This window comes from Alkalibacterium pelagium (assembly GCF_900109325.1).
Taxonomy (GTDB): domain Bacteria; phylum Bacillota; class Bacilli; order Lactobacillales; family Carnobacteriaceae_A; genus Alkalibacterium; species Alkalibacterium pelagium.
In genome coordinates, this window is record NZ_FNZU01000014.1 from 1 (window position 1) to 85728 (window position 85728).

Consider the following 85728-nt stretch of genomic DNA (forward strand, 5'->3'; position numbering starts at 1 on the left):
GGGCCTATAGCTCAGTCCGGTTAGAGCGCACGCCTGATAAGCGTGAGGTCGGTGGTTCGAGTCCACTTAGGCCCATTATAATACTGGCCCCTTGGTCAAGCGGTTAAGACACCGCCCTTTCACGGCGGTAACACGGGTTCGAATCCCGTAGGGGTCATAGTAATTGAATAATATTACTTTAATGGAGGATTACCCAAGTCCGGCTTAAGGGAACGGTCTTGAAAACCGTCAGGCGTGTAAAAGCGCGCGTGGGTTCGAATCCCACATCCTCCTTTACCATGACTGTTGATGCTTCAGTGATTACAGACATGGTACACTTGGACACCAGTCCACAGTGTATCTTATCGAAACATTGTTGCTTCTTGAGAAGTTTACAAGCATAAACTTTTCGAATATTTACAGGTCCCGTAGTGTAGCGGTTATCACGCCTGCCTGTCACGCAGGAGATCGCGGGTTCGATTCCCGTCGGGACCGCTTGTTTTAGGCGCTGTAGCTCAGTTGGTAGAGCAACGGATTGAAGCTCCGTGTGTCGGCAGTTCGACTCTGTCCAGCGCCATATACCTATGATAATGATGCGGGTGTAGTTTAGTGGTAAAACCCCAGCCTTCCAAGCTGATGTCGGGAGTTCGATTCTCCTCACCCGCTTTATATCAAAAACGTAAAAAAAGGAACCTCATCTACTGGGGTTCCTTTTTTTGGCATTCTTAATGTAAATTAATGAAAATAGCACGCATAGGATGATTAGAGATAGAATAAGTCGTGCAGTTATAAAGAGTGTCTGACTATAAAATGCAAAAGCGTTCATAATCACGATCAGTAAAAACAACTTAATTACATTAAACACTGGTATTAAATTATAGGTGTAAAATTGAGGCTTCAACCACACCAGTAAGGCAGTTGAGGATAATAATATAAGTGAGAACAACGAATAAATGTAAGAGAAATAAGATAAGGATACCAACAGCAAGATAAGTGTAACCCATTTAGAGACCCAGGCTGAATGGTTATTCTTTTCTACTCTTTTCAAGCTATATAAATATGTAAGAAGCATTACAAGAGGAAGTAATGTTATCGGTTCATACATTATAGAATAGGATAGGCCAATAACGGGCGTAAGAAGGTAAAGAATAACTTCAATGTTTTTCGTGTTGTTCAAAGTGGACATAGAGTCAACTCCTTTTTTATATTCTTATTAATCATATCATATTCCTCTATATGATGTGGGGTTATATTAATGCATATGCCCAGTCTAAAACTGCAGCGTGTATTTATTTCTGATTTGTGGTAAAATGGTTAAGGTTTACAATGAATTCCCGATAGGACGGCCACAACCGGTCGGAAGCCTTGTAACCGAACAAATTAGGGGGAATATTTAATGGAAAAAAGATTATTTACTTCAGAATCTGTAACGGAAGGACATCCGGATAAGATTGCTGATCAGATCAGTGATGCTATTTTAGATGCAATCCTTTCTAAAGATCCGGAAGCTAGAGTTGCATGTGAGACATTAGTTACGACAGGACTCGTTTTGATAGCAGGAGAAATACGAACAGAAACTTATGTCGATATGCAGAAAATCGCACGAGATACTATTAGAGATATAGGCTATACACGTGCAAAATATGGATTTGACGCAGATACATGTGCAGTAGTCGTGTCGATCGATGATCAGTCACCAGATATTGCAGTAGGTGTAGACGACTCTGTTGAGTACAAGTCTGAAGCTCAGGATGAGCTGGACAAAATCGGTGCAGGTGACCAGGGGCTGATGTTTGGCTATGCAACTAAAGAAACCCCAGAACTTATGCCATTGCCTATCTCGCTTAGTCATAAACTAACGCGCCAGCTTGCTAAAGTCAGGAAGAATAAAAGCTTAGATTATTTAAGACCTGACGGAAAAGCTCAGGTAACCGTAGAGTATGATGAAAATGATAATCCTAGACGAATAGATGCTGTTGTCATCAGTACTCAGCATAGACCGGATATCACAGCAGATCAGTTAGAAAAAGATATTATGGAGAAAGTAATCACTCAGGTCATTCCTTCCAAATGGTTGGATAATGACACGAAATACTATATCAATCCGACAGGGCGCTTCGTAGTGGGTGGACCACAAGGAGATGCCGGGTTAACAGGAAGAAAAATTATAGTGGACACATATGGCGGATATGCTCGTCATGGTGGAGGAGCATTCTCCGGCAAAGATGGAACAAAGGTAGACCGCTCAGCCAGTTATGTAGCCAGATACATTGCTAAAAACATAGTAGCAGCGGATTTGGCAGATAAAGTAGAAGTTCAGCTAGCCTATGCTATTGGTGTTTCACAGCCTGTATCGATTTCTATCGATACGTTTGGAACTGGGAAAATATCAAATGAGCGATTGATCAAAGCTGTAAGAGAACTCTTTGATCTTAGACCAGCTGGAATCATTAAAATGCTGGATCTTAAACGACCTATATTCAAACAGACAGCTGCTTATGGGCACTTCGGTAGAACTGATGTTGATCTCCCATGGGAAAAAACTGATAAAGCTGATGAATTACGTAAATTAATGTAAATAAACAGGCACAAGATCCTTGATACGATTTTGTGCCTGTATTTTTGACTGTATAACATTCTCTATGTTGTATATATATACATTATATCGGCTGACATACACAATAGCTGTAATAAATTCTTAAAAATTGATTTCTTGATTAGAGGGTTTATTCACTATACGAGTATAGTCACTTATGGTATACTTTTAAAGATGGATGGAATATAACACATTCTTTTCCTGCATTATATCATGACAACATTAAATGAAATGACTTTTAAATCGTATAAATAAATGAAATACTCTAGGCAGGTGAAATAGTTTGAACGAAATAGGAGAGAAATTAAAAGAAGCTCGTCAAGCTAAAGGGTACACACTGGATGATCTGCAGCAAATTACGAAGATACAAAAACGCTATCTGATCGCTGTTGAAGAAGGCAACCTTGATGTATTACCAGGCAATTTTTATGCGCGTGCTTTTATTAAACAATACGCAGATTCTGTTGGATTAAATGGAGAAGAACTGATCAATAATCATATGGACAGTCTTCCTCAAGTAAGTGAAACGACCTACTCGAAAAGTGTACAGAATACCCAGACACGTTCTAAAACCAAACGAAGTGGATTTATGGCTACTGTACAGGACAGTCTTCCTACAATACTCATTGTACTGCTTGTGATCGCTATTATCTTTGCAATATATTTAGCTGTAACCAGTGGAACTGGAAATGGCGACAGTGATTCCTTTATACAGGGTGATGAAGGTGCTGGTGTCGTTGAAGTCGATAATAACGACGATGCGGAAGAAGATGCTGAAGAAGATTCAGAAGAAGATACTCAAGACACTGGTGACGATGAGTCAGATGAAGAGGATAATGAAGAGGATACTGAAGAAGACAGTGAAGAGCAGTCCATTGAAGAAATAGATGGAACGGTTTCTACAACAACTTATGAAATCTCAGGAACTCATCCGGATAATCAGACGCTAAGTTTGTCTGCTGATGGAGCAGCCTCATGGGTAAGTATAACTATAGATGGATCTTCAACTGATTCAGGAACCATTCAACCAGGAGAAACACTTGAAGTCTCATTTGATGGAACTGTGTCCGAAGTCTCTATAATTATTGGAAATGCATCTGCAACTTCAATTGAACTGAATGGTGAATCCTTACCTTCTGCCGAAGCAGCAACAGCTGTAAGACAGGAAATGTTCATCACATTTAATTAATCATAGAAAAATAAAAGACCAGTCTTTCGTCAGTCTGGTCTTTTTCATCAGGAGGAAACAATGAATTTACCTAATAAAATCACCTTGTTCAGAATTTTTCTGATTCCCATATTTATCGTACTGGTCCTCGCTCCTCTAAATTTAGGCACGCTGACTGTGTTTGGTTCAGATATCGATATTCAGCTGCTTGTGGCAGCGATTGTGTTTTCAGTTGCGAGTTTTACAGACTGGCTGGACGGTTATCTTGCAAGAAAAATGAACATTGTATCAAACTTCGGTAAATTTGCAGATCCTCTGGCAGACAAGATGCTGGTCATGTCGGCACTTATCCTTCTTGTTGAACTAGGACTGGCCCCTTCATGGGTTGTAGCAGTTATTGTTTCCAGAGAACTGGCAGTAACAGGATTAAGACTGATTCTTGTGGAACAGGGTGGAACAGTCATGGCAGCTGCCTGGCCCGGGAAAATAAAAACGAACACTCAAATGTTCGCAATTATTTTTCTTTTGATCAATGATTTTCCTTTTGGTGGATTGAATGTTTCTGTAGGAACAATCCTGCTCTATGTCTGTCTCTTCTTTACGATATATTCAGGAGTCAATTATTTTTACGAGGCAAGAGACGTGTTCTCAGGTACTTTTTCAAAATAATAATGAATAATGAAAGGCATGCAGGTTTAATCTTGTGTGTCTTTTTAATTCATTTTGAAATGGTTTATTTTTTTCATGTGTTAAAATATTAGTGATAAATAAAATGAAAGGTAAATATTATATATAGGAGGTCTTTATGAAAGCAGAAATTATTTCAATAGGAACGGAACTGCTGCTTGGGCATGTAGTCAATACCAATTCTGCATTCCTGTCAAGAGAACTGGCTGCTTTAGGAGTCGAAGTGTACCATCATGTAACAGTAGGAGATAACCCTGAAAGACTGGTTGATGCAATTAAGCAGGCTGAACAAAGAGTCGATCTGATTGTATTATCTGGTGGTCTGGGACCTACGGAAGATGATATTACGAAAAAAACTCTAGCCAATCATCTGGGTGTCGATCTTATTCTTCACGAAGAGACTGAAAACAAGATCATAACCTATCATAAAAATTCTGATTTTAATATGCCTGAAAACAATCAGCTCCAGGCTCTGATTCTTGCAGATTCGAGACCGCTGACTAATGACACAGGATTGGCAGTAGGCATGATGCTGACCCAGAACAATCGCCATTATGCCCTCCTGCCGGGGCCACCTGACGAACTGGAGCCGATGGTTGAAAATTATCTGAAAGAAGAGATAGTCAAGCACATCCTCGATGAACAGGTGCTCGTTTCCAGAGTGATGCGGTTCTTCGGACTGACAGAAGCACAACTGGCAGAAAAAATTCAGGATATAGTAGTGAACCAGTCCAATCCTACAGTAGCAGTCTATGCGAATGACGGAGAAATAACAGTCAGAATTACAGCAAAAGCTCAGAATGAGGAAGAGGGAAATGAAGCGATAGACGATATAGAGAAAGATATAATGGAGATATTGTCCGATTACTTCTTTGGATATGGTGACAAGCGGCTGGCCGATGTCATAAAAGATATGCTGATCGAGCGAAGCTTGACTATAACAGCAGCAGAAAGTCTGACTGGAGGTGCTTTCCTCAGTGAGCTGACAAGTGATTTGTCTGCTGGTTCTATTCTGGAAGGGGGATTAGTAACTTACAGTGCTGATAAAAAGAATAAAGTTCTTAAAGTCACTAAAGAAACAATCAACAAATTTGGAGTAGTCAGCCCGGAATGTGCGATAGAAATGGCTGAAAAATCCAGAGCTATGTTTGATGCCGATATTGGTGTCGGGCTGACAGGCGTGGCAGGACCGAGTTCGCTTGAAGACCAGATACCAGGCACGGTTTATATAGGAATCGCATATAAAGACAAACAATCATTTTCAAAACACTTTCACTTCGGATATAAGCGGAATAGAAACAGACGGCTGGCTGTGCAAAATGCCTTGGAACTCGTTAGACGAGTCCTGAAAGACATGCCAATAGAGAATACGATTTTTTATGGCGAAGATAAAAAATAAACCGAATGAATGTTCGAAAAAAGCTTGATTTTTTTGATACATCAGTCTAAAATAGACATAGAGATTAGCTAAGTATTCTATATTAAAGAAGACAAGTGAACGTATACAGGAGGAAATTAAATGGCGGATGATCGCGCAAAAGCTTTAGAAACAGCAATGAAAAAAATTGAAAAAAGTTATGGTAAAGGGTCAATCATGAAAATGGGTGAAAAAGTTGACACTCAGGTCAAGACAGTACCGAGTGGCTCACTTTCACTGGATGTTGCACTAGGTATAGGTGGATACCCTAGAGGACGTATCATTGAAGTATACGGTCCTGAAAGTTCCGGTAAAACAACTGTTGCCCTTCATGCGATAGCTTCAGTACAGGCTAACGGCGGGATCGCTGCCTTTATCGATGCGGAGCATGCACTTGATCCTAAGTACGCAAGAGCACTTGGAGTAGACATCGACGAACTGCTTTTATCTCAACCGGACACGGGAGAGCAGGCACTTGAAATTGCTGATGCGTTAGTTTCAAGTGGTGCGGTGGATATGGTCGTTATCGACTCTGTGGCTGCGCTGGTCCCAAGAGCTGAGATTGATGGAGAAATGGGAGACTCGCACATCGGACTGCAAGCGAGACTGATGTCTCAGGCTCTTCGTAAATTATCCGGATCGATCAACAAGACGAAGACGATTGCTCTATTCATCAACCAGATTCGTGAAAAGGTTGGGGTGATGTTCGGTAATCCGGAAACGACACCCGGAGGACGTGCCTTGAAATTCTATTCTTCTGTAAGATTGGAAGTTAGAAGAGGAGAATCAATTAAATCCGGACAGGACATGACGGGTAACCGTACGAAAATCAAAGTTGTCAAAAACAAAGTTGCTCCACCATTCAAAGTGGCTATGGTCGATATCATGTATGGCCAGGGAATCTCACAAGTCGGGGAAATCGTAGACATGGGAGCAGACGCGGATATTATTACTAAAGCAGGCGCATGGTACTCATATGGCGATGAAAGAATCGGTCAAGGGAGAGAGAACGCTAAACAGTATCTGGTCGATCATCCTGAAATGCGTGCAGAACTTGAGAAGAAAGTTCGTACAGCCTATGGCATCGGTGATGAAGAAGACACGGAAATCATCGAAAGTACGGATCCTGAAACACTTGATCTTGATTAATCTGACTCAGCATCCTCTGAATAAGAGGGTGCTGTTTTTTTGTTTTCCTGTCGTCAGCGCCCACAAATCCTAGTTGACAGAAGGTGTAAAGACCTATAAAATTGAACTAGTATGTTTCTAATTTATTTAAATATGAAACAGAACTAATTGTGTACGATAACCTTAACAGGATATTTTAATCGATATCTGATTATTTTATACATGAAAACAAAATATTGATACGGAGGTGATTAGATGGACATACTTTCAACAGCCTTCGCTATCATCGTTGCTTTGATTATTGGTGTAGTTGCAGGATCTTATTTTACAAAACAGAGTTTTGAGAAAAGATTAGCTAATTCTAAACAAACAGCTGAAGACATTGTTGAAGAGGCAAATAAAGAAGCTGAAACTTTGAAAAAAGAAGCGTTGCTGGAGGCAAAGGAAGAAATCCATTCTTATCGAACAGAGGCAGAGTGGGAGCTGAAGGAACGTCGATCTGAAGTATCTCGCCAGGAAAATCGACTAGCTCAAAGAGAAGATAACCTAGGGCGGAAAGAAAGTACTTTGGAAAAAAGGGAAAGTTCACTGCAGAGCAGAGAGGATAAACTTTCTGCACGACAGAAAAAAGTTGAAGAGCTGGAACAGGCAGCTAAAGACCTGCTTGAGGAACAGCAGAACAAGCTTCATACAATTGCAGCTTTGTCAGAAGAGGAAGCCAAATCTATTATACTGAAGCAGACGGAAGACGACTTGTCTCGTGAAATGGCTATCATGGTCAAGCAGTATGAGGATAAAGCTAAAGTGGAAGCAGACAGAAAAGCCAAAGCGTTAGTCACACAAGCTATCCAGCGGTGTGCAGCTGATCGCGTGACAGAATCAACTGTAAGTGTGATCAGTCTGCCAAATGATGACATGAAAGGTCGTATCATCGGCCGCGAGGGACGTAACATCAGAACACTTGAGAGTCTGACAGGAATGGATCTGATTATTGACGATACTCCTGAAGCAGTCGTCTTAAGTGGATATGATCCAATCAGAAGAGAAACTGCCAAAATGGCACTTGAGAAACTCATCTCTGACGGACGTATCCATCCTGGTAGAATTGAAGAAGCTGTGGAGAAATCACGTAAGGAAATGGATGAACGAATCAGAGAAATTGGAGAAGAAGCGATGTTCGATCTGGGCATTCATTCGATCCATCCTGATCTGATGAAAATCGTCGGACGTCTGCATTTTAGAACAAGTTATGGTCAAAACGTGCTGAATCATTCAATTGAAGTTGCAAAACTGGCTGGGGTTATGGCCGCAGAACTAGGTGAAGACATTCAGCTAGCTAAACGTGCCGGGCTTCTCCATGATATTGGTAAAGCACTGGACAGTGAAGTAGAAGGGTCACATGTGGAAATCGGAGCTCAAATCGCTATGAAATATCAGGAAAATGATACGGTCATTAATGCGATCGCTTCCCACCATGGAGATGTCGAAGCTACTTCTGTCATCTCAGTCTTAGTCGAAGCGGCAGATGCTATATCTGCGGCAAGACCTGGAGCAAGAAGTGAGTCACTGGAGCATTATCTGCAGAGACTTGAAAACCTTGAGCGCATTTCCAACAGCCATAAGGGTGTCAAGGAAAGTTTCGCTATTCAGGCTGGACGAGAAGTACGCATTATTGTTAAGCCGGATGAGCTTGATGACAGTATGACGTCTAAACTTGCTAGAGATGTACGTAAGCAAATTGAAGAAGATATGGACTATCCTGGACATATTAAAGTAACGGTTATACGCGAAACAAGAGCAGTAGAATATGCTAAATAACAAACAGGTCAATCATGCAGGCATCTTGTCTGTATGATTGACTTTTTTATATCCAGTATGTATTATGAATGATTTTGATTTTTGGAGTATAAAGCTGTTAAAATAGAGAGAGCGATTAGAAAAGAGGACTGAGTATGAAAGTATTATTCATAGGAGATATTGTAGGGGCACTTGGTGTAGATATGGTCAGAGAGTGGCTTCCTCGGTTAAAAGATAAGTATAAGCCTCAGGCAACGATTGCCAATGGTGAGAATGCAGCTTGGGGACGAGGGATCACTGAAAGAGATTATAAAAAGCTTCTGCAGGCAGGGGTCGATTTGGTCACTATGGGAAACCATACCTGGGATCAGAGAGAAATCTTTGACTTTATTGACAGGGAAAAAAAGCTGATTCGTCCAGCTAATTATCCTGATAATGATGTTACGCCTGGTAAGGGACTGGCCTATATCAAAATCAATCAGCAGACTCTGGCAGTGATCAACCTGCACGGCCGAACGTTCATGGCTGATTTAGAAGATCCATTCCGTATCGGACGGGCTCTTGTTGAAGAAGCAAAAAAAATCACCCCTCACATCCTTATCGATTTCCATGCAGAAGCAACTAGTGAAAAAGAAGCAATGGGCTGGTTCATGGATGGAGAGGTCTCTGCAGTTCTTGGCACACATACGCATGTGCAGACCAATGATACGAGAATTTTATCCCAAGGCACGGCTTATCAGACCGATGTCGGAATGACAGGCTTCTATGATGGTGTCCTGGGGATGAAAAAAGAGTCGATTCTTCAGAAATTTACTACTCAGATGCCTAACCGGTTTGACGTGCCGGAAACGGGTCGGACGCGATTGAATGGCTGTTACCTGGAGATAGACAATACCAGTGGAAAAGCTGTTGATATCAAGCCTATCCGTATTGATGAAGATAATCCGTTCTTCGGTTGACCAATTGAACGATAGAAATTAGAAAGAGTGAGCATGATGCCCCAGAAAACTAAGCATACTCCTATGATGGAGCAGTACTTATCAATAAAAAAACAGTATCCATATGCCTTTCTGTTTTATCGTCTAGGCGATTTCTATGAATTGTTCTTTGATGATGCGGTAAAGGTTGCCCGGCTGCTTGAGCTGACCTTGACAAGTAGAAATAAGAATGCGGAAGAGCAGATCCCCATGTGTGGGGTGCCTCATCACTCTGCCAAGGGATATATTGATACCTTAATAGAAATGGGCTACAAAGTGGCGATATGCGAACAGGTGGAGGACCCGAAACAGGCCAAGGGAATGGTCAAAAGGGAAGTTGTCCAGGTTGTCACACCAGGGACGGTCATGCAGTCCAAGACAGTCGAGGCCAAAGAGAACAACTATATAGCAGCTGTGGCTTCTCTGCACCCCCACATCGGTCTGTCCTACGCTGATCTGACTACTGGTGAAATCAAAGTGACTGAAGTGGAGTCCCTTCAGGAGGCAGTGAATGAACTGGTGTCGATTCAGTGTAAGGAAGTGATCATTGAAGCTGGAGAATTTCTGGACCTGCAGGAAACGCTCGCTCAGCACTACAATATGTCTGTCTCGCATCCTTCTTCAGATGATCATCAGCACCCATTATCCAGTCTGACTGAATCGATTCAGGACCGCTCGCTTATCAGAGTCATTGATCTGCTGTTGGCTTACTTGTCAGAAACACAGATGAGGAGTCTGGACCACCTTCAGGAAGTTCAGTTTTATGAAACAAGAAATTTCCTGTTGTATGGACAGGATGCCAGAAGAAACCTTGAGCTGACTACATCCTTGAGAGACGGATCAAAAAAGGGTACCTTGCTTTGGCTGATGGATGAGACCCAGACAGCTATGGGAGGACGCATGCTGAGATCCTGGCTTGAAAAGCCGCTGATAAGGAAAAAGCAGATCGAGGAGCGGCTGGACAAAGTAGAAGGTCTTCTCAATCACTTTTTTGAGCGGAATGACTTGGTCGAGGTTCTCAAGAACATCTATGATTTAGAGAGATTGGCAGGAAGAGTAGCTTTTGGGACAGTCAATGCCAGAGATCTGATCCAACTCAAGCAGTCTCTTGATCAGATTCCTCATGTAACAGATATCATTGACAGGCTCAATGCAGAAAAGATCTGGGACAGTTATTTAAATCAGCTGGATCCGATCAATGACGTGCGGGATCTGATCGAGCAGGCTATCGATGAAGATCCCCCGATATCAGTTACTGATGGAGAGATAATCAGAAGAGGTTACCACGAACAGCTTGACAAATATAAGGAAGCTATGACTAACGGTAAACGCTGGATGGCAGAACTCGAACAGCAAGAAAGAGAAGCTACTGGCATAAAGAATCTGAAAATAGGCTTCAACAAAGTGTTTGGGTATTATATAGAAGTGTCTAAAGGCAATGTAAGTAAACTGCAAGAAGGACGTTATGAAAGAAAGCAGACCCTGACAAATGCTGAAAGATACAGCACACCAGAACTCAAAGAGAAAGAAGCACTGATCCTTGAAGCAGAGGAAAAGTCAAAAAATCTCGAGTATGACTTGTTTGTCGGTGTCCGTCAGATGGTCAAAGAAGAGATAGACAGGTTGCAGAAGCTGGCTCGTGCTGTTGCAGAAATTGATGTGCTTCAGAGTTTTGCTGCCGTCAGCGAGGAATACAACTATGTAAGACCAAAGTTTTCAGTTGATTCGCAGGATATCCATATTAAAAACGGCAGACACCCTGTAGTGGAAAAAGTCATGGGGGAACAGTCATATGTGCCAAATGATGTAGATCTGACTAAGGAGACATCCGTTCTTCTGATTACTGGACCGAATATGTCAGGTAAAAGCACGTTTATGAGGCAGCTGGCACTCAGTGTCATTATGGCTCAGATGGGCTGCTTTGTACCGGCAGAAAGTGCTTCTCTGCCTGTGTTCGACCGCCTGTTTACTCGTATAGGGGCGATGGATGACCTGATCGGTGGCCAGAGTACCTTCATGGTCGAAATGAACGAAACGAATCAGGCTCTCCAGCACGCTACAGAAAACAGTCTGCTTCTGTTCGACGAGATCGGTCGGGGGACTGCCACCTATGATGGCATGGCACTTGCGGAAGCCATCATTGAATATGTACATGATAAAATCAGAGCGAAAACATTGTTTTCAACCCACTATCATGAGCTGACAGTCCTGGAAGAAAGGCTTCAGGGACTGAAAAATGTACATGTTGGAGCAGTTGAAGAAGAAGGAAACCTTGTCTTTCTTCACAAAATGATGGAAGGCCCGGCGGATAAAAGCTATGGGGTTCAGGTGGCCAGATTAGCCGGCTTACCGGACTCTCTTCTTGACCGGGCTGGACATATTCTGTCTGATCTGGAACAGAAGGAAGACCATCTATTCGAGGATAAAGATGAGCAGTCTGTTTCAGTGAAAGAAATCAGTCAGATGAAGCAGGAGCAGCTGAACCTCTTTGATGATCTGACGACTAACGAAAAAGATGTGATTTCAGCACTGCAGAAAGTGAATGTACTCAATACGACCCCGATTGAAGCATTGCAGCTTTTAAGCCAGCTGCAGGACAAAATTGAAAACAGATGAGTGAAAGGCTGAGTGACCAAATGACTCCAAAAATCCAAATCATGTCGTCCACCCTGGCCAATCAGATAGCAGCGGGGGAAGTGATCGAACGTCCTGCTTCGGTGGTGAAGGAACTGGTGGAAAATGCCATCGATGCAGGCAGTTCGAAGATCGAAGTGTTTGTCGAAGAAGCCGGATTGAACCGAATACAAGTAATCGACAACGGTGAGGGTATCGCTTCTGAAGAAGTGCTTTCTGCATTTGAGCGCCATGCAACGAGTAAGCTGATTTCCAATGACGACTTGTTCCGCATCAGAACACTTGGTTTCAGAGGAGAGGCACTTCCAAGTATCGCCTCTGTATCCAAAGTTACTGTAGAAACAGCACAAAGCAATAAACCCGGCAGACGACTGGTTCTGGAAGGGGGAGAAGTGGTCGAGGATTCTGCAGCTAAGTCAAGGCAGGGGCTGTCAGTAACCGTAGATGAACTGTTTTATAATACACCGGCCCGACTAAAGTATGTAAGGACTTTGAAGACGGAACTGTCACACATCACTGATGCAATCAACCGGTTTGCCCTTGCGCACCCTGAGATAGCTTTCAAGCTCGTATCAGACGGATCTGTCATGATCCGGACTTCCGGAAATAAAGAGCAGATACAGGCAATCGCGGGGGTATATGGAGTCGACACAGCCCGTAAAATGAAGAACATAAGTAAAGAGTCATTTGATTTTAACCTGGACGGGTTCATTTCTCTTCCTGAAGTGACAAGAGCAAGCAACAATTACATCACTTTGATCGTGAATGGGCGAGTGATAAAAAACTATGCCTTGAATAAGGCTATTGTTGAAGGTTACGGATCGACATTGATGGTTGGACGTTACCCTGTTGCGGTAATCAAAATCACAATGGATCCGCTGCTGCTGGATGTAAATGTGCATCCGACTAAACAGCAGGTCCGCATCAGTAACGAACGGGAACTGGGACAGCTGATCTGCCAGACAATTAAGGAGCGGTTAAGTCAGGAAAACCGGATCCCTAATGCGCTGGAAAATGTGTATAAGCCGCAGAGTAGAAAACAGACAGACAAGATGGTCAAGCCCGAACAAACACGCTTTCAGTTCGACCGGAGATCATCTGATACTTTTTCAGATGAATCATCAGAACGACTTCTGGAGGATGACCAGCGTTTTACTATGAGAGAAGACGTTGGACTAAGCAAGGCTGAAAACTGGAATGAAGAAGCAGAAGATTCTAACTTCAAAGAGCACAGACAGCCAAGCGCTACAGCTGGCCTCGAAACGCATGAAGAACCCGTTGTCAGAACGGCTATGAAAATAGATTCTATCAGCCAGACACACTCCCCATTTCCTGAACTTGAGTATATTGGACAGATGCACGGAACTTATTTATTTGCTCAAAATGAAAAAGGGTTGTATATTATAGACCAGCATGCTGCTCAGGAAAGGATCAAGTATGAGTACTATAAGGCGACGATATCCGAACATGGTACGGACTTGCAGGAACTGCTGGTCCCGCTTGTTCTTGAATATCCTGCCGATGAAGCACTCGTAATCAGAGACAATCTGGACAAACTAAAAGAAGCATCCATCAATCTGGAAGATTTTGGTCAGAACAGCTTTGTCATAAGAAACCATCCGAGCTGGATGATTGCCGGACAGGTAGAAGAGACGATCAAGGAAATGATCGACTTTTTCCTAGCACATAAAAGCCTGACTGTTGCCAAGTTCAGGGAAGCGACGGCCATCATGATGAGCTGTAAGCGGTCGATCAAAGCCAATCATTACCTTTCGCCACAAGAAGGGATGCAGCTGCTGGTAGATTTGAAACGCACCCAGAATCCTTACAATTGTCCGCATGGCAGGCCGGTACTGGTCAGCTTTACGACAAATGACATGGAAAAGATGTTCAAACGGATTCAGGACCCTCACTAAGGAAAGGAAGACGTCACATGGATAAAAAAGAACTGAAACAGAAACTCACGCCGATCCAGTATGAAGTTACGCAAAATAATGCAACGGAACGGCCTGGGACTGGAGAATATGACCAGTTTTTCGAAGATGGTATTTTCGTCGATGTAGTCAGTGGTGAACCACTGTTTTCGTCAAATGACAAATATGATGCAGGCTGCGGCTGGCCCTCATTTACTAAGCCGATAAAGAAACGTACAATAAAAGAGAAAAGAGATTCGACTTTCGGTATGGAACGAACAGAAGTCAGAAGCAGTGAAGCTGATTCGCACCTCGGTCATGTCTTTACAGATGGACCACAGGATAAAGGCGGTTTGAGATACTGTATCAATTCGGCTGCCATGCGCTTTGTTCCAGTGGATAAGCTGGAGGAAGAAGGATACGGCGAGTATCTGGCGGAATTCAAATAAACTAAATGATAAACTGAAACACCTGTTCTTAACTTGACTTAATGGACAGGTGTTTTTGTGTTATAATAGTGAAGATTAACTAACGGTAAGTGAGGGTAATGATATGTTTGAATATATAAAAGGGACCGTAGCACATCTCTATCCTGGGTATATTGTGATCGACAATCAGGGAATCGGATATAAAATACTGATGGCGAATCCTTTCAGGTATACGGATCAGATCAGTCAGGAAACGCTGATTTATGTCTATCAGGATGTTAAACAGGACAGTATGCAGCTATTTGGGTTCAAGACGATGCAGGAGAAAAATCTGTTTCTGAAGCTGATCAATGTGTCAGGAATCGGGCCGAAATCCGCTCTGGCCATTTTAGCTAATGATAATCATAAAGGATTCGTTCAGGCAATAGAAGACAACAATGTCACATTTCTGACTAAGTTCCCTGGTGTGGGCAAGAAGACTGCTCAGCAGATCGTTCTCGATTTGAAAGGGAAACTGTCTGAATTTGAAGGAACAGATGTGGAAGGCCTAGAAGGACAACAGGCCTTTGACATGCCTGAAGGATCGAACCAGTCCTTTGAAGAAGCTATCGAGGCGTTATTGGCACTGGGTTACACCAAGAAAGATGTAGCGAGAGTAAGAAAACAGTTTGATGATCGGAAGAAGCTGAGTACGGATGCTTACATACGGGAAGCTCTGTCTTATCTGATGAAAAAATAGGCCAGTGAATAAAGGAGAACGTTATGGAAGACAATCAACATCTGACATCTGAACAGGTAATGGACTCGAAGGAACAGTCTTTGGAGCATACGCTCAGACCACAACGTCTGGCTCATTACCTCGGTCAGGAAAAAATAAAGAAGGAACTGTCGATATACATCGAAGCGGCGAAAAACAGGGAAGAAGCGCTGGATCATGTTCTTCTCTATGGCCCCCCAGGACTCGGAAAGACCACCATGGCCATGGTGATTGCCAATGAAATGGGAGCAGAAATCAGGACAACCAGCGGCCCGGCAATTGAAAAGCCAGGTGATCTGGTGGCCCTGCTGAATGATCTGGAGCCAGGAGGGATCTTATTTATCGATGAGATTCACCGGATGCCGAGGATTGCAGAGGAAATGCTGTATTCCGCAATGGAAGACTTCTACGTGGATATCATTATCGGCCAGGGAGAAACGGCTCATCCCGTCCATTTTCCCCTTCCCCCTTTCACATTGATCGGTGCAACGACTCGGGCCGGATCCCTGTCGGCACCTCTGAGAGACCGGTTCGGTATTCTGGCACATATGGAATACTATACCAAGGAAGAGCTGGAAAAAATTGTGCTTAGATCGGCATCTGTACTGCAGACGGATATCGTGGAAGACGGGGCGCTGGAAATTGCCAGAAGGTCCAGAGGCACGCCCAGAATTGCCAATCGTCTGCTCAAGCGAGTAAGAGATTATGCACAAGTCAGAGGAGAAGGCATCGTCGATAAGGAGAATGCTGCTTCAGCTTTAGATCTGCTGAGTGTAGATCATAAGGGGCTGGACAGCGTCGATCACAAACTGCTCAAGACCATGATCACTCTTTATAACGGCGGACCAGTAGGGCTGAATACTTTATCGGCCAATATCGGAGAAGAAATGATGACGATAGAAGATATGGTCGAACCTTTTCTGCTTAAAGAAGGCTTTATTCAAAGGACGTCTCGTGGAAGAATGGCTACTCAGAAGGCGTACGACCATTTCGACCTGATGCATCTGATGAAGAAGTAAATCACAGAAGGAGAACACGCATGACATTAACTACAAATGATTTTGATTTTGAATTGCCAGAAGAACTCATTGCCCAGACACCATTGAAAAACAGATCTTCCTCTAAAATGATGGTATTGAACAAGGAAACAGAATCTATTGAAGACAGGCAGTTTGAAAGTATTATAGATGAACTGAATCCGGGTGATGCGCTTGTAATGAACAACACACGGGTCCTTCCGGCCAGACTATACGGAGAAAAAGAAGACACAAAGGCTCACATGGAAGTTCTTCTGCTTAAGAACCTCGAGGGAGATAAGTGGGAAACCTTGATGAAGCCGGCTAAAAAAGCTAAGCCGGGAACAGTCATTACGTTCGGGGATGGACGTCTGAAAGCGACCGTTATCGAATCTCTGGAACATGGTGGACGAATCGTAGAATTTTCTTATGATGGAATTTTCCTGGAAACACTGGAGTCACTTGGTGAAATGCCGCTTCCGCCGTATATCAAAGAACGTCTTGATGACAGCGAACGTTATCAGACCGTTTATGCGAAAGAAAATGGATCAGCTGCTGCACCGACAGCCGGTCTGCATTTCACGGAGGATATCCTTGAGAAAATACAGGAAAAAGGAGTCAAGCTCGTTTTCCTGACGCTTCATGTGGGATTAGGCACGTTCCGTCCGGTGAGTGTAGATAATATCGAAGAACATAAGATGCATGAAGAGTTCTATCAGCTGTCAGAAGAATCTGCAGCCACTTTGAACAAGACAAGAGACGAAGGTGGGCGCATCATAGCTATCGGAACCACGTCAATCCGTACACTGGAAACAATCGGTCAGGAATTTGACGGCAGATTCCAAGCAGCCAGTGGATGGACAGATATTTTCATAGCACCTGGCTATCAATTTAAAGCTGTGGACGGATTTTTGACTAACTTCCATTTGCCTAAGTCGACGCTGATCATGCTGGTCAGTGCATTTCTCGGTAGAGATTTCGTATTAGAAGCATATAATCATGCTGTTCAGGAAAGATACCGTTTCTTCAGCTTTGGAGATGCGATGTTTGTAAAAAAGAGATAAAAGAGTAGGAGTAAGTTATGAGTAATCATCCAGTCACATATACATTAGAGAAAAAAGATAAACGCACAGGAGCCCGCCTGGGTAAAATCACGACACCTCACGGAACTTTTGAAACACCGATGTTCATGCCTGTAGGAACCTTGGCAACCGTTAAGACTATTGCTCCTGAAGAACTTGAAGAAATGGGAGCAGGCATCATCTTGAGCAATACGTATCACCTCTGGTTGAGACCAGGAGAAGATCTGATTGCTGAAGCGGGAGGTCTACACGCTTTCATGAACTGGGACAAAGGGATACTGACCGATTCAGGTGGGTTTCAGGTCTTTTCACTTTCAGATATGAGAAGAATCGAAGAAGAAGGGGTCCACTTCAAGAGTCATCTGGACGGATCCAAGCTTTTCCTTTCTCCTGAAAAAGCCATTAATATTCAGAACAAGCTGGGACCGGACATCATGATGTCCTTCGACGAATGCCCCCCATTTGATGAAAGTTATGATTACGTCAAGAAATCGGTTGAACGGACCTCCAGATGGGCAGAAAGAGGACTGGAAGCTCATCAGAACCCTGACAGACAAGGGTTGTTCGGAATTGTTCAGGGAGCTGGATTTGAAGATCTGCGTAAACAGTCTGCTAAAGATCTGACTAGTATGGACTTTGCCGGTTATTCGATCGGTGGACTATCTGTCGGTGAACCGAAAGAAGATATGTATCGGGTGCTCGATTTCACTACACCGCTGCTACCTGAACACAAGCCCCGCTATCTTATGGGGGTGGGGACACCGGATGCGCTGATTGAAGGAGTCATGCGTGGAGTCGACATGTTTGACTGTGTGCTTCCGACCCGTATTGCGCGTAACGGGACGACCATGACCAGCAAGGGACGTGTCGTAATTAAAAATGCCATCTATGCGAGAGATTTCAGACCTCTGGATGAAAAATGTGGATGCTATACGTGCCGGAACTATACTCGAGCATACTTGAGACACCTTCTTAAATCAGACGAAACTTTCGGACTGAGACTGACGAGTTATCACAACCTCTATTTCCTGCTGGATCTGATGAAAAAAGTCAGACAGGCAATCAGGGAAGACAACCTGCTTGAGTTCAAAGAACAGTTTTTCGAGGAGTACGGATACAATAAACCGAATGCTAAAAACTTTTAGAAGTTTTTAATGAGACTAGTAATTTTCTCTGAAATTTGCTAAGGTATGTAATGAAACATTAATATCGTTCTCTTTGAAAACGAGATAATCAAGAATAAAACAGGAAATTAGACGGAGGAATGACTATATGGAATTAATTATTGGAATGCTGCCCTTTTTAGTACTGATGGGTATCATGTACCTGCTGATGATCAGACCACAGCAGAAACGTGCAAAAGAGACTCAAAACATGCTCAGCTCATTAGGAAAAGGCGATTCGATCGTCACGATCGGTGGTCTGCACGGCATTGTAGATGAAGTGAATGAAACAAGCAACACAGTAGTAATCGACTGTGAAGGGATTTATCTGACCTTTGAACGTCGTGCTGTTGCACGAATCGTCACTAAAGCATCTGCATCTGGAACACAGACTGAAGAACTGGGAACAAACACACCCGAAAAAACAGCAGACAGCGAGTAAGGACTGAAGGAGTAGTTATACCCCTTTCGAATGAGTAAAGGAGGTAATCTCTTGCACTTTATAATAGATGATGATGATTTTGAGGTTTGGCTTAAAAGAAAGCTGATTGAATTCCGTCGTAACGGCTATGATGAGATCAGTTTGGAAGACTTGTGGGAGTACTGCACTGCATACAAGTGGAAGCACTACAGACCATCCAGGTATTATCAGAAAGTCGATGATATTCTGACGATCACATTGAATGACTATTTCAATTATGCTTCGCTAAAAGCTCAAGTGTATAATGTCTCTTCTCTGGATGATATGGAGCTTGATGATTTATTAGGATAAATTTGGATAAAACAAGCAGGATGGTCGGTCTCATTCTGCTTGTTTTATTTTTTTACACTGTCGAATGTCATAATAGAGTTGATTTTATAGTCGTTTGGCCATTTTATTTCTAGTATAATAACGTAAAAGACGGAGGAGTTTTGAAGGCGCTATGAGATACGGACTGCTGCTTTTTGACGAACCTAAACGGGATACGTCCAGAAAAATAATTCATATCGATATGGATGCCTTCTATGCTTCAGTAGAGGTTAGAGAAAATCCTTCCTTAGCGGGTAAGCCTGTTATTATTGCCCGCCACCCTAAAGAAACGGGTGGGCGCGGTGTGGTGGCAACAGCAAGTTACGAAGCTCGGACCTACGGGATCCATTCAGCCATGAGTGCTCAGAAGGCTTACGAACTGTGCCCGAACGGTGTGTTCATAAGACCGAATTTTGAGCTTTACCGGGAAACGTCAAAACAAATGCATAACATTTTCAGACGGTATACTGATAAAATTCAGCCACTCTCTCTCGATGAGGCCTACTTAGATGTCAGCACGAATTATATCGAGCAGAAAAGTGCGACCATCATTGCACAAGCCATCAGGCGGGATGTAGAAAAAGAATTGAGACTGACCTGCTCGGCTGGGGTGTCCTATAATAAATTTCTGTCGAAAATCGCTTCTGATTTTGATAAGCCCAACGGCATCACAGTTATTCCACCTGAGAAGTCACATGAATTTTTAATGGCTCTGCCAATTGAAAAGTTTCATGGCGTAGGAGCCAAATCAGTAGAAAAAATGCATAGTCTGAATATTTACACTGGACAGGATTTGTATAAGAAAGATGAGCTGGACTTAGTCAGTCATTTTGGGAAAATGGGTCACTCACTTTATCGCAAGGTGAGAGGGATCGATGACAGTGAAGTGAAAAACGACAGGGAACCTAAGTCGATTGGAAAAGAATCGACGTTCTCTGAAGATCTGAAGACAGAAAATGATGTGATTAAGGCATTGAGAATTCTCTCACAGAAAGTCATGCACAACCTGAAAAGAAAACAGAAACACGGAAAAATCGTTGTGCTTAAAATAAGGTATGAAAATTTTGATACGATAACGCGTCGACGCTCTTTTCCAGATTACATTAAAGGAGAAGAAGAACTTTTTCAGATTGCTTTATCCATCTGGGAAGAGGAAACGTCTGCTTTAGGAGTGAGACTACTAGGAATCACTGTGACCGGACTGGAGTCAGTGATCTTTGAAACGATTCCTCTGCCGTTATGGGAAAAGAAAGCTACCGAAAGGAAACCTGATAGAGATGAAAACCAAACACGAACAGATCATTGATTTTATCGAGTTACTGCCAGTAGGTGAGAAGCTTTCGGTAAGGCTGATCGCCAAGGAACTCCAGGTCAGTGAGGGGACAGCATACAGAGCTATAAAAGAAGCGGAGAACAATGGCCTGGTTTCTACAATAAAGCGAGTAGGCACGATCCGTATCGAACCAAAAAATAGTGAACACATTGAAAACTTGACCTATGATGAAATTGTAAAGGTAATTGATGGAGAGGTTCACGGCGGTGAGAAAGGGCTGAAAAAGACCCTGACAAAGTTTATCATCGGAGCAATGACCGAAGAAGCCATGCTGCGCTATGTCACTGAAGAGTCACTGATGATCATCGGTAACAGAGAAGAAGCCCAGCAGCTTACTTTACAGAACGGTGCAGCTGTACTTATAACAGGGGGATTCAAGCCCAGTCAGACAGTGGTCGATCTGGCCAATCAGAAGGAGTTACCACTGATCAGTACGTCCTACGACACCTTCACAGTGGGCACGATGATCAACCGGGCAATGACCGACCAATTGATAAAAAAAGAAATTCTTCGCGTCCAGAATATCTTTACACCTCTAGAACGGACACAGTTTCTAAATAAAGAAGATACAGTATATACTTACAGAATGCTCAATCAGAAAAGTGGACATTCCAGGTTCCCCGTTGTTCTTTCAGATGGCCGACTGGCGGGAATTGTTACAGCTAAGGACGTGGTTGGGCAGGAAGATACGGCATTGATTGAAAAGGTCATGACTAAAAACCCTGCTTCGGCAAGGAAATACATGAGTGTGGCTTCGATCGCTCATACAATGATATGGGATGGTCTGGAAGTAATGCCTGTGGTCAGCGATGAATTAAAACTTGTCGGCGTCATCTCCCGTCAGGATATCATGAAAGCCATGCAGACTGTACAAAAACAGCCACAGTCGGGGGATACGATCTCTGATCAGATCAATCAGCTTATTACTGAAAAAGATGACAACTTGTTTTCCTTTTCAGTTACTCCGCAGACTACTGACAGCATGGGCACGATCTCATTCGGCGTGCTCAGTGAAGTCGTGACGGAGACAATCTACAATTACCTTTCAAAATACAAGAAAAAGAATCTGGTTGTTGAACAGATGAATCTGCATTACTTCAACATGATTCAGTTAGGCAATGAACTGACGATCAAACCTTCTGTGATCGATGAAAATCGTCGATCAGCTCGACTGGATGTCGAGATTTATTCGGAAAATGCATTAGCCGCAAAAGCGATTGTGGTGTGTCAGCTGATCCAGAAGAGATAATATAAAAGCTACAACTGAAAAGGAGAAATGCATGTGTTACTAGAGACAGTCAATAAAAAGGACAATAAAATCAAGAAAGATCTTTGGGAGTATATCAAACAATGGGATACGATCATCATACACCGTCACGTCAGACCTGATCCGGATGCTATTGGTTCCCAGTGCGGACTGAAAGAACTGATCAGAGCGACCTTTCCTGACAAGGATGTGTATGCGGTCGGTACAACAGTAGATGATCTGGAATATCTGGATCAAATGGATGAAGTGCCGGAAGACATATACGAACAGGCTCTAGTCATTGTTACTGATACAGCCAATATCAAGCGCATAGACGGTGAGCATTATAAAATGGCGAAACAGTGGATCAAAATCGATCACCATCCTCTAGATGATTCTTATGGAGAGATTGAATGGGTCAACACTGACGCGAGCAGCTGCTGTGAAATGATTGCCGATATGTGGCTTAGCTACCCGGATGAGATTAAGATGACTGCTAAAGCAGCCCGTCTTTTGTATGCAGGAATTGTCGGGGATACGAACCGCTTTCTATATGATGCGACATCACCCTTCACCATGCAAATTTCTGCTGAGCTGATGCGTTTTCCGTTTTCACATACAGAAGTGAACGATAAAATGAATGTGATCAAGCCTCAAGCAGGTAAACTAATGGGATATGCCCTCGATCAGTTTACAGTTTCAGAAGAGGGGGTCGGACATATTATTCTTACAAAGACATTATTGAAGTCGCTTGGAATGGATGACAGCGAGACGCATCAAGTGGTTCCTTTGCTTGGAAAAATAGAAGGAGTAAAAGTATGGGCAGTATTTGTCGAACAGTCAGACAGTGAATTTAGATGCAGACTGCGTTCGAAAGGACCTGTGGTAAATGAAATTGCCCAGAAACATGGAGGCGGCGGCCATCCTCTGGCCAGTGGCACGCATGCAAAAGACGAGGAAGAAATTGTACAGATCCTTAAAGAACTGACTGATCAGGCGAAAGCTTATTAATAAAAGTCCGTCTGAGGGCTGATAACCATTTCACACGCACATGTTATAATTAAGTGATGATGTATAACTGTTTAAAGGGATAGAAGTAAGATGAGGGAACAATCATGACTAAAAATCAATTAAAGAAAAAACTGAAAAATATGTTCAGTCAAACCATGCATAAACTGAAACCTGTACTGAAACGGTCCTGGATAGTAGGGAAACGCAAATGGAAAAAGTTCCATATGACTAAACTGCTCATATTGACTGTTCTTTCCATTGCGCTATTATTCAGCGTTTATCTGGCAGTCCTCGCCAGAACAGCTAATGTCAATGCATTGAGAGCGGGGCTGGAACAGTCGACTACTATAATGGATGATCAGGGAGAGGAAGCTGGAACGCTATATGCACATAAAGGGTCATTCGTGGAAATGGACAAGATCTCCCCTCATATTGTTAATGCAGTAATATCGACAGAAGATCAGCGGTTTGAGAAGCATCACGGATTTGATCCGATCGGTCTGGGACGTGCAGCTGTGGGGTATGTTATAAACAGAGGGCAGATAGTCGGTGGTGGGAGTACAATCACCCAGCAATTGGCTAAGAATGCCTATCTCTATGCAGATCAGACCCTGATGAGAAAGCTGAGGGAGCTGTTTCTGGCTATAGAAATAGAGAAGCACTACACTAAAGATCAGATACTGGAAATGTATCTTAATAACGCCTACTTTGGTAATGGGGTATGGGGTGTTGAAGATGCCTCTATGAAATACTTTGGGAAGGGAGCGTCTGATGTGACAGTTCCCGAAGCCGCAGCTATCGCAGCCATGCTTAAGGCGCCTAGTCATTATAACCCAATCGACAATTATGAGCGGTCGATCAGCAGAAGAAACGTCGTGCTGTCATTGATGGAAAATACTGGAACGATCACTGGAGAGGAAAGAGCCAGCTATCAGCAGACTGGACTGACTCTGGTTGACAGATATAACAGCACAGATGGCTACCGCTATCCCTATTATTTTGATGCTGTCATAAACGAAGCAGTTAACAGGTACGGATTTGAAGAAGAAGACCTGATGAACAACGGGTACACGATCTACACTTCCTTGAATCAGACTCATCAGCAGCAGATGGATGCAGTCTATGCCAGCAACAGCAATTTCGAAGTGGCTGCTGACGGAACAGCGGTGCAGAGTGCATCTATCGCACTTAATCCTAAAACTGGCGGAGTGAGCGCAGTCATTGGTGGTCGAGGAGACTACACTTTCCGAGGATTCAATAGAGCAACGCAAATGAGAAGGCAGCCAGGATCAGTAATCAAGCCTCTGGGCGTCTTTACACCAGCACTGGAAGCGGGCTATGCGCCTGATTCATTGCTTAACGATGAGCTGCTCTCTTACGGTGAAACAGATTATACCCCAACGAACTTATCTGGTCATTATAGCGGAGAAGTTCCGATGTATAGAGCTTTAGCAGATAGTCTCAATGCACCGACGGTCTGGCTGCTCAATGAACTCGGGTTGAGAAAAGGGATGAATAAAGTTGAACAGTTCGGTTTAAGAGTAACGGACAAAGACAATCACCTGGGAGCTATCGCATTGGGTGGGATGGACAGAGGTGTTTCTCCTATGGAAATTGCCAGTGCGTACAGTGTTTTTCCAAATGAAGGAATCAGAAAAGATCCGCACTTTATTACACGAATTGTCGATGCCACAGGAGCTGTGGTTGTGGACAATACTTCTCCCAGATCAAAACGTGTGGTATCCGCTAAAGTAGCCGATCAGATGAACAGCATGCTCTTAAGCGTGTTCGATAACGGGACTGGACGAAACATTCAGCCAGCCGGTTTCAAGATAGCGGGTAAAACGGGGACAACACAGACAGAATCAGGTACAGGAGCAACTGACCAGTGGGTGGTTGGCTATACACCTGACCTTGTGATCACAAGCTGGATGGGTTATGATCAGACAACTGACAATCACTATCTCAACTCAGCAACGTCTCAGGGGATCGGACAGGTATTCAAGTCTGAAATGGAGGCCATCCTTCCCCACACGGAGCAGTCTACTTTCCTGGTAGAAGAAGCTGGATCAGAATTTAGAGTTGAAGAGCCTTCATTTATGGATAGAATGACTGAAGGGCTGGACGATGCAAGTGAATTTATCAGAGAGGGCTCCTCTGTGATCCGTGAACGTGCCGGAGAGCTGTTCAGACAGTTCCGCAGTCGACAGTCAGGACAGTAAGTAAATTAAAGCCTTTTAATCTTTTCTGGCAAGACTATTCAATTCGTGATAAACTTGTATAGTAAAGAAAAAGCTCGACATAGAGCGAAAATTGAAGGGATGAGACGATGGCTGTCAACATTTATGACACGGCTAACCAGTTAGAACAGGAATTAAGAAACACTGAAGAATTTACAACATTAGAAACGGCATTCGGTGCTGTTAAAGAAGATGAAGAGGCAAGTCGCGTATTTAACGAATTCCGTCAAGTACAGCAGACGATCCAGCAGAAACAGATGATGGGCCAGGAAATTTCTGAAGAAGAAGCAGCACAGGCTCAGGAAGTTTCAACTAAAATCAGTCAGAATGAAATCATTACTAAACTGCTTGAAGCTGAAAAGCAAGTCGGCCAGATGATCGACGACATCAACCAGGTAGTACTAAAACCTGTTAGAGAATTATATCAATAAAAGATCAGATGAAGAGGGCTTGCTAATATAGTGAGTCCTTTTCACTAACATTACAAAGAACATACGTACCCTATAGAGGGGAGGAGTGTATACCAATGGTCTTATTTATACATGCAGCAGATCTTCACCTGGACAGTCCCTATAAAGGAATCAAAGATTTATCCAGTCGACTAGGAAAAGAAATCAGGGAATCAACGTTTCAGTCATTGACTGCTATTGTCGATCTGGCAGTGAGTCAGCAGGTGGATTTTGTGCTTTTTTCAGGTGATATATATGATCTGGAAGATCGGAGTATTAAAGCTCAGATTGCATTTAAAGAGGAGATGAAGAGACTGGATGACGAGGGAATCCGAGTCTGTCTGATCCACGGGAACCATGATTTTTTGGGAAATGAAGCAGACCACCTTTCCTTGCCGTCAAACGTGACCGTATTTCCCTCTGAAGTAGAGACGATTTACATACAGACAGAAAAAGGGGAGCGTGTTGCGGTCAGCGGGTTCAGTTATAACAGAAAATGGGTCGACAGGCGGATGATTAGCGACTATCCTTCAAGAAAGGAGCAGATCGATTATCATATAGGCCTTCTCCACGGTTTCGAAGAAGGACAGAAATCAGAGCATGGCCGGTACGCGCCTTTTTCTCTGGCTGAACTGGCAGAAAAGAACTATGACTACTGGGCTTTGGGACATATCCATAAGAGGCAGCAGCTCTCAGCTGAACCGCTTGTGTATTACAGCGGGAACACTCAAGGACGTCACAGGAAGGAAACGGGAGACAAAGGGTGTCTGTTAGTCAAGTTGTCCCGCACAGGTCATACTGTTGACTTTAAAGCCACTGCACCGATCGTCTGGAAGGAACTTAAGGTTGATGTCAGTACGCTTGATACACTCAACAGTATTTATGAAAAAATCAAACTGGCAGTGGATGATGCAAGTGATGGTCAGACGCTGCTGTATCTTAAAATTATTGTTTCGTCAAATTTATCAGATAAAATAATGGCTAAATTGAATCAGGACGACTTCATTGAGACGCTGCACCATGATTCTGATAATACTTTCGCTTTCGTAACGGGGCTTAAAATACAAATAAGTAACGTCACAGCAAATCAAGTATCGCTTGAACAGCTGTTTCCAGAGGAGTGGAAGAGATCGGTCGAGTATTATTCAGAAAATGAAGCATTTAACGAAGTGACTAAAGAACTGCTGGATACTCATCCGTTCTCAGTGGAACTGTCTGAGCAGACTGAAGATTACAGACGTGAGATTTTAGAATCAGCACTGACTTTGCTTCAATATGATTTAGGAATGGATGAGGGATAGAGAAATGAGAATAAAAAAGCTCGTTATTTATGGATACGGGAAATGGATCGATGCTGAATTTGATTTGTCCTCTTCGATCCAGGTTATACAGGGGCAGAATGAAGCCGGAAAATCTACGTTGATGTCATTTATTCATAGTATATTGTTTGGTTTCCCGACCAGACATAGTTCTGCACTCAGATATGAACCGAAAGAAAGCAGCCGTTATGGAGGGAAAGTGATTCTTGACGACGACCGTTTCGGTGAAGTGACGATCGAAAGAGTAAATGGAAAAGTCACTGGAGATGTAACGGTTACCCTCGAGGATGGAACAGAAGGAGATGAGAGACTGCTTGATACGATCCTTCATAAAAAAAACAGATCATTTTATGAGCAGATCTATTCATTTGATCTGAAGGGTGTTGAAGAAACAAAAGATATGAACCGGGAGCAGTTCAACCGCTTCTTCTTAAGTGTGGGATCTTTTGGAAATGAGCAGTTCCTTAAACAAGCCGATCAGTATAAACAGAAAGCCTCTCAGCTGTTCAAACCTACCGGACGCAAACCCAAAGTGAACCAGCTGTATCGCTCCCTGAAAAAGCAGAAAGAGCAGTTGAGCAAAGCAAAAGAGAAAAACGAAACATACATTATTCGGGTCAAGGATAAAGAAACGGTCGATGCAGAAATGGATCAGCTGGAAAAAGAATTGAAACAGAAACGAGGAGAGAGTGACCTTCTTAACCATCACCTCAAGCATATTGAAACAATTGAAGAATTGAACCGGCTGAAGAGAGAAATCGATCAGTACCCTGACCGGTCATTACCAGAAGATGGTCTGATTCAGCTCAACCATATCAATAGACAGCTTGAAGAAATGAGAGAACAGACTAAGGCCCTGCATGAGAAGCAGAATGCTCTTCAGGATAAGTATCGGCCTTCAAAAGAACTGCTGGTGTATCAGGAGAACGAAGAGGCAGTGGATCAGCTGACAGGCAAGTGGGATCAGCTTGAGTTGAAAGCTGACTCGATTAGAGAACTGAAGCAGCAGATCACCTTGCTGGAACAGCAGACCTTTGAGTTTAAGTTAAGAGAAGGTCTGTCCCTTCAGGATGACTTACCCGAAGATCTTACTTCAGATAGTAGAGGGCACGTTCAGCTGATCGATCAGTCAATGAATCGTCTGGATCAGGAAGAAAAGGAATCGAACGAAAAGATTGAAAGACTCAAGCTTAAAATCGAATATAACGAAGAACAAATCGATTCGATTGAACAGACGCTATGGCCACTTTCGACATTTAAAGCAGTTGAGGCAGAAGAAAAACAGAAAAGAACGCCCGATACGCCAAAGGTCTCCGAGAGAAAAGCGGTCATCCTTATTACCAGTGCCGCATTGCTGCTTGCTGTCCTGGCTTTAGTACTTCAAAACTGGTTTCCTCTTACAGGTGTTTTCCTGCTTGCTGCAGTGTGGATTATCAGAGCCAGACGAAAAGTAAAAGCCTTAAATCATAGAGAGCCAGAATATGACATAAGTAAATATTATTATCAGAAGAAACTGCGACAGCAGTGGAAAGACACACTTGCATCTACCGATTCACTGCAGCAGCAGATTGGCGAGGAAAAAGATTCTCAGAACAAGATCAGGCAGGAAAAAGAAGAATATGCTGCATCATTTTCTGAATGGAAATCAGTTCATCGTTACCCTGAACACTACTCACTGACTGCTGTGATGTCTTCAATGGAAAAGATGTCAGCAATAAGAAAAGTTGAACGACAGCAGAGAGAACTGTCAGAGAGAGTGTCAGAACAAATAACTGAGCTGGATAAGGAACTGAGACAGAACGCCTTTACTTGTACCATTTACGAAGACGAACAGGATCCGCTGACTGTTTTTTCAGAGGCTAGAAAAAGACTCAGACAGATTGAGCAGGACAAGCGACTGCAGCAGGCCTATATAAAAGAAACTGAGAAAATTCAGAATGCTGTATTATATTTTGTTCAGCAGGAGAAAGAACAGAATAAATTAAAGCATAAGCTTTATGAACAGGCTTCTGTAAAGAATGAAGAAGCCTTTGTACGTGCCTATCACACTCTTGAGGAAAAGGATGAAAAGATCAGACGTTATGAACATTTATCTTCGACAATCGATGTAAGTGAACAGGCTCTGGCCTTGTCAGCCGAAGATGTGAAGAACAAACTGATGGAATTGTCTGAATCAGCAGAGGAGTTAGAAAGTCGCTATAAAGAAAAAGCCCGAAGATCTGTCGAACTTTCTTACGAAATAAAGGAACTGGAAGAAGGTGGAACATACTCGGAGCTGCTTCAAAAGTACGAAAATGAAAAAAGTATATATCAGGATGCAGCTGATCAATGGAGCGCGTACAAAATTGCCTCCTCACTGATCGAACGGACTCTGAATAACGCTAAAGCCAATCAGCTGCCTCAGACCATTGCTCTGGCAGAAAAATATTTTTCTTCACTTACCTCAGGAGACTATCCATCAATCCTTATGGACTACGACGAGTTCTTTGTGATTGACCGCAATGGAAAGAAATGGGCAGCGGAAGAGCTTTCAAGAGGAACTGTCGAGCCGCTTTATGCTGCGATAAGACTGGCTTTTGTAGTCAGCTTTAAAGATACGGTGCGTTTTCCGGTCATTATTGATGACAGTTTTGTCAATGTCGATGAAGCGAGAAAAAATAAACTGTATGATCTGCTGAACGAGATCTGTCAGTCTGTACAAGTCATTTATTTTACCTTTGATTCAACTATTACTGATTATGTTCCTGAGTCTCATGTGTTAAAATTGAACTAAGTAGTGGAACAAACATATTGAAGACAATGAACAGCAGGCAAAGGAGTGGCGACAATGAAAAAGTTATATGACTACCAGAAAGATGAGCAGTTGAACCTCTTCCTTCTGATCAAATCAGCTGAAGAAAAGAAAACACGGAATAACAAACCTTATCTTGCCCTGATTCTACAAGACACCAGTGGAGAAATTTCGGCTAATTACTGGGATGCTTCTCCCAGTGATGTTGAACAGTTCAAGCCGGGCCGAGTTATAAAAGTGGATGGCAGGAGGGAAGAATACAATGGTGCACCTCAACTGCGAATCAAGCAGATGAGGCTTGCTCAAGATGATGAACCGTCTAATCCTGACTTATACATTGAACGGGCACCAGTCAATAAAGACAAGATGATCGAAGCTTTCAACCAGGCTGTCTTTGACATAACTAATGCTCATCTGAACCGTATTGTTCGCTATATAATGAAAAAGTATCAGAGAGAGTTCTTCCAAAGTCCTGCTGCAAAGAAAAATCACCATGCATACCTCGGCGGACTGGCCTTCCACACAATGTCCATGCTCAAAATTGCAAAATCAATAACGGCTAGTTATGATCTGCTGAACCCTTCCCTACTTTATGCTGGAATCATTCTACATGATGTCGGAAAGGTGATAGAACTCAGCGGACCAACAGCCACAGAATATACGCTCGAGGGTAAACTGGTGGGACACATCGTCCTTATCTATGATGAGATTTCAAAAGCATGTGTGGAGCTTAAAATCGACGAAAGTCACGAAGACGTTCTCCTGCTTAAACACCTTGTGCTTGCTCATCATGGAGAGATGGAATATGGGTCTCCAGTGAGACCGCAGATTCCTGAAGCTGAAATCATCCATTATATTGATCAGATCGATGCCAAGATGAACATGATGGAGTCTGCCTTAAGGAAAACAGAAGCAGGAGAATTTTCTGAACGGATCTGGGCAATGGACAACCGGTCGTTTTTTAAAAGCACAGTAAAGAAGGAAAGACCAGCCTCTGAAGAATAATAGGTTTATTTGTGAAGGCTTGATGAAAAATAGTAAAGATTTGCTTTATACGTTTTCATTTTCTCAAGACCTGTGTTATATTAATTGAGGTACGGACATGGCAGATTATCTTAGCCCTGACCGTTCACTAGATTATAAGAATTAGGATGTGTTTTTACGAGTATGAAAAAAATGTTATTTGGCGCAATAGCCTGTTCTGGACTTTTACTGGCAGGATGCGCAAGCAGTCCAGAAGTAGCTTCTACAGAAGCTGGACGAGTTCGTGAAGATGAATTATATGAAAGAATGAAAAATGAAGTCACTCAAAGTGGTATGACTTATGGAGAGCAGATGCTGCAGCAGATCCTGCTTGAAGATATTCTTGATCACGCATATGGTGATGAAGTATCTGATGAAGATGTCGATGCTGAACTCGAAAGAGAAGCTGAACCTTATGGCGGCGTTGAAGAATTCGAAGAAATGATTGCCATGCAGGGCATGTCTCTGGACGATGTGAGAAACAGTGTGCGTACATCACTTCAAGTGAGAGCGGCTATTCAGGATCATGTCGAAATAACAGAGGAAGAAATCGAAGAAGCATACGAGAATTATGCTATCGATTCAACTGTTGCTCATATTCTTGTAGAGGACTTAGGTCTTGCTGAAGAAATCATTGATGAGCTGAATGATGGAGCTGACTTCGGTGAGCTGGTTGCTGAACATACGATGGACACTGGAACAATCGAAAGTGACGGCGAACTTGTGCTTGAACCTGGTCGTTTCGTCCCAGAATTTGAAGAAGCAGCAATGGAACTTGAAGAAGGTGAGTTCACTCAGGAGCCAGTAGAGTCTCAATTCGGCTATCACATCATTAAACTGGTAGAAGAAGGCGAAAAAGGAACACTGGAAGAAGAGCGTGAAACCATTGAAGCGATGATTCTGGACAGCTACATGCAGGACCAGGCAGTGGTTCAGGAAGCTATCGGCGAACTTGTACGTGACGCAAATGTACAGATTTCTGACGAAGACCTGACTGGAGCTATGCAGCAGTTCATGCAGCCAGCTTCCGAACAGCAGGAAATGGATCAGGATATGCTGGACGAACTTCTTGAAGAAGAAGGATTAGAAGAAGACGAAAATGGCGTTGAAGAAGATCCTGAAACTGATGAAGACACAGATACTGATGTTGATGCTGACTCTGATGCAGATGCAGAGGATGCTGAAGAAGCAGAAGAAGACAACGAATAATACAAACACTTCGGCACACGGGCGGATAACAATCTCCCGTGTGCTTTTTTATTGGATATTTGTAAAAAAAAGCAGGTGAATAGACCATATATCGGTATATGGACGGTTTGGCTATGGTTTTTCAAGTTAAATGGCCCATATTCAGCTTTATGGACCATTAGAGCTATTAAACGACATGCGAATGTACCATAAAGTCAGATATGAACCATTCGTCGTAGTAAACACATTAATCTGACTCATAATCGAAAAAAACGTTGCCGACATCAAACCGGCAACGCTTTTTTATTCGGTTGGTGAAGATATAGTTTCTGTTGTTTTTTCGACTTCAGTCTGAATTTTTTCAGCTTTCTCCTGAATGCGTCTCATACGTGGTTCAGCTTCTTTCTGGAACTCGGCTGCTACTGTCTGCATTTCACTCATAAATTCAGTCTGGACAAAATTTACTTCGGAAGTTAATCTTCCTATAGCTGATTTCAGATCGTTGACTTTATCCGTTACATCCTGAACATGGTCGGTTGTATCATCGATATAGTCTTTCAGCATCTCCTGATTCTGCTTTCCTGGTCTGGGTGTTCTGACCAGTCCGTAAATCCCTCCAAGAACGACTCCTGATAGGCTTCCTAGTAGAAAGTGCTTCATAATCTTACCCCTCCTTTGATAATGTGCTGATAATATTATTCTGAACCTCATCCAGCTCGTCATCAGAATAATCATCCGAATGTGTGTCCCATTTCAGTCCAAAGCCATCTTTATCAGAGTTATATCTAGGCAGCAGATGAACATGGCCATGAAAGACGCTTTGAGAGGCGATTTCCTCATTGTTCATCAGAAGATTTAACCCTTCACATTCCGGATCGAATGATCTGACTGCACGCGCTATCTTTGGTATTTTTGTAAAGACGTCTGCAGCCAGTTCGTCTGTATAGTCGAGAATGTTTCTGACATGCTTTTTGGAAATGACTAGAGTATGACCTTTAGTCACTTGAGATACATCCAGAATAGCAATGACTGAATCATCCTCATAGACTTTTCTGGCTGGAATCTCCCCATCAATAATTTTGCAGAATATGCACTCGCTCATGACTTTCCCTCTTTCCGTAATACAGTATAGATACAGTTTATCATATTATGCCGGGAAATAATAAAAAGACACCACAGGAATCTTTAAACCTTCACTTTGTGTGGTAAAATATAAGCACTAGTTTACAGGGAAGGATAGGTTGCATGAGCTTGAAAGTAGAATCCCTGACAGGGGGATACAGTAGAATACCTGTTTTGAAATCCGTATCATTCGACATTGCAGATGGTGAACTGATCGGACTGATCGGATTAAATGGTGCCGGAAAAAGTACGACAATCAAACACATCATCGGGCTGATGAAGGCTTTTGAAGGAACTGTCCAGATAGATGGCCGAACGATCAACGAAGATCCGGAAACGTATCGCAGAAAAATTGGGTTCATCCCTGAATCGCCGCTCCTTTATGACGAACTGACTTTAAAGGAGCACATTGAGATGACGATTATGGCTTATGGACTTGAACGCGATCGGGCGTGGAAGACAGCGAATCATCTGCTTGACCTGTTCAGGCTGACTGAACGGCTTGATTGGTTTCCGAATGATTTCTCAAAAGGCATGAAGCAGAAAGTGATGATTGTCTGTGCTTTTATTATCGAGCCGTCTCTGTTTATTATTGATGAGCCGTTTCTAGGACTTGATCCACTGGCTATCAGAGACCTTGTCCAGCTGATGGAAGAACATAAGCGTAACGGAGCCTCTATACTGATGTCCACCCATGTACTGGCAAACGCTGAAAGAATCTGCGATAAATTTGTTGTTATGCATAATGGTGAAATATATGCGATGGGAACGATTGCCGACTTAAGAAAACACTTCGACATGCCGGAAGCGACTCTTGATGAGATGTATGGACGTCTAGCTGATAGGGAAGGGTTTTAAAATGACGGTCAGAGACATGTTTAAAAAGAGAACGTATGAGTATTACAGACGGATTGGCAAATACCTTAAATATGTGTTCAATGATCACTTTGTCATTGCTTTGATGATCCTGACGGGTGCATTAGGTTTTACTTATTCAGATTACGTCGAGACCGTTGCTCCCTCGGATCTTCTCCCACGTCTTTTGCTTATTGTCATCATATACTTTGTCTTGCCTATAGGTGGAATAAGAACTCTGATCGAACCAGCTGATGGCATATATCTTTTGCCTCTTGAAAAGCAGATGGCACCGATCATGAGGCGGCACTTACTTATCAGCGGTCTGTTTTTAAGTGCGGGGATGGCTGTGATTGCGACACTTACGATGCCTTTAATGGAAGCTTTAAACATATCTGGTCAAGCTTATAGCTTAAGCTGGCTGGCTGTATTAATCTGTCTGAAGCTGATCGATCTGCTGGTCCAGTATCACTCATTTCAGTCAGACAGTTTAACGCTGATACGAACTATCTATACAGGTAGACACATTCTGATACTGGGAACTCTAGGGCTGAGTCTTTTCGTTTCCCTATGGGTTGGTCTATTATTGAGCTTGTCTGGACTGTTTGGGCTGATTTACCTGGTCTTCAGTTATTCACGTGAAAAGCTGTGGAACTGGGACAGAATGATCGACATTGAACAGAAACGAGTCCAAGGCATATACAGGTTGATCAATCTTTTCATTGAAACGCCTTATGGACAAAATAAAGTTAAACGTATGAAAGGATTCGACCCTTTAATTAGTATCATCAGCTCTAAAAAAGATCCGCATATGTATTATATCAGTAGAGTATTTATTAGACAGACAGCTTTCAGCGGGCTGTATGTCAGACTGCTGACCATCGGACTGATTGTCATATACTTCACTCCTGTTTTATGGCTGAGAACGCTTGTGAGTGTTCTGTTTATTTATCTGATCGGGTTCCAGCTTCTCCCTTTAAAACAAGTTCTGGATGAATCTGTTCATTTTAAATTGTATCCTTATACAAATACTGATAAAATAAAAGCCATCCAAAAATTGTTGAATATGGCACTGATCGTAACGAGTATCATTTTTTCTCTGGGAGCCCTCAACGGGGGGTGGGAGACCACAGGGATAGTCTTTTTGATCAGTACAGTGTTCGTTTTTGGCTTCAATTCAGTATATGTGCCTAGAAGGTTGGGCTAGCAGGATAAGGGGAGAAAGACATGAAAGTGATTTGGAATAGTGAGATTGTAGATAGAAGTGAAGTTAGAATCGATCCGGAAGATCGGGGGTATCAGTTCGGAGACGGAATCTATGAAGTAATCAGAGCTTACAATGGCCGCTTTTTCTGCCTGGATGAGCATATTGACAGGTTCTATTCCAGTGCTGGAAAAATTGAAATGGCTGTGCCCTATAGTCGAAACGAGATAAAAGCACTCGTCAACCGGCTGCTTGAAGAAACAAAAATCGATACCGGAAATCTTTACCTGCAGATGACGCGAGGGATTTCTTCACCTAGAAACCACATGTACCCTGATGCAGGGGTCCTTCCAATGCTGACTGGAACGATGACAGCAGGCGAAAGAGATGCTGTCAAGCAGGGGAAAGGGATCGATACGATAGTAACAGAAGATATACGGTGGCTGAAATGTGATATCAAGATGATATCATTACTCGGAAACATCATGGTCAAGCATGAAGCACATAAAAAGAATGCTGAAGAAGCCATTCTTCATCGAGACGGAACAGTTACAGAGTGTTCTGCCTCTAACATAGCAATCGTTAAAAACGGAAAAGTGATGACCCATCCTGATGGAAATCTCATTTTACCCGGAGTGACAAAGCTAGTATGGAAGAAATGTGCGGAAAAACTGAATATTCCAGTAGTCGACAGACCGTTTACGCTTGATGAAATGTACGAAGCAGATGAAGTATTCTGCTCAAGCACGACAATTGAAGTCATGCCGGTCAGACGTATCGATGAACGCATACTATTTACTGATAAACCTGGCGATGTGACAACTGCTCTACAGGCAGAATACCTTAAAGAAATTGAACAGCAATGTGGCGAGATTGTTAGATGAGTCTGAAAGATAAAAAAAGAACATGCATGCGCTTGACGGAACCGATAATTCTTTCTACAATAGAAGATGCGTAAATGTCTTTATTATTGAGTGACATGAGAAGAACATGTAAAGGATTGAATATTATGGAGTTAGAGAGAGAAACGGGGTGGCAGCTGCATCCCATCGGTGGAGAAACAGGTCAAGCTTATATGGGAACGAAAAACGAAGAACGTTTATTTCTCAAGCGGAATTCATCGCCTTTTCTGGCAGCATTGTCCCTCGAAGGGATCTCTCCCAGACTCGTATGGACCAAGCGGATAGGAAACGGGGACGTGCTGACAGCTCAGGAATGGTGCAATGGCCGGACTCTGTTCAAAGAAGAAATGACTTCTTCAAGTGTGATTCAGATGATCAGAAAAGTTCATCAGTCTCAAAGTCTGAAGAGAATGCTGCATCGTCTGGGAGGGAAAGTACTCTCTCCATCTGACTTTTACTACAATGCGGTGTATGGACTGGCGCCCGATCTTATTGCCCATCCATCAATCAGACAGGCTGTATCGTACTTGGAAAAGCATATGCCAGCTGATGATCAGATTGAAAATAAAATGGTCTGCCATGGTGACATCTCGCATAAGAATTTCCTTATGTCTTCTGAAGAAGAACTCTATCTGGTTGACTGGGATTCAGCACTGCTTGCTGATCCTGTAGCCGACTTGAGTCAGCTGCTGGAACGTTATATCGATCACCAGAACTGGGACGAGTGGATTACCGCTATGATTCCGTTTACTCCAGGCGCTACTACTAGTAAATTTTACTGGTACGGCACAGCTAACCTGTTGTTTGACATTAAAGCAAGCCATCAGAAACAAGATTATCTAAGGATGAACCAGTATTTGATCAAATTGAATCAGCTATTATCATAAAATTAATGAATGCAGGGACAGGTTTAACGATCTGCTCCCTTTTTTACTGAACTAACGAGGAGTGTTTAAATGAGATTACGTCACAAACCATACGCCCAGGATAAGCTACTGGAGTATAAGCAATATGTGGTTGAAAAACCGGAAGAATCAAAAGGGAAGTGGACAGAGCGGTTTGGGAAACCTCAGCCTTTGCATATTGAAATCGGATGTGGAAAAGGGCGTTTCATTATTGAAATGGCTAAACGCTATCCAGATATCAACTTTATCGGAATTGAACTGCAGACAAGTGTCATCGTTTCTGCACTGGAAAAACAGATTGATGAACAGCTGCCTAATCTGCAGCTGATGCAAGTAAACGCAAAAGATCTAAGAGACTATTTTGAACCCGGAGAAGTCGACCGCATCTATCTGACATTCTCTGATCCATGGCCAAAAAACAGACACGAGAAGCGCCGACTCACTTATAAGTCATTCCTGTCAGTCTACGAGACAATTCTAAATGATGAAGGAGAACTTCATTTCAAGACGGACAATCAGAAGCTATTCGAATATTCATTGACCAGCTTCTCCAAGTATGATGCGGTGCTGGAAAAAGTGTATCTGGATCTGCACAATAGCGAAGTAGAAGACAACGTAATGACAGAATATGAAGAAAAATTTTCTAAAAAAGGCAACAGAATTTATAAAGCAGTTGTCATGTTCAAATAAAAACAACCTCAGTTACTTGACTCACTAAGCTAAGCAGTGGAGGTTCAAGTGACTGAGGTTATTTATTTGTCTTATATTATGAGTATGAGCAGCAATGGCTGAACCAGACTCATTTTCATTTACACTCTGTATAGGTCGATCAGACTGCCGGTGTAAGCATCAACGATGAATTCGTATTGGACCAGCTTGCTTTCTTCATAGCGTGAGATCCCACCGTAGTAAACATCAGTTTCATAAGCAAATTTTTTCCACGGCACTTTGGATAATTCAATCCATGACCCGTCGATCGGTCCTTCTTTAAGAAATTCTTTTTTTATGGATTTTAAAAGATCGTCAGCCTTTAGTGACTTCTTCTTTTTGAAGAATGCAAAGGTCAGCATGCCCAGAATAAAGGAAACCACAACCGAACCACCCAGGTACATCCAGTCTTCCGTAGAGTATGTCTTTGTTTCTTTCTTTTCTTCCTTTTTCATATACATCAGAACTCCTCCATTTCGAATTAATAACGCTTTCGTCTCTAATTTTAACATACCTTAGATTAATAGTGTAACACAAACAAACTAGGTTTAACTTAAATTTGAACCGGGTTTTGTGTATAATAATGAGAGTACAGCGGGAGATAGTGACCCGAAATCTTATACTGGGGGATAGAGTCAGCCTGACTGACGATTATATATGAATGAAGAAACATTTCAGATGATTAAACGAACAACTGAACTTCAGGGAATCAGCGGATTTGAACACAATGTCCGTGACTTTATGCGAGATGAAATGAACGGACTGGTCGACCGGATAGAAACGGACGGACTGGGTGGACTGTTTGGGGTGAAAGAATCACAGACACCAGATGCACCAAAATTGATGCTGGCTGCACATATGGATGAAGTAGGTTTCATGGTTTCATCCATTACATCAAAAGGACTGATTAAAGTCCTGCCAATCGGTGGATGGAATCCTTATGTGGTCTCATCTCAGCGGTTCACGATTCAGACTAAAAAAGGGGAGTACCCGCTGGTATCGTCTTCGATCCCGCCCCATCTTCTGAAGGACAAGAAGAACACGTCGATTTCCATTGACTCGATTTTGTTTGATGGAGGTTTTGAATCCAAGGAAGAAGCAGAAGAATACGGCGTACGTCCTGGAGACCCTATCGTACCTGTCGTAGAGACTATACAGATGGCAAATAAAAAGACTTTTGCAGGTAAAGCCTGGGATAATCGCTACGGTGTGACACTTGTCCTGGAACTTCTGAAACAATTAAAAGAAGAGCAGTTGCCGAGTACACTGATTGCCGGAGCAAATGTTCAGGAAGAAGTTGGACTAAGAGGAACAAAAGGATCTGTTAGAAAATTCCAGCCGGATGCTTTCCTGGCTGTCGACTGTTCACCTGCAAATGACCTTAACGGAGATAAAGAAGCTTTCGGCCGTCTGGGCGACGGGTTTCTTCTGAGAATTCAGGATCCAGGTATGATTCTTTCCAGAGAAATGAAGGATTATCTCATTGATACAGCAGAGACGAATAAGATTCCTTATCAGTATTTCGTATCCAAAGGAGGGACGGATGCTGTAGCGGCACATACATTGAATGAAGGCATACCAAGCGCTGTGATAGGTGTTCCCGCCCGCTATATCCACACCCATCAATCTCTTTTCCGTATCGATGACTATGAAGCAGCCAGAGAAATGGTCTACCAGATCGTCAAAACATTTGACCGATCAGTACTGGAGACTCTAAAAACATTTTAATCTAAAGAAAACTAAGGAGTTTATACACAATGCAGATAACAACTTATAACAACAATGGACTGAATGATGTCCTGATGATCCAGTTCCAGAAAATGGAAGCAACAGCGCAGGTTCCGGAACGAAATGGAGATATCGTCTTGATCAAGTCAAAAGATGATGGAAAGGTAACAGGTATCAACCTTTTCAAAGCCTCTGACTATTTGCACGGATTGACTGACGGTCCAGTTGAACTTGAGGAAGAAGCGGTGGACAAAGTGAACAGTCTGATTGCAGAGGCTGGATTTTCTATCAAACTCGAGACTGAGACATCGCCGAAATTTGTGGTAGGCTACGTGACATCATGTGAACCTGTAGAAGGCTCTGATCACCTGAACCTGACTCAAACTGAAGTTGACAATGGTGAAATTCTACAGATTGTCTGTGGTGCCGCGAATATTGCTAAAGGACAGAAAGTTGTGGTAGCCCGCACCGGTGCGGTGATGCCTGATGGAATGGTTATCTGGCCTGGTGAACTTAAAGGCATAGAAAGTAACGGCATGATCTGTTCAGCTGGAGAACTAGGACTGCCTCAGGAAGGCAAAGGAATTATGGTCCTTTCAGAAGATGCAGAAGTGGGTACAGCTTTTTCAGCTTAATGATCTGTTATTACTAGAGAAGGAGGAGAAATAGTGTCTTCAAAGTATAGAGAGTTCTTTGAATCATCGAAGAAAAACAGGCCGGAGAGTAAATCTGATGAACAGTCACTTTCTTTTAAAGACACGTACACACTTCCTGGCGAAGTTAAGCGAAAGGAAGAAATCAAGAGAGAGTTCAAAGAGTATCTGGAACATCCTCAGGAATCTTACAACAGAACATACATCGATCCTCCTTTTGAAGCAAGTAAAGTCCCGTCGCCGGTGTACGGTTACAATAAACCGCCCAGGCAGAGAAAAAAGCCGACGATCGATTATGGTGTGCTTAAACAGGAGATGCAGAAAAAACCTGAAGAATTCCTTGTTCTAGAAGAACATGCCACTCAGTCTCTGAAAGAAAAATGGGGCTGGACGAGTGAATCCGAGCCATTTTCAGATCTGCCCGATCAAATGAAAATCCAAAAAGCTAAGTCAGTTGTTCGTGAAAAGACAAAAAAGACATATGGTCTTCACCGGACATTAGCTTCGATCATGGATGATGACAGAAATGACAGCATCAATAGACGAAGTGAGGTCCCTGGACTGTTCGGAAAAGATGACTCCGGAAAAAGATAAATAAATGTACTGGCTTTTTTGATTCATTTCAATTATAGTATATAACGATGTAAATTTTACAGATCTGAATTTAATGGAGGATTTTTAACGAATGAATCAGGAAACAATCTACCACTTTGTGGGAATTAAAGGATCAGGTATGAGTGCGCTGGCTTTGATCCTTCATGATAAAGGATTCAAAGTTCAGGGGTCAGATGTTAAAAAATACTTCTTTACTCAAAAAAATCTAGAAGATAATCATATCCCTATCTATTTATTTGACGAAGCAAATATTAAAGAAGGCATGACTGTCATAGCAGGCAATGCTTTTCCGGATACACATGAAGAGATAAGTAAAGCTCTTGAATTGGGGCTGCCCGTGAAAAGATACCACGACTTTCTTGGGGAGCTGAGCGATCAGTTTACCAGTGTAGCTATAACTGGCTCACATGGGAAGACCAGTACTACCGGCCTTCTTTCTCATGTACTAAGTGGAATCAAGCCGACCAGTTACCTTATTGGAGATGGAACAGGTCGAGGCGAAAAGGATGCTGAGTATTTTATTCTCGAAGCCTGTGAATATAGGCGTCATTTTCTGGCATATAAATCAGACTATGCACTGATCACTAACATTGATTTTGATCATCCGGACTATTATACGAGCATAGAAGATGTGCAGGATGCGTTTCTTTCATTCTCACAGCAGATCAAAAAAGCAATTTTTGCCTGCGGTGATGACGCGAGACTTCAGGAACTGCATGCTTCTGTCCCTATCGTCTATTATGGCTTTGATGAATATAACGATTTTCAGGCCAAGAATCTTGAGCGAACGACTGAAGGGTCTACGTTCGATGTGTTTGTCAGAGGAGATTTCTACGGCAAATTCTTCATTCCATCGTATGGAAAGCATAACATCCAGAATGCGCTGGGAGTTATCGCGTTCTCACATTATGAAGGACTTGATCAGGATAAAGTTCAGGAAAGACTTCAGTCATTTAAAGGTGTAAAAAGACGCTTTACTGAAAAAAATGTAATGGATACAGTCATCATCGATGACTATGCGCATCATCCTGCAGAAATAAGAGCCACTCTTGACGCTGCTCATCAGAAATACCCTGACAGAGAAATTGTGGCTGTCTTTCAGCCGCACACTTTCAGTAGAACCGTTGCGCTTTTAGATGAATTTGGTGAAGCTCTTGATCTGGCTGATGCTGTCTATCTATGCGACATTTTCACGTCTGCAAGAGAACAGGAAGGAACTGTAACGATCAGGGACCTACTGGATAAAACTGAAAAAGGTAAGGACATCATTTCAGAAGAAGATATGTCAGCTCTGTTGAAACATAAGAACCAGGTTGTCGTTTTCATGGGCGCTGGTGATGTTGATAAATTCGAACATGCTTTCGAAGTTATTTTAAGCCAGTCGGAAGCCAAAAATTAATATTAGTCTATAGAGAATGGCCTTCAAGCTCCCTCTGCATACAATAGTGGTATAATACTTATTGTATAGGGAGTTTAAGGACGTTCTCTTTTTCTATTGCACAAATTTTGATACTATAGGTTTAGGATGAATAACTGGGAGTTGAAAAGATTGGCTGATAAAAAGAAATTACTGCTCATAGACGGGCACAGTGTGGCATTCAGAGCTTTTTATGGTCTGCATAGCCAGCTGGAACGAATGAAGAATAGAAACGGACTGCACACCAATGCGCTTTATGGCTTTCATAACATGCTTGAAGTGATTGTGAACAAGGAACAGCCGACACATGCACTCGTGGCTTTTGATGCAGGAAAGACTACATTCAGACACGAGTATTTCGACGACTATAAAGGCGGTCGGTCAAAAATGCCGTCTGAATTTTCTGAACAGATTCCCTTTATGAAAGATCTCCTTAAAGGGTTCGGTCTGCAGAGCTATCAGCTTGAAAACTATGAAGCAGATGACATCATAGGAACGCTGGCTAAAGAGGCTGAAGAAAACGGTTTTGAGGTCGTGATTCTGACCGGAGACAGGGACCTTACTCAGCTTGCTTCGGATGCCATTCGGGTGGATATCACTAAAAAAGGAGTCAGCGACTTAAAAGAACACACCAAACAGTCGATTCAGGAAGAAATGGGAATCGATCCGATTCAGATTATCGACATGAAAGGACTGGCAGGAGATGCCTCAGACAATATTCCAGGAGTGACCAAGATCGGTGATAAAACTGCTCTCAAGTTACTGCACGAATATGGGTCGGTTGAGAACCTTTATGAGAATATCGAAGCGATGAAAAAGTCCAAACGAAAAGAATATCTGATCAATGAGAAGGAAACGGCATTTCTAAGTAAAAAACTGGCAACCATCGATACTAATGCACCAATTGAAGTAAAACTGGACAATCTGACATACAGCGGATTGAGTATGGAGGATCTTATCTCTTTCTATAAAGAAATGGATTTCAATTCTCATTTGCAGAAACTCGATACGTCAGAATATATGGAGCAGCTGGCCGAAGATGCTGTGGAGGTCGAATATACTTTCTTAAATGAACTGTCGTCTTCTCACTTCTCTTCAAATATGGCTATGTATATCGAAATGTTGAATGAGAACTATCATCATGCTGAAATCGTCTCAATTGCCTGGGGAAATGATGAGAGTATTTATGTGACCGATCCTCAGACTGCTTTTGCATCTGATGCTTTCAAGGCGTGGATCGAAGATGAAGACAGCAGTAAAGTGCTGTATGATGCTAAACGCACCTATGTCGCTTTGAATAATAAAGGGATGACCCTTAAAGGCATTACATTCGATATCATGTTAGCGTCCTATTTACTTACAGCTGAAGACAGCAGCAGTGGGGATATCGTTGATGTAGCCAGAAAACATAATTACGACCATATCACGCCTGATGAAGTTGTTTATGGAAAAGGGAAAAAAATAAAAGTGCCTGAAGATAGTGCTCTTATGCATGATCATATGGCGCGTAAGGTTTTAGGCATCTATCATCTGTCAGATTCGATGGACAAACAGCTGAAAGAAAACGAGCAGGAAGATCTGCTTAAAGAAATGGAACTGCCTCTGGCCATAGTGCTTGCTGATATGGAGATACAAGGCATCACTGTCGACGCAGAGCGGCTGGAACGAATGAAAGAAGAATTTGGTACGACGCTTGAATCTATCGAAGAAAGAATTTATGAAGAAGCCGGAGAAACGTTCAATATCAATTCTCCTAAACAGTTGGGTGTGATATTGTTCGAGAAAATGGGTTATCCAGTCATCAAGAAAACTAAGACCGGATATTCTACTGCACAGGATGTACTCGAAAAGCTGAAGGATGAGGCACCAATCGTTGAACATATTCTACAGTATCGTCAGATTGCCAAAATACAGTCCACCTATATTGAGGGGCTGCTGAAAGTTATCGATCCGCAGACGAGCAAGATTCATACACGCTATCTTCAGACCGTTGCACGTACTGGGCGACTGAGCTCTGTGGATCCTAATCTGCAGAATATCCCCGTCCGTCTTGAGGAAGGGCGTAAGATTCGTCAAGCCTTTATTCCTAGAGAAAAAGGCTGGAAAATATTTGCCTCGGATTACTCGCAGATCGAACTTCGTATTCTCGCGCATATTTCAGAAGATGATCATTTGATCAAAGCCTTCCTGGATGACGAAGATATCCATACAACGACGGCTATGCGTGTTTTCGATATCGATACTCCCGAAAAAGTTACATCTGATATGAGGCGTGAAGCCAAGGCTGTCAATTTCGGAATAGTATACGGTATCAGCGACTACGGTCTTTCACAGAACCTGAATATTACACGTAAGGAAGCAAAAGACTATATCGATACGTACTTTGACCGTTTCCCGGGTGTGAAGGAATTTATTGACACTGTAATCAGAGAGGCCAAAGAAAACGGCTTTGTCGAAACATTGTTCCACCGTCGCAGGTATCTGCCGGACATCAATTCACGCAATTTCAATTTAAGATCTTTTGCGGAGCGTACGGCTATGAATACACCGATTCAGGGAAGTGCGGCAGACATCCTTAAAATGGCTATGATAGAAATGGCTAAACGGATGAAAGAAGAAAATCTGGAAGCTACCATGCTTCTTCAGGTTCACGATGAACTGATATTCGAAGTACCTGAACATGAGATGGACAAGCTGGAATCTCTTGTAAAAGAAGTGATGGAAAAAACAGTTGAGCTGTCTGTTCCTCTGAAAGTTGAGAGCAGCGCAGGAGATAACTGGTATCAAGCTAAATAGCATTAAAAGAGCGGGAGCAGTCTCGCTTCTTTTATTGGAAAAAACAAAAGGAAATGAGAGAATAATATGCCTGAATTGCCGGAAGTTGAAAGTGTCAGAAATGGTTTAGTCGATCTCGTCAGTGAGAGAACGATCGGCAAAGTCACTGTACGCTGGGACAACATTATCAAAGAACCTGAGAGTCGGCTATTCCAGAAAAAACTGGAAGGCCAGACAATTGAAACGATTAGAAGAAGAGGCAAGTTTCTTCTTTTTATCCTGACTGATTATGTTTTGATCAGCCATTTGAGGATGGAAGGGAAATTCAGATTAGAAAAAGCAGCGACTCCGTTAACTAAGCATACCCATGTTATTTTCAGCCTTGATGATGGACAGGAGCTGCGTTATCTTGACGTCAGAAAGTTCGGGAAAATGAGTCTCATCAATAAAGGGGACCTGCTAAACCATCCTTCGCTGACCAGCCTTGGACCGGAACCGGTCGAAGAGGATCTGAGCATCAAATGGATGACAGATTACCTCTCAGGGAAAAAACGGGTAATAAAAGCTTGTCTGCTTGATCAGAAGCTGGTAGCAGGTGTAGGGAATATTTACGCAGATGAAATTCTGTATGATGCAGGTGTTCGCCCGGATCGTTCAGCTTCTTCGCTAACTGATGAAGAAATCAGTGTGCTGAGATCCTCGATTGTGAGGATAATGAAAGAAGCTGTCGAAGCAGGAGGAACGACTATCCGAACTTACGCCAACGCTTACGGAAGAGAAGGCAGTTTTCAGAATAGCTTAAAAATCTATGGAAAAGTTGGATCCGACTGTCCGATCTGCCATACACCATTTCTTAAAACTAAAATCGCACAGAGAGGGACGCACTACTGCCCAATCTGTCAGTCATAGGAACAGGGGGAAAACGATGACTTTTATTCTAGGTTTAACAGGAGGTATTGCAACTGGGAAGTCCACGGTCAGCCGCTTCTTTGAGTCTCAAGGCATTCCTGTAGTGGATGCAGATAAGGGAGCCAGACTCGTAATGGAACCAGGTCAGGCAGCCTACCATGCGGTTGTGAAGGCATTCGGCCAGGAGATATTAACAGAAGACGGAGCGGTAGACCGGACTGGACTTGGCGCTATTGTGTTCAACGATCCTGCTAAATTAAGTAAACTGAATGAGACCGTTCATAGTCATGTTCTGAACTGGATCAGGGATGAAAAAAGTAAGCTGATCAAAGCTGACCACTCAATGATTGTTCTGGATATTCCTCTGCTCTATGAAATTGGGCTTGAAAGTGAAGTGGATGCAGTTATGGTGGTTTATGTTGACCCGCAGACTCAGCTGAAACGGCTGATGAAAAGAGACGGCCTCAGTGATAGAGATGCTCAGAAACGGATCGATGCACAGAAATCAATAGACATCAAGGCTGAAAAAGCAGATGTCATCATCGACAACAGGGGCAGTATTGAGGAAACGGAAGATCAGCTGAGAACTTGGCTTGACTATAATGGGTATTAGTTAGAGCCTGGAAATGTGGTATACTGTCAGTAAATATTTAATAGTAAAGGACTGAACAATATGCATTGTCCTAAATGTCAACACAACGGAAGCAGAGTAGTGGACAGCCGACCGGCAGATGATGGGAAAGCAATTAGACGCAGGAGAGAATGTGAGAACTGCCTCTTCCGCTTTACAACATTTGAACGTATTGAACAGAGCCCTGTCCTTGTTGTGAAGAAAAACGGGAATAGAGAAGAATTCAGTCGTGAGAAACTACTGAGAGGCATCCGTAGAGCCTGTGAAAAAAGACCTGTAGCTGCAGCTGCACAGGAAAAAATTGTAAATAAAGTAGAATATAAAATCAGAGACAATGGAGCCAATGAAGTTCCCTCAACTAAAATTGGAGAATACGTGATGGAAGAACTGGCAGAACTGGATGACGTGGCCTACATCCGCTTTGCAAGTGTGTATAGACAATTCAAGGATATTGGTGTCTTTATGCAGGAAATGCAGGAACTTGAGAAAAAGAGAAAAGAACATTAAGCAAGGCTGAAAGGATCAATCAACGATGACTTACCCCTGGAAAACTATGAGCCCTAAAGACAGCGTACATCTGATCAGGTTGACGATGTTATCTGATGTGCATATAAGAGCACTTCATAACTTATACCAGCCACTTCTTGGAAAAGACGCTGTCAGCCTTTTTATGACACTTAAAGAAACACTCGATCAGACCATTGAAAAAGATCTGATGTTGTCTGATTTACTTGTACAGCTCGACTGTGGTGTGAAAGAGTTTTACGAGGCAAGAATCAGGCTGGAAGCTTACGGCCTTATCAGAGTCTATGTACATGATTCTGATTCGACACGTTTTGCTATCGGTTTAAGTTGTCCTATGCTGCCTGAACAGTTCTTCAAAGATCCGATGATGAAGATGATGCTCACTGAAAAAGTAGGTGAGCGACTGACAGACGACTTGCAAAAAAGATTCAAGGTTCATGATGGAAGGTTGACTGAATACAAAGAAGTCACTAAGTCATTTCTTGATGTCATCCATGTGGATATGAAGAAAATGAGTGAAGCTTCTGAAAATGAAGATGCGGAGGAACGGTCGACTGCGATCAGTGATCAGATTATGGCAGCCGAACGATTCGACTGGTCGTTTTTCATTGAAGGTCTGAACAAGAATTATATCAGCCGCTCATCAATCACAACTGATCTCAAACGACTGATTTATACCTTTCATACCTTATATAATATCAATGAGCTGGAGATGCAGAAATTTGTACTTGAAGCAGCAGATTTAAACACAGGTCAGGTAGATGATCAGAAGCTGACTTCTCTAATACAAAAAGAGTATTTACAGAAGTCCAGTAGCCGAAGGAAAGCGTCCCAGGACTTAACTCAAGAGAGTGGTCATAGAGTAAGACAGCTCGAGCAAAAAGGATTTTCAAAAGAAGAAATAGAAATTATCCTGCATTCAGAGCAGGTGAGTCCTTATGCTTATCTGAAGTCGATCAAACGACAGAAAGGTGGATTCGTCTCTTCTAATGAAACGTGGCTGCTGAAAGAACTTGTTGAGAATGCGCCGTTAACTACAGCGGTGATAAATATTCTTTTGAACTATCTGCTAATCATCAAGAATTCACCTAGCATAGAAAAAGGTCTTGCAACTAAAATAGCCAATGATTGGGCACAGAGTCAGGTTAAAACACCTGAAGATGCTATGCAGAAAGTAAAACAGCTTTATGCGTCATTCAGCCAGAAAAATCAGAAAGCAGCACCCAAAGGTAATTATTCCAAAAGTCGGAAAAATGCATCTCATGCTCGACAGGAAACCCTTCCTGACTGGGCTGTGGAAGACTCTGGAAAAGATGAACGACTCAGTTCAGAGGAAGAGGAAGCTTACAAAGAAAGACTTAAACGAATCCGCAACAGGAAAAGTGGTGAATCATAATGGATAGTATAAAAGATCAGCTGGCTAAACTGATGGATTCAGGAAAAGTCAGCGACATGTTCAGTCAGATCATGAAAAAAGATGTCATGAGTGATCCGGACGTAAGAGAATTTCTTGCTGAGCATAAAGAAGCATTATCAAAAGAAGCTATTGAAAGAAGTGCTTCTGAACTATACGAATTTGTATCCGAAAAGAAAAAAGTGCAGAACAGGAGTAACAGCCTGGCTCCGGGATATGAACCCAAGCTCATCCTGAACAATCATCGTATCGACGTGACTTATGTGCCTACACGAGAACTTCTTTCACGGCAAAAGGAAGTTAAGATCAAAAACAGGATAAAATCCCTTTATATGCCGAAAGATCTCAAAAATGCCAGACTTGAAGAATTTGAAGCGACAAGAAAACGTCAGGCTGCTTTTGAGAAGGCAATTACATTTATAGATGACTATCTTGAATCGCCTCGTTCATATCATAAAGGTCTCTATCTTCAAGGACCATTTGGTGTAGGTAAGACTTTCCTTCTGGGGGCCATGGCTCATGAACTGTCGCAGCATGGCCATTCAACTACGCTGGTTCATTTTCCTACCTTTGCAGTTGAAATGAAAAACGCTATCGGGAATAATACGACAGAAGATAAGATGGAAAAACTCAAACGCGCGAAGATACTGATGATCGATGATATTGGAGCAGATTCCATGTCGTCCTGGATAAGAGATGATGTACTTGGTGTCATTCTTCAATTCAGGATGCAGGAAGAGCTGCCGACATTCTTTACATCAAACTTCAGTATGGATCAGCTTGAAAAAGAACACCTGAGTGTGACGCAACGGGGTGAAAGAGAGCCTCTTAAAGCGAAGCGGATTATGGAGCGTATCCGTTTTCTGTCTGAGGAAGTGGAAATGTCAGGAGATAATCGACGTCAAAATAAAAGTTGATTTGCCCTGCAAAAAGTGATAAAGTACTATCTATATCAAGAATAATACCACTTTGAGAAAGACACCATCGTTCAACAGTAATTAAAAGAGAGGAAGATCCCGGCTGAAAATCTTCCATTAATGAACGGATGACCCCTTTCGAGTGCCGGTCCGAATAGAGTAGGATCTGCCGTATACTCTGCGTTAAAGAGCGAAGAGATTAGAATGGCTCATTGCTGTTCTATAAACTTGGGTGGAACCACGTATATTAAACGTCCCATTGGATAAGACAGCTTATTCAATGGGACTTTTTTAATGAAAATAGGAGGAATTGGAATGTCGGAAATGATTAATGTTATTTTACCGGATGGCTCTTCAAAGGAAGTTTCTAAAGGCACAACGCCTAAAGAGATTGCTGGTGGGATTGCCAAGTCACTTGAAAAAAAAGGGCTGGCCGCTAAATGGAATGGTGAACTGGTCGATTTCAGTCGTGAACTGAATGAAGACGGAGCACTTGAAATCGTTACGCCTGATCATGAAGATGCTCTGTCAGTTTTAAGACACTCTACTGCCCATCTAATGGCTCAGGCAATTAAACGTCTGTATCCGGATGTGTCATTCGGAGTAGGGCCCGCTATAGAAAATGGGTTTTATTATGATACAGATACTGAGCAGCCGATTACTGATGAAGATCTGGAAAGAATTGAAAACGAAATGATGGCGATCGTAAAAGAAAATCTGCCTATCATTCGAAAAGAAATATCTAGAGCAGAAGCTCTTGACCTGTTTAAAGATGACCCTTATAAACAGGAACTGATCAAAGATCTTCCAGAGAATGAAGAATTGACTGTCTATGAACAGGGAGAATTTGTCGACCTGTGTCGTGGTGTACATGTGCCTTCTACAGGTCGGATACAAGTCTTTAAACTATTATCCCTTGCAGGGGCTTACTGGAGAGGGAACTCTGACAATAAAATGATGCAGCGTGTATACGGGACAGCGTTTTTTGATAAAAAAGCACTGAAAGAGTACCTCAAGATGCGGGAAGAAGCAAAGCAGCGGGATCACCGTAAATTAGGTAAAGAGCTGGAACTTTTCATGTTGTCACCAGAGGTCGGTTCAGGTCTGCCGTTCTGGCTTCCTAAGGGAGCTACGATCAGACGTGTAATTGAACGATACATTACAGACAAGGAAATTAGCTTGGGTTATCAGCATGTCTATACTCCAATCATGGCAAACGTTGACTTTTACAAGCGTTCAGGCCACTGGGATCATTACCATGAAGACATGTTTCCACCAATGGATATGGGTGACGGGGAAATGCTTGTTCTTCGCCCAATGAACTGTCCGCATCATATGATGGTCTTTAAAGATGATGTCAGAAGTTACCGTGACCTGCCGATTCGCATCGCTGAACTGGGACAGATGCACCGCTATGAGAAGAGCGGGGCTTTGTCAGGCTTGCAGCGCGTACGTGAAATGACACTGAACGATGCCCACGTGTTTGTTCGTCCGGATCAGATCAAAGAGGAGTTCAGCCGAGTTGTCAAACTTATGCTTGCTGTGTATGAAGACTTTGACATTAAAGATTACCGCTTCAGACTGAGTTATAGAGACCCTGAAAATACTGAAAAGTACTTTGACGATGATGCCATGTGGATGAAAGCTGAGTCTATGTTGAAAGAAACACTTGACGATCTTGGCCTGGAATACTTCGAGGCAACAGGGGAAGCTGCATTTTATGGTCCTAAACTTGACGTTCAAGTCAAAACTGCAATGGGTATAGAAGAAACTCTCTCTACTGTTCAGCTTGATTTCCTTCTGCCAGAACGGTTCGACCTGACGTACGTTGGGGAAGATGGACAGGATTCTCATCGACCAGTCGTTATCCACCGTGGAGTCGTATCGACGATGGAACGTTTTGTTGCATACCTGATAGAACGATACAAAGGTGCATTCCCGACATGGCTGGCACCTGTACAGGCTAAAATCATTCCTGTCAATCTTGATATCCATGGCGAGTTTGCAGAACAGCTGAAAAACAGACTGGCAGCCAAAGGCTTACGAATAGAAGTCGATAATCGAAACGAGAAGATGGGATACAAAATCCGAGAAGCTCAGACACTCAAGATTCCTTATCAGCTCGTTATCGGAGACAATGAGATGGCTGATAATTCAGTAGCTGTCCGTAAATACGGTGAAAAACAGACTAACACTCTTGCTATAGAGGATTTCATTCAGCAGATGGTAGAAGAGAATACGAAATAAATGTCACGATCCATTTGACATAGGGTATTCGTTGTGATATTATATAAAAGTTGAGAAAACAAAGCAGAAGCCCCCGCTTCTCGCCTTATGGACATCTGTTCATGGGCAGATATGGACACGTATATATAAGGCATGCGCTTGAGTATGCCTGATGCGGAGAACAGGCGGGAAATTTCTATGCAAATAGAAGTCCCGCCTTTTTCTGTGCTTTTCTCGCAAATACTTTGGAGGTGACCACCATAGCTAAAGACATGATTGTCAACGACCGTATTCGTGCAAATGAAGTACGTTTGATCGGAAAAGACGGTGAACAGATAGGTGTAGTCCAGCGTAAAGAGGCACTAAGATTAGCAGAGGAAGCCAATATGGACCTTGTTCTAGTCTCGCCTAATGCTAAACCACCAGTTGCTCGTGTAATGGACTACGGCAAGTATCGCTATGAACAGCAGAAAAAGGAACGTGAAGCAAGAAAGAATCAGAAAATTGTCAACATCAAAGAGATTCGTTTGAGTCCAACGATCGACGACCATGATTTTGATACGAAATTGCGTAACGCTCGTAAGTTTCTGGAAAAAGGCGATAAAGTCAAAGTCTCTATCCGTTTCAGAGGACGAGCAATCACTCACAAGGACATTGGACGTGAAGTACTGGAACGCATGGCTGAAAAAGCATCTGATATTTCACAAGTCGAATCAAAGGCTAAGATGGATGGCCGTAGCATGTTCTTGATGCTCGCACCGAAAAGTGAAAAATAAAGAAATAACTGTGATGTAGTTATTTTCTGATCATTATATAGAAGAGTATTGGAGGAAATCAAAAATGCCTAAGCAAAAAACGCATAAAGGTTCAGCAAAACGATTCAAAAGAACTGGTACTGGTAAACTGAAAAGAAGTCACGCAAAAACAAGCCACATGTTTGCGAATAAGACTCAGAAACAGAAACGTAAACTGCGTAAATCAGCACTGGTTTCTAATAGTGACTACAAACGCATCAAGCAGCAGCTTGCTAAAATGAAATAATAGATTCTAGGATTGTATTGAAGGAGGAAAAACAATGGCACGAGTAAAAGGTGGAGTCGTCACTCGCAGACGCCGTAATCGCGTATTAAAATTAGCTAAAGGATATTATGGTGCTAAACATCGCTTGTTCAAAGTTGCAAAACAGCAAGTAATGAAATCATACATGTATGCTTACAGAGACCGTAAACAGAACAAGCGTAACTTCCGTAAACTATGGATTGCACGTATCAACGCTGCAGCACGTATGAACGGATTAAGCTACTCTAAATTCATGCACGGACTTAAATTAGCTGAAATCGACATGAACCGTAAAATGCTGGCTGACTTGGCTGTAAACGATGCTGATGCATTTTCAGCTCTGACAGATAAAGCAAAAGATGCTTTAAACGGTTAATTCACTTGCCTTATAACAATCAGTTTATAACTGGTTGTTATAAGGTTTTCTTTTTCAAAATAATTGAAACAAAATTTACGTTCCTTTATCAGAACTTCATGGTATAATGTAAAAGATATTCCTATCAAGAGGAGTTTATGAAAAAAAATTACTATACATAAGCTTTTCGATCAGTTATATGTAGTTATGTTAGTTATATGTAAGACAAATACGTTCAGGTAAGGGGTGTGTCCAGAATGGAGAAGGCTAAGAAAAGAATCGCAGTTGTCGGCAGCGGCATTACCGGTCTGACAGTTGCCTATCGCTTGCAGAAAATAATTAAAGAACAGGATCTTCCTTTCGAAGTCATCGTCCTGGAGTCTTCTATCCGTTCCGGTGGAAAATTATATACCATGAAATTCGGAGAACAGTTCATCGATCTGGGTGCTGAGTCTATAGACACGCGCCTGCCGGATGCAGTCGGACTGATTAAAGAATTAGGACTAGAGGACCAGGTGGAATACAGTCAGAATGGAAAGCCTGATATCTATGCATTCAATAAGCTTTATCAGCTCGACAGCGATACTTATAAGGGAATTCCAGTAAAAAGAACAGACATATGGAAATTCGATCTGATTTCTTTTCAGGGGAAACTGTCTTTCCTGAAAGATACATATTTTTCCAGAACTGAAGAATCAGAAGAAGTATCAACTCGTGACTACTTTGCTCAACGTGTAGGAGATGAGGTAGCTGAATATGCTGCTGAACCATATATATCTAAGGTCTATTCTAGTGAAATTGATGAAATAGGTATCAAGGGATTAAATGAACCATTGTTTGCTCTCGAAAAGGAACATGGAACTATTACTAAAGCACTTGAAGCTCATCCTGAACTAATTGATGGAGATGGCAATTATCTGACATTTAAAGATGGGCTAGAGACTCTCACACGTGAATTGTCTCAAAGTCTTGAAGAGGACATCAGGTATTCAAAGAAAGTAACGGATATAAAAAAAAGCATCAGTCATACCTATATTGTCGACATTAATAAAAAAGAGCAGCTTAGAGTAGATAGTGTTGTCGTAGCTACTGATTCTGGAGCTTATAATCAGATTTTTTCAGACATCGAATTAAGTGACTACTTTAAGGAAATCAAGATGGGATCCATAGGATTTGTCCTTTTCAGTTTTCCGAAAGGAGCTATCAAGAATCCTCCTGAAGGAAACGGCGTACTGTCAGTCAGACGTAATAATTCATATATACAAAGCATCGTGTGGCTGAATAAAAAATGGGCACACCATGCACATAAAGATGAAGAATTATTAGGAGTCTACTTCGGCAGAAGCTCGGATAGTATTATGATGTCACTAAGTAACAAGCAGATTGAAGAAGCAATACTTAAAGATCTTAACAAAATGCTGTCAATTAATGTTGATCCGAATTACCGTATCATCAAGCGGTGGCCTAATGCCATCCCTCAGTTCAGCGTTAATCATGAAGAACGGACCAAAAATCTCAATGAGTTTCTTAAAGATAAATATCCCGGACTGTATCTTATTGGTAATGGAATGGACGGATTTGGTGTAAACAACTGTATTCGACAAGGAAATAAAACAGCCGAATTGGTCATCGACTATTTAAAAAATACAATATAGTTTTCCCATTCGTTTTTATAAGTGAACTGGGATCCAAAAACAGCCGATCGTGTACAGAAGAGTACAGCATCGGTTGTTTTTTTTTCAAATTCACGTATTCTATAAATATAGATAATCATTACAAGGAGGAGTCTGTAAAATGAAACTGACTGTACTGGGGTTCTATGGTGGTTATCCTACTGATAACATAGGAACGAGTTCTTATCTACTGGAATCTGATAATTTTCACTTGCTTCTGGATGCGGGAAGTTACAGTCTGCTGACAATGGAAAAATATGTCGATCCGCTAGAGCTTGATGCTGTATTATTGTCTCACTATCATCACGATCATATTGCGGATTTAGGTGTTCTGCAATTTACTAGACTGCTGAAAAGGGATGAGCACGGCAATAGAGCTCACATGCTTCCAATTTACTGCCATAACGAAGATGCTGCTCACTTTGAACAGATGACTTTAGAAAACGTTAGTGAGGGGATACCATATAATGAAGAGCCCAAGCTGACAATTGGGCCGTTTGATATCGAGCACTTAAAGACTCTTCATCCTGTTCCTTGTTACGCTTTTAGGATTACTGAAAGAAAGACCGGTAAAGTACTCGTGTATACTGCAGATTCAGGATTTATCGAAGATTTTATCCCATTCTGTGAATCTGCCGATTATCTTCTGGCAGATAGTAATTTCTACAAAGGCATGGAAAATCATACTGTCCACATGACTGCAAAGGAATGCGGACAGATTGCTTCAAAAGCTGGCGTATCTAACCTGATACTTTCCCATCTTCCTCAAACTGGAGACTGGAACAATCTGATCCAGCAGGCTCAGGAAGAGTGCCCGCGCACAACTGTCCAGCTCGCTGAAAAAGATAAACACTATAATATTTAAGGAGAACTATATATGTATTATGTAAAAAACCAGAGAAATGGAAAAGAAATCCACGATCCAAGAATCAACCTAGCAATTGAATATTATTTATTGAATGAAGTGGAACTGGATGAGCCGATCCTTCTGTTTTATATTAACGATAACTCAATCATTGTCGGTAGAAACCAGAACACATATGAAGAAGTCAACACATCATATGTAGACGAAAACGATGTGACTGTCGTACGCCGTTTCTCTGGTGGGGGAGCAGTCTATCATGATATGGGCGTACTGAATTTCTGTTTTCTGACTAAAGATGACGGGAACTCTTTTAGAGACTTCAAGAAATTTACTTCTCCTGTCATAGATGCGCTTCATCAGATGGGGGTAGAAGGAGCAGAGCTGCGTGGAAGAAATGATCTGGTCATTGATGGTAAAAAATTCTCAGGTAATGCCATGTATGCTAAAAATAACCGCTTGACTGCACACGGCACGTTGATGTTCGATTCTGAAATAGAAGCAGTGGTCAAGGCACTTAAACCTAAAAAGCATAAATTGGAATCTAAAGGGATCAAATCCATCCGAAGCAGAGTGACGAACATCAAACCATATTTAGATGACTCTTATCAGTTTATGAATGCAAAAGATTTCAGAGATAAGCTGCTGCTTTATATATTTGATACTGATAAGTCCGAAGACATTAAAGAGTATGTTTTAAAAGACGAGGACTGGGTCAAGATTGAAGCGTTCGCTGAACAGTATACAGCTAACTGGGATTGGAACTATGGTAAATCTCCTTCCTTTGATACTGAAAGAAGTGAACGTCTTTCAGTCGGAACAGTTGAAGTTAAAATGAATGTAAGAAAAGGAAAAATCGAAGACATTCGTATTTTTGGAGACTTCTTTGGTATGGGAGAAATTGAAGATGTTGAAAAAGATTTGCAAGGTATTCCGTATACCCGTGAAGCCATCACTCGCGCATTAAAGGATATCGATACCCAAACCTATTTTGGGAATGTTGAGATTGATGAGCTTGTTGACCTTTTATACTAAGGCCTATTCATTAAGTAAAAGCTCCATTTCAGTTTTTAACTGGGATAGAGCTTTTTGTGTCTAAAGAATACATCAGATTATAATTATTATAATCTGAGCAAAGTGTTATTTAAGTATAAGATATACGGAAAACCTATAATACCAAGCGTCCCCCAGCTTTGATGCAAAAAAAATAAAAAATAAGACAAAAATATGACAAATAGGGTTTACAACTGTTCACAATTACTCTATAGTATTAAGTGTAGCAGATGACAAACAGTTAAGAGAACCGTTAGATATGAAGGGAGAAATACATAATGGTCACATTATTCACAACACCAAGTTGCACATCATGCAGAAAAGCAAAGGCATGGCTTGAGGAGTACGATATCCCTTACCACGAAAAAAACATGGCTCACGAACCTTTAAAAATTGAAGAGATAAAAGCAATTATGAGACTGACAGAAGACGGAACGGAAGATATTATTTCTACACGTTCCAAAGCATTTAAAGAACTGGATATTGATCTTGAAGAACTTTCATTAAAAGAACTGTTCGAAGTTATTCAGGAAAATCCGACATTGATCAGAAGACCGATTATCATTGATGACCGAAGACTTCAAATCGGGTACAATGAAGATGAAATACGTCAGTTTGTTCCTCGAGAGGTCAGAGCAATGGAACTGGAAAAGGCTCAGAAACTGGTAGCTTTATCACAAGTATAAGTTTAACTCATTTTATTAAATGGAAAAGAATCGACAGTGAGTCGGTTCTTTTTGACCTTATACGAATAAAAAAGCACAATGTAATCGTCATAGCTTGTATTTGAAGGCCAGCTTTTGTATAATAATCTAAGTGCAGTCGATCTGGACTGTTTTTGTATATAAAAAATGTTATATCATCCCAGATGGAGGAACTGTTCTCCACAGAATTGCGAGGTGCGGGATAATGGAAATTGAACATATCAATGAAGACACTATACGAGTGGTCATCGAAAATACAGATCTAGAAGAACGTGGGATTACATTCCTGGACCTGTTAGGAAATCAGAAGCAAATCGAAAAATTCTTCTATAGTATATTGGAAGAAGTTGATATTGATGAAGAATTTCAGGAATCAGAAGCAGTCACTTTCCAAGTCATGCCTAACAACAACGGTCTCGAACTTTTCATCAGTAAGGGTGCTAATTTTAAAGAAGAAATGAACCAGCTTACTGGACTAGGTGATGCATCTCTTGGCAGTCATTCAGATGAGAGTGGACATGAAATCACAGACGAAGTGGAAGAGTACAGTCTGGATGATAATGAAACTAAAGAGGCAATTATTGTCCTTAACAATTTTGAACAGATGATACAGTTAGCCCAATCTTTTCATATGGAAAGTGGCGCATCAAACCTGTTCACGTACAAAGGACAGTATTATCTTCACCTGATTTTCTTTATTGAAGAAATGAATGAAAAGACAAGTGAAGAAGAACTTGCCGTAGCTCTGGAGTATGGAGAGAAGAGTACGATATCCTCTGATGTACTCAATGAATATGCTGATCAGATAATGAAGACTAACGCCCTGGAAATGACCAGATACTATTTTAATTGATAACGAGAGACCACAGAGATGATATCTTTGTGGTCTTTTTTGATGAGTATTTTAATAAAAGGGTAATAGTATATATAGAAATTACTTTCCAGGAGGAAGATATATGCTTATAGCCAGAAATTCATCTGCTCAGCTGATCAAGGCTTCTAAGGCAGATAAGACAGGATCATATACGTGTCCAGGATGTGAGGGGCCTGTCATCCTGAAAAAAGGGACACGGATGATCGCTCACTTTGCCCATGCAAATAAAAGCACCTGTTCATCGTTTTCAGAAGGGGAGACTGAAGAACATCTTAAAGGAAAAACTGCACTGTATCAAGCTTTTAAGCAAGAGGAAGTTAAAGTAGAGATAGAGGCTCAGTTACAGGATTTAAATCAGAGACCAGATGTGCTGGCGATTTATCAGGGAGAAGAATTTGCAATCGAATTTCAGTGCAGCCCAATCACAGTATCGGAGATAGTCAGGAGGACTCAGGGGTATCAGAAGTCAGGAAGAAAAGTCATATGGCTTGCAGGAAGCAGACTGGCGAATACACATAGGTTGACCTCTCTTCAGCGTGCCATGATCTTTGACATTGCGCCTGGGGTATTTGCCTTCCTTCATTATGATGTATGGACTGGAGAGATTCGCTGTTACAGAAAGTTCGATCCTCTAGTCTATGAAATAATGCCCTCTGCAGTGTCAGTTCTGACGAATGAAAGATCGACCTGTTGGTGTTCGGACATTTCAGCAAGCAGCAACAAACCGGATAAAGATAAAGCCCTAACATATCTGAACTGGAAAAGACAAATTAGAGATAAGAGACACCGAGCATTCTTTCAGCTGGTATATGAAGGTCAGATCAGACTAGATTTATTACCTGTAGTTATATTCACTCGACTCGAAACGGATTGGTTGATCAGTACTCCTGCAGTGGAATGGAAGCTGAGGATCTATCAGCTAATCACCACCAAGTCCCGTTTCACTGTCATCACTGAACGTCAATTAAGAGCAACAATAGATAAGTGGATCGAGATGCGTCTGATTGTCTATTTTACGGTACCCAACATCCTTTCAGACACAGTCATGTCACCAATTGTATCTTTTCTTGATCAGCTGACAGAAAGTGGAATACTCGTTCAGATTCAAAAATACAAATGGCGCCAGCGGAGCTGATAAGTAAATGAGATGTTACAGACAAAGATATGACATTCTTGCATAAATTGATTATTCTAATCAAATATAAATTATGTTATCATTAAATTATTCTTAAATTATCAGGAGGGAAATGCATGTCAGAGGTCAAATCATTACCTTTAAGAGAAGAAGTACCTAAAGAACTAACATGGGATTTATCAGTAATATATGAAAACGATGAGAAATGGGAAGAAGACTATAAAGCGACTCAAGAAAAAATCAGTGAAATCAAAGACCTGCAAGGGACTCTTGTAAATGGATCCGGACCATTCTTACATGCTTTGAAGGCTATGCTTGAACTGTCAAGAAAAGTTAGCTCGATCTATGTATACGCACATCTGAAAAATGATCAGGATACAGCCAACAGCACCTATCAGGCGATGAATGATAAAGCCAGATATCTGATAGCTCAGACTCAGGAATCTTCTTCATGGTTCGAACCTGAAGTGATTGAACTCCCGGAAGAGACACTTGAAGAGTATTTCGAAAAAGAAGACGAGCTAAAACTGTACAAGCATTATATCAATCAGATGACCGCCAACAAAGCACACGTTCTATCTTCTGAAATGGAAGCATTACTTGCTGGCGCAAGCGAAGTACTTAATTCGTCAACCCAGACGTTCAGCGTACTCAACAATGCTGATCTGCAGTTTCCGAAGGTCAAGAACGATCAGGGAGAAGATGTTCAGCTGTCTCACGGAATGTTCGGTGAACTGATGGAAAGCACGGACCGAAGTGTCAGAAAAGAAGCATTTGAAAAAATGTACAGTGTCTACACTAGTTTCAAGAATACGTTTGCCAGCACACTGGCTGCTACAGTTAAGCATCACAACTATCAGGCAAAAGTGCACAACTATTCTTCTGCAAGAGAGAATGCTTTGTCAAACAATCACATTCCAGAAGCTGTGCATGACACACTGATCGATGTTGTAAATGATCATCTTCCTCTGCTTCATAGATATATGGAACTTCGTAAGAACGTGCTTAAACTGGATGACCTTCACATGTATGATCTGTATACCCCTATAACAGGTGAAGCAAGCTTGAAGTATAACTACGATGAAGCGAAAGCCAAGACTTATGATGGCTTGGAAGTCCTGGGTGGAGAATATAAAGATGTGCTGGACAAAGCCTTTAATGACAGCTGGATCGATGTAGTCGAGAATAAAGGGAAACGAAGCGGCGCGTATTCCTCTGGAGCCTATGATACAAATCCTTATATCCTCTTAAACTGGCATGATTCACTTAATCATTTGTATACTCTGGTTCATGAACTGGGTCACAGTGCACACAGCTACTTTACTCGGAATAATCAGCCTCATGTATATGGAAACTACTCTATTTTTCTTGCGGAAATTGCATCAACAACAAATGAAAACTTGCTGACTGATCATCTTCTTAAAACAACAGAAGATCCTAAAGCACGAGCTTATGTACTCAGTCACTACCTTGACGGGTTTAAAGGGACAGTTTTCCGGCAGACACAATTTGCTGAATTCGAACATTTCATGCATGAAGAAGCGGCTAAGGGGGTCCCTCTGACAGCTGATTTCCTCAGCGAAAACTACCGTGCAATAAACAGCAAATATTATGGCGATGCAGTTGAAAAGGATGAAGAAATTCAATTTGAATGGGCACGTATCCCGCATTTCTATTACAATTACTACGTGTATCAGTATTCAACTGGTTTCTGTGCAGCAACTGCACTAGCGGATAAATTGCTTAATGACGAAGAAGGTGCACTGGATAAATACCTCACTTATCTCAAAGCTGGCAGTTCCGACTTCCCTATTGAGGTCATGAAAAAAGCCGGTGTGGACATGACCGACAAAGATTATCTCTTAAGAGCCATGAAAGTTTTTGAAGACAGACTGAACGAACTGGAAGAGGCTCTTGAAGCAATAAAAGGGTAAGAATAAAAGCACAAGGATTGATATAAACCGACCATCAAAAAAAGAGACAACAGACCAATCGCCCATTGTTTCATTTCAATAAAAAATCAGGACCTGCTTCACATCTCATGAAGGAAGGGCCTGATTTTTTTATTTTCTCTTACACTAAACAGTCTGATAAAGAGAGAGGTGAGTCACTGACTGGTCGTTTTTTTCGGCCTGATCATTGCATACCCCGTGAAGCAGTTGTTTAGTTATAGATGAATCTATACGGTAACCGGCAGTAGTGTCTTTAGATGAATATACCACACACGACGGAGATTCAGTTACTCCCATTTCTAATGCAAGTTTCTGGTCTTTGTTGAATGCAGTTCTTGAAAGTTCCGAACCTAAGTCTTCTTCAAACATTTCGATATCCAGATTTAATGTTTCAGCGATTTGAAGCAGAAGCTCTCTAGTTACTGCAAGGCCATCTTTGATGACTGACTGCTGAAGTTTCATAAGGAATTTTCTGCCTTTTTTTCTGCCCTGCATAGAAGCAGCCTGGAAAGCAAGGCTGGCATTGTAGGAATCAGTATAAAGCTGATTTCGGTTAGAAAGAGAAGAGTCGTGATTGTCTTTCACTAAATTACCGATAGAGCGGATATTTAAAATGGGTACAAAACGGACTTTAACTTTCTCGTCTCGTTCAGTAGAAAAAGCTTCAACAAGTTTTTCGGATTCATAGCATGTGGTTCCTAATGGATTAACAAACAAGAAGACTTCAATAATATTGTTTAAAAACATAATTAACACTCACCTATTATATAGTTTAGTTTATCAGTTGAAATTCTGCGATTGATTATCTTGAGCTGAAATTTAATAGCTCGTTACAATATATAGACTAACAAACAAACTAGTTTATTAATAATAATCTGCATGAATTTCAACTAAAATTCCAGGTGTGTGTAACAATTCCGTCACAAATGATTTATGACCGTTTTTTCCCGGCATTAAAGGCGCGTGCTATTTTGTTTTCAGTTTTCCTTTTAGGAATGGCATAGGTTTCAAGGATAGACTCGAACATTTTCAGTCCGACTTCTTCTGATGCAGCCTCCACTTCGAGTTCATAATCCACTTTCCCGCTGTATGTGCTTTTGTCCAGAACGACAAGTGTGTCATCCTTCATTGTCTCAAGGCGTGATGTTTCCAGTTCGGCCAGTTTAATGACGGAACGACTGAGAAGAGAATCTTCAGATTCGAGAATTTCTATTACTGGTTCTGGTATCTGAAAAGCTCCCTGAATGGTCATTAGATGAGCATCATCTAATGATAAAGGAAGATTGAGTTCTTTGTGATGCCCTTCAAAGGGAGTCTTGAGTGTCATTTCAGCTTGGTCTTCTTTAATCCTGATTCTCAATGCGCAGCCTCTGTCTTTCAGATCCAACGATGGCGTGTCAAAGTAAACATTACGTTGTGAAAATTCTACATATTTATCTTGTTTAAAATCAGTGTATAGCTGCTGATATTCCTGTTGGGTTAAAATATTTTTAAATTCTATTTCCAGTTCCTGTTCCATTAAGTGCTTCCTTTCCGATAGAGATCAGTCAATTATTTTATTCAAAAAGATTATGGTACAATAGTAACAAGAAACTACACTAAAAAAAAGCAAAGAAGGTAGAGGATATGGATAGAGATTGGGAACTTTTCCTGCTTCCTTACAAGCAAACAGTAGATGAACTAAAAGTAAAGCTGCGCGGACTTAGAAACATGTACCTGCTGAAACAAGAACATGGGCCCATCGAATTTGTTACTGGCAGAGTGAAACCCATCAACAGTATCTTGTTAAAATCAAGAACGCGAAAAATATCTCTGGATAAGCTGGAAACGGATATGGAAGATTTGGCTGGTATAAGAATTATGTGTCCGTTTGTAGAAGATATTTACGATGTAGTTGAGATGCTTAAAAGTAGAAATGATTTAAAGGTTTTATATGAGAAAGATTATGTCACTCACAAAAAAGAAAGTGGGTACCGCTCGTATCACCTTATTTGTGAGTATCCTGTTCAGCTGATCGACGAAGTGAAAGTGGTACTGGTGGAGATACAAATCAGAACGCTGGCAATGAATTTCTGGGCATCGATCGAGCATTCTCTGAACTATAAATATGCGGGGGAATACCCCACTGAAATTAACGATCGTCTGCAGAAAGCAGCTGAATCTGCCTTTCAGCTGGACGAGGAGATGTCCACTATCCGGGATGAAATCAAGGATATTCAGAGCAGCTTCAGGTTTAAAAAAGATTAAACAAAAGGAATGGTAACTAGTGAGGATAGCGGTGGTCCACAATTATACAGAAGAATCGGTAAAAGTTAGCACCAGGCTGAAAAAATTATTATCAGACTCTTCTTTTACTATAGGAAAACAGAACCCTGAAATCGTTATTTCTGTCGGTGGAGACGGAACCTTATTATCTGCCTTCCACAGGTATGCCCATATGCTGGATCAAGTTAGATTTATCGGTGTACATACTGGACATCTGGGATTTTACACAGACTGGCGGGAGTATAACATTGAAGCACTTGTTGAGAGTCTGGAAAACGATACAGGTGAATTCATTCAATACCCCTTGCTGGATGTTGAAGTTATCTATAAGAATAAAAGTACACCAAAACATTTCCTGGCTTTGAATGAGTCGACGATTAAGAGAGTTGACGGGACACTCGTCTGCGATGTATACATTAAGGAAGCTCATTTTGAACGATTTAGAGGAGACGGCTTATGTATCTCCACTCCGACCGGGTCGACTGGATACAACAAATCTGTAGGGGGAGCGGTGCTGCATCCGAGACTTGAGGCACTGCAGCTGACAGAAATGGCATCACTTAATAACCGTGTCTTCCGTACACTCAGTTCTCCAATGATCATAGCCCCGGACGAGTGGATCAAGATCAAACCGACCGATACAGATAACTTTACATTAACTATAGATCAGTTGGTTTCTGATGAAGGAAATGTCGACTACTTGAGGTTCCGTATAGCCAGTGAACGCATACGCTTTGCACAGTATCAGCATACACATTTCTGGGACAGGGTAGAAGACGCCTTTTTAGGAGCTAAGAAAAATAATGGAGATTAAGTGGACAGTTGAAGATCAAGAAGATGAGAACATCCTTCTAAAGAATTTTCTAAAAAAACATCATATTTCTAAAAGGGTCTTAACAAAGGTAAAGTACAGAGGAGGAAGTCTCAAAGTCAATGGACGTCATGTAAGAGTCCGTGAAGAATTAAGGCGTGGAGACATTGTGGCTATGACGATTCCACAGGAAACAGGGAGTGAAAACCTGTCCTCTTCGAGAACCGCTATAAATGTGTTATATGAAGATGAGCACTACCTTTTTATCAACAAGCCCAGCGGAGTCGCTTCAGTGCCTTCATCCGTTCATCCTTCACATACAATTGCAAACCGCGTCAAAGGGTATATTGAGCAGAACGATTACTACCATCAGACGGTGCATATTGTCAGCCGGCTCGACCGGGACACATCGGGTGTTATGATATTTGCCAAACATACTCTAGCTCACTCGTTCATGGATCGTCTCTTGAAGGAGAAAAAAATTTATAAAGAATACGTCGCATATGTCAAAGGAAACCTGCAGAAAGATCATGACCTTATCAATCAGCCGATCGGTAGAGAAGAAGGGTCCATCATCAAAAGACGAGTGGATAAAGCTGGGAAACCTTCTCTGACAGAGTACTGGATAGCTGGAAGGTTCCTGGAAGCAACGAAAGTGAATGTTCAACTGCACACGGGGCGGACGCACCAGATCAGAGTTCATTTTGCTCATTTGAACCATGCGTTACTTGGAGATACACTCTACGGAGATCAAGAAGAGTCACACTTGATTGGAAGACAGGCTCTGCACTGCTCTTGCATCAAGTTTATCCATCCTTTTAAACATCAAAAAGTCATTGTTCAGGCTGATCTTCCAGAAGACATGATCAGTTTAGAACAAAAAATAAAAGATAGACTGGATGTTTAAGTCCGGTCTATCTTCTTTTTCATGAAGTGATGAGGGATGCCGGCATCCAGAAAACCTTCTCCTTCAACTGTAAAATCAGCTTTTTCATAGAAGGCGATGGCATGATCCTGTGAATCTAGAATAAGCCTTGATCCGTTAAGTTCCTTCACAGCTAACCGTTCAATCTCATGGATGAGCTTTAGCCCTAGTCCTGTACCTCGATAGTCTTTTAGAACAGCCACGCGCTGGATTTTTATATCCCCGTTGTCTTTCTTAAGTAGTCTTGCCGTGCAGGCAGGTTTATTTTGAACATATCCAACCAGGTGAAGGGTCTGATCTTCCAGATCATCGATTTCAAGTGATTCATCGACATTCTGTTCTTCAACGAATACTGTCTTTCTTATTGCAAGAGCATCTGTATATGTCGTGCTTAAAAGATCGGTCGTTTTTCTGACATCCATCTGTGATCATCTCCTCTAAAATTAGTATCAACTATATCAATTCTTAATAAAATCGTCAATCTTACTTTAAAACTTCTCTTTCAATATAAACTTAGGTAACATATAATAGAAAAGAAAGCTAAATGAAAGAGGAGAAGACTGTGATAGATTGGAAAAAGTCCAAATTAATGTTCTGGACGATATGGTTACTGGCTGTTTCGGTGCTCATTTTCGTTCTTCAGCAGATCGATTTTATATTGAATCCTCTGGTCGGTATCCTGACGGCATTATTTATGCCTTTATTGATCGCAGGATTTTTATATTATCTGCTTAACCCGGTCGTCAAGCTCCTGGAACGGATCAAGGTTAAACGTGTCTTTGGCATTGCGATCGTCATGATTCTTCTACTAGGTCTTATGGTGCTTACAGTCCTTCTGGGTATACCGATGCTGATCGATCAGGCGACAAACCTGGTGTCAGGGATTCCTGTTTTTATTAGTGAACTTGAGACCTATTCGTTGAGACTTGCTGAAGAACCGTGGATGCAGCAGGTAGATATACATGCTGCATTAAATAATCTGGAATCATGGCTGAGAGACATCAGTTCACAATTCCTGTCAGGTTTCGTGGCCAGCGTCGGTGGAGCAATTCAGATGTTTACAGAAATTGCATTCATTTCCATTACTGTTCCAGTAATTTTGTTCTATATGCTGTATGATGGAAAAAAGTTTCTCCCGTTTGCAGTCGATCTGACACCTGTAAAATTTAAAGAAAACGTAAAGGAAATGATTATTCAGACTGACTCGACTATATCAAGTTACGTTTCCGGAAAGGGAATGGCTTCCTTTCTAGTTGGTCTGCTGCTGTTCATTCTTTACTCTATCGCTCGGATACCTTCAGCTTTTCTGCTGTCCGTTTTCGCTGCGATCACTAACTTCATCCCGTATGTGGGACCGTTCATAGGTGCAGGACCGGCTGTAATCGTTGGACTGATCGAGTCACCCGGTCGAGCTGTTCTGGCCGCAGTATTCGTCCTTATAGCCCAGCAGCTGGACAGCAACCTGTTTACACCTCTGCTGGTCGGAAAGTCATTATCCATCCACCCTCTGACTGTCATACTGGTCCTGCTGGCATCAGCCAATATTGCCGGCCTGCTCGGCATGCTTATCGGGGTTCCGTTGTTCGCAATCATTAAGACTATCGCCATATACACAATAAAAATGGTCAAGCAGCACAAATTGGCCAAAGTGCCAATAGAAAAATAATACTAATAGATTAAGGAAGTTTAAGCGTGATAAATGAAAAACAGTTGAAAAGAGAAGTAAGTAGAAGACGGACATTTGCTATCATTTCCCATCCGGATGCCGGAAAAACGACCATTACAGAACAACTGCTGATGTTCGGGGGGGCAATCCGTCAGGCTGGAACCGTAAAAGCCAAGAAAAGTGGAAAGTTTGCAAAATCTGACTGGATGGAGATTGAGAAGCAGAGAGGAATCTCTGTAACAAGTTCCGTTATGCAGTTTGAATATCAGGATAAACGTATTAATATCCTGGACACTCCAGGACACGAAGATTTCTCTGAAGACACTTACCGTACCTTGATGGCTGTGGATGCAGCTGTCATGGTTGTAGACAGTGCCAAGGGGATAGAGGAACAGACGAAAAAACTATTTAAAGTCTGTCGCATGCGTGGCATTCCTATTTTTACATTCATGAATAAACTTGATAGAGATGGAAGAGAGCCTCTTGAACTTATAGAAGAACTGGAAGAAGTACTCGAAATCGATGCCTACCCAATGAACTGGCCAATCGGGTCAGGGAAAACTCTTCTTGGGTTATATGATCTTTATCATAACCGGATCGAAGCTTTCCGACCAGAAGAATTGAACAATGGTGAGCGGTTCATCTTTTTAAATGAAGAAGGTGAAATCAAAGGCGAGCATGCACTTAAAAATGAAAGTATGTATGATCAGGTTCTTGAGGAAGCTCTTCTTCTTAAGGAAGCGGGAAATGATTTTTCAAGAGAAGCAATCAGTCAAGGGAAACTGACACCGGTTTTCTTCGGATCAGCTCTGACTAATTTTGGCGTGCAGACCTTCCTTGAAACGTTTCTGGAATTCGCTCCGGAACCTGGGAAGCAGGAAACAGAAGAAGAACAGATTGTTGAGCCTGAGGATACTGACTTTACAGGATTCGTCTTTAAAATCCAAGCCAACATGGATCCTAAGCACAGGGACCGTATCGCCTTTTTGCGAATTTGTTCCGGTAAGTTTGAACGGGGGATAGATGTTACGTTGTCCAGAGAAGACAAGAAAATGCGTCTATCTAATTCCACACAGTTTATGGCCGAAAGCAGAGAAACAGTATCTGAAGCAGTGGCTGGAGATATTATAGGCCTCTATGATACAGGTAATTTCCAGATCGGTGATACGATTTATTCCGGTAAAAATAAAGTGACCTTTAAAGAACTGCCCCAGTTCACACCTGAATTGTTCGTTAAGGTTGAACCGAAAAATGTGATGAAACAGAAATCCTTTCATAAAGGGATCAACCAGCTGGTTCAGGAAGGGGCTATTCAGCTTTACAAGGCGTTCCACACGGAGACATACATTATCGGAGCGGTAGGACAGCTGCAGTTTGAAGTTTTCCAGCATCGTATGAAAAATGAATATAATTCAGAAGTCGTCATGACCTCTATTGGGAGTCGAATTGCTCGTTGGATTGATAGAGATCAGCTCGATGAGAATATGGGATCCAGCAGAAACATGCTGGTTAGAGACCGGTTTGATAATCCGCTCTTCTTATTTGAAAATGAATTTGCCATGAGATGGTTCAGTGACAAGTATCCAGATGTAACGCTGACTTCCTTACTATAAGAATAAAGCCACCCGATCTGTTAAGATCGGGTGGCTTTTCCAATTTACTCAGTGCTGTCTGATTCTTCTGTTTCTTTTTCGGAAGGAGAGGGTTGTGCGTTATCCTCTCTACGGATCTGAATAGTACCTTCATCATCAACCGTTGCAACGATATGACCAGGTTCGGGATGATTCAGATAGAATTCTGCAATCTTATCCTCGATCTGCTCTTCGATCACTCGACGGAGCGGTCGTGCACCCATTTTCGGATCGTATCCAAGATCGACAAGTTTTTCTTTCGCTGATTGATCAACAGTCAGCGTAATCTCATGTTCGCTTAAGGCTTCATTTACATCTTCAAGCATCAGCTCGATAATATCTAGAAGATTCTTTTTGGAGAGTGAATGAAACTCGACAATACCATCAAATCGGTTAAGAAATTCAGGCTTAAAGTAGTCACCCAAGTGATTAAGGATAGAGTGCTGACTGCCACTCATCTGTGCTCCAAACCCGACACTTGATTCAACGTTTGTTGTACCTGCGTTACTGGTCATGATAATAATCGTTTCCTTAAAGTTCACGGTGCGTCCTTGAGCATCAGTTAGTCGGCCGTCATCAAGAATCTGAAGGAACATGTGAAGCACATCTGGATGTGCTTTTTCGACCTCGTCTACAAGGATAAGGCTGTATGGATTCCTTCTGACTTTTTCGGTCAATTGACCCGCTTCTTCATAGCCGACATAGCCTGGAGGGGAGCCGATCAGTTTGGACGTGCTGTGTTTTTCCATGTATTCACTCATGTCCAGGCGGATATAAGAGTCCTTGCTTCCGAACAGTTCCAATGCCAATGTCTTAGCCAGTTCAGTTTTACCGACACCAGTTGGACCCACGAACATAAAGGATCCGATTGGACGATTTTTCTGTCTCAATCCGATGCGATTTCTTCTTATAGCTTTTGCTACTTTTGTAACAGCTTCATCTTGTCCAATAACATGATTCTTCAGGGACTGATCAAGGTCTTTCAGCTGTTCCTGTTCTTTCTCTTTCAGTTCGCCCACTGGGATACCTGTTTTAATCTCTATGATGTTAATGATATCCTGTTCGGTTACCTCGGGCTGATCAGATTCTGGGGTCTGCTGATCAATCATATCTTTGTATTTAGCTGACTGATCCCGATAAAAAGCTGCTTTTTCGTAATCTTCCTGCTCAAGTGCTTCCTGTTTAAGCGTCTCAGCTTCCTTGATTTTTTCTTCCAATGAAGCGGGATCAACTGTCTGAATCGTCAGATTTTTCTTAGATCCTGATTCATCAAGCAAATCAATGGCTTTATCTGGAAGGAATCGATCTTGTATATAGCGATGTGATAGCTCGACCGCAGCTTTGATCGCCTTGTCTGTATACCTCACGTGATGATAATCTTCATATTGCTTCTGAATACCTTTCAGAATAGTCAGAGTTTCATCTAATGATGGCTCGTTGACTCGAACTGGCTGGAGTCGGCGCTCAAGAGCCGGATCCTTCTCGATTTTGCGGTATTCATTTAATGTCGTTGCACCGACCATCTGAAGTTCTCCTCTGGCTAGTGCAGGTTTCAGAATATTTCCGGCATCCATACTGCTTCCTTCGGCTGATCCTGCACCGACGATTTCATGTACTTCATCAATGAATAGAATGATGTCATCATTTTCTTTCAGTTCATTCATCAGCTGCTGCATACGTTCTTCAAATTGTCCTCTGATTCCCGTTCCTTGAACAAGAGAAGCAACATCAAGTCTAATGACTTCTTTATCCTGGAGTTTTTGAGGGACATCGCCTTCGGTTATTTTAAGCGCTAATCCTTCGACAATTGCTGTTTTACCTACTCCGGCTTCCCCAGTTAGAACCGGGTTGTTTTTTGTCCGTCTGTTCAGTATCTCAATGACCCGTTCAATTTCACGGTCGCGACCGATGACTGGATCGATTTTTCCGTCTCTTGCCATCTGAGTCAGATCGACGCCATATTCACCGAGCAGACCACCGCGGGACCCATTATTAGGTGGCTGATTATTTCCTCGGAAATTCTGACGGCCAGGTGGGGGAGTCTGCCCTTGATTCTGTGGTCCCATTCCTCTTGAGAGAGCTTTGAACAAATCATCAAACTGATTAAAGCCAAAAGGATCCGGCTGATTGCTCTGGTTCATGCGTCCTTGCTGCTCCTGCTGTTTGATTTCTCTATAACACTTCTGACAAAGATCGATTTCTCGTCTCTGACCATTAATACTTGTGGTTAGGTGTATCGTTGCGTTACGTTCCATACAACGTTGGCATATCATAATTAAGACCTTCCTTTCGAGGATGATACTCTCATTATACTAAGTTATTGGATAAAGGTCAGTTGATATACATATAGAAGCGTTCACTTCTTGACCATTACTGACCTTTTCGATAATTAAGTATACTCTGACCATTACTGACTTTCAAGTCATAAATGAGATTTAGTAAAAAATAGTTGTAGGTATAGGAAAAAAATGGTAATCTGTAATGGAAGAAAGGGTAGTATGATAAGCTTGGAACATGTTGGTGCAGCGATCGAATGTTCATGAAGCGCTTTCATAATGCTCATTTCTACCATACTATCTACTATTAAAGGAGAATTCATAATGGAAAAAAGAGAATACAACGTAACTGCAGAAACAGGGATCCACGCTAGACCAGCAACTTTACTGGTACAGACAGCGAGCAAATACAACTCAGATATTACTTTAGAATATAAAGGAAAATCTGTTAACCTGAAATCAATCATGGGCGTTATGTCTCTAGGTGTTGGTAAAGGTGCTGACGTTTCTATCACTGCAGAAGGTGCAGACGAAAAAGAAGCGATCGAAGGAATCGATCAGACAATCAAGAATGAGGGAATGGCTGAATAATGACCTCACAAGTATCTGGAATTGCAGCGAGCGATGGAATTGCTCAAGCTAAAGCCTACTTACTTATCGAGCCAGATTTAACTGTAGAAAAAACAAGTGTTACTGACACGGGTGCCGAAAAAGACCGCCTGACTAAAGCAATCGATGAGTCTAAAGAACAGCTGGGCAAGATCCGCAGCATTGCCGCTGAATCTTTAGGCGAAGAAGAAGCACAAGTCTTTGATGCACATGTCATGGTATTGTCTGATCCTGATCTGATCGATCAGACACATGCTGTAATCGATAACGACAAAGTCAATGCAGATTTTGCTTTCAAACAAGTGACGGATACATTCATTGCTATGTTTGAAGGGATGGAAGACAATGCTTATATGCAGGAACGTGCAGCAGACATCAAAGATGTCAGAAAACGAGTACTTGCTCGTTTACTGAACGTGACCCTTCCTTCTCCAGCTACTATAGATGAAGAAGTCATAATCATTGCTGAAGATCTTACACCTAGTGATACTGCCCAGTTAAATAAGAAGTATGTAAAAGCCTTTGTAACTGATATCGGAGGAAGAACCTCTCACTCAGCAATTATGGCCCGTTCTCTTGAAATTCCTGCTATTGTGGGTACAAAGAACATTACAGAACTCGTTAAAGAAGAGGATTATTTAATTGTAGACGGAATTGAAGGAGAAGTAATGATCAATCCTTCCGAGGAAGATATTTCTTCTTTCAACAAAAAAGCTGATGAATTTGCTCAGTTGAAAGCAGAATGGGACCGTCTTAAAGATGAGCCTAGTCTGACTAAAGATGGACAGCACGTAGAATTGGCTGCCAATATTGGGACACCTAAGGATCTTGAAGGGGTAAACAATAATGGTGGGGAAGCAATCGGGCTTTACCGTACCGAATTCCTTTATATGGATTCTAATGAACTGCCATCAGAAGATGAGCAGTATGATGCCTACAAAAAAGTTCTTGAAGGTATGGGTGACAAGCCAGTCGTTGTCAGAACAATGGACATCGGTGGAGATAAAGAACTGCCATATCTGGAACTACCTGTAGAAATGAATCCATTCCTAGGGTACCGCGCGATTCGTGTCAGCCTGGATCAGGATAGTGTGTTCCGTACGCAATTGAGAGCATTATTAAGAGCTTCAGTTCACGGCACACTTCGCATCATGTTCCCTATGATTGCGACCTTACCTGAATTCAGAGCTGCGAAAGCCATTTTAGAAGAAGAAAAAGTTAAATTGATCGAAGAAGGTACTGAGGTATCTGACTCTATCGAAGTGGGAATCATGATCGAAATACCGGCAGCAGCAGTGCTGGCTGATCAGTTTGCTAAAGAAGTAGACTTTTTCAGTATCGGAACGAACGATCTGATCCAATACACTATGGCAGCAGACCGCATGAATGAACGCGTCTCTTATCTATACCAGCCGTATAACCCATCGATCCTTCGCCTGATCAAAGGTGTAATCGATGCTGCGCATAACGAAGGCAAATGGGCCGGAATGTGCGGAGAAATGGCAGGAGATCAGATCGCTGTTCCACTACTTGTGGGACTCGGACTGGATGAGTTTTCTATGAGTGCGACCAGTATTCTGAAAACTAGAAGCCTATTGAGAAAGCTTGACACAGCTGAAATGAAAGAACTGGCTGATAAAGCTCTGACAGAATGCACTACTTCTGAAGAAGTTATGGCATTGGTCGATCAATACGTATCATAATCGATAAACAGACTGGGCCTCAACCTGACCCAGTCTGTTTTGCTATACATAAAAGAGGAGGCTACTTTATGAAGAAGATAGGATTTATCGGCACAGGAGTCATGGGACAGTCGATCGTGAAACATTTGCTTAATGCAGGCTATGAGGTAACCGTCTACAATCGTACAAAATCAAAAGCTGATGACCTGATCAGTCTTGGTGCAAGGTGGAAAGATACTCCTATCAAAGTGGCGAGTGAGACTGACCTGATTTTTACTATGGTAGGGTACCCTAGTGATGTGGAAGAGGTTTATTATGGAAATGATGGAATCTTTCAGACGGATTTCAGCAATAAACTGGCGGTCGATTTGACCACCAGTACACCTTCTTTAGCAGAAAAAATATATGATACTGCCTTAGAGGCTGGGGGACAAGCCCTGGACGCTCCGGTATCCGGTGGAGATCTGGGAGCAAGGAACGGCACGCTGACCATCATGATTGGTGGAGAGTCAAGAGTGTTTGAGTCCTGCAGGCCAGTTCTTGAACTCTTTTCGAAATCACTTGAACATCATGGACCGGCGGGAAGCGGTCAGCATACTAAAATGGCTAATCAGATTATGGTTGCAGGCACGATGACTGGGATGACTGAAATGCTGGTCTATGCAGAAAAAGCCGGACTTGATTTGGATAAGGTGGTTAAAACCTTGAGCGGAGGGGCAGCAGCCAACTGGTCACTTGAAAACTATGCCCCAAGAATCATCAAGGAAGACTACTCCCCAGGCTTTTTCGTGAAGCACTTTATTAAAGACCTCAATATTGCGCTTCAAGAGGCTGAAAAAATGGGGCTTGAGTTACCGGCCACGGCTAGAGCAAAAGCTTTATACGATCAGCTTGCAGAAAAAGGACATGAAGATGGTGGTACCCAGGCGCTGATCAGGCTCTGGTGGGGCTAGACTGAGATAGATTGGCTTCATCGTTTGATAAGTACAAAAAGAGGAGTCGCCTTGATTATAACTTCAGGGTGACTCCTCTTTTGTGTAGTGTCATGTGTAGCAAGCGTATGGCTTGCTAGTGCTGTTGAAAATCTGCAGGTTTTTCGAAACAGGACGTGTTCCAGTAGTCCAGCTTATTTATTTTCCATATACTCTGCAATACGGTCCATAGCTGTCTGGATATTGTCGAGACTGGCTGCATAACTTAATCTGACATAGCCTTCTCCTGCATCCCCAAATGCACTCCCGGGAATTATCGCGACTTTCGTTTCTTTTGCCAGGTCGTAGCAGAAGTCATAGCTGTTCTGATTAAGTCTTTCCGGGACTTTAGCGAATACATAGAAGGCTCCAGTAGGTTCAGCAATTTCAAAACCGAGAGCAGAGAGTTTTTCTACCACAACATTTCGGCGCTTAAGGTACTGATCTCGCATAGGTATGGCATCGTCTTTCCCTACAGTAAGGGCTTCTATGCCAGCAAACTGTGTGATGCTTGATGCACTAGTTACGAGGGACTGATGGGTTTTCACTATCTGTTCAGACAGGTACTCAGGCGCAAAAATAAGTCCCAGTCTCCACCCTGTCATAGCATGTGATTTTGACAGGCCATTTATCACAATTGTCTGTTGTCTTAAATATTCACCGAGGGATACAAAAGGCTCATCGTAGACGATTTCACTATAAATTTCATCACTTATGGCAATGACTTCCGGGAAGCGACTGAATAAGTCGGCGAGCTTCATTACTGTCTCTTTATCCCAAGTTGTCCCGGTAGGGTTATTAGGATAGTTGAAGATTACGGCTTTCAGGGAATCTTTATGTTCATTCATCGTCTTTTCTAGAATTTCCGGATCGATAACAAATCCGGTATCTGATGTATCGATGAAAATGGGCTCTGCTTTAGCGTATCTGACCAGAGATTCATAAAGAGTGAAAAACGGAGATGGAATAATTACTTTGTCTCCTGGATTAAGAAGAGTCAGAAGGCTGGCAGCGAGGGCCTCTGTCGCGCCAACTGTTGCAATGATCTCAGTATCCGGGTTATAGTCGAGGCGATACTTTTCATTAACAAAAGCTGCTGCAGCTTCGCGCAGGAGATGGTAACCTGCAGTCTGGGTGTAAAAAGAAAAATTTTCATCGATTGCCCGCTTTGCCGCTTCCTTGACATGCGAAGGGGTTGGGAAGTCAGGCTGTCCCAGTGTCAATCGAATGAGTTCGCCAAATTCAGAGACTTGCTCATCGAATTGTCTGATTTGAGAAATCTCAGCTTGGAGTACTTCTTTATTGAAAAGTGAATCAGTCATAATCATCATCCTTCTTTTTTACTTATTAGTTTATCATACATTTTTAATAGACATAATTGAACCTGAATTATTCATACTTATTTGTCAGAACTAGCATTTACCCCGAATTAATACCGTTTACCACTCTATTCATTGTTCACCCGTTGGGTGAAGTAAAAAAGATACAAAAAGAGCACACTCTGTGATATTGTAAAGTCAACCAAAACCCAAATACCAAAAAGAGGTGTGCTCTTATATGGAAACTTTACAAGAAAAATCGCTGAAATTCAACTCAAATATGATTGTTTCAAACGATGGAGGACAATTGTCCAATGATGCCGGACTTCTTTTACTTTTTGAGTTTTTACACAAGATTATGGGCTTGACTGAACTTGTAAAAGAAGCCCTCTAAAACAATTAAAATAAAACTTAGTGAGATTAATAAACGATTTAAAGACGATCTAACAAATAATTACTCTGTTTTTAATTTCTAGGACGGTCTACTTCTTTATTGTAGAACCGCATCTCAACTATTGAAAAAATGGTAAACAGACATAAGTCTTTACTTGTAATTAATAAAAAATCGAAATGTTTGACAATGTAGATAGACAGCCATAAACTAAGAACACAGTCTATATCTACATCTGTAAGCTAAACTTATTATTGGAGGAGGTCGCTCTTTATCATAAATGGTTTGTTGAAGAGGAATTAGTTCAATAATCACGATTGATACATTAAAATACTTGTCGATTTTAAAATTTTTTAATAATAAAAAATTACTAAGAAAGGAAGTTTAACTGTGAAGAAATATATACGTTTCGGATTAATGATTTTAACTTCTACTGTTGTGATGTACTTTCTAATGTTTGTGAATGTTAATGAATTTGCACATATTTACTTGAGTCAAACCCGTGTTTATATGGCTATTCTAATGGGGGCTGTCATGGCAATAATTATGATGGGTTTTATGTGGAAAATGTACGACAACAAAAAATTAAATACCGTCATAATGGGACTTTCGGTTTTACTCGTGGTGGGATCGTTTGGGCTTATTCAAAACCAAGTTGGCGTAGATGATACTGCTTGGATGAGGGCTATGATTCCACACCATTCTACCGCTATTATGACGAGTGAAAATGCCAATCTCACAGATTCACGGGCGCAGCAATTAAGCGAAGAAATTATCCAAGCCCAAGAAGAAGAAATTGCTGAAATGGAACAATTGATAGAAGACATAGAGGAAAATGGGAAGCAAACTCAAGATGATTAAACAGCATAGATTGTCATACTAATCTAAACTGATTTCTGCGGTGGGAACGTAAAAGAATGTTCAAGTTACTATTAACCGACCCATTTTTATAATTGAATTTATAAAAGAATGATGTTAGTATGAATTTTAAATTTAGAGCTTTATTTTTTTAAGGAGGAAAAAAATGAAACAGAATAAAAAATGGATAGGAACTATTTTACTGTCATCTGCCTTATTACTTGGAGCATGTGGTAGTGACGAGATAAATGAATCTACTGGAACAGATACAAATCAAACGACAACCGAAGAAACATCTTCAGAAAGTGGTGATCACGGCGGCATGGTGCACGATGAATCTGGTGAAATCCCAGCAGGTTTGGAAGAAGCTGAAAATCCTACCTACAACGTGGGGGAGACGGCAACAATCACAGACGGGCACATGGAAGGCATGGAGGGGGCAGAAGCCACGATTGTGGGCGCTTTTGACACTGTAGCCTACGAGGTATCCTATGATCCTACGAATGGCGGCCCGCGCGAAGAGAATCACAAATGGGTAATTCACGAGGAGATTGCGGATGCAGGAGAGGAACCTTTCGAACCAGGAGACGAGGTAACCTTGGAAGCCAACCACATGGAAGGCATGGAAGGCGCAACGGCTACGATTGACGATGCTAAAAGCACCACAGTATACATGATTGACTACCAGCCAACCACGGGTGGAGAGGAAGTCAAGAACCATAAATGGGTAACCGACTCGGAGCTTTCTGCTGAGTAAGAAACAGGGATGTATCTAAAAAAGAATATTGGAAGAGCAGCCGAGAGGAATTCTCAGCTGCTCTTCTTTTTAATTTTCCAACAAGAGGCACATGGCGGTCCAGTCACCCGACAATTTTTAGAAAACTTGTACTTACCGGAATTCATCATTAACCAAATGAATATCAACGGAACCTATTACCATCCCACTTTTCTTTATGACTCTTTATGGAGTTTAGTTGGTTTCGCCTTGTTGCTCCTTTTTCGGAACAAAAATCAATTCCTTCGCCAAGGAGAAGTGGCGCTCAGCTATGTTATTTGGTATTCAGTAGGAAGGTTTTTTATTGAAGGCATGCGGACAGACAGCTTATGGATAGGCGATTTCTTACGAGTTTCACAAGGCTTGTCCCTCGTTTTGTTCGTAGCAGCACTGGGTGTTTTGATGTATCGCAGGTACTATGCCTATCCGCCAGTACCCTATTATAAGGATGAGCCCAAACTGTCCAAAGCAGCAAAGTAAGGGGGTGAAGATATGCTAGACAGATGGCAGTTAATTAACAGAGAGACCGACACAGTGGAAATGGAAGGATCATTGCAAGAGATTCTGGAAGAATTGGATGTGCCCTCTCCTGAAGAGATTTCAGATCAATACACACTAACGAAACCTCAAAATCACTCCACAGGAGATCATGAAAAAAGAAGAGTCAATGAATAAAGCTCTTTTTAGGTTAAATGCAAAAGCTGAATCAGAAAAAGTTTACGACTTTTTGATTCAGCTTTTTTGTCGATTATGAGTGTACTTCTGGTCTACAAAAGTAGAACTGTAGTTTCACTATATTCTTAGTGTAGGCTAAAAGTGCCTATAATAAAAATCAGACTTAAAGACTTAATTAGAATAAAGCTACCATTCCTTAGTGACTCCTAGAGAATGGTAGCTTAAAAAACATTATATATGTGCTTAATTATTACAGAGGTCAGTACTATTGGTTAATCCACTCTTCAAATGATAATTTTGACCAACCTCCAACAGGCATTGCAGGTCTAGCTGGCCTTGCGGGTCTAGCGGGTCTAGCGGGTCTAGCTGGCCTCGCTGATCGGGCGGCACGTGCTGGGCGAGCTGGCCTAGCAGTACCGTTAATGTTTCCTTCCTGATTCCATGCAACAACTTTACCAGAGGTGTCCAAACATACGACTCCATGCACAGGTCCCAGCCAATTTCCGGTTTTAGTTGACCAAGCGTGATCATTGGACAAGTAAGCTACCCACTCCAAACTTTGATTAAAGATATGTTGGTTTGGACTTATCCATGCTACTAACTTACTATTTTTATTGAACAACGGTTTTAACATAAAGAACTCCTTTCTAATTCATAATCTATAAAATCATTATACACTATAACTTTGCAATTAATAGGAAGTTTTGAACCTCTGTATTCAATGCTTAACAGTTTCGGAACGTGTAATGAAGTGTTATTTTCTCCACGTGTAAATTGTAATTTTATTTTGCATTAAATTTAAGGGGTGCTTTGCACTAATAAATCGAGTAGGAGACTAGCCATTAATTGACTAGTCTCCTACTCGATTTAAAATAGTCCTTTTTTCAATATATAAATACTTTAACTGCCATAAGCATACCCTTTTTCCAGTTCGTCTTTACTTGTAGTTATTTCTATTGTGATATGATCCTTTACACCCGATGTATGGGCAAGCTCTGCAATTTCTTCTTTGATTTCCCTAGTCTTGTTTATATCGGAAGAGTCTATAAGAACCGTAACGATAAGGGCATTTTCTTCCCCGTCCAGTGACCAAATGTGAAAATGAGAGAGGTCCTTTACAGCAGGAATACTATTGATTGAATCAGCAAGCTCTTCTACGTTTACATTTTCAGGTGAACCGTTCAATAAAATTTTCATTGTGCTGAAAAATTCAGGTACAGTTTTATAGAGGATATAGAGTGCTATCAAAATCGATAAGATTGGATCCAATCGATAAGCCTCGGTAAAGTTCATTACGATACTCACAACCAGGACTCCAATCCACCCTAATACATCTTCCAGCATATGCAGGTTCAACATGCCCTCGTTTTTCGAAGTTCCTTTGCTTAAAATCCAAGCCGCATACCCATTTAACCCAATCGCCACGAGAGAAAGCCAAAACATACCACTAGAATTTACCGGTTGCGGATCAATCAAGCGTGGGATACTTCGGTAAATCATAAAGAACGAACCACTAATCAGCACAACTCCAGTTATCAACGCCCCCAATAAGGAAAATCGGTTATAACCAAAAGTGAACCGTTCGTCCTGCTTTTTCTCTGAGTAGCCTTGGAAAAACCAAGCGAACCCAATCGAAATGGAATCCCCTAAATCATGAACCGCGTCGGATATAATCGATACACTATTGAACAGAAACCCAAAGAAAAACTCACTTATAGAAAAAATAAAGTTGGTGAAAAAAGCAATTTTTATATTTTTTTTTGGTTGATTTTGATGCAAGTGGTTTTGGTTTTTATCTGAGTTTGAAATTTGAAAAACCTCCTTCTAGTTTTATATACTACTTGTTTTTATTTTTCTAGTTCGTTGATATGAGTTAAGACTTGATCGAGAATGCTGAAAACATGAAGGTCATCGAGACTGTAAATCATGCTTTTCCCTTCTCTTCTTGCTTTTACTAAACGTGACTCTCTCAATGTTCTTAATTGATGTGAAATAGCGGACTGTTCTATGTCCAAAGCAAGCGAAATGCTTCCAACACTGAGTTCTTCTTTCTGTAAAAGAAAGAGAATTGACAAGCGTGTAGGGTCACTAATCACTTTGAATAATTTGCTTATTGATTGAATCTTCTCTTTATTGATTGGTGAAGTTGTTGATGTATCCATATGCTTTTATTCCTCTCACATGATTTTTCATTCATATATATAATACCACATGAGTAAAACGATGCTAGTTTTTTGTTTATAGACAGAATTAAGACTTTTGTTATTCGCACTAGTAGTCAACTTGAACAAGAAGCATCTTTTCTTGACAAAGCTCATACAGTTAGTTAATATGATTTTGTAAACATATGAATTGAATTTCATATGTAAATCATACTCATCCCGATTTACATATAAAAGAAGATGAAAGGAGACAGGATAAGCCCAAGACACATGAATCCTTGCCTTACTTCAGCAAGCATACGAGTTCAGAATTTGCAAGACACAAAAAAGTCGGTGTATAGCTATACTATTTCTATTAGTTTAACTCAAGTTGAAAAATATTTTACGGCAGTTAAAGGATGTGTATTTTAATGGTTGATTGGTTTTTGAGTTTAAACCCAATCTGGCAAGCAACATTAGCGGGTGTATTTACTTGGCTAATGACCGCCCTAGGATCGAGTTTAGTATTTTTATTTCATGAAGTGAATGATAAACTTCTTGCCATTATGAATGGTTTTGCTGCTGGGGTTATGTTTGCAGCAAGTTACTGGTCTTTGTTAGCGCCATCCATTGATTTTGCAGAGCAAAATGGTTATGGTATTTGGTCATTTGTGCCTGCTTTGGTTGGTTTTTTAGTAGGAGGCCTCTTTTTAAGAATTGTGGATAGCGTTGTCCCTCATTTACATAAAAGAACAAGCGGTGTTGAGGAAACTGAAGGAGTTGCTTCATCTTTATCGTCTACAACCCTTTTGTTTCTAGCGGTAACCATTCATAATATACCAGAAGGGTTGGCAATTGGTGTGGCTTTTGGAGCTGCTGGACAAGGAGCTTCTGCTATTACAAGTGCATTGGGGCTTGCACTGGGTATTGGGCTGCAAAATTTTCCCGAAGGTGCTGCGCTTTCAATGCCTATTCGAGCAGAAGGCAGTACAAAGGGACATGCATTTAATATGGGGCAATCCAGTGCACTTTTTGAAATTATATCAGCAACTATTGGCGCTTGGCTGGTCACACAGATAACTGTTATCTTACCTTATGCATTAGCTTTTGCAGCAGGAGCCATGGTATTTGTCTGTGTTGAAGAATTGATTCCTAATTCTCAAACGAATGGACATAGCGAAGTAGCGACAATGGCATTTGTGATTGGTTTTGCTATCATGATGACATTGGACGTTGCTCTTGGTTAAACAATAAACAAAGGACACAAAAAAGTCTACAAAAATCAAATAAATTATATAGAAAGGTGATAGAAATGGAAACTACCCAAAAACAACAATCACAGGAAAAAGGGAAACATAATCATAACCACGACCACGATCACGGAAAGATGCCTATTGTTTTATACTTTATTGGTTTGGCATTGGCAATTGTTGCGTTGTTCTTAAGTGACGAATATCAAACCGTAAAAAACATCATGTTCTCACTCGCCACAATTAGTGCGGGCTATCATGTTATTATTCTGGAAGGTCTTGGAGAGACAATTGAGAATACAAAAACAAATAATAAGTTCACGCCTAATTCTCATATTTTAATGGGACTAGCAGCTATAGGAGCTTCAGCAATAGGGAATTTTTGGGAAGGAACGTTGTTGATTCTCATTTTTTCAGGCGCACATTTCCTGGAAGATTACGCTGAAGGAAGAAGTAAACGAGAAATAACGAAATTACTTGAAATGAATCCAACGACTGCTCGGTTAATTTTGCCTGATGGGAATACAAAGATTGTTGATGTCAGTGAATTAACAGTAGGAGACCAACTTCAGGTATTAAATGGTGACCAAGTACCCATTGATGGAGTCATTTTATCTGGCTCTACTTCCATTGATGAATCGTCTATTAACGGTGAAAGTATACCCAATGAAAAAACAAAAGGAGATACCGTTTTTGGGAGTACGATTAATGGGACAGGCACGTTTACAATGGAAGTCACCAAAGAAAGCGAAGATACAGTCTTTTCAAAAATTTTACAATTAGTGAACCAGAACCAAGATAATCAAACAAAAGCTGCAAGTATTATCCAAAAATTCGAACCGAAATACGTCACAGTTGTTTTAATTGCCATTCCCCTGTTCGTGTTATTGGCTCCTGTTCTACTTGATTGGACATGGTCACAAAGTATTTATAGGGGATTGGTTCTTTTAGTTGCAGCTTCACCCTGTGCTTTAGCAGCAGCTACTGTCTCGGCAACGCTATCGACGACTTCTAATTTAGCCAAAAAAGGAGTCCTTTCAAAAGGTAGTTCTTACCTGTCTCAATTAGCCGATATTAAAGCAATTGCATTTGATAAGACGGGCACCTTGACCAAAGGAAAACCTGAAGTAACCAATTATTATTTTGCTGATTCCGTGAACGAAGAAAACATGATTGATATCGTAGTAGCTCTTGAAAAAGAATCCAATCACCCCTTAGCAGATGCTATTCTAAGAAAGTTTGAGCAAAAAAACAAACTAACTATTGATGTAGAAAACCAGATTGGTAAAGGATTGACAGGAAATTATAAAGGAAAAAATTATCGTATAGGAAAACCGACATCGTTTGAGGATGTTTTAGATGAATATATCCGTTTAAATAACGAATGGGCGTCAGAAGGTAAGACGGTCGTATACGTAGCAGTCGATGAAGAAGTTATAGGCCTTATTGCCCTCATGGACGTTCCAAGTGAACATGCAAAAGCAACCATTGATTATTTCAGAGAACAAGGCGTACACACTACTTTAATTACTGGTGACTCAGAAATGACGGGAAAAGCGGTTGCTAAACAATTAGGAATAGATGAAGTGATTGCGAATGTCATGCCGGAAGACAAATCCAGAATTATAGACGAACAAAAAGAAAAATACGGTGTGACCGCCATGGTTGGAGACGGTGTCAATGATGCTCCCGCTCTTGTTAATGCAGATGTGGGAATCGCTATGGGAGATGGGACTGATGTGGCAGTAGAGGTATCTGATTTAGTTTTAATGCAAAACAATTTATCTAAATTGGTACAATCCCATAATATTTCTTCGAAAATGAACCGTGTCATTTGGCAGAATATTATTTTTTCAATGGCCGTTGTTGCCTTTTTAATTGTCGTTAGTTTCTTAGGCTTAACGGATATTGCAATCAGTGTCATTATTCATGAAGGAAGTACATTGGTTGTTATTCTGAATGGGCTTCGATTGTTAAGGTCTAATTCTAAGCCTATCAAAAATTAATAACCTGTTTCAAATATTAACTAATTCTCGTTTTCATATGCCTCTGAAGTTTTGGAAACTTTAGAGGCATATTTTTATAAATCAGTTAGTATCAAAAACAATCGTTTATGATACAAAGCTAAAAGGATCAATTTTTATTTAAAAAGCGGTCCTTTTTTGCTTCAAAACTTATTTCATTATCTAAGTTTCTTTACCCACCGATTGTGATACAATCGAAGGGTAAAAGAAAGGAGCGTATAATATGAGTGATTATGTGTATGGCTATGCTCGTGTCAGTACCCAGCACCAAGAACTAAACCGTCAAATCGATTTACTCGAACAACAAAACTGCAATGAAATATTAACGGAAAAAATGACGGGCACTAAAGCTAGTCGACCGCAGCTAGATCGTTTGAAAGATAAATTGCGACCAGGAGACACGGTAGTTGTAGAAAGCTTTTCCAGGCTAGGACGGAGCACCAAAGATTTGATTGAGTTGGTTAACTATTTTGAAGAACACGACGTCAAACTGGTCAGCTTAAAGGAAAATTTTGATACCACTACGCCGCAAGGACGACTTATGATGACCGTCTTTCAAGCGTTCAGTCAATTTGAGCGCGATCTCATTGTGGAGAGAACCAAAGAAGGATTAAAAAGTGCGCGTGCGAGAGGAAGAAAAGGCGGACGTCCGCGAGTGAACCAGCGAGAGGTTGAACGTGCACTAAAGCTCTACCATACCCGAGAATATAGTGTAAAAGAAATTACGGAAATGACCGGCATTAGCGGCGCAACATTGTATCGCTACTTAAATACAAATAAAAATGCCAAAACTAGTCCATAGGTACTCCGTTGGTATTGTTTTCTAAGAATCATAGAAACATATTAAGAATAAACTTATGGGAGTAAAGTGCTTTTTTTAACAGGAGGCGACTATATGGCTGAAATTACAATAGAAACAAAAATGAAGCTAGAACAATTATTTGGAATGGACTCTGGTTATGTCATGGATTTAAGCGGTTCACAGTTTGAAGATTTTATTTATGACAAAACAGGAATAAATATTTTTGACAAAAAATATAAATTTAGAAGTGGTTCAAAGGCAAATAGATTAAGAGCTTTTTGGAATTTGGAAAGTAATCAGAATGTTTCTAAATTAAATCTATCCCTTTTGGCTTATTGGGAGCAAAAATTTAGACTATCCGATCCTGACGAAGAAACTTTTTATTCGTTCTATCGTTTAAAAGAGGAATCTGTAAAAGAATTAAATATTTTATCAAAACAACCTAATAAAAAATTTGATGTAAGTACAATCAAGAATCTACAAGTTGAAGAAAATTTTCAATTATTAAAAAATGATATCCAGAGGACTCTTAATGAAAACCAACCTCAGCTTGCTTTAGATAGGACACATACCTTATTAATGACTTATTTAAGAGAACTGTGTGAGACTCACGGTATTCCTTATGGTAATAAGGAACCATTAGATAATTTATTTTCTAAATATACTAATTATTACAATCAAACAAAACCCTTTGAGTCCTCAATGACTACTAAGATTATGAAGATAGCTGCTCAAGCTCTGGAAAAATTTAACAATGTAAGAAATAAGGAAAGTTTCGCTCATAGCAACAATGTAATAAGTTATGATGAAAGCAAACTCATAATTGATTTTGTTTTTCTAGTGTTAAAGTTCATTGTTGAGTTAGAAAGTAAGCACGAAGAGGATACCGAAACGAATGAATTTCCTTTTTAGAATTGATTAGTACGACACTTTGTTATAGTTGTATTTCTTAGTTATAGAAAGGCCGAAATGGAAGGCATACGACCAAAGTTAATACCAGTTGAATTTGATTGTGCAATGATAATCCTGAATAATTCATAGTACCTTGTCAGAACAGGCATTTATCCCGCTTTGATAAGGTTTATCACTCTATTCCTTCTTCACCCGTTGGGTGAAGAAAAAAACATACAAAAAGAGCACGCTCTATGTTATTGTAAAGTCGACGAAAACAACAAAAACAAGAGGTGTGCTCAATGTCAACTTTACAAGAAAAGCAACTACAATTCAATCCCCATTTGGTTATGTCAAACGATGGCGGTCAATTATCCAATGATTCCGGTCTCCTTTTACTCTTTGAATTTTTTCATAAGATCAAGTTCAAAGAGCTGGTTAACGAGTTATTGCATATTGAC

General features: G+C 41.5%; 78 protein-coding genes, 6 tRNA genes, 1 pseudogene and 1 riboswitch. Of the genes and pseudogenes, 74 read left to right on the plus strand and 11 right to left on the minus strand.

Annotation, left to right across the window (positions count from 1 at the left end; all coding sequences use genetic code 11):
* From BMX79_RS10360 to BMX79_RS10515, 31 genes are all read left to right on the plus strand, one after another.
* A tRNA-Ile gene (locus BMX79_RS10360) sits at positions 1 to 75 on the plus strand.
* A gap of 10 nt (positions 76 to 85) precedes the next feature.
* A tRNA-Glu gene (locus BMX79_RS10365) sits at positions 86 to 157 on the plus strand.
* 26 nt (positions 158 to 183) lie between these two features.
* Positions 184 to 273 (plus strand) — tRNA-Ser (locus BMX79_RS10370).
* Between the two features lie 128 nt (positions 274 to 401).
* Positions 402 to 474: transfer RNA gene (locus BMX79_RS10375), tRNA-Asp, on the plus strand.
* Between the two features lie 9 nt (positions 475 to 483).
* Positions 484 to 556, plus strand: a tRNA-Phe gene (locus BMX79_RS10380).
* An 18-nt stretch (positions 557 to 574) separates the two neighbouring features.
* Positions 575 to 645 (plus strand) — tRNA-Gly (locus BMX79_RS10385).
* A 650-nt stretch (positions 646 to 1295) separates the two neighbouring features.
* Positions 1296 to 1378, plus strand: a riboswitch (SMK box riboswitch).
* Positions 1376 to 2557, plus strand: a complete 1182-nt coding sequence (gene metK / locus BMX79_RS10395) for a methionine adenosyltransferase (protein ID WP_091482394.1) — start codon at positions 1376 to 1378, stop codon at positions 2555 to 2557. Its footprint overlaps the riboswitch before it by 3 nt.
* Positions 2558 to 2858: 301 nt before the next feature.
* Positions 2859 to 3764 carry a helix-turn-helix domain-containing protein gene (locus tag BMX79_RS10400; RefSeq protein WP_091482396.1) on the plus strand — a complete coding sequence of 302 codons (906 nt, stop codon included), beginning with the start codon at positions 2859 to 2861 and terminating at the stop codon, positions 3762 to 3764.
* Between the two features lie 60 nt (positions 3765 to 3824).
* Positions 3825 to 4412, plus strand: coding sequence for a CDP-diacylglycerol--glycerol-3-phosphate 3-phosphatidyltransferase (gene pgsA / locus BMX79_RS10405; RefSeq protein WP_091482399.1), 588 nt, complete (start codon positions 3825 to 3827; stop codon positions 4410 to 4412).
* A gap of 136 nt (positions 4413 to 4548) precedes the next feature.
* Positions 4549 to 5829, plus strand: coding sequence for a competence/damage-inducible protein A (locus BMX79_RS10410; RefSeq protein ID WP_091482401.1), 1281 nt, complete (start codon positions 4549 to 4551; stop codon positions 5827 to 5829).
* 120 nt (positions 5830 to 5949) lie between these two features.
* On the plus strand, positions 5950 to 6996 hold the full coding sequence (gene recA / locus BMX79_RS10415) for a recombinase RecA (protein ID WP_091482403.1): 1047 nt from the start codon (positions 5950 to 5952) through the stop codon (positions 6994 to 6996).
* Between the two features lie 234 nt (positions 6997 to 7230).
* Entirely contained in the window at positions 7231 to 8793 is a 1563-nt protein-coding gene (rny, locus tag BMX79_RS10420; protein WP_091482405.1) for a ribonuclease Y, read from the plus strand.
* A 134-nt stretch (positions 8794 to 8927) separates the two neighbouring features.
* Positions 8928 to 9731 (plus strand): TIGR00282 family metallophosphoesterase, encoded by an 804-nt coding sequence (locus tag BMX79_RS10425; protein ID WP_091482407.1) that lies wholly within the window; start codon positions 8928 to 8930, stop codon positions 9729 to 9731.
* A 36-nt stretch (positions 9732 to 9767) separates the two neighbouring features.
* Positions 9768 to 12365: a DNA mismatch repair protein MutS gene (gene mutS / locus BMX79_RS10430; protein ID WP_091482409.1), complete on the plus strand. Its 2598-nt coding sequence runs from the start codon at positions 9768 to 9770 to the stop codon at positions 12363 to 12365.
* A gap of 20 nt (positions 12366 to 12385) precedes the next feature.
* On the plus strand, positions 12386 to 14299 hold the full coding sequence (mutL, locus tag BMX79_RS10435; RefSeq protein ID WP_091482523.1) for a DNA mismatch repair endonuclease MutL: 1914 nt from the start codon (positions 12386 to 12388) through the stop codon (positions 14297 to 14299).
* Between the two features lie 17 nt (positions 14300 to 14316).
* Complete coding sequence (gene msrB, locus BMX79_RS10440) at positions 14317 to 14745, plus strand: peptide-methionine (R)-S-oxide reductase MsrB (RefSeq protein ID WP_091482411.1); 429 nt, start codon at positions 14317 to 14319, stop codon at positions 14743 to 14745.
* Between the two features lie 103 nt (positions 14746 to 14848).
* The gene (gene ruvA / locus BMX79_RS10445) at positions 14849 to 15463 is read left to right on the plus strand and encodes a Holliday junction branch migration protein RuvA (RefSeq protein WP_091482413.1); all 615 of its coding nucleotides are present in this window, start codon (positions 14849 to 14851) and stop codon (positions 15461 to 15463) included.
* Positions 15464 to 15486: 23 nt separating this feature from the next.
* Positions 15487 to 16500 carry a Holliday junction branch migration DNA helicase RuvB gene (gene ruvB / locus BMX79_RS10450; RefSeq protein ID WP_091482415.1) on the plus strand — a complete coding sequence of 338 codons (1014 nt, stop codon included), beginning with the start codon at positions 15487 to 15489 and terminating at the stop codon, positions 16498 to 16500.
* A 20-nt stretch (positions 16501 to 16520) separates the two neighbouring features.
* A complete protein-coding gene (gene queA / locus BMX79_RS10455; RefSeq protein ID WP_091482417.1) occupies positions 16521 to 17561 on the plus strand; it encodes a tRNA preQ1(34) S-adenosylmethionine ribosyltransferase-isomerase QueA in 1041 nt (346 codons plus the stop codon).
* 17 nt (positions 17562 to 17578) lie between these two features.
* Positions 17579 to 18724: a tRNA guanosine(34) transglycosylase Tgt gene (gene tgt / locus BMX79_RS10460; RefSeq protein WP_091482419.1), complete on the plus strand. Its 1146-nt coding sequence runs from the start codon at positions 17579 to 17581 to the stop codon at positions 18722 to 18724.
* Positions 18725 to 18851: 127 nt separating this feature from the next.
* A complete protein-coding gene (gene yajC, locus BMX79_RS10465) occupies positions 18852 to 19184 on the plus strand; it encodes a preprotein translocase subunit YajC (protein WP_091482421.1) in 333 nt (110 codons plus the stop codon).
* A gap of 51 nt (positions 19185 to 19235) precedes the next feature.
* On the plus strand, positions 19236 to 19514 hold the full coding sequence (locus BMX79_RS10470; protein ID WP_246117695.1) for a post-transcriptional regulator: 279 nt from the start codon (positions 19236 to 19238) through the stop codon (positions 19512 to 19514).
* A gap of 151 nt (positions 19515 to 19665) precedes the next feature.
* Positions 19666 to 20838: a DNA polymerase IV gene (dinB, locus tag BMX79_RS10475; RefSeq protein WP_091482424.1), complete on the plus strand. Its 1173-nt coding sequence runs from the start codon at positions 19666 to 19668 to the stop codon at positions 20836 to 20838.
* Positions 20810 to 22114 carry a DRTGG domain-containing protein gene (locus BMX79_RS10480; protein ID WP_091482425.1) on the plus strand — a complete coding sequence of 435 codons (1305 nt, stop codon included), beginning with the start codon at positions 20810 to 20812 and terminating at the stop codon, positions 22112 to 22114. Before dinB ends, BMX79_RS10480 begins: the two co-directional genes overlap by 29 nt.
* A 33-nt stretch (positions 22115 to 22147) precedes the next feature.
* Positions 22148 to 23122 carry a DHH family phosphoesterase gene (locus BMX79_RS10485; RefSeq protein WP_246117694.1) on the plus strand — a complete coding sequence of 325 codons (975 nt, stop codon included), beginning with the start codon at positions 22148 to 22150 and terminating at the stop codon, positions 23120 to 23122.
* A gap of 104 nt (positions 23123 to 23226) precedes the next feature.
* Entirely contained in the window at positions 23227 to 25344 is a 2118-nt protein-coding gene (locus BMX79_RS10490; RefSeq protein WP_091482428.1) for a PBP1A family penicillin-binding protein, read from the plus strand.
* A gap of 107 nt (positions 25345 to 25451) precedes the next feature.
* Complete coding sequence (locus tag BMX79_RS10495; protein WP_091482430.1) at positions 25452 to 25793, plus strand: YlbF/YmcA family competence regulator; 342 nt, start codon at positions 25452 to 25454, stop codon at positions 25791 to 25793.
* Positions 25794 to 25888: 95 nt separating this feature from the next.
* The gene (locus BMX79_RS10500) at positions 25889 to 27112 is read left to right on the plus strand and encodes a metallophosphoesterase family protein (protein ID WP_091482432.1); all 1224 of its coding nucleotides are present in this window, start codon (positions 25889 to 25891) and stop codon (positions 27110 to 27112) included.
* 4 nt (positions 27113 to 27116) lie between these two features.
* Positions 27117 to 29903 (plus strand): ATP-binding protein, encoded by a 2787-nt coding sequence (locus BMX79_RS10505; RefSeq protein WP_170231037.1) that lies wholly within the window; start codon positions 27117 to 27119, stop codon positions 29901 to 29903.
* Between the two features lie 54 nt (positions 29904 to 29957).
* Positions 29958 to 30926 (plus strand): 3'-5' exoribonuclease YhaM family protein, encoded by a 969-nt coding sequence (locus BMX79_RS10510; protein WP_091482436.1) that lies wholly within the window; start codon positions 29958 to 29960, stop codon positions 30924 to 30926.
* 162 nt (positions 30927 to 31088) lie between these two features.
* Positions 31089 to 32153 (plus strand): peptidylprolyl isomerase, encoded by a 1065-nt coding sequence (locus tag BMX79_RS10515; RefSeq protein ID WP_091482438.1) that lies wholly within the window; start codon positions 31089 to 31091, stop codon positions 32151 to 32153.
* 282 nt (positions 32154 to 32435) lie between these two features.
* Here BMX79_RS10515 and BMX79_RS10520 read toward each other — a convergent pair whose 3' ends face one another.
* Positions 32436 to 32792: a YtxH domain-containing protein gene (locus BMX79_RS10520; RefSeq protein WP_170231036.1), complete on the minus strand. Its 357-nt coding sequence runs from the start codon at positions 32790 to 32792 to the stop codon at positions 32436 to 32438.
* A 4-nt stretch (positions 32793 to 32796) separates the two neighbouring features.
* Positions 32797 to 33234, minus strand: coding sequence for an HIT family protein (locus BMX79_RS10525; protein WP_091482442.1), 438 nt, complete (start codon positions 33232 to 33234; stop codon positions 32797 to 32799).
* Between the two features lie 143 nt (positions 33235 to 33377).
* Here BMX79_RS10525 and BMX79_RS10530 point away from each other — a divergent pair, with 143 nt between their 5' ends.
* The 5 genes from BMX79_RS10530 to trmB all read left to right on the plus strand — a co-directional run bounded on the left by BMX79_RS10530 (position 33378) and on the right by trmB (position 37810).
* Positions 33378 to 34112, plus strand: coding sequence for an ABC transporter ATP-binding protein (locus BMX79_RS10530; protein ID WP_091482444.1), 735 nt, complete (start codon positions 33378 to 33380; stop codon positions 34110 to 34112).
* A gap of 1 nt (position 34113) precedes the next feature.
* A complete protein-coding gene (locus tag BMX79_RS10535) occupies positions 34114 to 35316 on the plus strand; it encodes an ABC transporter permease (protein ID WP_091482446.1) in 1203 nt (400 codons plus the stop codon).
* 20 nt (positions 35317 to 35336) lie between these two features.
* Complete coding sequence (gene dat / locus BMX79_RS10540) at positions 35337 to 36197, plus strand: D-amino-acid transaminase (RefSeq protein WP_091482447.1); 861 nt, start codon at positions 35337 to 35339, stop codon at positions 36195 to 36197.
* Between the two features lie 125 nt (positions 36198 to 36322).
* On the plus strand, positions 36323 to 37102 hold the full coding sequence (locus BMX79_RS10545; RefSeq protein ID WP_091482525.1) for a phosphotransferase family protein: 780 nt from the start codon (positions 36323 to 36325) through the stop codon (positions 37100 to 37102).
* A gap of 69 nt (positions 37103 to 37171) precedes the next feature.
* Complete coding sequence (gene trmB, locus BMX79_RS10550) at positions 37172 to 37810, plus strand: tRNA (guanosine(46)-N7)-methyltransferase TrmB (protein WP_091482448.1); 639 nt, start codon at positions 37172 to 37174, stop codon at positions 37808 to 37810.
* A gap of 119 nt (positions 37811 to 37929) precedes the next feature.
* Here the strand turns inward: trmB and BMX79_RS10555 are convergent, their stop codons facing one another.
* Positions 37930 to 38289, minus strand: a complete 360-nt coding sequence (locus BMX79_RS10555; RefSeq protein WP_246117693.1) for a PepSY domain-containing protein — start codon at positions 38287 to 38289, stop codon at positions 37930 to 37932.
* A gap of 196 nt (positions 38290 to 38485) precedes the next feature.
* Between BMX79_RS10555 and pepA the strand changes: the two genes are divergently transcribed.
* From pepA to pepF, 21 genes are all read left to right on the plus strand, one after another.
* Complete coding sequence (pepA, locus tag BMX79_RS10560; protein ID WP_091482449.1) at positions 38486 to 39556, plus strand: glutamyl aminopeptidase; 1071 nt, start codon at positions 38486 to 38488, stop codon at positions 39554 to 39556.
* Positions 39557 to 39585: 29 nt separating this feature from the next.
* Complete coding sequence (gene ytpR, locus BMX79_RS10565; protein ID WP_091482450.1) at positions 39586 to 40191, plus strand: YtpR family tRNA-binding protein; 606 nt, start codon at positions 39586 to 39588, stop codon at positions 40189 to 40191.
* A gap of 33 nt (positions 40192 to 40224) precedes the next feature.
* Positions 40225 to 40803 (plus strand): hypothetical protein, encoded by a 579-nt coding sequence (locus BMX79_RS10570; RefSeq protein WP_091482451.1) that lies wholly within the window; start codon positions 40225 to 40227, stop codon positions 40801 to 40803.
* 91 nt (positions 40804 to 40894) lie between these two features.
* A complete protein-coding gene (gene murC / locus BMX79_RS10575) occupies positions 40895 to 42223 on the plus strand; it encodes a UDP-N-acetylmuramate--L-alanine ligase (RefSeq protein ID WP_091482452.1) in 1329 nt (442 codons plus the stop codon).
* Positions 42224 to 42349: 126 nt separating this feature from the next.
* On the plus strand, positions 42350 to 45037 hold the full coding sequence (gene polA / locus BMX79_RS10580) for a DNA polymerase I (RefSeq protein WP_091482453.1): 2688 nt from the start codon (positions 42350 to 42352) through the stop codon (positions 45035 to 45037).
* Between the two features lie 66 nt (positions 45038 to 45103).
* On the plus strand, positions 45104 to 45925 hold the full coding sequence (gene mutM / locus BMX79_RS10585; protein WP_091482454.1) for a DNA-formamidopyrimidine glycosylase: 822 nt from the start codon (positions 45104 to 45106) through the stop codon (positions 45923 to 45925).
* A gap of 16 nt (positions 45926 to 45941) precedes the next feature.
* Positions 45942 to 46538: a dephospho-CoA kinase gene (gene coaE, locus BMX79_RS10590; protein ID WP_091482455.1), complete on the plus strand. Its 597-nt coding sequence runs from the start codon at positions 45942 to 45944 to the stop codon at positions 46536 to 46538.
* Between the two features lie 60 nt (positions 46539 to 46598).
* A complete protein-coding gene (gene nrdR / locus BMX79_RS10595) occupies positions 46599 to 47063 on the plus strand; it encodes a transcriptional regulator NrdR (protein ID WP_091482457.1) in 465 nt (154 codons plus the stop codon).
* Between the two features lie 25 nt (positions 47064 to 47088).
* Entirely contained in the window at positions 47089 to 48477 is a 1389-nt protein-coding gene (locus BMX79_RS10600) for a replication initiation and membrane attachment family protein (protein ID WP_091482460.1), read from the plus strand.
* A complete protein-coding gene (gene dnaI / locus BMX79_RS10605) occupies positions 48477 to 49412 on the plus strand; it encodes a primosomal protein DnaI (protein ID WP_091482462.1) in 936 nt (311 codons plus the stop codon). The genes BMX79_RS10600 and dnaI overlap by 1 nt, the downstream gene beginning before the upstream one ends.
* A gap of 315 nt (positions 49413 to 49727) precedes the next feature.
* The gene (gene thrS, locus BMX79_RS10610) at positions 49728 to 51659 is read left to right on the plus strand and encodes a threonine--tRNA ligase (RefSeq protein WP_091482464.1); all 1932 of its coding nucleotides are present in this window, start codon (positions 49728 to 49730) and stop codon (positions 51657 to 51659) included.
* Between the two features lie 251 nt (positions 51660 to 51910).
* Entirely contained in the window at positions 51911 to 52414 is a 504-nt protein-coding gene (gene infC, locus BMX79_RS10615) for a translation initiation factor IF-3 (RefSeq protein ID WP_091482465.1), read from the plus strand.
* Between the two features lie 64 nt (positions 52415 to 52478).
* On the plus strand, positions 52479 to 52679 hold the full coding sequence (rpmI, locus tag BMX79_RS10620; RefSeq protein ID WP_091264670.1) for a 50S ribosomal protein L35: 201 nt from the start codon (positions 52479 to 52481) through the stop codon (positions 52677 to 52679).
* Positions 52680 to 52713: 34 nt separating this feature from the next.
* The gene (gene rplT, locus BMX79_RS10625) at positions 52714 to 53073 is read left to right on the plus strand and encodes a 50S ribosomal protein L20 (protein WP_091264668.1); all 360 of its coding nucleotides are present in this window, start codon (positions 52714 to 52716) and stop codon (positions 53071 to 53073) included.
* Positions 53074 to 53309: 236 nt separating this feature from the next.
* A complete protein-coding gene (gene hemG, locus BMX79_RS10630; RefSeq protein WP_091482467.1) occupies positions 53310 to 54707 on the plus strand; it encodes a protoporphyrinogen oxidase in 1398 nt (465 codons plus the stop codon).
* A gap of 139 nt (positions 54708 to 54846) precedes the next feature.
* Entirely contained in the window at positions 54847 to 55590 is a 744-nt protein-coding gene (locus BMX79_RS10635) for an MBL fold metallo-hydrolase (protein WP_091482469.1), read from the plus strand.
* A 12-nt stretch (positions 55591 to 55602) separates the two neighbouring features.
* Entirely contained in the window at positions 55603 to 56622 is a 1020-nt protein-coding gene (gene lplA / locus BMX79_RS10640) for a lipoate--protein ligase (RefSeq protein WP_091482471.1), read from the plus strand.
* Between the two features lie 296 nt (positions 56623 to 56918).
* Positions 56919 to 57326, plus strand: a complete 408-nt coding sequence (gene spxA / locus BMX79_RS10645) for a transcriptional regulator SpxA (protein WP_091482472.1) — start codon at positions 56919 to 56921, stop codon at positions 57324 to 57326.
* Between the two features lie 223 nt (positions 57327 to 57549).
* Positions 57550 to 58197, plus strand: a complete 648-nt coding sequence (locus tag BMX79_RS10650; protein WP_091482474.1) for an adaptor protein MecA — start codon at positions 57550 to 57552, stop codon at positions 58195 to 58197.
* Between the two features lie 103 nt (positions 58198 to 58300).
* The gene (locus tag BMX79_RS10655; protein ID WP_091482476.1) at positions 58301 to 59353 is read left to right on the plus strand and encodes a competence protein CoiA; all 1053 of its coding nucleotides are present in this window, start codon (positions 58301 to 58303) and stop codon (positions 59351 to 59353) included.
* 116 nt (positions 59354 to 59469) lie between these two features.
* Positions 59470 to 61287, plus strand: a complete 1818-nt coding sequence (gene pepF / locus BMX79_RS10660) for an oligoendopeptidase F (protein ID WP_091482478.1) — start codon at positions 59470 to 59472, stop codon at positions 61285 to 61287.
* Between the two features lie 144 nt (positions 61288 to 61431).
* On the opposite strand, the gene BMX79_RS10665 is transcribed toward pepF, so the two are convergent.
* Entirely contained in the window at positions 61432 to 62052 is a 621-nt protein-coding gene (locus tag BMX79_RS10665) for a DsbA family protein (protein WP_091482480.1), read from the minus strand.
* Positions 62053 to 62236: 184 nt separating this feature from the next.
* Positions 62237 to 62824 carry a CYTH domain-containing protein gene (locus BMX79_RS10670; RefSeq protein WP_091482482.1) on the minus strand — a complete coding sequence of 196 codons (588 nt, stop codon included), beginning with the start codon at positions 62822 to 62824 and terminating at the stop codon, positions 62237 to 62239.
* 107 nt (positions 62825 to 62931) lie between these two features.
* Between BMX79_RS10670 and yjbM the strand changes: the two genes are divergently transcribed.
* The 3 genes from yjbM to BMX79_RS10685 are packed head-to-tail and all read left to right on the plus strand — an operon-like array spanning position 62932 to position 65288.
* The gene (yjbM, locus tag BMX79_RS10675) at positions 62932 to 63552 is read left to right on the plus strand and encodes a GTP diphosphokinase (RefSeq protein WP_091482484.1); all 621 of its coding nucleotides are present in this window, start codon (positions 62932 to 62934) and stop codon (positions 63550 to 63552) included.
* 19 nt (positions 63553 to 63571) lie between these two features.
* On the plus strand, positions 63572 to 64384 hold the full coding sequence (locus tag BMX79_RS10680; RefSeq protein WP_091482486.1) for an NAD kinase: 813 nt from the start codon (positions 63572 to 63574) through the stop codon (positions 64382 to 64384).
* Complete coding sequence (locus tag BMX79_RS10685) at positions 64374 to 65288, plus strand: RluA family pseudouridine synthase (RefSeq protein WP_091482488.1); 915 nt, start codon at positions 64374 to 64376, stop codon at positions 65286 to 65288. The genes BMX79_RS10680 and BMX79_RS10685 overlap by 11 nt, the downstream gene beginning before the upstream one ends.
* Here BMX79_RS10685 and BMX79_RS10690 read toward each other — a convergent pair.
* Positions 65285 to 65728 carry a GNAT family N-acetyltransferase gene (locus tag BMX79_RS10690; protein ID WP_091482490.1) on the minus strand — a complete coding sequence of 148 codons (444 nt, stop codon included), beginning with the start codon at positions 65726 to 65728 and terminating at the stop codon, positions 65285 to 65287. The two genes, BMX79_RS10685 and BMX79_RS10690, sit on opposite strands and share 4 nt — an antisense overlap.
* Positions 65729 to 65868: 140 nt before the next feature.
* Here BMX79_RS10690 and BMX79_RS10695 point away from each other — a divergent pair, with 140 nt between their 5' ends.
* Both BMX79_RS10695 and BMX79_RS10700 read left to right on the plus strand, forming a co-directional pair.
* Complete coding sequence (locus BMX79_RS10695; protein WP_170231035.1) at positions 65869 to 66972, plus strand: AI-2E family transporter; 1104 nt, start codon at positions 65869 to 65871, stop codon at positions 66970 to 66972.
* A 29-nt stretch (positions 66973 to 67001) separates the two neighbouring features.
* Positions 67002 to 68585 (plus strand): peptide chain release factor 3, encoded by a 1584-nt coding sequence (locus BMX79_RS10700; RefSeq protein ID WP_091482528.1) that lies wholly within the window; start codon positions 67002 to 67004, stop codon positions 68583 to 68585.
* Positions 68586 to 68629: 44 nt separating this feature from the next.
* Here BMX79_RS10700 and BMX79_RS10705 read toward each other — a convergent pair whose 3' ends face one another.
* Positions 68630 to 70876: an ATP-dependent Clp protease ATP-binding subunit gene (locus tag BMX79_RS10705; protein WP_091482494.1), complete on the minus strand. Its 2247-nt coding sequence runs from the start codon at positions 70874 to 70876 to the stop codon at positions 68630 to 68632.
* A 327-nt stretch (positions 70877 to 71203) separates the two neighbouring features.
* On the opposite strand from BMX79_RS10705, the gene BMX79_RS10710 reads away from it, so the two are divergent.
* The 3 genes from BMX79_RS10710 (at position 71204) to BMX79_RS10720 (ending at position 74123) form a co-directional block, all read left to right on the plus strand.
* Entirely contained in the window at positions 71204 to 71470 is a 267-nt protein-coding gene (locus BMX79_RS10710; RefSeq protein WP_091482496.1) for a phosphocarrier protein HPr, read from the plus strand.
* Entirely contained in the window at positions 71470 to 73191 is a 1722-nt protein-coding gene (ptsP, locus tag BMX79_RS10715) for a phosphoenolpyruvate--protein phosphotransferase (protein ID WP_091482498.1), read from the plus strand. Before BMX79_RS10710 ends, ptsP begins: the two co-directional genes overlap by 1 nt.
* 68 nt (positions 73192 to 73259) lie before the next feature.
* Positions 73260 to 74123 (plus strand): NAD(P)-dependent oxidoreductase, encoded by an 864-nt coding sequence (locus BMX79_RS10720; protein WP_091482500.1) that lies wholly within the window; start codon positions 73260 to 73262, stop codon positions 74121 to 74123.
* A 173-nt stretch (positions 74124 to 74296) separates the two neighbouring features.
* Here BMX79_RS10720 and BMX79_RS10725 read toward each other — a convergent pair whose 3' ends face one another.
* Complete coding sequence (locus BMX79_RS10725; protein WP_091482502.1) at positions 74297 to 75469, minus strand: aminotransferase class I/II-fold pyridoxal phosphate-dependent enzyme; 1173 nt, start codon at positions 75467 to 75469, stop codon at positions 74297 to 74299.
* Between the two features lie 229 nt (positions 75470 to 75698).
* Here BMX79_RS10725 and BMX79_RS12540 point away from each other — a divergent pair, with 229 nt between their 5' ends.
* From BMX79_RS12540 to BMX79_RS12545, 5 genes and pseudogenes are all read left to right on the plus strand, one after another.
* Complete coding sequence (locus BMX79_RS12540) at positions 75699 to 75854, plus strand: hypothetical protein (RefSeq protein ID WP_170231034.1); 156 nt, start codon at positions 75699 to 75701, stop codon at positions 75852 to 75854.
* 387 nt (positions 75855 to 76241) lie between these two features.
* A complete protein-coding gene (locus tag BMX79_RS10730) occupies positions 76242 to 76712 on the plus strand; it encodes a DUF305 domain-containing protein (protein ID WP_091482504.1) in 471 nt (156 codons plus the stop codon).
* Between the two features lie 163 nt (positions 76713 to 76875).
* Complete coding sequence (locus BMX79_RS10735; protein WP_091482506.1) at positions 76876 to 77466, plus strand: YdhK family protein; 591 nt, start codon at positions 76876 to 76878, stop codon at positions 77464 to 77466.
* Positions 77467 to 77547: 81 nt separating this feature from the next.
* A pseudogene (locus tag BMX79_RS10740) lies at positions 77548 to 77964 on the plus strand (prolipoprotein diacylglyceryl transferase family protein); the annotation flags it as partial.
* A gap of 12 nt (positions 77965 to 77976) precedes the next feature.
* Positions 77977 to 78159 (plus strand): hypothetical protein, encoded by a 183-nt coding sequence (locus BMX79_RS12545; protein ID WP_170231032.1) that lies wholly within the window; start codon positions 77977 to 77979, stop codon positions 78157 to 78159.
* 265 nt (positions 78160 to 78424) lie between these two features.
* Here the strand turns inward: BMX79_RS12545 and BMX79_RS12820 are convergent, their stop codons facing one another.
* The 3 genes from BMX79_RS12820 to BMX79_RS10755 form a co-directional block, all read right to left on the minus strand.
* On the minus strand, positions 78425 to 78793 hold the full coding sequence (locus BMX79_RS12820; RefSeq protein ID WP_091482508.1) for a 4-fold beta flower protein: 369 nt from the start codon (positions 78791 to 78793) through the stop codon (positions 78425 to 78427).
* A 266-nt stretch (positions 78794 to 79059) separates the two neighbouring features.
* Positions 79060 to 79938, minus strand: a complete 879-nt coding sequence (locus BMX79_RS10750) for a cation diffusion facilitator family transporter (RefSeq protein WP_246117691.1) — start codon at positions 79936 to 79938, stop codon at positions 79060 to 79062.
* A gap of 68 nt (positions 79939 to 80006) precedes the next feature.
* Positions 80007 to 80321: an ArsR/SmtB family transcription factor gene (locus BMX79_RS10755; RefSeq protein ID WP_091482512.1), complete on the minus strand. Its 315-nt coding sequence runs from the start codon at positions 80319 to 80321 to the stop codon at positions 80007 to 80009.
* Between the two features lie 410 nt (positions 80322 to 80731).
* On the opposite strand from BMX79_RS10755, the gene BMX79_RS10760 reads away from it, so the two are divergent.
* The 4 genes from BMX79_RS10760 to BMX79_RS10775 all read left to right on the plus strand — a co-directional run bounded on the left by BMX79_RS10760 (position 80732) and on the right by BMX79_RS10775 (position 85288).
* Positions 80732 to 81547 (plus strand): ZIP family metal transporter, encoded by an 816-nt coding sequence (locus BMX79_RS10760; protein WP_091482514.1) that lies wholly within the window; start codon positions 80732 to 80734, stop codon positions 81545 to 81547.
* Between the two features lie 65 nt (positions 81548 to 81612).
* A complete protein-coding gene (locus BMX79_RS10765) occupies positions 81613 to 83556 on the plus strand; it encodes a heavy metal translocating P-type ATPase (protein WP_170231033.1) in 1944 nt (647 codons plus the stop codon).
* A gap of 241 nt (positions 83557 to 83797) precedes the next feature.
* Positions 83798 to 84376: a recombinase family protein gene (locus BMX79_RS10770; RefSeq protein ID WP_091482518.1), complete on the plus strand. Its 579-nt coding sequence runs from the start codon at positions 83798 to 83800 to the stop codon at positions 84374 to 84376.
* Between the two features lie 93 nt (positions 84377 to 84469).
* A complete protein-coding gene (locus BMX79_RS10775; RefSeq protein WP_091482520.1) occupies positions 84470 to 85288 on the plus strand; it encodes an abortive infection family protein in 819 nt (272 codons plus the stop codon).
* Positions 85289 to 85728: the final 440 nt, after the last annotated feature.

Excerpts from the sequence above, each read along its gene's own strand:
- BMX79_RS10650 (WP_091482474.1), top strand. The coding sequence starts at position 57,550 with ATGGAAATTGAACATATCAATGAAGACACTATACGAGTGGTCATCGAA.
- BMX79_RS10535 (WP_091482446.1), top strand. The coding sequence starts at position 34,114 with ATGACGGTCAGAGACATGTTTAAAAAGAGAACGTATGAGTATTACAGA.
- pepA (WP_091482449.1), top strand. The coding sequence starts at position 38,486 with ATGAATGAAGAAACATTTCAGATGATTAAACGAACAACTGAACTTCAG.
- BMX79_RS10775 (WP_091482520.1), top strand. The coding sequence starts at position 84,470 with ATGGCTGAAATTACAATAGAAACAAAAATGAAGCTAGAACAATTATTT.
- BMX79_RS10500 (WP_091482432.1), top strand. The coding sequence starts at position 25,889 with ATGGTCTTATTTATACATGCAGCAGATCTTCACCTGGACAGTCCCTAT.
- BMX79_RS10555 (WP_246117693.1), bottom strand. The coding sequence starts at position 38,289 with ATGTATATGAAAAAGGAAGAAAAGAAAGAAACAAAGACATACTCTACG.
- rpmI (WP_091264670.1), top strand. The coding sequence starts at position 52,479 with ATGCCTAAGCAAAAAACGCATAAAGGTTCAGCAAAACGATTCAAAAGA.
- BMX79_RS10690 (WP_091482490.1), bottom strand. The coding sequence starts at position 65,728 with ATGGATGTCAGAAAAACGACCGATCTTTTAAGCACGACATATACAGAT.
- BMX79_RS10425 (WP_091482407.1), top strand. The coding sequence starts at position 8,928 with ATGAAAGTATTATTCATAGGAGATATTGTAGGGGCACTTGGTGTAGAT.
- BMX79_RS10665 (WP_091482480.1), bottom strand. The coding sequence starts at position 62,052 with ATGTTTTTAAACAATATTATTGAAGTCTTCTTGTTTGTTAATCCATTA.
- BMX79_RS12820 (WP_091482508.1), bottom strand. The coding sequence starts at position 78,793 with ATGTTAAAACCGTTGTTCAATAAAAATAGTAAGTTAGTAGCATGGATA.
- BMX79_RS10530 (WP_091482444.1), top strand. The coding sequence starts at position 33,378 with ATGAGCTTGAAAGTAGAATCCCTGACAGGGGGATACAGTAGAATACCT.
- BMX79_RS10545 (WP_091482525.1), top strand. The coding sequence starts at position 36,323 with ATGGAGTTAGAGAGAGAAACGGGGTGGCAGCTGCATCCCATCGGTGGA.
- ytpR (WP_091482450.1), top strand. The coding sequence starts at position 39,586 with ATGCAGATAACAACTTATAACAACAATGGACTGAATGATGTCCTGATG.
- rny (WP_091482405.1), top strand. The coding sequence starts at position 7,231 with ATGGACATACTTTCAACAGCCTTCGCTATCATCGTTGCTTTGATTATT.
- BMX79_RS10515 (WP_091482438.1), top strand. The coding sequence starts at position 31,089 with ATGAAAAAAATGTTATTTGGCGCAATAGCCTGTTCTGGACTTTTACTG.
- dnaI (WP_091482462.1), top strand. The coding sequence starts at position 48,477 with ATGGATAGTATAAAAGATCAGCTGGCTAAACTGATGGATTCAGGAAAA.
- BMX79_RS10510 (WP_091482436.1), top strand. The coding sequence starts at position 29,958 with ATGAAAAAGTTATATGACTACCAGAAAGATGAGCAGTTGAACCTCTTC.
- nrdR (WP_091482457.1), top strand. The coding sequence starts at position 46,599 with ATGCATTGTCCTAAATGTCAACACAACGGAAGCAGAGTAGTGGACAGC.
- BMX79_RS10705 (WP_091482494.1), bottom strand. The coding sequence starts at position 70,876 with ATGATATGCCAACGTTGTATGGAACGTAACGCAACGATACACCTAACC.
- BMX79_RS10505 (WP_170231037.1), top strand. The coding sequence starts at position 27,117 with ATGAGAATAAAAAAGCTCGTTATTTATGGATACGGGAAATGGATCGAT.
- BMX79_RS10710 (WP_091482496.1), top strand. The coding sequence starts at position 71,204 with ATGGAAAAAAGAGAATACAACGTAACTGCAGAAACAGGGATCCACGCT.
- BMX79_RS12540 (WP_170231034.1), top strand. The coding sequence starts at position 75,699 with ATGGAAACTTTACAAGAAAAATCGCTGAAATTCAACTCAAATATGATT.
- thrS (WP_091482464.1), top strand. The coding sequence starts at position 49,728 with ATGTCGGAAATGATTAATGTTATTTTACCGGATGGCTCTTCAAAGGAA.
- BMX79_RS10685 (WP_091482488.1), top strand. The coding sequence starts at position 64,374 with ATGGAGATTAAGTGGACAGTTGAAGATCAAGAAGATGAGAACATCCTT.
- pgsA (WP_091482399.1), top strand. The coding sequence starts at position 3,825 with ATGAATTTACCTAATAAAATCACCTTGTTCAGAATTTTTCTGATTCCC.
- lplA (WP_091482471.1), top strand. The coding sequence starts at position 55,603 with ATGTATTATGTAAAAAACCAGAGAAATGGAAAAGAAATCCACGATCCA.
- metK (WP_091482394.1), top strand. The coding sequence starts at position 1,376 with ATGGAAAAAAGATTATTTACTTCAGAATCTGTAACGGAAGGACATCCG.
- ruvB (WP_091482415.1), top strand. The coding sequence starts at position 15,487 with ATGGAAGACAATCAACATCTGACATCTGAACAGGTAATGGACTCGAAG.
- polA (WP_091482453.1), top strand. The coding sequence starts at position 42,350 with ATGAATAACTGGGAGTTGAAAAGATTGGCTGATAAAAAGAAATTACTG.
- ptsP (WP_091482498.1), top strand. The coding sequence starts at position 71,470 with ATGACCTCACAAGTATCTGGAATTGCAGCGAGCGATGGAATTGCTCAA.
- queA (WP_091482417.1), top strand. The coding sequence starts at position 16,521 with ATGACATTAACTACAAATGATTTTGATTTTGAATTGCCAGAAGAACTC.
- BMX79_RS10735 (WP_091482506.1), top strand. The coding sequence starts at position 76,876 with ATGAAACAGAATAAAAAATGGATAGGAACTATTTTACTGTCATCTGCC.
- pepF (WP_091482478.1), top strand. The coding sequence starts at position 59,470 with ATGTCAGAGGTCAAATCATTACCTTTAAGAGAAGAAGTACCTAAAGAA.
- BMX79_RS10490 (WP_091482428.1), top strand. The coding sequence starts at position 23,227 with ATGACTAAAAATCAATTAAAGAAAAAACTGAAAAATATGTTCAGTCAA.
- BMX79_RS10765 (WP_170231033.1), top strand. The coding sequence starts at position 81,613 with ATGGAAACTACCCAAAAACAACAATCACAGGAAAAAGGGAAACATAAT.
- mutL (WP_091482523.1), top strand. The coding sequence starts at position 12,386 with ATGACTCCAAAAATCCAAATCATGTCGTCCACCCTGGCCAATCAGATA.
- trmB (WP_091482448.1), top strand. The coding sequence starts at position 37,172 with ATGAGATTACGTCACAAACCATACGCCCAGGATAAGCTACTGGAGTAT.
- BMX79_RS10655 (WP_091482476.1), top strand. The coding sequence starts at position 58,301 with ATGCTTATAGCCAGAAATTCATCTGCTCAGCTGATCAAGGCTTCTAAG.
- BMX79_RS10410 (WP_091482401.1), top strand. The coding sequence starts at position 4,549 with ATGAAAGCAGAAATTATTTCAATAGGAACGGAACTGCTGCTTGGGCAT.
- BMX79_RS10725 (WP_091482502.1), bottom strand. The coding sequence starts at position 75,469 with ATGATTATGACTGATTCACTTTTCAATAAAGAAGTACTCCAAGCTGAG.
- tgt (WP_091482419.1), top strand. The coding sequence starts at position 17,579 with ATGAGTAATCATCCAGTCACATATACATTAGAGAAAAAAGATAAACGC.
- BMX79_RS10600 (WP_091482460.1), top strand. The coding sequence starts at position 47,089 with ATGACTTACCCCTGGAAAACTATGAGCCCTAAAGACAGCGTACATCTG.
- msrB (WP_091482411.1), top strand. The coding sequence starts at position 14,317 with ATGGATAAAAAAGAACTGAAACAGAAACTCACGCCGATCCAGTATGAA.
- BMX79_RS10755 (WP_091482512.1), bottom strand. The coding sequence starts at position 80,321 with ATGGATACATCAACAACTTCACCAATCAATAAAGAGAAGATTCAATCA.
- yajC (WP_091482421.1), top strand. The coding sequence starts at position 18,852 with ATGGAATTAATTATTGGAATGCTGCCCTTTTTAGTACTGATGGGTATC.
- BMX79_RS10760 (WP_091482514.1), top strand. The coding sequence starts at position 80,732 with ATGGTTGATTGGTTTTTGAGTTTAAACCCAATCTGGCAAGCAACATTA.
- dat (WP_091482447.1), top strand. The coding sequence starts at position 35,337 with ATGAAAGTGATTTGGAATAGTGAGATTGTAGATAGAAGTGAAGTTAGA.
- infC (WP_091482465.1), top strand. The coding sequence starts at position 51,911 with ATGATTGTCAACGACCGTATTCGTGCAAATGAAGTACGTTTGATCGGA.
- mutS (WP_091482409.1), top strand. The coding sequence starts at position 9,768 with ATGCCCCAGAAAACTAAGCATACTCCTATGATGGAGCAGTACTTATCA.
- BMX79_RS10770 (WP_091482518.1), top strand. The coding sequence starts at position 83,798 with ATGAGTGATTATGTGTATGGCTATGCTCGTGTCAGTACCCAGCACCAA.
- yjbM (WP_091482484.1), top strand. The coding sequence starts at position 62,932 with ATGGATAGAGATTGGGAACTTTTCCTGCTTCCTTACAAGCAAACAGTA.
- mutM (WP_091482454.1), top strand. The coding sequence starts at position 45,104 with ATGCCTGAATTGCCGGAAGTTGAAAGTGTCAGAAATGGTTTAGTCGAT.
- rplT (WP_091264668.1), top strand. The coding sequence starts at position 52,714 with ATGGCACGAGTAAAAGGTGGAGTCGTCACTCGCAGACGCCGTAATCGC.
- BMX79_RS10635 (WP_091482469.1), top strand. The coding sequence starts at position 54,847 with ATGAAACTGACTGTACTGGGGTTCTATGGTGGTTATCCTACTGATAAC.
- BMX79_RS10720 (WP_091482500.1), top strand. The coding sequence starts at position 73,260 with ATGAAGAAGATAGGATTTATCGGCACAGGAGTCATGGGACAGTCGATC.
- BMX79_RS10525 (WP_091482442.1), bottom strand. The coding sequence starts at position 33,234 with ATGAGCGAGTGCATATTCTGCAAAATTATTGATGGGGAGATTCCAGCC.
- coaE (WP_091482455.1), top strand. The coding sequence starts at position 45,942 with ATGACTTTTATTCTAGGTTTAACAGGAGGTATTGCAACTGGGAAGTCC.
- BMX79_RS10495 (WP_091482430.1), top strand. The coding sequence starts at position 25,452 with ATGGCTGTCAACATTTATGACACGGCTAACCAGTTAGAACAGGAATTA.
- murC (WP_091482452.1), top strand. The coding sequence starts at position 40,895 with ATGAATCAGGAAACAATCTACCACTTTGTGGGAATTAAAGGATCAGGT.
- BMX79_RS12545 (WP_170231032.1), top strand. The coding sequence starts at position 77,977 with ATGCTAGACAGATGGCAGTTAATTAACAGAGAGACCGACACAGTGGAA.
- BMX79_RS10480 (WP_091482425.1), top strand. The coding sequence starts at position 20,810 with ATGAAAACCAAACACGAACAGATCATTGATTTTATCGAGTTACTGCCA.
- BMX79_RS10520 (WP_170231036.1), bottom strand. The coding sequence starts at position 32,792 with ATGAAGCACTTTCTACTAGGAAGCCTATCAGGAGTCGTTCTTGGAGGG.
- ruvA (WP_091482413.1), top strand. The coding sequence starts at position 14,849 with ATGTTTGAATATATAAAAGGGACCGTAGCACATCTCTATCCTGGGTAT.
- hemG (WP_091482467.1), top strand. The coding sequence starts at position 53,310 with ATGGAGAAGGCTAAGAAAAGAATCGCAGTTGTCGGCAGCGGCATTACC.
- dinB (WP_091482424.1), top strand. The coding sequence starts at position 19,666 with ATGAGATACGGACTGCTGCTTTTTGACGAACCTAAACGGGATACGTCC.
- BMX79_RS10670 (WP_091482482.1), bottom strand. The coding sequence starts at position 62,824 with ATGGAACAGGAACTGGAAATAGAATTTAAAAATATTTTAACCCAACAG.
- spxA (WP_091482472.1), top strand. The coding sequence starts at position 56,919 with ATGGTCACATTATTCACAACACCAAGTTGCACATCATGCAGAAAAGCA.
- recA (WP_091482403.1), top strand. The coding sequence starts at position 5,950 with ATGGCGGATGATCGCGCAAAAGCTTTAGAAACAGCAATGAAAAAAATT.